General features: G+C 61.2%; 117 protein-coding genes and 5 pseudogenes (1 of these 122 cut by a window edge). 73 read left to right on the top strand and 49 right to left on the bottom strand.

Features of this window, described 5'->3' with window-relative positions; translation table 11 throughout:
* The 26 genes from JQ621_RS25520 to JQ621_RS25400 form a co-directional block, all read left to right on the top strand.
* Positions 1–230, top strand: partial view of a metal-sensitive transcriptional regulator gene (locus tag JQ621_RS25520; protein ID WP_212238016.1) — the 3' portion only. The gene continues 46 nt to the left of window position 1, outside the view; the window shows 230 of its 276 coding nt (coding positions 47–276); its start codon lies beyond the left edge, outside the window; its stop codon occupies positions 228–230.
* Positions 231–314: 84 nt separating this feature from the next.
* Positions 315–782 carry a hypothetical protein gene (locus tag JQ621_RS25515; RefSeq protein ID WP_212238014.1) on the top strand — a complete coding sequence of 156 codons (468 nt, stop codon included), beginning with the start codon at positions 315–317 and terminating at the stop codon, positions 780–782.
* A 77-nt stretch (positions 783–859) separates the two neighbouring features.
* The gene (locus JQ621_RS25510; protein ID WP_100554763.1) at positions 860–1150 is read left to right on the top strand and encodes a hypothetical protein; all 291 of its coding nucleotides are present in this window, start codon (positions 860–862) and stop codon (positions 1148–1150) included.
* A 9-nt stretch (positions 1151–1159) separates the two neighbouring features.
* Positions 1160–2626 carry a TolC family protein gene (locus tag JQ621_RS25505; RefSeq protein WP_212238011.1) on the top strand — a complete coding sequence of 489 codons (1467 nt, stop codon included), beginning with the start codon at positions 1160–1162 and terminating at the stop codon, positions 2624–2626.
* 10 nt (positions 2627–2636) lie between these two features.
* On the top strand, positions 2637–4010 hold the full coding sequence (locus tag JQ621_RS25500; protein ID WP_212238009.1) for a multicopper oxidase family protein: 1374 nt from the start codon (positions 2637–2639) through the stop codon (positions 4008–4010).
* A gap of 43 nt (positions 4011–4053) precedes the next feature.
* Complete coding sequence (locus JQ621_RS25495; protein WP_212238007.1) at positions 4054–4551, top strand: cupredoxin domain-containing protein; 498 nt, start codon at positions 4054–4056, stop codon at positions 4549–4551.
* 25 nt (positions 4552–4576) lie between these two features.
* A complete protein-coding gene (locus JQ621_RS25490; RefSeq protein ID WP_212238000.1) occupies positions 4577–4879 on the top strand; it encodes a copper-binding protein in 303 nt (100 codons plus the stop codon).
* Between the two features lie 76 nt (positions 4880–4955).
* On the top strand, positions 4956–5234 hold the full coding sequence (locus tag JQ621_RS35585) for a hypothetical protein (protein ID WP_249125562.1): 279 nt from the start codon (positions 4956–4958) through the stop codon (positions 5232–5234).
* Complete coding sequence (locus JQ621_RS35580) at positions 5227–5832, top strand: FkbM family methyltransferase (RefSeq protein WP_249125561.1); 606 nt, start codon at positions 5227–5229, stop codon at positions 5830–5832. Before JQ621_RS35585 ends, JQ621_RS35580 begins: the two co-directional genes overlap by 8 nt.
* Before the next feature lie 400 nt (positions 5833–6232).
* The gene (locus JQ621_RS25480) at positions 6233–6562 is read left to right on the top strand and encodes a DUF305 domain-containing protein (RefSeq protein ID WP_212237998.1); all 330 of its coding nucleotides are present in this window, start codon (positions 6233–6235) and stop codon (positions 6560–6562) included.
* A 29-nt stretch (positions 6563–6591) separates the two neighbouring features.
* On the top strand, positions 6592–8517 hold the full coding sequence (locus JQ621_RS25475) for a DUF4396 domain-containing protein (protein WP_212237996.1): 1926 nt from the start codon (positions 6592–6594) through the stop codon (positions 8515–8517).
* A gap of 25 nt (positions 8518–8542) precedes the next feature.
* On the top strand, positions 8543–8872 hold the full coding sequence (locus tag JQ621_RS25470) for a four-helix bundle copper-binding protein (RefSeq protein WP_212237988.1): 330 nt from the start codon (positions 8543–8545) through the stop codon (positions 8870–8872).
* Positions 8873–8940: 68 nt separating this feature from the next.
* Entirely contained in the window at positions 8941–9432 is a 492-nt protein-coding gene (locus JQ621_RS25465) for a DUF305 domain-containing protein (RefSeq protein ID WP_212237980.1), read from the top strand.
* Positions 9429–10652 carry an OpgC family protein gene (locus JQ621_RS25460; RefSeq protein ID WP_409334245.1) on the top strand — a complete coding sequence of 408 codons (1224 nt, stop codon included), beginning with the start codon at positions 9429–9431 and terminating at the stop codon, positions 10650–10652. The genes JQ621_RS25465 and JQ621_RS25460 overlap by 4 nt, the downstream gene beginning before the upstream one ends.
* The gene (locus JQ621_RS25455; protein WP_212237978.1) at positions 10649–11269 is read left to right on the top strand and encodes a c-type cytochrome; all 621 of its coding nucleotides are present in this window, start codon (positions 10649–10651) and stop codon (positions 11267–11269) included. The genes JQ621_RS25460 and JQ621_RS25455 overlap by 4 nt, the downstream gene beginning before the upstream one ends.
* A gap of 46 nt (positions 11270–11315) precedes the next feature.
* Positions 11316–11582 carry a PilZ domain-containing protein gene (locus JQ621_RS25450; protein WP_212237976.1) on the top strand — a complete coding sequence of 89 codons (267 nt, stop codon included), beginning with the start codon at positions 11316–11318 and terminating at the stop codon, positions 11580–11582.
* A 111-nt stretch (positions 11583–11693) separates the two neighbouring features.
* On the top strand, positions 11694–13010 hold the full coding sequence (locus JQ621_RS25445) for a type II restriction endonuclease (protein ID WP_212237973.1): 1317 nt from the start codon (positions 11694–11696) through the stop codon (positions 13008–13010).
* A 295-nt stretch (positions 13011–13305) separates the two neighbouring features.
* Positions 13306–13782 carry a DUF411 domain-containing protein gene (locus JQ621_RS25440; protein WP_212237971.1) on the top strand — a complete coding sequence of 159 codons (477 nt, stop codon included), beginning with the start codon at positions 13306–13308 and terminating at the stop codon, positions 13780–13782.
* Between the two features lie 106 nt (positions 13783–13888).
* Positions 13889–14245, top strand: a complete 357-nt coding sequence (locus tag JQ621_RS25435; RefSeq protein ID WP_212237969.1) for a hypothetical protein — start codon at positions 13889–13891, stop codon at positions 14243–14245.
* A 98-nt stretch (positions 14246–14343) separates the two neighbouring features.
* A complete protein-coding gene (locus JQ621_RS25430; protein WP_212237967.1) occupies positions 14344–14748 on the top strand; it encodes a FixH family protein in 405 nt (134 codons plus the stop codon).
* Positions 14749–14798: 50 nt separating this feature from the next.
* Positions 14799–15989 carry a TolC family protein gene (locus JQ621_RS25425; RefSeq protein ID WP_312015447.1) on the top strand — a complete coding sequence of 397 codons (1191 nt, stop codon included), beginning with the start codon at positions 14799–14801 and terminating at the stop codon, positions 15987–15989.
* Positions 15986–17422 (top strand): efflux RND transporter periplasmic adaptor subunit, encoded by a 1437-nt coding sequence (locus JQ621_RS25420; protein WP_212237963.1) that lies wholly within the window; start codon positions 15986–15988, stop codon positions 17420–17422. Before JQ621_RS25425 ends, JQ621_RS25420 begins: the two co-directional genes overlap by 4 nt.
* On the top strand, positions 17419–20616 hold the full coding sequence (locus JQ621_RS25415; protein WP_212237961.1) for an efflux RND transporter permease subunit: 3198 nt from the start codon (positions 17419–17421) through the stop codon (positions 20614–20616). Before JQ621_RS25420 ends, JQ621_RS25415 begins: the two co-directional genes overlap by 4 nt.
* A gap of 59 nt (positions 20617–20675) precedes the next feature.
* On the top strand, positions 20676–21185 hold the full coding sequence (locus tag JQ621_RS25410) for an XRE family transcriptional regulator (RefSeq protein ID WP_212237959.1): 510 nt from the start codon (positions 20676–20678) through the stop codon (positions 21183–21185).
* Positions 21186–21200: 15 nt separating this feature from the next.
* Entirely contained in the window at positions 21201–21758 is a 558-nt protein-coding gene (locus tag JQ621_RS25405; RefSeq protein ID WP_212237957.1) for a sigma-70 family RNA polymerase sigma factor, read from the top strand.
* A complete protein-coding gene (locus JQ621_RS25400) occupies positions 21755–22396 on the top strand; it encodes an NrsF family protein (protein ID WP_212237955.1) in 642 nt (213 codons plus the stop codon). The genes JQ621_RS25405 and JQ621_RS25400 overlap by 4 nt, the downstream gene beginning before the upstream one ends.
* Positions 22397–22462: 66 nt before the next feature.
* Here the strand turns inward: JQ621_RS25400 and JQ621_RS35820 are convergent, their stop codons facing one another.
* Together JQ621_RS35820 and JQ621_RS25395 are read right to left on the bottom strand one after the other, a co-directional pair.
* The gene (locus JQ621_RS35820) at positions 22463–22597 is read right to left on the bottom strand and encodes a hypothetical protein (RefSeq protein WP_283813215.1); all 135 of its coding nucleotides are present in this window, start codon (positions 22595–22597) and stop codon (positions 22463–22465) included.
* Positions 22588–23496: a hypothetical protein gene (locus tag JQ621_RS25395; RefSeq protein ID WP_212237953.1), complete on the bottom strand. Its 909-nt coding sequence runs from the start codon at positions 23494–23496 to the stop codon at positions 22588–22590. The genes JQ621_RS35820 and JQ621_RS25395 overlap by 10 nt, the downstream gene beginning before the upstream one ends.
* Positions 23497–23672: 176 nt before the next feature.
* On the opposite strand from JQ621_RS25395, the pseudogene JQ621_RS35920 reads away from it, so the two are divergent.
* Positions 23673–24125 (top strand): annotated as a pseudogene (locus tag JQ621_RS35920) (phosphorylase family protein); the annotation flags it as partial.
* A gap of 519 nt (positions 24126–24644) precedes the next feature.
* Here JQ621_RS35920 and JQ621_RS35915 read toward each other — a convergent pair.
* Entirely contained in the window at positions 24645–24806 is a 162-nt protein-coding gene (locus tag JQ621_RS35915; protein ID WP_212237951.1) for a hypothetical protein, read from the bottom strand.
* A gap of 301 nt (positions 24807–25107) precedes the next feature.
* Here JQ621_RS35915 and JQ621_RS25380 point away from each other — a divergent pair, with 301 nt between their 5' ends.
* Positions 25108–25953, top strand: coding sequence for a hypothetical protein (locus JQ621_RS25380; protein WP_212237949.1), 846 nt, complete (start codon positions 25108–25110; stop codon positions 25951–25953).
* Between the two features lie 53 nt (positions 25954–26006).
* Here the strand turns inward: JQ621_RS25380 and JQ621_RS25375 are convergent, their stop codons facing one another.
* The 3 genes from JQ621_RS25375 to JQ621_RS25365 form a co-directional block, all read right to left on the bottom strand.
* On the bottom strand, positions 26007–26699 hold the full coding sequence (locus JQ621_RS25375) for a helix-turn-helix domain-containing protein (RefSeq protein WP_212237942.1): 693 nt from the start codon (positions 26697–26699) through the stop codon (positions 26007–26009).
* Between the two features lie 90 nt (positions 26700–26789).
* Positions 26790–27407: a hypothetical protein gene (locus tag JQ621_RS25370; protein WP_212237940.1), complete on the bottom strand. Its 618-nt coding sequence runs from the start codon at positions 27405–27407 to the stop codon at positions 26790–26792.
* Between the two features lie 46 nt (positions 27408–27453).
* Complete coding sequence (locus JQ621_RS25365; RefSeq protein WP_212237938.1) at positions 27454–30141, bottom strand: AAA family ATPase; 2688 nt, start codon at positions 30139–30141, stop codon at positions 27454–27456.
* Positions 30142–30356: 215 nt separating this feature from the next.
* Here JQ621_RS25365 and JQ621_RS25360 point away from each other — a divergent pair, with 215 nt between their 5' ends.
* A complete protein-coding gene (locus tag JQ621_RS25360; protein ID WP_212237936.1) occupies positions 30357–30605 on the top strand; it encodes a WGR domain-containing protein in 249 nt (82 codons plus the stop codon).
* Between the two features lie 6 nt (positions 30606–30611).
* Here the strand turns inward: JQ621_RS25360 and JQ621_RS25355 are convergent, their stop codons facing one another.
* Positions 30612–30929, bottom strand: a complete 318-nt coding sequence (locus JQ621_RS25355; RefSeq protein ID WP_212237928.1) for a hypothetical protein — start codon at positions 30927–30929, stop codon at positions 30612–30614.
* A 16-nt stretch (positions 30930–30945) separates the two neighbouring features.
* Positions 30946–32118 (bottom strand): Fic family protein, encoded by a 1173-nt coding sequence (locus JQ621_RS25350; protein WP_249125560.1) that lies wholly within the window; start codon positions 32116–32118, stop codon positions 30946–30948.
* A 322-nt stretch (positions 32119–32440) separates the two neighbouring features.
* Between JQ621_RS25350 and JQ621_RS25345 the strand changes: the two genes are divergently transcribed.
* The gene (locus tag JQ621_RS25345; protein WP_212237926.1) at positions 32441–33745 is read left to right on the top strand and encodes a DUF2130 domain-containing protein; all 1305 of its coding nucleotides are present in this window, start codon (positions 32441–32443) and stop codon (positions 33743–33745) included.
* A 138-nt stretch (positions 33746–33883) separates the two neighbouring features.
* Here the strand turns inward: JQ621_RS25345 and JQ621_RS35565 are convergent.
* From JQ621_RS35565 to JQ621_RS25330, 4 genes and pseudogenes are all read right to left on the bottom strand, one after another.
* Positions 33884–34097: pseudogene (locus JQ621_RS35565) on the bottom strand (SOS response-associated peptidase); the annotation flags it as partial.
* A gap of 58 nt (positions 34098–34155) precedes the next feature.
* On the bottom strand, positions 34156–34296 hold the full coding sequence (locus JQ621_RS25340; RefSeq protein WP_212237917.1) for a hypothetical protein: 141 nt from the start codon (positions 34294–34296) through the stop codon (positions 34156–34158).
* A 414-nt stretch (positions 34297–34710) separates the two neighbouring features.
* Positions 34711–35508 carry an IS110 family RNA-guided transposase gene (locus JQ621_RS25335; RefSeq protein WP_249125568.1) on the bottom strand — a complete coding sequence of 266 codons (798 nt, stop codon included), beginning with the start codon at positions 35506–35508 and terminating at the stop codon, positions 34711–34713.
* The gene (locus JQ621_RS25330; protein WP_312015445.1) at positions 35475–35948 is read right to left on the bottom strand and encodes a hypothetical protein; all 474 of its coding nucleotides are present in this window, start codon (positions 35946–35948) and stop codon (positions 35475–35477) included. The genes JQ621_RS25335 and JQ621_RS25330 overlap by 34 nt, the downstream gene beginning before the upstream one ends.
* A gap of 395 nt (positions 35949–36343) precedes the next feature.
* Here JQ621_RS25330 and JQ621_RS25325 point away from each other — a divergent pair, with 395 nt between their 5' ends.
* The 5 genes from JQ621_RS25325 to JQ621_RS25305 all read left to right on the top strand — a co-directional run bounded on the left by JQ621_RS25325 (position 36344) and on the right by JQ621_RS25305 (position 43812).
* Positions 36344–37093: a DUF5131 family protein gene (locus JQ621_RS25325; RefSeq protein WP_212237915.1), complete on the top strand. Its 750-nt coding sequence runs from the start codon at positions 36344–36346 to the stop codon at positions 37091–37093.
* A 1-nt stretch (position 37094) separates the two neighbouring features.
* Positions 37095–38261, top strand: a complete 1167-nt coding sequence (tcmP, locus tag JQ621_RS25320; RefSeq protein ID WP_212237913.1) for a three-Cys-motif partner protein TcmP — start codon at positions 37095–37097, stop codon at positions 38259–38261.
* A 35-nt stretch (positions 38262–38296) separates the two neighbouring features.
* On the top strand, positions 38297–39562 hold the full coding sequence (locus tag JQ621_RS25315) for an HNH endonuclease family protein (protein ID WP_212237911.1): 1266 nt from the start codon (positions 38297–38299) through the stop codon (positions 39560–39562).
* 198 nt (positions 39563–39760) lie between these two features.
* Positions 39761–43219 carry a class I SAM-dependent DNA methyltransferase gene (locus JQ621_RS25310; protein WP_212237909.1) on the top strand — a complete coding sequence of 1153 codons (3459 nt, stop codon included), beginning with the start codon at positions 39761–39763 and terminating at the stop codon, positions 43217–43219.
* A gap of 149 nt (positions 43220–43368) precedes the next feature.
* Complete coding sequence (locus JQ621_RS25305) at positions 43369–43812, top strand: hypothetical protein (protein ID WP_212237907.1); 444 nt, start codon at positions 43369–43371, stop codon at positions 43810–43812.
* A 324-nt stretch (positions 43813–44136) separates the two neighbouring features.
* Here the strand turns inward: JQ621_RS25305 and JQ621_RS25300 are convergent, their stop codons facing one another.
* The 3 genes from JQ621_RS25300 to JQ621_RS25290 are packed head-to-tail and all read right to left on the bottom strand — an operon-like array spanning position 44137 to position 45907.
* The gene (locus JQ621_RS25300) at positions 44137–44904 is read right to left on the bottom strand and encodes an ImmA/IrrE family metallo-endopeptidase (RefSeq protein ID WP_212237905.1); all 768 of its coding nucleotides are present in this window, start codon (positions 44902–44904) and stop codon (positions 44137–44139) included.
* Positions 44901–45338, bottom strand: a complete 438-nt coding sequence (locus JQ621_RS25295; RefSeq protein WP_212237903.1) for a hypothetical protein — start codon at positions 45336–45338, stop codon at positions 44901–44903. The genes JQ621_RS25300 and JQ621_RS25295 overlap by 4 nt, the downstream gene beginning before the upstream one ends.
* Positions 45335–45907: an RNA polymerase subunit sigma-24 gene (locus tag JQ621_RS25290; protein WP_212237901.1), complete on the bottom strand. Its 573-nt coding sequence runs from the start codon at positions 45905–45907 to the stop codon at positions 45335–45337. The genes JQ621_RS25295 and JQ621_RS25290 overlap by 4 nt, the downstream gene beginning before the upstream one ends.
* A 152-nt stretch (positions 45908–46059) precedes the next feature.
* Here JQ621_RS25290 and JQ621_RS25285 point away from each other — a divergent pair, with 152 nt between their 5' ends.
* The 4 genes from JQ621_RS25285 (at position 46060) to JQ621_RS25270 (ending at position 48327) form a co-directional block, all read left to right on the top strand.
* Entirely contained in the window at positions 46060–46344 is a 285-nt protein-coding gene (locus JQ621_RS25285) for a DUF3892 domain-containing protein (RefSeq protein ID WP_212237899.1), read from the top strand.
* A gap of 45 nt (positions 46345–46389) precedes the next feature.
* On the top strand, positions 46390–46599 hold the full coding sequence (locus JQ621_RS25280; protein ID WP_212237897.1) for a hypothetical protein: 210 nt from the start codon (positions 46390–46392) through the stop codon (positions 46597–46599).
* A 121-nt stretch (positions 46600–46720) separates the two neighbouring features.
* The gene (locus JQ621_RS25275; RefSeq protein WP_212237895.1) at positions 46721–47848 is read left to right on the top strand and encodes an HNH endonuclease; all 1128 of its coding nucleotides are present in this window, start codon (positions 46721–46723) and stop codon (positions 47846–47848) included.
* 107 nt (positions 47849–47955) lie between these two features.
* Positions 47956–48327, top strand: a complete 372-nt coding sequence (locus JQ621_RS25270; RefSeq protein WP_212237893.1) for a hypothetical protein — start codon at positions 47956–47958, stop codon at positions 48325–48327.
* 29 nt (positions 48328–48356) lie between these two features.
* Here JQ621_RS25270 and JQ621_RS25265 read toward each other — a convergent pair whose 3' ends face one another.
* From JQ621_RS25265 to JQ621_RS25225, 9 genes are all read right to left on the bottom strand, one after another.
* Positions 48357–49448, bottom strand: coding sequence for a relaxase/mobilization nuclease domain-containing protein (locus tag JQ621_RS25265; protein WP_249125559.1), 1092 nt, complete (start codon positions 49446–49448; stop codon positions 48357–48359).
* Positions 49430–49948, bottom strand: coding sequence for a plasmid mobilization protein (locus JQ621_RS25260; RefSeq protein ID WP_212237891.1), 519 nt, complete (start codon positions 49946–49948; stop codon positions 49430–49432). Before JQ621_RS25260 ends, JQ621_RS25265 begins: the two co-directional genes overlap by 19 nt.
* Before the next feature lie 424 nt (positions 49949–50372).
* Positions 50373–51353, bottom strand: coding sequence for a ParB/RepB/Spo0J family partition protein (locus JQ621_RS25255; protein WP_212237889.1), 981 nt, complete (start codon positions 51351–51353; stop codon positions 50373–50375).
* The gene (locus JQ621_RS25250; protein ID WP_212237887.1) at positions 51337–52107 is read right to left on the bottom strand and encodes a ParA family protein; all 771 of its coding nucleotides are present in this window, start codon (positions 52105–52107) and stop codon (positions 51337–51339) included. Before JQ621_RS25250 ends, JQ621_RS25255 begins: the two co-directional genes overlap by 17 nt.
* Before the next feature lie 1353 nt (positions 52108–53460).
* Complete coding sequence (repC, locus tag JQ621_RS25245; RefSeq protein WP_212237878.1) at positions 53461–54693, bottom strand: plasmid replication protein RepC; 1233 nt, start codon at positions 54691–54693, stop codon at positions 53461–53463.
* Positions 54694–54890: 197 nt separating this feature from the next.
* On the bottom strand, positions 54891–55910 hold the full coding sequence (repB, locus tag JQ621_RS25240) for a plasmid partitioning protein RepB (RefSeq protein ID WP_212237876.1): 1020 nt from the start codon (positions 55908–55910) through the stop codon (positions 54891–54893).
* Positions 55907–57121, bottom strand: a complete 1215-nt coding sequence (gene repA, locus JQ621_RS25235) for a plasmid partitioning protein RepA (RefSeq protein ID WP_212237875.1) — start codon at positions 57119–57121, stop codon at positions 55907–55909. The genes repB and repA overlap by 4 nt, the downstream gene beginning before the upstream one ends.
* Before the next feature lie 245 nt (positions 57122–57366).
* Positions 57367–58539 (bottom strand): site-specific integrase, encoded by a 1173-nt coding sequence (locus JQ621_RS25230; RefSeq protein ID WP_212237873.1) that lies wholly within the window; start codon positions 58537–58539, stop codon positions 57367–57369.
* 13 nt (positions 58540–58552) lie between these two features.
* Positions 58553–59641 carry a hypothetical protein gene (locus JQ621_RS25225; protein ID WP_212237871.1) on the bottom strand — a complete coding sequence of 363 codons (1089 nt, stop codon included), beginning with the start codon at positions 59639–59641 and terminating at the stop codon, positions 58553–58555.
* Positions 59642–59839: 198 nt separating this feature from the next.
* Here JQ621_RS25225 and JQ621_RS25220 point away from each other — a divergent pair, with 198 nt between their 5' ends.
* The 3 genes from JQ621_RS25220 to JQ621_RS25210 all read left to right on the top strand — a co-directional run bounded on the left by JQ621_RS25220 (position 59840) and on the right by JQ621_RS25210 (position 61908).
* A complete protein-coding gene (locus JQ621_RS25220; RefSeq protein ID WP_212237869.1) occupies positions 59840–60085 on the top strand; it encodes a type II toxin-antitoxin system VapB family antitoxin in 246 nt (81 codons plus the stop codon).
* On the top strand, positions 60085–60480 hold the full coding sequence (locus JQ621_RS25215) for a type II toxin-antitoxin system VapC family toxin (RefSeq protein ID WP_212237867.1): 396 nt from the start codon (positions 60085–60087) through the stop codon (positions 60478–60480). Before JQ621_RS25220 ends, JQ621_RS25215 begins: the two co-directional genes overlap by 1 nt.
* 222 nt (positions 60481–60702) lie before the next feature.
* The gene (locus JQ621_RS25210) at positions 60703–61908 is read left to right on the top strand and encodes an RHE_PE00001 family protein (RefSeq protein ID WP_212237865.1); all 1206 of its coding nucleotides are present in this window, start codon (positions 60703–60705) and stop codon (positions 61906–61908) included.
* Here JQ621_RS25210 and JQ621_RS25205 read toward each other — a convergent pair.
* Positions 61905–62195 carry a DNA -binding domain-containing protein gene (locus JQ621_RS25205; RefSeq protein WP_212238109.1) on the bottom strand — a complete coding sequence of 97 codons (291 nt, stop codon included), beginning with the start codon at positions 62193–62195 and terminating at the stop codon, positions 61905–61907. The two genes, JQ621_RS25210 and JQ621_RS25205, sit on opposite strands and share 4 nt — an antisense overlap.
* Positions 62196–62363: 168 nt before the next feature.
* On the opposite strand from JQ621_RS25205, the gene JQ621_RS25200 reads away from it, so the two are divergent.
* Entirely contained in the window at positions 62364–62702 is a 339-nt protein-coding gene (locus JQ621_RS25200) for a type II toxin-antitoxin system PrlF family antitoxin (RefSeq protein ID WP_212237863.1), read from the top strand.
* Positions 62699–63208, top strand: a complete 510-nt coding sequence (locus tag JQ621_RS25195; protein ID WP_212237861.1) for a type II toxin-antitoxin system YhaV family toxin — start codon at positions 62699–62701, stop codon at positions 63206–63208. Before JQ621_RS25200 ends, JQ621_RS25195 begins: the two co-directional genes overlap by 4 nt.
* A gap of 300 nt (positions 63209–63508) precedes the next feature.
* On the opposite strand, the pseudogene JQ621_RS36055 reads toward JQ621_RS25195, so the two are convergent.
* From JQ621_RS36055 to JQ621_RS25175, 4 genes and pseudogenes are all read right to left on the bottom strand, one after another.
* Positions 63509–63604 (bottom strand): annotated as a pseudogene (locus JQ621_RS36055) (DUF736 family protein); the annotation flags it as partial.
* 9 nt (positions 63605–63613) lie between these two features.
* Positions 63614–63871, bottom strand: a complete 258-nt coding sequence (locus JQ621_RS36050) for a hypothetical protein (protein ID WP_409334243.1) — start codon at positions 63869–63871, stop codon at positions 63614–63616.
* A gap of 92 nt (positions 63872–63963) precedes the next feature.
* Positions 63964–65181, bottom strand: coding sequence for an MFS transporter (locus JQ621_RS25180; RefSeq protein ID WP_212237859.1), 1218 nt, complete (start codon positions 65179–65181; stop codon positions 63964–63966).
* 31 nt (positions 65182–65212) lie between these two features.
* Positions 65213–65755 carry a Chromate resistance protein ChrB gene (locus tag JQ621_RS25175; protein WP_212237856.1) on the bottom strand — a complete coding sequence of 181 codons (543 nt, stop codon included), beginning with the start codon at positions 65753–65755 and terminating at the stop codon, positions 65213–65215.
* 153 nt (positions 65756–65908) lie between these two features.
* On the opposite strand from JQ621_RS25175, the gene JQ621_RS25170 reads away from it, so the two are divergent.
* The 6 genes from JQ621_RS25170 to JQ621_RS25145 all read left to right on the top strand — a co-directional run bounded on the left by JQ621_RS25170 (position 65909) and on the right by JQ621_RS25145 (position 71487).
* Positions 65909–66184: a metal/formaldehyde-sensitive transcriptional repressor gene (locus JQ621_RS25170; RefSeq protein ID WP_212237842.1), complete on the top strand. Its 276-nt coding sequence runs from the start codon at positions 65909–65911 to the stop codon at positions 66182–66184.
* Positions 66185–66201: 17 nt separating this feature from the next.
* Positions 66202–68211 carry a heavy metal translocating P-type ATPase gene (locus JQ621_RS25165; protein WP_212237832.1) on the top strand — a complete coding sequence of 670 codons (2010 nt, stop codon included), beginning with the start codon at positions 66202–66204 and terminating at the stop codon, positions 68209–68211.
* Positions 68212–68214: 3 nt separating this feature from the next.
* Complete coding sequence (locus tag JQ621_RS25160) at positions 68215–68403, top strand: DUF1289 domain-containing protein (protein WP_212237830.1); 189 nt, start codon at positions 68215–68217, stop codon at positions 68401–68403.
* A gap of 37 nt (positions 68404–68440) precedes the next feature.
* Positions 68441–69487: an RHE_PE00001 family protein gene (locus tag JQ621_RS25155; protein WP_212237828.1), complete on the top strand. Its 1047-nt coding sequence runs from the start codon at positions 68441–68443 to the stop codon at positions 69485–69487.
* Between the two features lie 123 nt (positions 69488–69610).
* Positions 69611–70411 carry a DUF6088 family protein gene (locus JQ621_RS25150; protein ID WP_249125558.1) on the top strand — a complete coding sequence of 267 codons (801 nt, stop codon included), beginning with the start codon at positions 69611–69613 and terminating at the stop codon, positions 70409–70411.
* The gene (locus JQ621_RS25145) at positions 70408–71487 is read left to right on the top strand and encodes a nucleotidyl transferase AbiEii/AbiGii toxin family protein (protein WP_212237824.1); all 1080 of its coding nucleotides are present in this window, start codon (positions 70408–70410) and stop codon (positions 71485–71487) included. The genes JQ621_RS25150 and JQ621_RS25145 overlap by 4 nt, the downstream gene beginning before the upstream one ends.
* A 168-nt stretch (positions 71488–71655) precedes the next feature.
* Here JQ621_RS25145 and JQ621_RS25140 read toward each other — a convergent pair whose 3' ends face one another.
* From JQ621_RS25140 to JQ621_RS25130, 4 genes and pseudogenes are all read right to left on the bottom strand, one after another.
* Complete coding sequence (locus JQ621_RS25140) at positions 71656–71967, bottom strand: DUF736 domain-containing protein (RefSeq protein WP_021078644.1); 312 nt, start codon at positions 71965–71967, stop codon at positions 71656–71658.
* Positions 71968–72577: 610 nt separating this feature from the next.
* Positions 72578–72896, bottom strand: a pseudogene (locus JQ621_RS35555) (hypothetical protein); the annotation flags it as partial.
* On the bottom strand, positions 72896–73822 hold the full coding sequence (locus tag JQ621_RS25135) for an ArdC family protein (protein WP_212238106.1): 927 nt from the start codon (positions 73820–73822) through the stop codon (positions 72896–72898). The pseudogene JQ621_RS35555 and the gene JQ621_RS25135, both read right to left, overlap by 1 nt.
* Positions 73823–74166: 344 nt before the next feature.
* Positions 74167–74754, bottom strand: a complete 588-nt coding sequence (locus JQ621_RS25130) for a hypothetical protein (protein ID WP_212237821.1) — start codon at positions 74752–74754, stop codon at positions 74167–74169.
* Positions 74755–75059: 305 nt separating this feature from the next.
* On the opposite strand from JQ621_RS25130, the gene JQ621_RS25125 reads away from it, so the two are divergent.
* Positions 75060–75230 carry a hypothetical protein gene (locus tag JQ621_RS25125; protein ID WP_212237819.1) on the top strand — a complete coding sequence of 57 codons (171 nt, stop codon included), beginning with the start codon at positions 75060–75062 and terminating at the stop codon, positions 75228–75230.
* Between the two features lie 95 nt (positions 75231–75325).
* On the opposite strand, the gene JQ621_RS25120 is transcribed toward JQ621_RS25125, so the two are convergent.
* The 13 genes and pseudogenes from JQ621_RS25120 to JQ621_RS25060 form a co-directional block, all read right to left on the bottom strand.
* Positions 75326–75637: a hypothetical protein gene (locus JQ621_RS25120; RefSeq protein WP_212237816.1), complete on the bottom strand. Its 312-nt coding sequence runs from the start codon at positions 75635–75637 to the stop codon at positions 75326–75328.
* The gene (locus JQ621_RS25115) at positions 75637–75885 is read right to left on the bottom strand and encodes a hypothetical protein (protein WP_212237813.1); all 249 of its coding nucleotides are present in this window, start codon (positions 75883–75885) and stop codon (positions 75637–75639) included. The genes JQ621_RS25120 and JQ621_RS25115 overlap by 1 nt, the downstream gene beginning before the upstream one ends.
* A 208-nt stretch (positions 75886–76093) precedes the next feature.
* Complete coding sequence (locus JQ621_RS25110) at positions 76094–76909, bottom strand: DUF7007 domain-containing protein (RefSeq protein WP_409334248.1); 816 nt, start codon at positions 76907–76909, stop codon at positions 76094–76096.
* A gap of 56 nt (positions 76910–76965) precedes the next feature.
* Complete coding sequence (locus tag JQ621_RS25105; RefSeq protein WP_212237811.1) at positions 76966–77439, bottom strand: hypothetical protein; 474 nt, start codon at positions 77437–77439, stop codon at positions 76966–76968.
* Positions 77440–77544: 105 nt separating this feature from the next.
* Entirely contained in the window at positions 77545–79215 is a 1671-nt protein-coding gene (locus JQ621_RS25100) for a ParB/RepB/Spo0J family partition protein (RefSeq protein WP_212237803.1), read from the bottom strand.
* 243 nt (positions 79216–79458) lie between these two features.
* Positions 79459–84558 carry a helicase-related protein gene (locus tag JQ621_RS25095; RefSeq protein ID WP_212237801.1) on the bottom strand — a complete coding sequence of 1700 codons (5100 nt, stop codon included), beginning with the start codon at positions 84556–84558 and terminating at the stop codon, positions 79459–79461.
* A 321-nt stretch (positions 84559–84879) separates the two neighbouring features.
* Positions 84880–85485 (bottom strand): DUF1419 domain-containing protein, encoded by a 606-nt coding sequence (locus JQ621_RS25090; protein ID WP_212237790.1) that lies wholly within the window; start codon positions 85483–85485, stop codon positions 84880–84882.
* Positions 85486–85720: 235 nt separating this feature from the next.
* Entirely contained in the window at positions 85721–86029 is a 309-nt protein-coding gene (locus JQ621_RS25085) for a DUF4326 domain-containing protein (RefSeq protein WP_212237788.1), read from the bottom strand.
* Positions 86030–86259: 230 nt separating this feature from the next.
* Entirely contained in the window at positions 86260–86658 is a 399-nt protein-coding gene (locus JQ621_RS25080; protein WP_212237779.1) for a hypothetical protein, read from the bottom strand.
* A gap of 171 nt (positions 86659–86829) precedes the next feature.
* Positions 86830–87717, bottom strand: coding sequence for a DUF3991 and toprim domain-containing protein (locus tag JQ621_RS25075; protein WP_212237777.1), 888 nt, complete (start codon positions 87715–87717; stop codon positions 86830–86832).
* A gap of 205 nt (positions 87718–87922) precedes the next feature.
* The gene (locus tag JQ621_RS25070; protein WP_212237775.1) at positions 87923–88099 is read right to left on the bottom strand and encodes a hypothetical protein; all 177 of its coding nucleotides are present in this window, start codon (positions 88097–88099) and stop codon (positions 87923–87925) included.
* Between the two features lie 387 nt (positions 88100–88486).
* Positions 88487–89967: pseudogene (locus JQ621_RS25065) on the bottom strand (replicative DNA helicase).
* Positions 89968–90367: 400 nt separating this feature from the next.
* A complete protein-coding gene (locus tag JQ621_RS25060) occupies positions 90368–91096 on the bottom strand; it encodes an autoinducer binding domain-containing protein (RefSeq protein ID WP_212237773.1) in 729 nt (242 codons plus the stop codon).
* Positions 91097–91312: 216 nt separating this feature from the next.
* Here JQ621_RS25060 and JQ621_RS25055 point away from each other — a divergent pair, with 216 nt between their 5' ends.
* From JQ621_RS25055 to JQ621_RS24980, 16 genes are all read left to right on the top strand, one after another.
* Entirely contained in the window at positions 91313–91948 is a 636-nt protein-coding gene (locus tag JQ621_RS25055) for an acyl-homoserine-lactone synthase (RefSeq protein ID WP_212237772.1), read from the top strand.
* 38 nt (positions 91949–91986) lie between these two features.
* The gene (locus JQ621_RS25050; protein ID WP_212237770.1) at positions 91987–92553 is read left to right on the top strand and encodes a lysozyme family protein; all 567 of its coding nucleotides are present in this window, start codon (positions 91987–91989) and stop codon (positions 92551–92553) included.
* Positions 92554–92632: 79 nt separating this feature from the next.
* Complete coding sequence (locus tag JQ621_RS25045; protein WP_212237768.1) at positions 92633–92929, top strand: TrbC/VirB2 family protein; 297 nt, start codon at positions 92633–92635, stop codon at positions 92927–92929.
* Complete coding sequence (locus JQ621_RS25040) at positions 92929–93279, top strand: VirB3 family type IV secretion system protein (protein WP_249125556.1); 351 nt, start codon at positions 92929–92931, stop codon at positions 93277–93279. The genes JQ621_RS25045 and JQ621_RS25040 overlap by 1 nt, the downstream gene beginning before the upstream one ends.
* Positions 93272–95638 (top strand): VirB4 family type IV secretion/conjugal transfer ATPase, encoded by a 2367-nt coding sequence (locus tag JQ621_RS25035; RefSeq protein WP_212237766.1) that lies wholly within the window; start codon positions 93272–93274, stop codon positions 95636–95638. Before JQ621_RS25040 ends, JQ621_RS25035 begins: the two co-directional genes overlap by 8 nt.
* Entirely contained in the window at positions 95635–96357 is a 723-nt protein-coding gene (gene virB5 / locus JQ621_RS25030; protein ID WP_212237764.1) for a P-type DNA transfer protein VirB5, read from the top strand. Before JQ621_RS25035 ends, virB5 begins: the two co-directional genes overlap by 4 nt.
* Positions 96354–96602 (top strand): EexN family lipoprotein, encoded by a 249-nt coding sequence (locus JQ621_RS25025; protein ID WP_212237754.1) that lies wholly within the window; start codon positions 96354–96356, stop codon positions 96600–96602. Before virB5 ends, JQ621_RS25025 begins: the two co-directional genes overlap by 4 nt.
* A gap of 12 nt (positions 96603–96614) precedes the next feature.
* Positions 96615–97601, top strand: a complete 987-nt coding sequence (locus JQ621_RS25020; RefSeq protein WP_212237752.1) for a TrbL/VirB6 family protein — start codon at positions 96615–96617, stop codon at positions 97599–97601.
* Between the two features lie 361 nt (positions 97602–97962).
* Positions 97963–98634 carry a VirB8 family type IV secretion system protein gene (locus JQ621_RS25015; RefSeq protein WP_212238097.1) on the top strand — a complete coding sequence of 224 codons (672 nt, stop codon included), beginning with the start codon at positions 97963–97965 and terminating at the stop codon, positions 98632–98634.
* Positions 98631–99482: a P-type conjugative transfer protein VirB9 gene (gene virB9, locus JQ621_RS25010; RefSeq protein ID WP_212237750.1), complete on the top strand. Its 852-nt coding sequence runs from the start codon at positions 98631–98633 to the stop codon at positions 99480–99482. Before JQ621_RS25015 ends, virB9 begins: the two co-directional genes overlap by 4 nt.
* 10 nt (positions 99483–99492) lie before the next feature.
* Positions 99493–100638, top strand: a complete 1146-nt coding sequence (virB10, locus tag JQ621_RS25005; protein ID WP_212237748.1) for a type IV secretion system protein VirB10 — start codon at positions 99493–99495, stop codon at positions 100636–100638.
* Positions 100635–101666 (top strand): P-type DNA transfer ATPase VirB11, encoded by a 1032-nt coding sequence (virB11, locus tag JQ621_RS25000; RefSeq protein ID WP_212237746.1) that lies wholly within the window; start codon positions 100635–100637, stop codon positions 101664–101666. The genes virB10 and virB11 overlap by 4 nt, the downstream gene beginning before the upstream one ends.
* Positions 101632–103578 carry a type IV secretory system conjugative DNA transfer family protein gene (locus tag JQ621_RS24995; protein ID WP_212237737.1) on the top strand — a complete coding sequence of 649 codons (1947 nt, stop codon included), beginning with the start codon at positions 101632–101634 and terminating at the stop codon, positions 103576–103578. The genes virB11 and JQ621_RS24995 overlap by 35 nt, the downstream gene beginning before the upstream one ends.
* Positions 103562–104740, top strand: a complete 1179-nt coding sequence (locus JQ621_RS24990; RefSeq protein ID WP_212237735.1) for an LPD7 domain-containing protein — start codon at positions 103562–103564, stop codon at positions 104738–104740. The genes JQ621_RS24995 and JQ621_RS24990 overlap by 17 nt, the downstream gene beginning before the upstream one ends.
* A gap of 893 nt (positions 104741–105633) precedes the next feature.
* Positions 105634–105975 (top strand): hypothetical protein, encoded by a 342-nt coding sequence (locus JQ621_RS35910; protein ID WP_212237733.1) that lies wholly within the window; start codon positions 105634–105636, stop codon positions 105973–105975.
* A gap of 22 nt (positions 105976–105997) precedes the next feature.
* Positions 105998–106321, top strand: a complete 324-nt coding sequence (locus JQ621_RS24980) for a YnfA family protein (protein WP_212237731.1) — start codon at positions 105998–106000, stop codon at positions 106319–106321.
* 29 nt (positions 106322–106350) lie between these two features.
* Here the strand turns inward: JQ621_RS24980 and JQ621_RS24975 are convergent, their stop codons facing one another.
* Positions 106351–107139: a nucleoside phosphorylase gene (locus JQ621_RS24975; RefSeq protein WP_212237729.1), complete on the bottom strand. Its 789-nt coding sequence runs from the start codon at positions 107137–107139 to the stop codon at positions 106351–106353.
* A gap of 37 nt (positions 107140–107176) precedes the next feature.
* On the opposite strand from JQ621_RS24975, the gene JQ621_RS24970 reads away from it, so the two are divergent.
* The 6 genes from JQ621_RS24970 (at position 107177) to JQ621_RS24945 (ending at position 111600) form a co-directional block, all read left to right on the top strand.
* Positions 107177–107797, top strand: coding sequence for a class I SAM-dependent methyltransferase (locus JQ621_RS24970; protein ID WP_212237727.1), 621 nt, complete (start codon positions 107177–107179; stop codon positions 107795–107797).
* Positions 107798–107821: 24 nt separating this feature from the next.
* On the top strand, positions 107822–108349 hold the full coding sequence (locus JQ621_RS24965) for a hypothetical protein (protein WP_212237725.1): 528 nt from the start codon (positions 107822–107824) through the stop codon (positions 108347–108349).
* Between the two features lie 337 nt (positions 108350–108686).
* Positions 108687–108989 (top strand): PadR family transcriptional regulator, encoded by a 303-nt coding sequence (locus JQ621_RS24960; RefSeq protein WP_212237723.1) that lies wholly within the window; start codon positions 108687–108689, stop codon positions 108987–108989.
* 22 nt (positions 108990–109011) lie between these two features.
* On the top strand, positions 109012–110199 hold the full coding sequence (chrA, locus tag JQ621_RS24955) for a chromate efflux transporter (RefSeq protein WP_212237721.1): 1188 nt from the start codon (positions 109012–109014) through the stop codon (positions 110197–110199).
* Positions 110200–110328: 129 nt separating this feature from the next.
* On the top strand, positions 110329–110739 hold the full coding sequence (locus JQ621_RS24950; RefSeq protein WP_212237719.1) for an acyltransferase family protein: 411 nt from the start codon (positions 110329–110331) through the stop codon (positions 110737–110739).
* A gap of 90 nt (positions 110740–110829) precedes the next feature.
* Positions 110830–111600, top strand: a complete 771-nt coding sequence (locus tag JQ621_RS24945; protein WP_409334247.1) for an acyltransferase family protein — start codon at positions 110830–110832, stop codon at positions 111598–111600.
* Between the two features lie 103 nt (positions 111601–111703).
* Here the strand turns inward: JQ621_RS24945 and JQ621_RS24940 are convergent, their stop codons facing one another.
* Together JQ621_RS24940 and JQ621_RS24935 are read right to left on the bottom strand one after the other, a co-directional pair.
* Complete coding sequence (locus JQ621_RS24940) at positions 111704–112057, bottom strand: copper-binding protein (RefSeq protein ID WP_212237709.1); 354 nt, start codon at positions 112055–112057, stop codon at positions 111704–111706.
* Positions 112054–112216: DUF1259 domain-containing protein (locus JQ621_RS24935; RefSeq protein WP_212238094.1), on the bottom strand; the 163-nt coding region annotated here is incomplete at its 5' end. The genes JQ621_RS24935 and JQ621_RS24940, both read right to left, overlap by 4 nt.

Genomic DNA, 112216 nt, shown 5'->3' with positions numbered 1-112216 from the left:
TCGAGGGCCAGGTGCGCGGCCTCTCCAAAATGGTGGACGAGGAGCGCTACTGCATCGATATCGTCACGCAGATTTCGGCGGTCCGTGCCGCGCTGCGACGGGTCGAGGAGGAAGTCCTGAAGGACCACGTCTCCCACTGCGTCGAACACGCCATCGCGAGCGGCGACAAAACAGACCAGAGGAAGAAGATCGCCGAATTAATGGCGGTCATCGGCCGGGCTGACCGATGAGCGACACCAAAAGTTCCATCTTGGCGGCTGCGATCTTCGCCGCTATGCTCCCGAGTCTTGGTGCGAAAAGGCGTTGATGTCTGCATGTTCGTCCGGTTGACCAGAACGAAGCGAACAAGGGCAGGGTGGCTGATAGCCCTTGCCTATCTGCTTTGCGTGCTGGCGCCGACGATCTCCTACGCGCTGCCCGGCGTCCACGCGCCCGCGCCGTGCCTGACGGACGAGAACCACGTTCCCGGAATGGTTCATGTCCATTCCGAGCCGCAACATTTGCACGACGACGGCCAGATCCATGATCATGCCGCTGCGCCGGCACATTCCGGCGGCGGTGACCATTCGATGTCGGTGGCATCGGATTCGAAGTCGGCTCCCGAAAAAGCTCCGCATAAATCCGGCGGGGAGTGCTGCGGGCTGATGTGCGTGACCGCTCTTCCGGCGAAGGTCGTCGACATCGTGACGCCTTCCGCTCCGACGGCGCTTTGCGAAGTCGAAGGTTACCTGAACGTCGCCGACAAGGCTCCCCCCCGGCACTATCGCCCCCCCATTTCCTGACCTGATCGAAGCTACGCGGTGCCGTGCCTGTCGAGGGCTCGCGCGCCTGTGGTCCATCGTCAGTTCAGGAAAAGATAATGTTTGCGCAGCTTGGGGCGATTCTCGCCGCCGTCCGGTCGGTGGTGAAGAGGATATTAGGCAATAGATTTCGGGCAATCGTGGGGATGACCGCCGCGACGTTGTCGCTCGGGGGATGCATTCCGACCGTTCCGCTCGTCGGTGCGGATCCGGCCGACCCGAACGTGCCGGTCGCCGGCGTCAGCTACCGCTCCGGCATCGCGCCCTACACAAGCATGCGGCCGACCGCGCCATCCGGCTGGAAAGAACAGAACCAGCGCGTAACTCCCACGCCCAAATCCGAGCAGTAGGAGGACGCCATGACAGAAACACTTTTCATCCGACTGCGACGCGCGACGGGCGCCACCGGGGCCAGAACGGCGTTATCGTCGCTGTCAGCCGCGCTGCTGCTCTCGGGTTGCGCAACGTTCTCTCCGGACGGCGGCATGACGGCGGTGGCCGACATCGCCGGCGGCACCATCAAGAAGGACGTGATTTCGATCCGGACCGCTGACGACGTCGTAGTCGCGAACGATGCGGTCAAGCGGCTGCTGCGCCGGACCCTGAACGTCGAAACCGCGGTCCAGGTCGCGCTCCTCAGCAACCGGGGCCTTCAGGCGGCCTACAACGAACTGGCGCTGGCGGAAGCGGACCTCGTCCAGGAGAGCCTGCCGCCCAATCCCACGTTCTCGATCTCACGAATATCGGGCAACGGAGCAGTCGAGATCGAACGGCAGGTCGTCGGCGACATTCTGGCGCTCGCCACCCTTCCGTTCCGCTCGGAAATCGCACGTCAACGATTCCGGCAGGCACAGTTGCGGGCCGCCCTCGAGACGCTGCGGCTCGCCGCGGAAGTCAGACGGTCCTATTACCGCGCGGTCGCCGCCAACGAACTCATCGGACTTCTCGCGGACGCCAAATCCACCGCGGAATCCACGGCGCAGCTCGCCCTCAAACTCGGCCAGACCGGATCGCTCAACAAGCTCGACCAGGCGCGCGAGCAGGTGTTCTATGCCGAGACCACGGCCGAACTCGGATCGATACGCCAGGAGGCGGCGAGCTCGCGCGAACGCCTCGCGCGTCTGATGGGGCTTTGGGGAAGTGACCTGGCCTTCCGGATTCCGAGCACGTTGCCGGCGTTGCCCCGGCATCCGTCGGCGCTCCCGTTGATCGAGGTCGATGCGGTCAGCCACCGCATCGACCTTCAGATCGCGCGGATCGAACTCGACGCGCTCGCAAAATCCCTCAATCTGACGGAAGCGAGCCGGTTCGTGACCCTGCTCGACGTGGCGGGGATCGACCGCAAGACGCGCGATCCCGAAAGTGCGCCCTTCCGCGAACGCGGCTTCGACATCCAGTTCCAGATCCCGATCTTCGACGGCGGCGAGGTGCGGGTCCGACAGGCCACCGAGACCTACAACCAGTCGTTCAACCGCCTGACCGAAAAGGCGATCAACGTACGTTCTGAGGCGAGGGACGCATATCGCGTCTACAGGTCGACCTACGAAATCGCCGGCCAGTACCAGCGTGAAGTGCTGCCGCTGCGCAAGATCATCACCGAAGAGATGCAGCTACGCTTCTCGAGCATGCAGATCGACGTTTTCGCGCTGCTGACCGAGGCGCGCCAGCGCATCGCATCGCTGCGCGCCGGAATCGAGGCCAAGCGAGACTTCTGGTTCGCCCAGTCCGACCTTCAGACGGTCGTCAACGGCGGCGGCTCCGGAGAGTCTCAGAACCAACCCCGTCAGACCACCACCGCCCAGGCCGGCGGGAGCGGCGGCCATTAAGGAGACAAGCATGCTATCGCGTAGAGGATTCATCGGAACGGCCGCGCTGATAAGCGCGAGCGCAGTGAGCGGCCGGGTGCAGGCGGCCAACATTCCGGAAGCGCCCTTCATGGAAAAGGCGGTAATGCAGCCGCCGCTGCATCCGACGTCCGGTCCGGACTATCGGCCGGTCGTGACGTTGAACGGATGGTCGCTGCCGTGGCGGATGAACGGGGACTGGAAGGAATTCCATCTCGTCGCCGAACCGGTCGTGCGCGAGTTCGCTGAGGGCATGAAGGCCTACTTGTGGGGATACAACGGGCAATCGCCCGGTCCGACCATCGAGGCGGTCGAAGGCGACAAGGTCCGGATCTTCGTCACCAACAAGCTGCCCGAGCATACCACCGTGCACTGGCACGGCATGATCGTACCGAACGGCATGGACGGGGTGGGCGGCCTCAACCAGCCTCACATCAAACCCGGCAAGACCTTCGTCTACGAATTCCAGATCAAGACGAGCGGGACGTTCATGTACCACCCGCACTCGGACGAGATGGTGCAGATGGCGATGGGCATGATGGGCATGTTCATTGTCCACCCCCGGGACCAGACCTTCCGGCCCGTCGACCGCGACTTCGTTTTCATCATGAGCACGTACCTGATCGACCCCGGCACCTACCTGCCGAAGGTCAACGAGATGACCGACTTCAACATGTGGACGTGGAACAGCCGCGTGTTTCCCGGCATCGATCCGCTGCCCGTCCGCCTGGGAGACAAGGTGCGCGTGCGCATCGGAAATCTCACGATGACCAACCACCCGATCCATCTGCACGGGCACAGCTTCGCGGTGACCTGCACAGACGGAGGCTGGGTGCCAGAAAGCGCGCAGTTGCCGGAGACGACGACCGACGTGCCCGTCGGAGCGGTCCGCGCCTTCGACGTGCTCGCGGACAATCCCGGCGACTGGGCGTTCCACTGCCACAAGTCGCACCACACCATGAACTCGATGGGGCACGACATGCGCAACATGATCGGTGTGTCGAAGAAGGATCTCGCCAAGGCTGTCGGCAAGCTCGCGCCCGAAGCGATGGTGATGGGTTCGACCGGAATGGCCATGGGCGAGATGGAGATGCCGATGCCGGACAACACGCTGATGATGATGTCGGGCTCCGGCCAGTTCGGCCCCATCGAAATGGGCGGCATGTTCTCCGTCATGAAGATCCGGGAAGGAATGGCCCGCGACGATTACAAGGACCCGGGCCCCTACAAAAATCCGCAAGGCACGGTCGCATACGAAGTCGATGCGCCCGCCTCAGCGGCTCCCCGCCAGAACGGCGGCAAGGAGGAAGGCGGGACGACGCAAATGAAGGGCATGAAAGGAATGAAAGGCATGAAGGGCATGTGATCCGGACGCCTTTTCGAACTAAACATCAGACAGGAGAAGACTAATGAAGACCATCAATCAAGCCGTCGTTTCGGCAATCGCGGGGTTGCTGCTCGCAGGCGGTACCGCCGTTTGGGCGGGCGAGGGTCCGACCGGCCACAGCCACAGCCACGACGAGACGTTCTCCGCCGGCGAGCCCGGCGATGCCAAGAAGCCCGCCCGGATCGTCCAGGTGACCATGGGCGAGATGGACGGGAAGATGATGTTCATGCCCGCAAAACTGGAGATCAAGACGGGCGAGCAGGTCAAGTTCGTGCTCCGCAACAACGGCGAACTCGACCATGAATTCATCCTGGCGACGACCGCCGAGAATCTCAAGCATGCGGAGGCCATGAAGAAGAATCCGGACATGGAGCACGACGACCCGAACGGCAAGCGGCTTGCCCCCAAGAAGACCGACGAGATCGTCTGGAAGTTCAGCAAGCCCGGAGAGTTCGAATATTCGTGCCTAATCCCGGGTCATCGCGAAGCCGGCATGGTCGGCACGATCGTCGTCAAGTGATCCCGACAAAGCCAAGGAAAACATCATGAAGAACAAACTTCCAGCAGCGGTTTTCGCCGTCGTTCTAGCGACAATTTCGACCGCGGCGTTCGCCCAGAACGCAATGGTCAACGGCGAGGTGAAGAAGATCGACGAGACCGCCGGCAAGATCACGTTGAAGCACGGCCCCATCAAGAACCTCGATATGGACGAAGACGGCATGACCATGGTCTTCCGGGTGCAGGACCCGGGGATGCTCAAGCAGGTCAAGGTCGGCGACAAGGTCCAGTTCGAAGCAGAGCGGGCTACCGCCGGCATCACGATCACGAAGATTCAGAAGCGTAAGTAACCCCGGAACGGCCGGTGCCGCCGCGCTGCGTGAGCCGGCGGCACCGGGTCGAGAAGCGGATCTTGGAGGGAAACGCATGGAGGCATCGTTGCGCCAGGCTGACGGAGTTGCGTCCGAACGACCGCTCGCTTTCGATCGCAAGAGCGGAAGGCTGAGCGGCGCCGGCGTGATCGACCGCATTGCGGTGCTGGCCCTTCAGGCCGGATCCGTCATCACGCGACCTTACGGACATCGCGGCTACAGGCACGGTTGCAAGGCGGTCGCGACTGTCGTTGCCGATCGCGACATCATCGTCCGGTTGAACGAGGATGCCGACTTCGCCATCCCGTTCTGCGACGGGGAGCAGAATGCTTAATCCGAGATACGATCATGAAGAGGAGATCGAAGCCTTCTTAAGGTGCGCGGCAGACCTCAGGTACTCCTTCGTCGACTGCGGGGCGAACTTCGGTTACTGGTCCGTGCTGGCGTCCAGCCGGCCTTTCGGCAGGCAGCCCACGCTCGCCATCGAATCGTCTCCGGAAAACGCGAAACGGCTTGGCGCGAACGCGCTCCTGAACGGCGACCGTTTCCGATGGCTCAACGCCGCGGTCGGTGGACAGGCGGCCGGTTTTGTGAGGATCACGGGCGCAAGGCATGAAGCCTTGGAGACCCTCAGGCTGACCGAAAACGAGCCGGACGCCGTACCTGTCGTTTCGCTGGACAGCCTGGTTGCGGGCGGGCTCGTCGATGCATCGCTTCCGGTGGTGGTCAAGCTCGATGTGGAAGGCGTGGAAATCGAAGCGCTGACCGGCGCGGAACGATTGCGTGGTCATCTGCGAGGAGCACGGATCCGACACGACGCATGGCATCACGCGTCACCTCCTCGAAGAGATGTCGCTCAGAGTATTTGTGTTCGATCCCAGGGCGTGCCGGTTCAACCGTCTCGACGGAATCAAGCGGCTGGATTCGATTAAGAGGCATCCGTGGGTCGGCTACAATGTCTTCGCTACCTCCAGCGCATTGTGGGAAGAGCGACTGCTCGCTGCGACGTGGAGGTACCGATGATCGGTTCGAGCCAGCGCGCATCGCCGCCGCAGCACGACAGGCTTAGCAAATACCCAGGCTGTCCGGAGAGTGCTTTTCCGCCCGCCGCGGCGACATGCCGTTGCCTGAAATTGCAGGAGGTCTGCCGCGCACGTCGGCCATGAACCCGGTTTTTTAGAAGATGCTCAGTCCGGCGAGGTCCTGTCGACAGCGCGTGCTCGCGCTTGTGCAAACGCTCGTCGCCAAAGCCGGAAATGTCGTCGCCACATCCGCGGAACAACAATTTGTGCCGGCCGTTTGCGAATGTGTTTTCAAACAATGGAGAATGAGATGACACGGAACATCCTGAAGATTTCGGCCGCGTCTGTCGCGGTGCTGTTTGCGCTATCGATGCCTTCGTACGCCGACGACGCCGGTCCGGCCTACACGAAGTCGATGGAAAAAATGAATGCCGACATGAAGAAGGGAATGGATCCCGACCCTACGAAGGCGTGGGCGAAGATGATGGTCGCTCACCATCAGGGCGCGATCGAGATGTCGCAGACGGTGCTGAAGGAGACCAAAGATCCGATGATCCGCGAAATGGCCGAGAAGGCGGTCAAGGATCAGACGAAAGAGCAGACCATGCTCAAGGACTGGATCGGCAAGCACGGCGGCTGAATTGCCTAACACCTGACCGCGAGGACTCCATGATCGCACTTCCCTACGATTATTTTCTGATCGCATGGTTCGTCCTCGCGGCGGGCTCTACGGCCTACGTCGCGTTCGACCAGTTCAACGGCAATCCCGAGCCGACGGTGATGAAGTGGGGTTTCATCTTGGTCACGCTCTACATGGGCCCGTTCGGATTGCTGCTCTACGTGCTCGCGGACAAGGAGCCCCGTCCAGGGGAGCATGAGCACTTCACGTCGCCGCTCTGGAAGCAGGGTGTCGGAAGCACTATTCATTGCGTTGCGGGGGATGCCACAGGCATCATTCTGGCGGCGACCGTGACGGCACTCCTGGGTCTTCCGATGTGGATCGACCTAATCGTCGAATACATCGCCGGTTTCTCGTTCGGTCTCTTCATTTTCCAGTCCCTCTTCATGAAGAAGATGATGGGCGGCACCTATTGGGAGAACGTCCGCAAGAGCTTCATGCCGGAATTCATCAGCATGAACGCGATGATGGCGGGAATGGCGCCGACGATGAGCCTGCTGATGATGGGCCGCGACATGCGCGCCATGGATCCGCTCGAATTCGTCTTCTGGGGCGTGATGTCTCTTGGCGTCATGGTCGGATTCACGACCGCCTATCCGTTCAACGTCTGGATGGTGAAGAAGAAGATCAAGCACGGCCTGATGACCGAACGGCCGGAGGCGCCCGGCCAACAACACGACATGTCCGGAATGAAGTCCGAAATGGGTCAGATGTCGGATGGGCAGATGAGTCGCATGGAGGGACATGGGGAACAGAAAGCGAAAAAGCCGGGCGAACGCGAAAAGTCCCGTGGCGGGGGCCATCAGATGGGTGGCGACGCGACGACGCCACAGTTGGCGGCGCTCGCCGGCGTGACGTCGTTCCTCCTGATCTCCGGAATGGTGCTGCCGGGGTTTTCCGTCAATCTCGGTCTCAGCGCCCGCGACGTCGACGGCTCCATCATGCCGCCGGGGATGATCAACACCTTCGACCTGCCCGGCGAGGCGATGAAGGACATGGCCGCCGTGAAGCCGCGGCAGGTCGCCTACGTGGCGGCGCCCGACGCGAGGGGCGACAAGGTCCTTGCGCCGCGCATCGAGAACGGGGTCAAGGTCTTCGACATCAAGGCCGAGATCATCCGCTGGAACATCCTCCCGGACGTGGCGGTCGAGGCCTACGCCTATAACCGTCAGGTCCCGGGACCGCGGCTGCAGGTGACGGAGGGAGATCACGTCCGCATCAACTTCCGTAATGCGCTTCCGGAGAGCACCACCGTTCACTGGCACGGACTGATCGTGCCGAACGAGATGGACGGACCGGCCAACGTCACCCAAGACCCCGTGCCACCGGGCGGCTCCTACACCTACGAATTCGACGTGGGCCAGAGCGGCACGTACTTTTACCACAGCCACGATCATCCGGACCGCCAGCAGGCGCTCGGGCTCTACGGGGCGCTGCTGATCACACCGAAGGATCCGTCCGCCGAGGTGAAGGTCGACCTCGATTACACGATCCAGCTACAGGAATGGCTCAAACGCGAATGGCTGACCTATCCGGCGATGCTGATGGAAGGAGCGCTTCCGAACTACTTCACGATCAACGGCAAGGCATACCCCTCGACCGACACGGTCGCCATGAAGGTCGGACAGACCATCAAACTTCGCTTCATCGGCACGAACAACAACTTCGTGCATCCCATGCACGTGCACGGCGGGCCGTTCGAAGTGGTCGCCCTGGACGGCGTGAACCTTAAAGACACCGCGCGATACCAGGCGGATACGGTCAACGTCGGTCCCGGCCAGCGCTACGACGTGGTCTGGACGGCGCGGAAGGCGGGCAAATGGCTGGTGCACTGCCACATCCCGCACCACACGGCCAACAACAACGTGGAGCAGCACGGCGGCGGCGGCCTCATGCTGGTCCTGAATGTGCAATGAGGGCGGGAAAACAAAGGAGAGCGCGATGACGGTGAGTAAGGATACGAAGACGTGCATCGACGAATGTCTGCAGTGCTACCGAACCTGTCTCGGGATGGCCATGACGCATTGCCTGGAGACCGGCGGAAAGCACGTCGAGCCAGAGCACATCAGGCTGATGATGGCTTGCGCCGAGATATGCCGGACTGCCGCCCATTTCATGCTGCTGGGCAGTCCACATCACAAGCATGTCTGCCGCGAATGCGCGGAGATCTGCGCGGAATGCGCCAAGGATTGCGAGCGCGTCGGCGGAATGGACGACTGCGTCGTGGCCTGCAAGAGATGCGCCGAGAGCTGCAAGGCGATGGCGGCCTGAAGCCGGGGGCCGGCGACGAGCCGGCCCTTTCGGCTCCTCAACCTCGCGATGGAAAGGAAATACGAACGATGGCCTATACCCGCTTCGCCGCAATGATCGCGACCTCGACGGTCGTGATGTTCGCTCTGATGTATCTGAACGTCTATGCGCTCGACCACGTGCTCTTCAGCCAGACACGGATGTGGATGGCGCTGGTGATGGGCGCTACCATGGCAGTCATCATGATCGGCTTCATGTGGATGATGTACAAGAACCGGCAGGCGAACATCGGGATCGTACTCGGCAGTGTCGTAGTGTTCGGCGTGGCGCTGTGGCTCGTCCGTAGCCAGCAGACAGTCGGCGACGTCGCCTACATGAGGGCGATGATCCCGCATCACTCGATCGCGATCATGACCAGCGAGCGAGCCCACATCCGCGATCCGCGCGTCCGCAAGCTGGCCGACGGCATCATCGAGGCGCAGGTGAAGGAGATTGCGGAGATGAAGCAGTTGATCTCCGAACTCTCCGCAAATCCTCCGTCGTCGAACGCGCCCGACCTGCCGGCCCGACCGGCGAAATGAACGTTCTCGCGAATTTCCGACCGCCGCATATGACGGGGCCCACGGCGCCGTCTCGCGAAGGGCGCGATCTCCGTCTCGACCTGTTCCGCGGTCTCGCGAACTGGGCGATATTTCTTGACCATATCCCCAACAACGCGGTCGCATGGCTGACGACGAGAAACTACGGTTTCAGCGACGCCGCCGACATCTTCGTCTTCATCTCGGGGTACACGGCCGCGTTCGTGTATGCGAGAAAGTTGATAGTTCAGGGCATCCTTGCCGGTACGGCTCTGCTGATGCGGCGCGTTTGGCAGCTTTATGTTGCCCACGTCCTGCTGTTCGTCTTCTATGCCGCGGCGATCGGCTATGTGGCGCAGCGCTACGGCCATTCGCACCTTCTCGACGAATTCAATGTCGCCGGCCTCATCGAGCAGCCCGTCGCCACGCTTACGCAGGGACTGCTTCTGAAGTTCAAGCCGCTAAACCTGGATGTCCTTCCGCTTTACATCGTTCTCATGGCCGGTTTTCCGCCGCTGCTGATCGTGATGAGGCGGTGGCCGCATGCGGCGTTGGCAGCCTCGACCGCGATCTACCTGGCGGCACGCGTGTTCGGCTGGAATTTCGCGGCATATCCTTCCGGCGGCTGGTACTTCAATCCGTTCGCCTGGCAGCTTTTGTTCACGCTGGGAGCGTGGGCGGCCTTGGGCGGTCGCGCGACTATGATGGTACTGGCTCGGTCCCGGGCCGTCCTCGCTGCGAGCGTCGCTTTCCTTCTCTTCGCGTTGGTCGTGACGCTCGCCGACCGCGTCGGGAGGACGGGTTTTATGCCCGCCGTCGTGCTCGAATGGTTCGTTCCTAACGACAAGACGAACCTCGCGCCCTACCGGGTGCTGCACTTACTCGCCCTCGCCGTCGTCGTGGTCCGTCTCCTTCCGTCCGATTGGAGCGGGCTGCGTTCGGCGGTGCTGCGGCCCGTGATCGCGTGCGGCCAGCGGTCCCTCGAAGTGTTCTGCGTCGGCATCTTTCTGTCGTTCGTCGGGCATTTCGTCCTCGAAATGTACTCGGATGCGCTCTCCGCTCAGATCCTGGTCAGCATGGCCGGCCTGACGCTGATGACCTGCGTCGCGTTGTACCGCGATTGGTCCCGTTCGCTGGACCGGCCGCCGTCCTTCCGAAACGAACCCGGCTCAACGATCGTCGGCGAGAAGCCCCGACAGCCCAAAAAGGTGGACGCTAAATGACAAGACGATTGGGTATGGCGGTCCTTGCTGCCTTGGTCCTCTTCGGGGGAATCCTGTTCTACGTGGGTTACGGGTTCTACGACGTCGGCGCGGACGCGCCGCATTGGGAAATCACCCGAAAGGTGATGGAAACCGTTCGCAACCGCTCCATCGCGGTACGTGCCGGCCGGATCGAGCTACCCGACCTTGAGGACGAACAACTCGTCCTGAAGGGAGCGGGACAGTACGCGGCGATGTGCGTGAATTGCCACCTTGCGCCCGAGCAATCGGATTCGGAAATCCGGCCCGGCCTCTACCCGAAGCCACCCAACCTCTCCGAGCAGCGTTTCGATCCCAAGACCGTGTTCTGGGTCACCAAACATGGGTTGAAAATGAGCGGCATGCCGGCGTGGGGTCTCGGACATGACGATGCGACCATCTGGAGCATCGTCGCATTCGTCACCAAGTTGCCCGGCCTATCCGCCGAGCACTACAAGGACATGGTCGCGAGGGCGCCTCCGGACGAAGAGATGGAGTCCATGGACAAGGGGGACGGCAAGAAGCCGGAAAAAAATGGCAAGAAGGCCGGGGCCGGGATGTCGATGCCAACCGAGCAAAAGGGTGAACACAAACACTGAGCCGACAGCGGCCTATCGTCGGCCGAAGACAGGTGGAGGATGTTGGATGGAAGACGACAACAGGTCTGCGGCGCGTCACAAAGTCCTGAAGGCCGCGACGATCTCCTTCGGGGGAGGGGCCATTAGCTGTACCGTGCGGAACCTTTCGGACAGTGGTGCCTCGCTGGAGGTGGCGTCGCCGATCGGAATTCCAGATTCCGTTGTCCTTGAGCTCGAAGGCGGCGGCCGCCGATGCCGGGTGGTCTGGCGGAAGGAGATGCGGATCGGCGTCCGGTTTGTAAACCGGAAGGACAAGACCGAAGTGTCGTCTTAACTGTGCGGAAAGGGACAAGTCCGGTATATTGGTTGAGCTTGCACGAGAGTTCGGGTACCGGGCGCGAGGCCGAATGGCCTGCCGCCGAAGTTAGAACGGGTGGTTTAGCGAATGGAGCAGGCTTGGGTCGGAGATCTTATACGGCATTGGAGGAATGACGAGGCGGGGACGTACCGGACGTGGTTTCTGTGGGACGCCCGGATAAAAAATTTCCGATCTATCAGGCGCGGACTTCAGGAGGTGATCGCCGAGATCAAGGCTGACACGTTCGGAAACGCCTATCGCGGCTCATCGCTCGAAACGGTGCTGGATTCGATCGCCGAGCAGCGGCAGGTCTTCAAGGGTGCCGACCATGCATTCATGTGGAAACCGAAGCTCCGTATCCCGGACATCTACGAAAATCGGTCTAACCAGGTGGCCTTCGGGAATTTCCTCGATACCTGTCTTTGCTGTAATACCGAGGAACACGTGATCGAAGCGATCCAGAACCTCGACCGGGCGACCATCAAGGGGCTCGGTCCCGCAGCCGCAAATCTGCTGTATTTCCTGCATCCGACGATCGCGCCGCCGTTCAACACCGCCATCGTGAGAGGATACAATGCCCTGTCGGGAGCGGACGTGAAATTGGGCCGTTGGGAGCAATATCTCGCCATGCGCCGGGGAGTGTTGGCGCTGAACTCGCAGCATCGGAATCTGCTTTCCAACGATCTCGGAGCTGCGGCGGCGTTCCTCTTCGAGGTCGGCACCGGACGCTATCCGCTTCCGAACCGCGAAGAAGACGGCTCCCTCGAGCGTTGGAGGTCCGATCTCGATGAGGTCCGCGCGGAGTCCGCAGCGTCTTCGAAAGCGGTGGCAGCAGCCCGTGAGGCGGACCATACCCATACCGAGATCCAAGGGTGGTTGCGGGACTTGGGTTTAGCCCTTGGTTTCCAGGTGTGGATAGCCTCGAACGACGGAGCGCGATCCTACAAGGACGGGCGGCTGGCGGACGGCTGTCTCGACCGCTTGCCTGCGGCCTTGGCCGAGGCCGGCGCTGCGGACGCTATCCGTCTCATCGACGTGCTCTGGATCGAACAAGGCGGCGATGTGGCTGCCGCGTTCGAAGTCGAACACACCACCAGCATCTACTCCGGCATCGTCCGGATGCTCGACCTTGCACTGGGCATCGATGGTGCCGCAGCGCGCAACTTCTTCCTCGTCGCTCCGGACGACCGCGAGGGTGAAGTTAGAGCGCAGTTTGCCAGGCCGGCGTTCTCACGGGTCGCCGAACTCAACCTCCGTTATCTGCCATACAGCGAGCTTCGCAATCACCGCGAAGCAATTGCCCGCTTCGGAAACGGCATCAAGGGAATCCTGGCAATATCCCGGCCGATCAGGCCGATCATGTCGACCGCGCAAGACGCCACCGGCAATGTTTCAGGTTGCTGACTCATGCCGACCGCAAGCTACGAGACTCCGTCCTTGGCAATGCCGGCGGGATTCGGACGCGCGCTTCGATCCGACCTTAAGAGACCAGCCCGCGGCCCGCGACGACGTCACAGCATGGCCATCCTTTGCAGAGCGGTCACCGCCAGCCTCAAATAAAGCAAGCAGCTCGCGGCATGAGGCCGATGGCCGGCCGACTGTTTCCGAGGGCGCAAGGGACGCTGATCACGCGGATTTGGGCCCGCGGTCGCGAAGACCTAGATATGATCCTTGCTGAACGTCAGGGGATGTCCAGAAGATGTACAAATTAAGCACAGTGACTCGGCGAAGTGCGCTCGCGATCTTCGCAGCGGGATTGGTTGCGCGGGGGTATCCCGCCTCTGCGCAGACGCCAGCCATCCTCGTTCACAAGGATCCGAATTGCGGATGCTGCACGGGTTGGGTGCAACACCTCAAGGATGCCGGATTCACCGTCACTGTCGAGGAGACGGCGCAGCTTCCGGCAGTCCGGAAGCGCCTCGGCGTGCCGGGCGACCTTGCAGCGTGCCACACTGCGGAAATCGCGGGATACGTCATCGAGGGTCACGTACCCGCTTTAGCGGTGCGACAATTGCTGGAGAAACGGCCCGCCGCCGTGGGACTGGCGGTTCCGGGCATGCCGGCCGGGTCGCCGGGAATGGAGGGCGGGACGCCCCGGAGATACGACGTGGTCCTTTTCGGAACGTTCGGTCGGCGGTCATTCATGCAGTTTATAGGCTCCGAAATCGCGAGTTGAAGCTTCTACGGTTAACCGATAACCCTCATTTGGCTTGGAAACGCCTCTGGCGAAGATGTGAAGGGATAGTCCTTCCCAAGTTCCCGATCCCGTGGGATGGTGAGCAATGAATCTTCGCCGACTCATCGGTCGTATGCTTGCGATCTTCGTGATCGTAGGGCTCGTCTTTGCGCCACTGGTCTCACCGGCGGCGGCAAAGCGTCTGGCTGCCGCCGAGATGACCGATCTGGCTGCGATGTCGGACGCCATGCCTTGCTGTCCGGACGGCCAAAAGAGCAACAACTGCCGGGATTGTCCGCTTGTCGCGAGGTGCATGCTGACGATCGCGCAGGCCGAGCCATCCCCATCGGACGGTGTCCAAGTTTCCTTTCAAACCAGTCGGCCGCTTTCTCCGCCCGACGACTTGATTGCGGACGGCCTAATCGGTTCCCCTCCGGATCATCCCCCTCGAATCTCGACCTAATCGGCGTCAATACGCCGTCTGCTGCTGCGCGGTCTCAGGGCCGCGCGGTTAACGCACGCCGCCGTTCGCGGCGCATCGGGTCATCGAGGATTTGCAAAATGAAGAAGTATGCCTTCGCGCCTGCCTTCCGGGCGGCGTTGATCGCCGTTTCCTTGGCAAGTTCGGCCACGCTCGCGCGCGCCGACATCAAGGACTACGAATTTCAACTGGTCGATAAGACAGTCAAGAAGGGGGACGCGACCATCTCGGTCCGGTTGGTCCACAAGCCCGACGGCAAGCCGGTTCCCGATGCGGTGATCTTCGCAAAGAGACTGGACATGGCTCCGGACGGCATGGAGACGATGAAGACCTCGATCGAGGCGATGCCGAGTACGGAGCCGGGCGTCTATAAGTTCAAGGCCGCCATAACGATGGAAGGTGGCTGGCAATTGTCCCTGGGCGCCAAGGTTCAGGGCGAAACCGGGACGGTCGAAAGCAAGCTCGTTCTCAAGGCCGCGCCGTGATCCGCGTAGGCCGAGGCGCGCGCTTCGCTGCAATTGGAGCAGCCGCAGCGGTGCTGTGGTTGTCTCCGGCAACGGCCGGCGCTCAATCCTTGCCCGGAGCAACCGTCGAAAGCGTCGTCGTCCTTGCGAAACGCCTCAACCCGACGGTGGCGGCGGCTGCTCTCGAGTTCGATGCAGCGGTTCACAAGATAGGGACGGCGGGAGTGTTGGCCGACCCGACCCTCATTCTCGAAGCATGGGACGTCAACCGGCAAGGCGTAGGACAGCGTCGGATCGGCGTCGATCAGGAGATCAAGCTGTGGGGCAAATATGGCATCGAGCGCTATGTCGCCATGGCTGACGCCGATGCCGCAAAATTCCAGGGCCGTGCGACCGTGACCGAGCTCATCGCGCAGGTTGTTGCCGCGCATGGCGAGTACAACGCCGCGTATGGAGCCATTGGAGTCGCGACCGAAATCAAGCGGCGATACGACGAGACTCTTGGATTGTTGCGTTCGCGATACGGCGCGACGTCGGTCGACCGGCAGGACGTCATCAAGGCCGAGATCGAAGCGGCTACCGCCGACGGCGACGTCGTCCGCCGACAAGGCGAACAGAAGGCAGCGGCGGCCAGGCTGAACGCCCTGATCGGCCGTCCGTCCCTGGCGCCCTTGGCAGCGCCAACCGGCTTTAGAGCTCTCAAGGCGGTCAGCCTCGCGCAGGTTCAGGCGCTCGCGCGCTCTGCCAACCCGATGCTGGCGCTGGCCGGAGCCCAGAGCAATTCCGCGGCGCAAACGAAGTCTCTTACCGATCTAAACTATTATCCCGACGTCACGCTCGGCGCGAAGTACGTGCAGCGGCCCGGCACCGAAGATACCGGCGAGTTTATGCTCGGCGTCAAGCTGCCGCTGCACTACGAAGTCAAGGACGCGGAGCAGCGCGCGGCGGGCGCACGTCTCGGCGCAGCGCAAGCCCGCAGCGAAGCGCTGCGGCTGCGGGTCGACGGACAGATCGCCGACGCATGGTTCAGCGTCGATGCGTTGCGGAAGGTCGTGCAGATCTACGCGTCGCGCCAATTGCCGCCTGCACGATCATCCCTCGACAACGCGCGGAACGGTTTCCAGGCCGGCACGTCCGATATTTCTTCGGTCTTCGAGGCCGAGCGTAGGCTTCGCGCGGTCCAGCTCGACCTGCTGAAGCTCAAGGTAGAACTTCAGACGAAATACGCCGAAATGGAACGTCTGGCCGGAGGTTCGCTATGAGACGACCATTAAGCGCTCTCTTTACCTTGTCCGCAATCCTGGCTGCGGGAGTGCTGGGACTGGCGGTTGGACGGTCGAGCGTTCCGCTCCCCGGGTGGCTTTCGGCCGCGTTGCCCGCAGCGGCAAAGCAGAGTTCCGCTCAGCCTACGGCGAGGGGGCCCATCGTCTACTACCGCGATCCGGACGGCGCGCCGGCCTATTCGCTGACACCGAAGAAGACATCCTCAGGCAAGGACTATTCGGCTGTTCGCACCAGCGAGGACCTGAGCTTCGAGGAAGAGGAGGCTCCTGAAGCCATGACCGCGAAAAGCGGAGAACGCGGGCGGATCAAATTCTATCGTAACCCCATGGGCCTTCCAGACACGTCGCCGACGCCGAAAAAGGATTCGATGGGGATGGATTACCTCCCCGTATATGAGGGCGAACAGGACGACGACTCATCGGTGAAAGTGAGCGCGGGCAAGCTGCAGAAGGCAGGCGTCCAGACCGAGGTCGCGGAGCGCCGCTCCTTAAATACGATGGTCCGCGCACCGGGTACGGTACAGCAGGACGAGCGTCGCGTTTCCGTCATCTCGCTCCGGTTCGAGGGCTTCATCGACACCGTCGACAACGTCACGACCGGCACGCATGTCCGCAAGGGCCAGCCGCTGATGCGCATCTACGGCCCGAACCTCTCCAGCGCCGCCGCCGAATATCTCTCGGCCCTCAATGCCCGCCCGGAGGCCGGAATCAACAACCAAGCCTTGAAAGGGGCTCGCCGCCGACTCGAAAACCTCGGGGCGCCGGATGCGTTCATTGTGGACATCGAGCGGGCTCGCGAGATCCCGGTCTACATGAACTGGCCTGCGCCGCAGGATGGAGAGATCGTGGAGCGGACGGCCGTCAACGGCATGCGCGCAGCACCGGGGGACATCCTGTTCCGCATAGTCGACCGCAATGTCGTCTGGGTGATGGTCGACGTCGCGGAACGGGACTTGGCGCTCATAGAAGTCGGGCAAAAAGTCGTCGTGCGGCCCCGGGCATATCCGGACCGGCCCTTCACAGGAAAGGTCACGGTGATCTATCCGAACCTCAGAGCGGAGACGCGAACAGCGCGGGTCAGAATCGAATTGCCCAATCCGGACGACGTGCTGCGGCCGGACATGTATGCGGACGTGGAGATCGCCACGGGGACGGAAGCACCGGTCGTAACAGTCTCCAGCAGCGCGGTCATCGACAGCGGCGAGCGGCAACTTGTGCTTCTCGACAAGGGCGAAGGGCGCTTCGAACCACGCGCGGTCAAGCTGGGGCGACGCGGCGGCGGCCTGACCGAGATCAAGGAAGGGCTCGCCGAGAACGACAAGGTCGTCTCGTCGGCTAACTTCCTGATCGATGCCGAAAGCAATCTCAAGGCAGCGCTCAAGGGCCTCGACACCGGAGAGAAATCACAATGATCGCGCGGCTCATCGATTGGTCGGCGAGAAACCTGATGCTGGTGATGATCGGCGCGATCTTCGCCGTGGCGGCGGGCGTATATGCCCTGCAGCATTCGGCGCTTGACGCGATTCCCGACCTCTCCGACACCCAGGTCATCGTCTATACCGACTACAAGGGCCAGGCCCCCCAGGTCATCGAGGACCAGGTCACCTATCCGTTGACGACCGCGATGCTGACGGTGCCGAAGTCGAAGGTGGTGCGCGGCTTCTCCTTCTTCGGTGTCTCGTTCGTCTACATCATCTTCGAAGACGGCACCGACATTTACTGGGCTCGTTCGCGTGTGCTGGAATACCTCAACGCCGCTGCGCGCAAATTGCCTGCCGGCGTGACACCGACGTTGGGGCCCGATGCGACGGGCGTCGGCTGGGTCTATCAGTACGCGCTGCAGTCCAAGGATAAATCGCTGGCCGATCTGCGATCGATCCAGGACTGGACCATCCGATACGGAATTTCCAAGGCCGAGGGCGTTGCCGAAGTCGCGAGCGTCGGCGGCTTCGTCAGGCAATACAACATCGTTGTGGATCCGAACCGGTTGAGGTCGCTCGGCATTCCGCTGGCGAAAGTCCGCGATGCCGTCCGGGGCAGCAACATGGATGTCGGCGGCCGTACCGTCGAGCTTTCGGAGTTCGAATTCGTCGTGCGGGGCAGGGGATACGTCAAAAGCGTCTCCGACCTGTCGAGCATCGTGCTCAAGGTCGACAAGGGAACGCCGGTCCTGCTGAAGGACGTGGCGCGGATCGAGCTAGGTCCGGACGAACGCCGGGGCATCACCGAACTCAACGGGGAAGGCGAGGTCGCCAGCGGAATTGCCCTGCAACGCTTCGGCCAGAATGCGCTCGACGTTATCGACAATGTGAAGGCGCGGCTTTCCGACATGGCGTCGGCATTGCCAAAAGGCGTCGAAATCATCCCGGTCTACGACCGCTCGAACCTGATCCACGATGCGATCGAGACGCTGAAGCGGACGCTCACGGAAGAAAGCATCGTCGTTGCTCTCGTCTGCATCGTCTTCCTGCTGCATGTCCGCAGCGCGCTGGTTGCGATTGTCATGTTGCCGGTGGGAATCCTGATGGCGTTCGGCGCGATGAAGGTGCTGGGGATCGGGTCGAACATCATGAGCCTCGGCGGGATCGCCATCGCGATCGGCGCCATGATCGACGGCGCCATCGTCATGATCGAGAACGCTCACAAGCACCTTGAGCGCGCGCCGCCCGACAAGCCGCGCCTCGAAGTCTTGATCGAGGCGGCGAGCGAGGTCGGCCCCGCGCTGTTTTTCAGCTTGCTGATCATCACGGTGTCGTTCCTGCCGATCTTCACGATGGAATCGCAGGAAGGCCGGCTATTCAGCCCGCTTGCCTTTACAAAAACGTTCTCGATGGCCGCCGCCGCCATCCTGTCGATCACGCTGGTTCCCGCGCTCATGGTCCTGTTCGTGCGGGGCAAGATCATTCCGGAGCACAAGAATCCGATCAATCGGTTCCTGATCTGGGTCTATCGGCCGCTGATCCGAGGTGTGCTGAAGGCCAAGACGCTGACGATCTTTCTGGCGCTTGCGGCCTTGGCTGTCAGCCTATGGCCGGCCCGCCAACTCGGAACGGAGTTCATGCCGAGCCTGAACGAAGGCACGCTGATGTACATGCCGACGACGCTGCCGGGCCTGTCGGTCACCAAAGCGGCGGAAATCCTGCAGACGCAGAACAAGGTCATCAAGACCTTTCCGGAGGTCGAGTCCGTCTACGGCAAAGCGGGGCGCGCCGAGACCGCGACCGATCCGGCGCCGACCGAGATGTTCGAGACGATCGTCAACCTTAAGCCCAAGGCGCAATGGCGTGCCAGATTGACTGTCGACGGCCTGATCGCCGAACTGGACAAGGCCCTTCAGTTTCCCGGCGTTTCCAACGCATGGACCATGCCGATCAAGGCCCGCACCGACATGCTCGCGACCGGGATCCGGACGCCGGTCGGCATCAAGGTCCTCGGAAAAGACCTGATTGAAATGGAGAAGCTGGCGCGGCAGATTGAAACCGTCGTGAAGGCCGTGCCTGGCACATCGAGCGCCTACGCGGAGCGGGTCATCGGAGGCTACTATCTCGACGTGGTTCCGGATCGTGAGGCGCTCGCCCGTTACGGTCTGATGGTCAGCGACGTGCAAGACACTGTCTCGTCGGCACTCGGCGGAGAGACGATCACCACCACCGTGGAAGGCCGCGAGCGTTACGGCGTCAACCTCCGCTATCCGCGCGACCTGCGCAGCGACCCGCAATCGATCTCCCGGGATGTCCTGGTCGCGATGCCGAACGGGGGGACGGTCCCGCTTGGCGAGGTCGCGGCGATCAAGCTCACGCGCGGTCCCACGTCGATCCGGACCGAGAACGGCCAGCTTGCGGTCTACATCTTCGTCGACATCCGCGACCGCGATCTCGGCGGCTACGTCGCCGATGCCAAGGCCGCCGTTGCGGCAAGCGTGCAATTCCCGCCGGGAAACTACGTCGTCTGGAGCGGCCAGTTCGAATATCTGGAACGCGCTACCGCCCGCCTGAAGATCGTGGTGCCTGTCACGCTGCTGATCATCTTCCTCCTGCTGTATCTCAACTTCCGCCGGCTGACCGAGACGCTAATCGTGATGCTGTCGCTGCCGTTCGCCCTCGTAGGCGGCCTGTGGCTGATGTGGTGGCTTGGTTTCAACATGTCGGTCGCGGTGGCCGTAGGCTTCATCGCCCTGGCGGGCGTCGCGGCGGAGACCGGCGTCATCATGCTGATCTACCTCGATCAGGCGATGAAGGAACTTCACGCCGAAAGGGCGGCTGACGGTAAGCCCTTCACGCGAGCGGACCTCAACGAGGCGATCATGTTGGGCGCGGTCGAACGGGTGCGACCCAAGATGATGACCGTCGTCGCGATCATGGCCGGCCTTATCCCGATCCTGTGGAGCACCGGCACCGGCTCGGAAGTCATGCAGCGCATCGCCGTGCCGATGATCGGCGGCATGATCTCATCGACCGTCCTGACGCTCATCGTGATCCCCGCGGTTTACGCACTGATCAAGGGATTTCGGTTGCCCCGCGAACCGCGCTCGGCCGTCCCAAAGAACGGGAATAGCCAAGAGCGGACGACGTCAAACGATTTCGACCGCTCGCAAGCAGCAGAATGACGAAGCGCCTTCGTTCCTCGGCGTCAAGATGATGTGATGGACCAGTGGGACTTCAAGAAGTGGCGAAGAAGTTGGGACTCAACCAGGTCGTGGCTGGAGAAATGCTGGGACTGAGCCGCGGCGCAGTTCAATATTGGGAAAGCGACCTCAGGCCGGTGCCGCGTGCCGTCGAGCTTACCTGCCAGGAACTGTTGCGGCGCTGGAAGCAGCGGCCGGAGTACGGGCCCGTGACCCTGCTGTATTCCGGCGGTCCCGCATCGCTGGTCGATTCCCGGCCATCCGGCGATCTGGTCCTGCGATGCGAGCCGCATCCGGACAACGAGAGCGCGTTGCGCCGCGTCGTTCGGCTGAGCGAAACGGTGAACTTGTTCATGCCGCTCATCGTGGATGACGATGGAACCGCAGTCTGGGCCGGCCCCGAATTGCTGCACGAATGCGAGGAGCGAAAAAGCGCGATCCGCAAACAAAGCGGATTGAAGCCTAGCCGAAGCGATGCGGCGGGCCTTTCCGACTTTTTTCGAGGCCTATCACCTTCGGCTGTAACCAAACCGACCGGACCAGCGAACTAGTAGAGATACGCAAGCATGACGACCCATGAAATCGAACTCAAGGCGCTCATGCTTGCCAGCCTGGAAGGCGACGCAGCCTCGCACCGCACGCTGCTCAAGCGATTGAGCAGCCGATTGCGGGCGTACTACAAGGGCAAGCTCGCCAGGATGGGAAGGGGTGCGGCAGAGGCGGAGGATCTCGTTCAGGAGGCGGTATTGGCCGTCCACTTCAAGCGGCACACGTATGATCCCGCCGAACCTCTGACGCCGTGGGTACATGCGATCGCGCGGTACAAGTTGATCGACTTCCTGCGGCGGACCCGCACGTCGCGCACCGACGTGCCGATCGAGGAGGCCGATACGACCATGGCGCACGACGACAATGTCGTCGCGGAGAGTACATATGACGTTAGGAGGCTGATGCAGCGATTACCGAAAAACATGCGGTGTTCCATCGAGGCCGTGAAGCTGGACGGCTTGAGCGTCGCGGAGGCGGCAGTACGATGCGGCATCTCCGAACCGGGGGTCAAAGTGAATATCCACCGTGGGCTCAAAGCGCTGGCTACCCTGATCGCCCGGGAAACGCGGACATGAAGACTGACGATCTCGTTGACCTCCTGAGTACCAATCCTGAGCCGGTCGACCGCGGCTTGGTGGTTCGCACGCTTCTGATCGCGCTTGGGGCCGGTTCAATTCTGGCCTTGGGAATCACGATCTTCGGGCTGGGCGCCCGTCCGGACATGATGACGTCCGGCGCATTGGGTTTCGTCGTCGCAAAGGTCTCATTCGCGGTCGGGATCTCCAGCCTCGCGCTTGTCTATCTTGCAAAGCTGGCGCGTCCCGGCGGAGAACGAAAACCTCGATCGTATCTCGTTGCCGTGCCGTTTCTTGTCATCGTGGCGCTTGCAGCAATCAGCCTCGGGCTGGCGCCAAGCTCGCGCTGGAACAAGATGATCGTCGGAGACGAATGGCTCGAATGCCTTGTTTCCATTCCGATCATCGCGATTGTTCCTTTTGCCGTCGCGATCTGGGCCGTTCGACAAGCGGCGCCTACGAACCTTGCTCGCACGGGTGCCTTCGCCGGACTTGTAGCAGGAGGCGTGAGCGCGATGGCGTACGCGCTGCATTGCACGGACGATTCCCTGCCTTTCGTAGCGGTCTGGTACGGCGGAACGATTGTGCTTTGCACCTTAGCAGGCGCAGCAATGGGGCCACGACTATTGCGGTGGTGAATGTGCGTTTCCCGGTCACGTCAGCGTGACCTTGTAACCGGCAAACACTTTGCGCCGAACTCATCATTAGAAGCGCACATGACGCGCTTCGAAGAAATGATGGAGCCGGACCATGACGAAAAAACTTCTCACGATTTCACTCTTGTTGCCGCTGATGGCGGCGTCGGCTTCTGCATATGCCGGATCGACGATCACCGACAAAAGCTATTGGCCGAATGAGGCCAGGCAGAGCGCACAAGCCAGGACCGGTAGCTCACAAGGCGACTTGAATTCTGCGTTCGCGTACGACCGGACGCCGTCACGCCTGCAGCCCGTGCCAAACTCGAACGCAGGATCAGCTTGGCGTTATCAGGGCGGCCCGAAATCTCGATGACGGCATCGAGAAACACTTGCCGCGCCGGCGGCAACGCATTGGCTAAGCGAGGTGCTTCATGGTGACAGGGATGACGCCAGCAATGGCCGCGGCAATGGGTCATGTCTGCGTGCTGGCCATCGTCGTTCTGGCGTTGGCGGCAGCAGCGTTGGTGGAATACTTCGGACAGGAAGCCAGCCACGACCTGAATGAAGATCATGAGGATCGCGTAGGATTGTGGCGGCTCGAAACTTGCTGCAAGTGGGCACGGCGATGCCGCGGCTAGACGGGCATACAAACTCGAGTGCGCGGACCGGTACGCTGTGCGACCGCAGCGACCCCCCGTGGGAGGCTTCGCGGGGCTCCAAGCGATACGCTCGACCGAGCTCGCTATTCGGTTTAGCAGACCGGCGAAATCGGGAAGATCGATCATGGCCAACAGCAATCCGGCGATCCAGTACAGGTTTTCGTGAGTGAACATCGCAAGAAGTACCAAGACTGCAACGACCTGCAATTGGATCTTCTGCTCTTTCTCAGCGATGTGATGCGGCAAGTGATGCAGCCGCAACATCAGAACGCCAACCGTCAAGACGAACAGTATCAGGAATACTCCCGTTACGACCAGCAGCACGTCGGTCTGCTCCGCTCCTGCAACGAACCATGGCAGGTGCGCGTGAGAAGCCGTGAAACGGGGGTCGATATTCTGCGGCACGACGAACCTTTTGGCTATCGATTTGGTAACCAGCACACGACACTCGGCCGCCGGCTCCTTGATCTAAATCAATCCCTTAGCCCTGCGCTGCAGCAGCGAGCAGCTCCGGCCCCTGGCTGATGCGCATGAAGCGACCGCTGTCAGAACGAGCCATTTTTCTAGGAAGGGTGTCACACTGAACAGCTTATCATTTCCGCTCTCGCGGCTCGACCTGGACGACGGATGCCCCCTATCGCGAGATCGAAGAGGCGATCGCGCGAGCGCGCGATCTGGGAGCGCTTGCCGTGGAGATGGAAGCCGCGGCCCTCTACGCTTTCGGCACGACGAGCGGCAACTCGATCGTCTGCTTCGCGCACGTCACAAACTCGATGGCGCAAACGGAGGGCGATTTTGAGAAGGGTGAGGCTGACGGCTCCAAGGCAACCCTTGCTGTCGTCGCAGCAGCCGCGCGCGGCTGGCGAAGTTATGGGCACTTAAGCGGGCGAACCCAATTGGCCTCCGGAGCCGCAAGCGCAAACAGCGGTTTGCATCGGCCAGCGCGTCCGAACGGCGTGCGCCCCCGAGGCACCGATGACGGAACAGATGCTTTGTGCTCTCGGCTTGCAGGCGAGATCTTTGCCTGCACCAGGAATACGTTGCCGCCGCCGCGCACAATTGAGAGCTGACGACAACCTCGTGCGCGATTCTGAGAGATGAGTTTGGTGACGGTTCCAACCCGGACCTTATTGAGTGAGCAACACGTCGATTTCCATATCGCGCTCGGGCCATCATCATGCCCCGAGCTGCATGTTCCGAGGCACTGGTCTCCCGATGAAGAGCCGCATGGCCGCGCGCTACGGCCGCCTCTCGCACAGGGAAGGTGCGATGCTCACCAATCGCGTTGATGGCCCTGGTCGCGCGCAAGGGAACCCGCCGCACGGCTAGGCGTGAGGGCACTCTAAGGCTCAATCGAGTGCCGGGTATGGCATCGAAGCGCAGCCGCTTACGACAGAAGAAAAACCGGCGGAAATACGCCCGTGAATAGACGTGAGACAGAAGGTTTTCCCTCGGCTCTGACAACAGAGCCCGTTGCACGCAAAGGTGAGCCTGTGCTAGCAAGTTATTGATATTGTTCGCATAATATAGATTATGGAATATATTCCTATCGATTGAATCGCGGTCGCAATCAGCAATGAGTCCGAACATTACCTTTGAGAAGCACCTGAGGAGAGCCGTGATTTTGTACGCTTATGGCCGCTGGCACGGGACCGCAACAGGTCTATGCGGGTCGCGACGTCGGCATTTTCGACGCTCGTTCCGAGCCACACGTTGAGCAGTATCTCGACGTCGCGCACGAGTTCACCCATCCGCTCGGGGCGCTTGGTGAGAATTTGATAGTGATGATGGGCGTACGCGCATCACGTCCCAGACCTCCATCTTTGTGCGCGCCTCCGCCGCGGCATCTCCGAGGCGGACGCGCGGGGGCTCGTCATGACCTGCCCGATGAACACGTTGTTTCCGATACGCGCCGAGTAGAGATTGCGCTCTGCATCGGTTGGCGGGGGCTAGAAGCAAGTACCAAACAGAAGGAAGTTGCCTGAGCGTTCAGAGTCAGCGCTTCCACGATTTCACGATTACCCGTAAAATCGGGAATCGTGGAGACGATACATGCTGAACTTCAACCCTTCTTGGCGCTTGGTATCGCCCGGGCCCATCGCCCGCGGCGTCATTGCTGAATTTGCGACGCTCATTCGACGTGTCGCCGGCTCTTATGATAACCGCAAGCCCATCATCGAACACTACAAGCGCTATTTTGCGGACGCGGCTGGACGGCCGCATCACGATAGCTCGTCGCTGGACTGGGCCGAAAGCGATCTTAGCGAATACATGAGGGATGCAGGCTCAAATGGCCCACTATTCATTGAGGCCTTTTACGATGCCGGCCAGGCGCTCGTTCGGCGCAATGAAGGCATCGTGGTTCCTGATGCGGGGATGATCAACCATTACCTCAATTTGCACAATGCCGGCTACGAGCTCGCCCCACCGCACCTGCACGCGAGGAAAGCACAGCCGATGGTCGCGGTTGATGTGCTGCCGCCATCCCTTGACGCACAGGCGCACGAAATCATTCAGCGGTCATTGAAACAGTCCGAGGATTACTTGTCGGCCAGCAATGATCGGCAGGCTGTCCAGGAAATTCTCTGGCTGCTGGAAACTGTTTCCACCGTGTTTCAAGGCCTGCCCATCGGTGATACGACCATCCAAGGCAAGTATTTCAACAAGATTGCCGGTGAACTCAAGCGTCACCGTAAGGGGCAAGTTGCCGAACAGGCGATCGACTGGATGACGACGCTGCATGGCTATCTGTCGTCCCCGACGGGCGGCGGCGTACGCCACGGAGCTACGCTCTCACCTGAAGCTGAGCTGTCCGCTCATGAGGCCCGGCTATTCTGCAACCTCATTCGAAGCTACACTTATTTCCTGCTGGATGAATATGACAGGGTGAAGCGCTAAGCGGCGCCGCTAGGTGCCGGATGTGCACGATCGGGGGTGTCAGCATTTTTCGACTACCCGAACTTGGACTTCCGCGGAACATAGAGCTCGCTGAGCTTCTGGTCCGCCGGCACGATGGCAAGAAAGCCGACCGTCAGCTCCCAAGACGGCTTATCCCCCCAGTCCGGTCCACGAAACTTGCGGTCGCGCGTTGCGAAATAAGCATGCGCGTCCTTCTCGCGGAGACCCTGCAACAGATCATCCAGCTCCTTGGCGATGCCAAGGCGGCCGGACGCCGGGAAATCATCCAGGTCCATCAGCTCCTGCACATAGTCACAGAAGCTAGCTGCTACTTCTTTGGCGCGCTCCGAAAGGCCGTCGTGGATGTCGCAGGACATCGCGTTGACGACATCCGCAAACCGTATCACCTCAGCACCCGAGGCAAGTGCCTGCGCCTTGACCCGGATGTGGTCGGGATGCTGGTCGTCGAGGTTTTTCTGCTGCATGGTCTTCAAGCCGTCGAAGAACTTCAGCACCTCCTCGATGAACTTGGGGTCATCGAAAACATCGGGTTTGTCATAGCCCAGCGCCTTGGCCAAGGCGCGCCGCGAGGTCAAGTTGACGGTCTTGCCAGCTTCAAAGCGCTGCACGGTCCTGATGTCGACGGAGGCGTTGGCGGCAAGAGCTTCCTGGGACAGGTGCTGCGCATCGCGGATGCAGCGAGCCCAGAAGCCAAGCATCTTTGGGTCAATCAGCGTGGGGTTCATATCGGTCTCCTTTGACCGGAACCATATGCCAGGGGTGGTAGGGCGAACACGGCAGAATGCCGACAGTTCGCAAATCCCCTGCTAAACGACTTAAACGGTGGCAGTTTCCTTAAACTTTGGGTCGGCGGGGTAGGCCTTGGACCATACCGTCAGTCGTCCAGACAGCCAGGATTGGCTGTCTACCGCAGACTGCACCATCTCGAAAAACTCGGACCGGCCCACGATACTGAACATGAGACCGTGCTTCGGTAAAGATTGGCCCGCCTTTTTGGCGTCCTTGCTGTTTTTGTTGGCGAAGACATACACGTCTTCGTTCGGATATCGCTTGGCCGCAGCATGACCCGCGAGGTTTCGAAAACCGCGAAACTTAGAAATGGCGGCCAACCAGGTCAGCGCTACTTCGATCGGCTCGCTGTTTGGGTCGAGCGTCCGCACAACGTCGGACAGGGCCTCGGTCAAAGCTGCGTCGCTGATTTTGGGATATTCCTTCAACCATTTTTCCGGCAGTTTGTTTGCTAGATAAAACACCTCTAATGCCCGACGCAGGTTGAGGTCGATGAAACAAAAGCATTGGATTAACCTGCCGAAGCAGCGGTAGTCAGTTCCCTCAAGTTCCGGCAATGCCGCGATCTCTTCGCCTGACATCTTGCCCAGGGCTTCGGAGATTTCGTTGACCTTGTCCGAACTAATTTCGTCAGGTAGCGCCATGCATCATTCTCATTTCGAATGTCGGTTTGGCATTCTGCAATGACTACTATTCGAGAACGTCGGCCGCCATCGGCCCCTCTTCGTAGAGCTGGCCTTCTTTTTCCAGCGCCTTCCTGCGGGTGTTCGCTGCGGTAACATAAGCGCTGAGCTTATCCAGGTCGGCCTTGACGTCAGCAAATTTGGGAAGATCAACCGGCACGCCCGCTGACTGGTCGTGACCAGAGTACTTGGAGCATCGCGTCATGCCGGCGTAAACGGCCTCGTAGTCAGACTTCTCGACATGGGCCGCCCTGAGTTTCATGGTTGCAATGTTCGGCCTGAAACGGCCGACAACGCCTGCGAACAGGATTTCTTCGATGGCGTGCTCCCAAGTCTCTCGCATCCTGGTGTAGATGTCCGTCACGAACGATCGCTCGGCCTCGTTGGCTTCGGAATATGTGGCCTTTTTCTCTTTCAGAAGACCTTCGATGATCGAAAGTCTCTTTGTGACTCCCATGGCAATCCAGGGCTGATGGTTGTTGTCGATGATCCCGAACCGTCCATCAGCATGCTTGGCGATCCACTCCTCCCGCAGGGGAACCTTCATGTTGTGGGCCGCTTCCAGCACCGCGTAGTGAAAGAACAGATTGTGCGTGAAGATAATCACTTGCCTTCCGGCGGCGGCCTCCTTCACCAGCCGTTTCGCGACGGCCTCCATCCTTGCGTGATCGAGGGACGAAACCGGATCATCGACGACAATCCCGTGCCGGGCGCCGACCTCGTTCAGTTCGGCGAGGAAACCCGCCAGTGCAAGCGCCCGCCACTCACCTTCGCTCAGGATTTCGCTGTTTTTGCCGACTTTCTGCTGGGCCTCCAGGCCGATTTGGACCTTGCTCTTTCCCACCTCTCCGCGATCGGCGAGTTTTAACGGCAGGTGCTGCAGATCAAGCGCGACAATCTCGTCCTGAAGGCTCGTCTGCAGCGACGCCGTCAGCACCTTGCGTCTGAGGCGCGTGATGTGGGACGTGATGCCGGCAACGGCACAGGCGGCGGTACACGCCTTCGTCTTCAAGAGAAGATCGAGCGAGTTCCTTCGCTCCACGAAAATCTCGATGTCGGCGGAAAACTTCTTCCGCGCTTCGAGGTCGTCAAGCTCCTGCTGCCGCCGCTGACGCTTTGATGCCTCATCCGCTTTCGGTTTCAGTGCTTCGACTTCCTTCGCCACGACGGCCGCTTCGCTGAGCAGGTCATCGACCTCCGACCGGTCGAGATCCGCGAGGCCTTCGAGACTTGCGTAGTCGACCGCCTTGATGGCTGCTGAAACCAGAGCGTGGCGATCCCGGCTGGCAGCGTAATACAGCTCGATCCTGTCTGCCAGAGCTTGGCGGGGTGTCGAGCCCTCCACGAAGTTGACGAGCTTGTCCTTGATGTCCTGGCTGCCGGCGATCTTCAGATCGAGGATCGTTCGAGCGCAGTCCGCGAAGTGCTTCTTCGCCGTCTCGGCATCCGCGTTGGCGCGACCTTCGACGTACGCATCAAAGGCGGCCAGGCGTGCCTGCGCCGGCTCGTCAAGGGGCTGATGGCAGAGCACGCACGTGCCGGCCGACGCTAACTGGGGCGGCTCAAGTTCCGGATATGCTTCGGCCGCGAAGTCGCGCGCGTACATCAGCATTTGCCGCCAGGTCTCACTGCCCAGTTGAGGGATCGCCGATTCCGCCGTCAGGCCCTCGGCAGCGACTTTGGCGGCTTCGCGTGTCGTTGCGGCCTTCTGCCGTGCTTCCTTCAGTCTCGCGATGCCAGCATTGCCGATCGAATCGAAGATGGCTGTTGCATCGGCAACCAGGGTTGCGGCTGCCGACATGGCGGCCTCCTTCAGCCTCGCCAGAACCGCCGGGTCCCGGCCAAGCTCCAGCTTGACCGCCTGAAGGCCAGCCTCATCCTTTTCACTCCAGACCGCCAATGCGCGCATGGCCGCTTCGCTGGGCAGATGCTGATCCGCCTTCAGCGTTGCCAGCATTGTCGATACTTTTGTGCGCTTGTCGTAGCCAAGCGGCAGGGGGGTCTTTTGTGCCTTGGTCAGGCGCGCTTCCTCGGCCTTGAAGCGGCCGTCCAGCGTGCGCAGGATCTCGGCAAGATTGGTGAGCAAAGCCAGATCGAACGGCAAAAACTCGATGTTTCGCTCAGCGTCGACATACAGGCCGGCAGCATCGCTGTCGAACACGGAGATTCTGCCCAGTTCGGCGGGCGGCGCACTTCGATCATCCCAGACGACCGTGCGTTTTTCATCACCATCGACGCGGAAGGTGAGTGTCACCTCGCGCGGATCGGACGATTCAGGCTCGAACACATTGCCGCGCAACGTCACATCATGCAGGCAATGGCAGATTCTCTTGGCGATACGGCAGTAGCCGCTCTTGCCCGATCCGTTGGGTCCGTAGATGAGGGTCACACCATTGACGGCGAACCTCAGCGGGGGCTGTTCCGCAGCCAGGCGGTCAATGTTGCGCAGAGGCCCGATGGCGCCCAGAACAGTGACCGGCGCAAACTTGTTGCCGGCCTTCAGGTGGGCCTTGGTCAAGGCGGGCCAGGCCAGCGTCTTCCCGGCGGCAAGACCCGCATCAGCCTTTACGGCTTCTTCGAGCTGGTCGAGTTCTTCGGCAGCCAGATGAGGCTTAGCCGCCAGGAGGCGAATGGCTTCCTGTTGCCAGCGCGGACGTGCGGCGCACCAACCAAACAAATCGCTATCGTCTGCCATTACCTCTCCAAGGGCGATCGTCGGCGGGCGCTGCAAATCGTCAATTGTAGCAATGGATGGCGTGCTGTCATGGTTGTCAAGCCGCCTGCCCTGTCGGGGAGGTTGACAATCTTTTATAGGTATATTGATCGCTGATATTAAAGTTCTGAATCGTTGGCTCTGATCGATTCAATAATTTAATTGGACGGCCGTTTCGGCGGCTGCGACTCTGACGCATGTCCGAACTCACGGTGCAATACCTCGTGCTCGAACGCTGCGATCCGGCCCGTAACATGGCACGGTACTATGTGCTCACGATCGAGCCGACACTCTTTGGCGATACTGCATTGGTGCGCGAATGGGGGCGTCTCGGCCAGCGCGGCCGGCGGCGCCTCGATCTGTTCGCTGGGCGGGTGCAGGCCGTCGAGGCGCTCGAGGCCTGGCTCGTGCGCAAAGCCCGTCGCGGCTACGTCCGGCGAAATTAGACAGACTTAGTGAACTGCCCCGTGCATCGGGCCCGACTGGAAAAGCAACACGAACCAGATGTATAATTCAAAGTCTTCGCAAAACATCTCCCGTCCCCCATCTTCATCAGCCAATACCGCTTTCACCCGGTCAACACAGCCCTGCTCGACCTGCTGCGTGATGGACACCTCAAACAGCTTATGCAGTCCCGACAGATACTGGTTCCGGGTTCTGTTCGTGTATGTCCAGGCGGCTTCCGCCAAAGACGAACAGGCGGGACCTTGCACCGTCGGCTCCCGGGAATTCAGCTTCGGTGTGACGAGCCTCTGCGCGTTAAACAACATGCAAGACGCGTAGCGATCACTGCCCTTCCCCATAAAGCCGTGGAAACCAACGATCGACCACGCTAGCCGGAAATCCCAGCCGCACCGGGCTGCGGGTGGTCTCGGAAATGAGATAGCCCTGATTGATGAGGTCGTTGAGCACGGTGCGTGCCTGCCGGGTGGCATAGCCGGTGATATCAGCGGCGTCGCCGCGGGCGAACGTGCCATCGAGGACCGCCATGCGCAAGATAGGCCATGAGCCCTTCGGCAGCCGTTTTGCAGCGGTCTCTTCCCTTGCCCAGATCTCCATGCGTCGCAGCAACTCGGAAGGCTCCAGCAGGCCTTCCATGAAATCGATTTGGTCGATGCAGGTCGAGAGGAAATAGCGGCAGAATTCCGTAAGGCCGGCCAGAGTGAGATTGCCACGGCCGTCGAGGTCGCCGCGTCGCGGCTCGTCCGCGGCCTGCAGCATGGTCTTGTAGTTGTCGACACTCCGCGCCAGGCCACGCGAAACCGACCAGAGCTCTGATCCCACATCCAGTTCGCGCAGCAGCGCGTGCGAGAACAGTCGCGCAACGCGGCCGTTGCCGTCCAGGAAGGGGTGGATCCACGCCAGACGATGGTGGGATGCGGCGACGCCGATGATTTTACGCAGCCTCGAAAGGTTGGACGACGTGTAGCCTTCGGCGAACCGCTTGATGAACGCCGGCAGGTCGGCCGGGTCAGGGGCTATATGGCGGCCGACGCGGACGCGCTCAGAACGAAGCACACCCGGCGCCATGGTGATCTTGCGGCCGGACTCTGGGTTTTCGACCACCAGCATCTCCGCCGGCAGGCGTTCGCAGAAGTGGCGATGCGTCCAGGTGATGAACGCTTCGGACATGACCGGGCTGGGCCCCTCCCCGCGGTCGATCATCCGCTGCACTTCAATATGCGCGCGCGCCTCGAGCTGGAGGTTGCGGCGCTCTGGCTCTGTTGCGAGCTCGTTGTTCATGGCGCGGTCGATATCGACCGGCAATGTGTTGTGCCCCTCGATGAGGTTGGAGTAGTAACAGTTCATCGAGCGCACCAGGTCGCCTACGGACGCGCGCAGCACTGGATGCAAGCGGGTCGCAAGGCCGCTGGCCTTCGCCACCAAGTCAGTCGCCAGGTCCTCGAGTTCCTTATTATCGTCGGGAAGGAGCGGCTCCATCGCTGCGATCGTGGTCATTTTTGCCGCTTTCATTGCCGGTTATTTGTTAAGCAAGGATAGGGCATTAGGCCCTAACGCGTTATTCTACTTTGCCGCTTTTTTTGCCGCTTCCGCGGGCACTTCAGTAAATACCTTGATCCTGTTTTGTTCTCATTTAGAATAGATTCCTAGCTAGGTCTTCTGCAGCCAGGCTTACGTCCGACACCTCAAACCATGCGGTTTCGGTGGAAAACCGGTGGCCAAGTCGATGTTGGGCGAGCCGTATGTGGACATCCAGCGCCGCGACATCGCAATCGCCCGCAGATGATGTTGAATCCGGCCGCACCAATGAGGGGAATTCATGAGTCTTAAAGCAACCGGCGCCGGCGCTTCGCAGGAGCCCACCCTGCATTGCCCGAACTGCAACCACGAAATCAAGCTCACGGAATCGCTGGCCGCGCCCCTCCTCGAGGAAACGCGACAGCGCTTTAACGAGCAACTGGCCGCCAAGGACGCCGAGGTAGCTAGAAGGACCGAGGCCCTGCGCAAGGAGCAGGACGCGGTCACCAGGGCGCGGGAACAGATTGAAGACCAGGTCGCGCAGCGGCTGACGGCCGAGCGCCGCCAGCTGGTGGCGGCCGAGGCCAAGAAAGCCCGCGAAGCGGTCGCGGGCGATCTGCAGGCCAAGGAGGCTGAGGCCGCCGAGCTGCGCAAGAACCTGGAAGCCAACAATGCCAAGCTGGCTGAGGCGCAGCAGGCTCAGGCCGAGTTGATACGCAAGGAGCGCGCGCTTGCCGACGAAAAGCGCGGAATGGAACTCACGATCGAAAAACGTGTCCAGGCCTCGGTTGACGACATCCGCTCCAAAGCCAAGCAGGAATCGGATGAAGCCGCGCGTCTGAAGGTCGCCGAGAAGGACCAGACCATTGAGTCGATGTCGCGTACCATCGAAGAGCTCAGGCGCAAGGCCGAGCAAGGCTCGCAGCAATCCCAGGGCGAGGTTTTTGAGTTAGAGCTCGAGGAGGTCTTGCGCGGCAAGTTTCCGATGGACGCCATCGAACCCGTTGCCAAGGGCGAACTGGGCGCCGACGTCGTTCAGCAGGTCAACGGCTCCATAGGTCAGCCTGCCGGCATGATCCTCTGGGAATCCAAACGCACCAAAGCCTGGAGTGATGGCTGGCTGGCAAAGCTTCGTGAAGATCAGCGACGCTGCGGCGCAGACGTCGCCCTTATCATCTCGCACGCACTGCCAAAGCATATCGAGCATTTTGACCTGGTCGACGGCGTATGGGTCGTACACCCGCGTTGCGCGCTGCCTGTGGCGGTCGCGCTGCGTCAGTCCCTGATTGAGCTTTCAAGCGCTCGCACGGTCCAGCAGGGACAGCAAACCAAGATGGAGCAGGTTTACGAATACCTAACAGGCACCCGATTCCGCCAACGGGTTGATGCCGTCGTCGAGAAATTCAACGATATGCGCGAGGACCTCGATAAGGAGCGCAAGTTCATGGGGCGGCAATGGGCCAAGCGAGAGACGCAGATTATCGCCGTCGTTGAGTCCACGGTGGGGATGGTGGGGGATCTGCAGGCGATCGCCGGCAAGGCCATGCCCGAAATCGCAAGCCTCGAGGCGCCCTTACTTGAAGGGCCAGGGGAAGCCGCGGCCTAATGGACTTCAACCCGCCCGGCTGGGAAAAGAGGAGAACCCCCATCCCTCCCCAGTTGAAGCCGCGCTCGGCCTTTACCTGGAAAATCGCGACGAGCTAAAGCTTTCGCATGAGGCTGCTATCGTCAAGACGATCGAGCGACTCCTGGTGTTGCGGATATTCGTAACGGGGAAGCCGCCGGCGCGGTGGCGGCGGCATGCCCCAGCGCATCATGATCATTTCGCGGTCCGCACCGGCGTTCCTGACGGCGGGCGCCGGATAGTCGGGAAACACGCCGGGCATGGGAGCAAGGTTGACGACATAACGATTCACGACGCGAAAGAGCGCACGGATGGCCTCCTGGTTGGTCGTGATCGAATAGAGATTATGCCGACCAGTGTCTGAGAACGAGCTTTCGTGGCGGTAACTGCCGCTATAAGGTCGGCATAATCCAATCGAGCTGGTACATCTCGGACCGCTGAGAGCGATTGTCGGTTCCTCTGTTGGCGCGAAGCAAAACGGTGAGATAAGGCGAGATCGGGCCGAAAGCGGACCCGAACAGATCAATCGACATGAAAGCCTCCCCTCAATTGGCAAGAAGGAGACCATACGCTGTGAGATCAATCGGATTATGCCGACTCCGACGCAGCGATCGCCGCCGCCCGAGCCCGTTCTGAGCCAATGGTCGGCATAATCCAGGGGTCGGCATAATAGAGATTGCAGATGTGGACGGCCCCCCACTTGTCAGGATTGTAGCAGACTTTTGGCCAGATCGCTTGCTATCAGATGTCCGGCCTGTTTGCGCGGGTAAAGCCCGCTGGCCGCGATGGTGTTCGCTACGCACGCTCCAAGCACATGGGCGACATTCTTGGTGCCAGTGTAATCTTCGGAAGTTCGCGCGTATCGACCGATCGGTCCTTCCATCTACTGCGTCCTGCAAGTTCGTGGGCAATCCGCCGAGCAACCTTGCTCGCGGGCCGATTTCAGATCAAGTCGGCATGGCGGCCACCGGCTGGTTGTACACGCCGCCCGATATCATCAAGCGCCAAGCGATGCGGGCAAACTTGTTGGCCAAGGCCACCGCGACCAACTTTGGCGGCTTTCGCTCCAGCAGCGAAGCGAGCCATGGTGTGGGCTTATGACGGCCCTTTCGGACATGCCTCAGCAGTGCGGTCGCACCGACGATCAACGTCGATCGCAGTATAGAATCTCCGGCCTTTGTGATGCCGCCGAGCCTTTGCCGGCCGCCAGTTGAATGATCCTTTGGTGTCAGCCCGAGCCATGCCGCAAAGTCGCGACCCGATCTGAACGTCTCGGGCGGCGGCGCCTTCATACTGAGCATCGACGACCCAATCGGACCGACGCCAGGAATTGTCGCAATACGCCTGCTGACGTCATCCTCGCGATGCCACTTCATCAGCTTGGCCTCGATCTTCGCTAGGCGAGCTTGGACCGCGGCATACTCGTCCGCCTGAAGGCGGAAGAGATCCCGCGCCATTTCCGGCAGGCTTTCGTCTTCGAGCACACGTTTAATGAGTGCCGCGACGTTCTGCCGGCCGGCGGGCCCGACGATACCAAACTCAGCGGCATAGCTCCTGAAAGCATTGGAGAGCTGCGACTTCACGCTGACCAGGCGTTCACGCACAGTCATCAACATGCAAGCGGCTTGCCGTTCCTTCGACTTCACCGGTACGAACCGCATGCGGGGATGAGAGGCCGTCCACACCAGCACATGATGGTCCTGCAAATCTGTCAGCGCGTATCTCGCGGATTGAACTTCGGCCAGTTCTCGAGCGGTTTCAAGGACGGCAGATTGGCCGGCCGCTCGGGATAGTGAAACTCGGTGCCGCGCAGCCACCTTCCCTCGAAGCGATCCCAGAACAGGATGGCGTCCATCTGCCACGTGAACTCGTAAACCCTCCACACCCCATCGCTCTGGATGACTTCCCCGGTTGCGTTGAGTGGCAGACTGTTGAGCCTGCACAGTGCGTCGATTTCATCCCAATGGGCGCGAATGTAAGTGTCCTGCAGGGCGACGTGGTAGGGTCGATCAGACCGCAGCCGAGGTCCGTTCCCGCGCGGATAAAAGCCCTGACGCTGCATCAAGAACTCGGGAATGCGACTGATGGCCTTTCCGATCCGACGCGCCTCTTCCGACGTGAGCTTGCTGGCGCCGAAACTGTAAGTCTGCGTCTCGTCGCGGCAATAGAGCCACGCCACGGTCACGCCGTTGGCGTCCTGGACGGTGTAGCACTCGGAATTCTCCCGGATCAGGGTCCAGGGCGGCTTGAAACGGCGGGTTGACCGGCTTGACTCCATAAGAACAAAATAGGAACATAGACCCCGGCCGGTCAACCTGGAACAGCGTCATGTCCTCTGGTTCACAACCGAACGCACAGGACTCGGACGGGCTGGAGGCTGCCGTCGATCAAGTCATCGCGGCGTATGGCGGCGATGTGATCCATGATCCGAAGCGTCCATACGCCTGTCGGCAAACGGATACATTCCCACTCTCCAATCCGAAGCCTTAACGTGAAAACGAGGAATGTTCGGTAACGATTCGGAATTGGTTGATTTGAGACCGCGAGCTGCCGTAACGTTGCTCGCGCAAAGGTTGTCGAATGGCAAGTATGACATCTATCGAATGGACTGACGCGACCTGGAATCCCGTGACGGGATGCACCAAGATTAGCAAGGGATGTGATCATTGCTATGCCGAGCGTTTCTCGGAGCGCTTCCGCGGTACACCAGGCCACCCTTTCGAAAGCGGCTTCGATTTAACGTTGCGGCCAGAGCGTCTCGAACATCCGTTACGTTGGCGACAGCCCCGGATGATTTTTGTGAATTCCATGAGCGATCTCTTCCACAAGGACATTCCGCAATCGTTCATTTCGAAGGTTTGCGACACGATGGAGAGAGCGCACTGGCACACGTTCCAAGTGCTGACTAAGCGATCGTCGCTGATGCGTAAATTTCTCCGAAGTCGATATGGTGAAGGTGGAGGCCCGACCCACATATGGTTCGGCGTGTCGGTTGAAGACGGTACGAAAAAGAGCCGCATAAAACATTTGCAAGAAGCGCCGGCTGGAGTTCGCTTCCTATCGATCGAACCGTTGATTGGCCCCGTCGGCAAGCTCGATTTAACGGGCATCGACTGGGTGATTGTGGGCGGGGAGAGCGGACCAGGTGCGCGACCCATGAATCCCGAGTGGGTACGTGAAGTGCGCGACCAATGTCGCGTCAACAACGTAGCGTTCTTCTTCAAGCAATGGGGTGGCCTGCGCCCCAAATCCGGCGGTCGCGAACTCGACGGCAAAAGATGGAGTCAGTTCCCAACTGTAAAACCGGCATACGCCGACGCGGCGGAGTAGCATGGTCTCTATTGAGGATTATAAAGGTCGAGAACAATCCTATGTGAAACATGTGCTTCTTGAAGAATACCTAGAAGCGTTGGTTCACAAGACCGCAAGCTCCTATTCTCATATCGTTTATACGGATGGCTTTGCCGGCCCCTGGCAAAGCGCGAAGGAGGACTTCAACGATACTTCCTTCGGGATTGCGCTCGGAGCGTTGCGACGCGCAAAAGCGTCGTGGAAGAAAGCCGGACGCGATGTGACTATGTCGGCATTTTTGGTTGAACGAAATCCTGCCGCGTTTAAGCAGCTGGAGACCCTTCCGCCCAAATTCCCGGATATCCGTATCAAGCCGCTCAAGGGCGATTTTATCGAACTAATCCCAACGATTTTGAAAGACATTCCGAAGGATGCCTTCGCCTTTTTCCTGCTTGACCCTAAGGGTTGGCGAATTCCTCTTCAGAAAATAGAGCCCTTACTCGTGCGGGACAATTCGGAAGTCGTCTTTAATTTCATGTTGGAGTTTATCAATCGCGCGGCCAGCATCAATGATCCCATTGTCGTGGCTGGCCTGGATGAGTTGCTCCCATTTGGGGATTGGCGTGACAAACTCTTAGAAGCTCAAACGTCTGATGAACGCAAAGTCATTTTGACTAAGGCGTTCAGCGATTGTCTGTTCAAGTTGGGGCATTATAAGTACGTTTGTGAAACAACAATCTTGCGTCCTTCTAGGGACCGGCCACTGTATTCCCTGTTCTATGGCACGCGTCACGATACCGGTCTGGAAGTCTTCCGTGATTGCCAAGTCAAAGCTCTTGAGGCGCAGTCCAAAACGCGGGCCGCGACCAAAGTCCATCTAACCGAGAACAAGACTGGTCAATCCGAACTATTCCGCTCTCTGCATGAGATGTCGCCGGAGGACGATGTTACGCCATTTCTTGCTGCAGAGCGGCAAAGAGCGCGGGAAACGATGATTGCCCTGGCGCCTGCGCGAGCCTCACCAATGTTGTACAAAGACTTGTGGCCTCTGGTGTTGTCACGTCACGTCGTGCGAAAACCCGACGTGAACAAGATCGGTGCAGACCTCAAGAAAGAAGGTACTTTAGTTTTTCCAAATTGGGAGACGGGAAAGCGAGTACCGCATCCCGGATATACCGTTTATCGCGCCTCAGCGGCCGACGAATAAGTTCATGCCTTTAGTTATTATCATGAGGTTTGCCCATGAAGATGAATAAACGTCCGCTTCCGCTCTCAACCATCTGCAGTTATGAATCCCGGGTCGATCCTACGCCGGATTATCAGCGTCCTCCGGCCTGGTCCCGCAAGCAAAAGCAGTTGCTGCTCGACACTATCCTTCGGGAATACGACATCCCCAAGATGTACTGGCGCGCCGTCAGACGAGCCGATGGCATCGAATATGAGGTCGTCGATGGGCAGCAACGCATCCGAACAATTTGGGAATTCCGCAAGAATGTCTTCCCTCTCGCGAAAGATATGGATGATGTGCGCGGCCATAAAATTGCGGGCATGCGATACGACGATCTTCCTCTCGACGTTCGAACGATATTCGATGCTTACCCTGCCGATGTGGTGATCGTTGAAGATGCCATGCAAAGCGAGCAGGAAGACGAAGTTCGCGACATGTTTCTCCGACTGCAGAACGGCACCATTCTTAAGGCTCAAGAAAAGCGCAACGCGATGACCGGTTCGATGCGTGACTTTGTTAAGGCAATCGCTCGCCATCCTTTTTTTGAGAAATGCAGATTTACCAACTCGCGCTTCACCTACGATCATCTGGCCGCGCAAACGATACTGATCGAAATGGAGGGCGGCCCGACAAGCGTGCGTGACGCCGATCTGAATCGCCTCTACGAAAAGAACAGTGAATTTGAGACAGAGGGCAAGGTGGCTCGAAAGATTAAGCGCGTGTTCGACTTTTTGAATCGAGCGTTTCCTGAGAAGACTCCTGAGCTGGAGCGCTATAACGTCATCAATCTATACTGCTTGGTCTCCGTCCTGATCGATGGCTATGTCTGCGAAGGTCTTGAAGATAATATTCGTGAGTGGTTCTTGGGATTCGAGACAGAACGCAAGGCCAACGAGGATAAAGACGATGACAGCAAGGACGTTCAACTTGTCGAGTATCGTCGCCTCATTAGTCAATCAACCGACAGCGAGGAAAGCATCGCCGCACGATTAGAGTTTTTCGAGAGACGTTTCTTCGATGCCGTCCCGAATATCGAGCCCAAGGACCCGCAACGCGGGTTCTCTCATGAACAGCGTCTTGCGATATTCCGGAGGGACAGCGGAATATGTCAGCTCAAACTGCGCTGTGATGGCGTGAAGGTAGGCTGGGAGCACTGGCATGCCGATCATAAGCTTCCACATTCCAAAGGGGGCAAGAGCGTCGTGTCTAACGGACAAGTCGCTTGTCCGGATTGCAATTTCGCAAAGGGCGCCACGACGACCGTTAGCGCGGTCGCATAGTATAAAGTGTGGTACGCGATCGATGCATGATGGTTGGGTTATCTTGCTGTCCAGATACAGTCCAGCCACGCGGAGACGCCGCCGCGAAGCAATTCAGCGCTATTCGGCGCAATCATCGTGCAAGTTGCGGCTTTTCCTCGTAGAAGCTTAGCTCCCCAAGGTGGCCTTTTCTCGCACTGACCCAAGCTGGCAAAACGTATGGCTGAGACTGATCCGGTAGAAGCATTCATAGCTGAATGGCGCGACACAGGTGGCTCTGAACTCGCCAATACCCAGAGCTTTATAAACGGTCTGTGCGCCATACTCGGTGTGACGCCGCCGAAGGGTTCACGAAGCGATGACTCGGTGAATGACTACGTCTTCGAGCGACGCGTGTTCCAAAACAATGGCGATGGAACCGAGAGTTTCGGACGTGTTGATTGTTACAAGCGGGGCCACTTTGTCCTTGAGGCCAAGCAAGGCAGTGATGCCGACAGAGCTGCCGCTGCCAAGAACGAGGCGGACCTCGATCTCTTCGGACAGACAGCCAGTCAACGAGTCAAACGCGGTACGGCCCGCCGCGGCACCCCCGGTTGGGCAAAGGCGATGTTGCAGGCCAAAGGGCAAGCGGAACGATACGCAAAGGCGCTGCCCGTGGACCACGGCTGGCCGCCGTTCTTACTAATCGTCGACGTTGGATATTGTATCGAGGTCTACGCCGACTTTACGGGCAGCGGAAAAGCCTATGCCCAATTTCCCGACCGGATTGGCTTCCGGATTATGTTGGAGGATCTTCGAGATCCAAAGAGCGTCGCCCGGTTGCGCGCAATTTGGGAAGATCCCAGAAGCTTAAATCCCGCAGCCCAGGCGGCCAAAGCAACACGAGATATTGCGACTTTGCTGGCAACGGTCGCGCGACGGCTGGAAGCGCGTGGCCACTCCGCGGAAGAAACTTCCGCGTTCTTGATGCGGCTTCTTTTCACGATTTTTGCCGAAGATACCAACCTGATTCCAAAAGGCAGCTTCTCGGCTCTGCTCACCGGACAGCGCGGTCATCCGGAGACTCTGCACCATCAGCTTTCGGCGCTATGGCAGGCAATGGATACCGGAACATTTTCGCCAGCGCTTGGGACGATGATGCGCCGGTTCAATGGATATCTGTTCAAGGATCACGCTGCTATTCCAATAGATGGGGAGGAGCTGGAAGTTCTTATCCAAGCGGCATCGGCCGACTGGACGCTGGTTGAGCCTGCCATTTTTGGCACGCTGCTTGAGCGAGCGCTCGATCCGAAAGAACGCGCAAAACTCGGCGCTCATTACACACCACGCGCCTATGTCGAGCGTCTCGTCATGCCTGCTATTATCGAGCCACTACGTTCGGATTGGTCAGGTGTTCAGGCGGCGGCGGTAAATTTGCTCGAAGCGGGGGAGCAAGCCCGGGCACGTGAATATGTTGAGGCTTTTCACGGGAAGCTTGCCCGCACGAAAGTCTTGGACCCCGCCTGCGGCACCGGCAATTTCCTATACGTCGCAATGGCCCGCATGAAAGAGTTGGAGGCCGAAGTACTCGAGTTGCTTGTTGATCTAGGCGATCATCAGTATGTCGTGGAGATTAGCGGACATACACTCACGCCAGAAAATTTCTTGGGTATTGAAGTCAATCCTCGAGCTGCGGCAATTGCGCAACTGGTGTTGTGGATTGGCTACCTGCAATGGCATTTTCGCGTCGCTGGGAAAAACCAGATGCCTGCAGAGCCTATATTACGCGACATTCGCACAGTCGAATCGCGGGATGCTCTCATCACGTGGAGTGATCGCACGGAAGAGCGCGATGATACGGGAAACCCAATTACGATCTGGGACGGCAATGCAACCAAGGAGCACCCGATTTCAGGTAAGCTCGTGCCCGACGACAGCTTTCGGATTCCGGTCTATCGGTATGAAAACCCCAAAATAGCGAAATGGCCAACGGCTGATTTTATTGTTGGTAATCCACCGTTCATTGGAAATAAGCGCATGCGGGAGCGCCTCGGCGACGGCTATACCGATGCAGTGCGCCACGCATTTACCACCGTCCCCGAGACCGTCGATTTTGTTATGTATTGGTGGGAAATGGCGGCAGTCGCTGCGGCAAAAGGTACGACGCGAAGGTTCGGCTTCATTACGACCAACTCTATTACACAGCCCTTTAATCGCGTGGTTATTGAAACTGCAAAAACCAGGCTTCTTTTTGCAATTCCTGATCATCCGTGGGTTGACGGTGTCGATGGAGCTGCCGTCCGGATTGCTATGAGCGTCGGCGGAATGGAAAGCGGTATGGTCGTACTGGAGACCGTCACTGCCGAGAAAGAAATACCTAATGGTTACGGTGAGCGCGCGGTAACGCTTCAACACGAGATCGCAGAGACACTGAACTCCGATCTCTCGGTCGGCGTTGATGCCCAGAATACAGTTTCTCTCCAAGCAAACCGGGACATCGCTATTCAAGGCATGAATCCGCTTGGCTTGGGTTTTAGATTGAATGAAGAGCAACTGGCTGAGATGGAAATTAATCCGTTGAAGCCGCCACCAAACCTGAAACCGTATCTGATTGGACGCGACATTGTGCAGCGCCGCGAGAAGAAGTGGGTAATTGATTTTACGGGTATGACGGAGAAAGAAGCCGAGAAGGCCAATCCGAGCCTCTACCAGCACATTCTCACGAACGTGAAGCCCGAGCGCGACCAAAATAGAAGATCAGTGCGAAAAGAGAATTGGTGGCTCTTTGGTGAGAACGCCCCAACGTTGCGACGCGGCACGCAAGGACTGAAGCGGTTCATAGGAACCTGTCGAACGGCGAAGCATCGGATTTTTGTTTTCGTGCCGGCGGATTATATTGTTGACGCGAAGATTGTCGGAATTGCTCTCGACGACGCATTTCACCTGGCGCTGCTGACGAGCCGTATTCATCAGCTATGGGCTTTTCGTACTGGCGGTTGGCTTGGTGTCGGAAATGATTCAAACTACAATCATGCCGTCTGCTTCAATCGCTTTCCGTTTCCCTCGGATGTAGCGGAGTCGTTGAAAGCGCTTATCCGGGTTGAAGGCGAGAGTCTCGACGCATTACGAAAGAAAATACTAAAAGAGAACCCTGACCTCACGCTGACCAACCTTTACAACGTGCTTGAGAAGGTTCGTACAAACGTCAAACTAGAGGACGCTGAGCGCGAGGTCCATGATCGCGGCCTTGTTAGCTTGTTGCGAAAACATCACGATGAAATCGACAAATTAATCGCGGAAGCGTATGACTGGCCGCTGAGCCTTACAGAGGAAGAGGTGCTGACACGTCTGGTCATCCTTAATCGAGAGCGAGCAGCGGAAGAGGAGCGTGGAGTCGTGAAATGGCTTCGCCCGGAGCTTCAGGCGCCGGGGGAAATCGGAGTGCCGATGCCTACGTTCGATTTGGGAGAAATTGTGTTGGCGAAAACCTCTGCCGCCCTTACGCCCTGGCCCAAATCCCTTCCGGATCAGGTCACCGCCATTTCCAAGATTCTTGCAGCAGCGCCAAAACCGCTTTCCCCGCGAGACGTGGCGCGTATTTTTGACGGGAAGCGTGCCAGCACAATTGAGCCGGTTCTGAAGGCACTGACGGCGATTGGCCAAGCTAGGCAACTGGCCGACGGACGGTATGCCGCGTGAGCAGCCGTGGCAAAATTCTCACCTTGGATAATTCGTCGCTGCAATCACATTGCTTCCGAAAGCACTTCAGGCCTTCGCATCCAACGGCCAAAGCTCTGAGATATTGTGTGCGCGCGAAAACGCGCTGCTACCCGTAAGGGAAGAGAAGCATGTTCGACTATTTGCGGTTTAGATGGAAACTGTGGGGGACCGAACGGCAGAGGCGGGCCGCTGGGAAGGTGTATGAGAAGGACCTAGCCGCGGCCAAGGCTCGGAAGGCGTCAGCAGAAGAAATTGAGGAAGTATCATCGAGGGGGATGACGGATGACTACGAGCTGGACGATGAGGTCGTCCAGCTGCACACCGCATACCTTTTGGCTGAGGCCCGGCGGCTGATGCTTGCGGCGCCCGAGATTCGGGATGAGGAACGGTGGGGGTGCGGCATCGTGACTGGCCGGCGTCAATTGACGAAGAAGGGAATTGTAGAGATGCGTGCGGCGATCCGGGCTGAGAAAAAGGCGTCGCGCGAGGGATTGCTACTTTGGGTGCCCGGAATTACCGGTATCCTCGGGCTTGTTGTCGCTCTCGCCGCAATCGTCTTAGGTAGAAAGTAGCGCGGTGCATGGTCCGTGGTGCACCATGCATGATGCATGGTCAGTACCTTCGCAATGCGGCGCGGCGATCACGTTTCTTCTGAAAGCACCTCGTCAAGCCGTGCGACGAGGATACGCCGGCACCGGACGCTCGTTTCGTCGACATTGGCAGTTATTCTATGTTCGGATACCGGGACTGGCGTATGGGGATTTCAATGAAGCTGCCTCTGATGCCTATCTACACGGTATTTCCTGGCGACTACCGGACGCGCGCACAGACCATGGCAGACTTCGCAGGAAACAAAGAGTTCGAAGCCCAGCGTCTGAAAGACGGATCAGGAAAGATCATTCCTCTTCAAGCATTTCGGGATCGCTAATTAGAACAAGAGTTAGAATCTCGTCGGAGGCACTACGGATGGTCTGTTCGTGGACGATATATTTACTTGCATCACGCCGATCGAACCAAGCGTCCGCATCAATTTTGCGGGGCATAGGATCATCCGGCTTTTTGCCGTAAAGGACTCCGAACGCAAAGCTGTCTGCGTCGAGATCATCTCTCGGAAACCAACGCGACGGGACCTCAGGTCCACGCGCAAACCATTTGCGGCCTTCGAGGCCATGACAAACAAGGAAGGCGGGCGAATGGCCGCTTTCAACAAGACGGATGGCAGTCGCTGGCCGGCTCGTATGAAAGATGTCGGCAATGTCGTTGACAGTTTTGAAGTTCAATTTGGGATAGACGCGAGCGGCCGGGGCGAACAGATAGCGCGGCATAAGAAGATCGGCCGCATAGTTATTGGCGACGCGCTCGGGGGACATCTTGCCCTGCGGAGTGGATTCCTCAACGCGGCAGATGAGCGTCTGACCTTTATGATGGGTCCAATGACCAATTTCGTGGGCCAGTGAAAATCGTTTGCGCCGATCGGAGCAATCCTTGCCGATCGTTATAATCGCCGCATCGTCGCGGCCAATAATGCGCGCTTCACAGCCCTCAAGTTTGCGATAGCGAACGCGGGCACCGAGATGGAAGGCTATAGCTTCAAGGTCGATCTCGCTTGGCTGCGTGATCCCCAATTCCTGGAGCAGGCGCTCGGCCGGCGTTAGACGCGTCACGATTGATTGCCGCTTTCGTCGTCAGGCACAACGATTCCAAGTTCTTCGAGGTCCTGAAGCATTCCCAGCACATCGGCGTCCGACAACTCATTTTCGTTGCGAGCCGCGAGCGTGACCTTCACTTCGGGAGGACAGTTCGCCAAAGTGCGCTTAAGCCGAGCCCTGACATTTGTCATGCTGACGATCTTAGGATTCACTGGAGCCGCTTGATCGGCGGCAAGCCCGGCCTGGGCCGCGTGTAAGCGGTTTTTGTTGGCTTTGAGGACACTCTTCTCGAAAAGCATCCGCATCGCCCCTGCGTTTTTGGCGGGGTCGCCTTGGGCCTCGACAAACTCCGCAACGATCTCTTGATCCGACGCGGCCAACAGATCGTCGACAAGTACATCGGCCAGACGGGCGAGCGCCTCACGCCCCTTCTTGTCCGTGCCAGTCATGGCTTTTCCACCTTGGGAACATGTTTGTCGATCGTGCGGCGCATGAATCTCCTTTTGCTGGCGTAGCCCTTCTGGTCAAGGTCGGTGAGCGCGCGCAGCTCTTCGCCGTCGTAGCCAGCCAAGATGCCGTCGGCTAGGTCGCGTGCCTGATGGTCGGTGGGAAACAACCCGAGAATGGCCTGGCGCAGCGCCTCGTCGGTTTCGGCTGCTACCATGATCTCCTCCTGGCTGTCGGTCGAATCCTTTAAATCCACGGCGCCGTCAGACGCGGCCCCAGGCTGCACAACAGGAACCGTGTCGATTTGGTTCTCGAGCTTTCCGCCTTCCCCATTGGCGATGCTGCGCATCGCCTCGACGAGGAATCTTACGATATCGACATCCGCCGGACATTGTCGGGTGCCGACCAGCGCCCGGCAAAATGCTTCCTGAAGGAGGTCCTCTGCTGAAAGATCATAAACCCAGGCGAAGTAGCCGGACGCTTTTCGCAGCCGAATCCATTGCGCATCCATCAGGGCGCGGATCGCGGTGGCGATCTCGTCGCGCGAGCGAACGGATACGTCTGCTTTCAATAGGGCTCCCCCTTCATCCTCCTATGCGGGGCCGAAGACTGAGCTCAGACATTTTGGCGAAAAAAAGATTTCGCCCGGATGTCCGCGTAACGGTCCAACGTCCGCATAGGGAATTGAGCACAGTTTCGTGCCCGTTTCTGAAAGGAGCCATTATGGCCGAAGTCCAGGTGACTTGTATTACAAAACCGGATCCCCAAAGCCCCCATGAACACATAACCCACCTCGGTAACCCGAAGGCGGGATGGACATGGCCTCGCGAGCGGGTGGTCCAAAGCATCGACGCGAAGAGCAATACCTTCTTCGTGGTCGATCCCAGGACCGGGAAGCGGGCGAACATTGGCGTCGTGCGGGCGGCTGGGCATGACCCATACCTTCGCACCTATGCTGATGGCGTTTGGAACGACAATTTGCTGTCGCTCAATCAGTGCCCCTTGTGAAACCGGGCCGGGCATAGCTCGGCCCAATTTTACCGGAGAACAAGAATGTCGAAGAAATGCCACCCTGGCCTCGATAATCGTTGCCGGGACAACAATGGCGAGATTCGTCACAAGAACGGCGCGACCCGCGTCGACACGTTGCGGGAAACTTACGGCGATGGATTTGCTTCTGGCATGCGCGGCGACATGAAGCTCGACACTCTTCTGGACCGGACGGGATCGCGGTCCCTTACTCAACTCTTGAAAAAGCGTTGAGTGCGGTTAGATCGAACCCAACGTGTTCCACTCGGAAGGGACAAGAGACGTAGTAGCGTTGCTGTCCAGAAGGACGCCGGAACCTGTTTGAAATACAGCCAGAACTGGGCGAGGATAGGAAATGAGCTTCGCAAATCATTGCGTTCGTTGCGACGGCGTGATCAACGACACTAACGATTCCGAAGAACATGTGCTTCCTAACTCCGTTGGAGGACATCTCAAGACGCGCAGATTTATTTGCGTTCGCTGCAACAATGAGACGGGTCAAACCTGGGACAAAGAACTCTCGGAACAGCTCAATTTTTTCTGCCAATTTTTCGGAATAATCCGCGAGCGTGGCGAAGCACCTCCCCAGCGCATCAAAACGACGGCTGGCGAAGATTTCCTCATGCAGGCAGGTGGCGGATATAAGCTGCAAAAGCCAGTTTATCGGGAAGTTCCGGTCGAAAACGGTAAGCAGATTCAGATCCAAGCCCGCTCGATGAGCGAGGCTGCCGCAATGCTCCGAGGGGCGGCACGAAAATATCCACAGATCGATGCAAATGCTGAACTCGCGAAAGCTTCGACGTCATACACTTATCCTACTGGCGTGTTTCACCATAACCCGACCCTTGGCGGTGAGATAGCGGGCCGTTCGATTGTTAAGACAGTAACCGCTTTTGCCCATCACGTCGGCATACCGAGCAACGAATGTGATCTGGCTATCGCTTATCTTCGAAACGAAGCGTCGCTGCCGCCCTTCGGGTTCTTCTATGAATGTGATTTGGTCGACGGCCGGCCATCCGAGGTCCCTATCCACTGCGTTGCCATATCAGGGCGTCCTGATGCGGGCCTTCTGCTTGGCTATGTCGAGTATTTCGGCCTCCACCGGATCGTCGTCTGTCTTTCTCAATCGTATAGCGGTCCGGTCATCGAGCAATCTTACGGACTAAATCCTTTGACGGGACAAGCGGTTTCCGTGCGAGTTGGGCTGCCATTCTCTGTCGAAGATTTGCAAGCGATCTATGACTACAAGAAAATTCCCGAGGGTTCGATTGAACGCGCCTTTGCCGAGGTCGTGCCCGCAGCATTGAAACGGAGTTTTGAGCAAGAAAAAACTCGTGCGATCGCTTACGCGACCAAATACGCCTTCGAGAATTGTGGCGCGAAAAAAGGTGAAATGCTCACGGAAGATCAAAAGGCGCGACTGCCGCCGCTAGTGGTTGAAGGCCTGATGCCGTTCATTCAGCGTTTCGCTGCGCGCGCATAACCTGCTCAAGCGTTTCAACGCATCGCCGTTGCCTACTCGGCGTTAAACCTTCGTTTGTTTCTAAGTGGCATCTAGTGGCTCGAACATTCTATTGGGAGAGAAAGCCATTGAGCGACCAAGCCGATCTTGAAAGGAAAACCGTCGAGGCGCTGCGGCAATATCGCAAGGCCCTCGCCACGGTTGAGAGCCAGCAAGAAGCGGAAGCTTCAGCACAGCGAGCGCTGACGGGGATGCTGCCCGATCTTGAACGCGCAATCCTCGAAGACTGTGCACCAGTCAAAGATAATCTGTTTCAAACCGGCCTGACGGCGGTCTCGCGATCGAACGAAGCGTGGGACGCCTTGCGCACGGCCACGACGACATTGGAGGTAGCCCGCCAGACCCTGGTCGCCCTGGAGCAGCAACTGGGATATATTCCAGGTGTATCGAAGGTTGCGGCATATTCCAGGGCCATCCGGCATAGCCCCAATAGTGGCTAACCGATTTCAGGCCCCAGACCCGCGGTTGGCTACTTGCTGCGTTCGTTGCCTCGCGCATCACCGCGCTGGTCGGCATCGACGCCCTGCTCCGCGCCGCGACGCCGGCTATCGGCGAGCTCCGAAAGCTCCTTCTTCAACACATGCCGGCGGGTTTCAACCGCGGGCATGTCCTTGACGAACTGACGGATCTGTCGCGCGAGCGCGCCATCGCGCGCCGTCCCAGAGCGCTGCAGCTCAGCCGCGTAGTCGAGATATCGCTGTCGGATCGCGTCCTGACGTGATCGGATTCGAGCCTCCCATGGTCGTTCGGTCGTCTTGCCGCTCCTCACCTCGCCGAGAACCTCCTCCCGCGCCAGCCGATCGACCTCGGGCGCAATCTTTCGCTTCCGCAAGGCCAGCACCGCCCCACGGTCGGCTTTTCGAATTCGTCCCCGGGTTCGTCGCGGTGTTGCCTCCGCCGCGATCCCACGAAGCCGAAGCTCTCCGGCAAACCGTTCGCGCCAGGCCTGAAGGTCTGCCTTACGTGGGTTGAGACGCCGCCCGTCATGGCCCAACGATTGAACGGTCAGATGGACGTGGGGGTGTTTGTCGTCGAGGTGCTGGACGAAGACGTAGTCGTGATTGTACCCGAAGGTTTCGATCGCAAACGCCCGCGCCGAATCCTTGACGGCAACCGCATCAGTTCCCGCCGGCATAGACAGGATGATGTTGATCGAAAGCGACCCATCGCGGCGGCGCTTGTCGTCGAGAACAGCATCATCCTCCCATCGTTGCTGCAGATCCTTCAATCCGGACCGCCCCGTCATCGCCGCACCCTGCTCTGTTTCGGCGTCGAGTTCGCCGTTGCGGGTAATGTAGGCGAGGTGCGATTTGAGATGCGCCACGCCCTTGGTGCGGCCGGTGATCTTGACCATCACCTCCGGCACTCGGCTCACGATGCGTTCGAGCTTTGCACGCATCGCCGGCGTGAGACGCCGGGGAACGGCCGGATCGGGAGTATCCCATTCCGCGCGCCGCGGACGCCGATTGGGCGTCTCCCACACATACGAGATCGGCGGCAGTTCGGCGAGCAGGTCAGCCTGCTGCGGCGAGCGACGCCGGCTCAACGTCGCGTCTCCCAATAATCCGCGTTGCCATCGAGTGCACCACGCAATTGCGCGAGCGCCAAGTCGATCGCGGATTTGGCATCGCGGATTGCGGAAAGATCAGGCTCAACCACCCTGCCCTGCAGCACGCTGATATTTGCGGCGCGCGCGATCTGGTTGATGTTACCACCGATCCGGTTGAGCTCGCGGACAATGGCGCGAAGCGCGGCATGCTCTTCGAGTGAATGCTGCACCGGTGATCGCAATCGCGAGCGTACGAGGGCTACAATCCAGCCGGTTCGCGTCATACCGCGCTGCCCTGCGATGTCCGCGAGCTGCCGCATCTCGCTTTCCCGAAATCGTACGGTGATTTTCTGCGGCCTGCCCGCCGGCAACGGCGCAATCCGCGCCGGCGATGCATTCAGCACATCGGCGATGAGGCGACGCAACAAGGCGGACTTGCCGCCTTCGGAAGCCGCAACAGCCGACAAGCGCGCGGCGACCTCGTCGGGAATCCGAAGCGAGATCAGCGCCATCCGCTCCAATCCCAATCGCGATGTAATACATCGCTGGCGCGAAGCCTATCCTGCACTAGAAAACGCTGAGACCACCCCCTCCGTGTTGGTTTGAACCAACATTCTGCGAGTTTGAAGCCGTCCATACCCAGCCCGCAAAATGCCAAATGCTCAACAGCTGTCAGTGCGAACTGTCCGGTGCCACTCGCTTGCAGGGTGAGAGCTGCCGTCAGAGAATCACCAGCACAGCGGTACACGAGCTGACCAGTCGGCTCCGAGGCTGTGGACCGCGACGTTTCAGCAGCCTGCGGCCTCACTACGGCGCTATGGGAAGCGCGTTCGGCCTTCGGCTGTTGCGCTGACGCGCCACCCTTCGGGTGGAAACGTCGCTGCACCGCTACCCGCCGCGAGACTTCGTTCCTCCAACAGGAATACAAGAAGACTCTCATGGCGAAAGGATCTCCTCGATCGTGAGCGCCGACGCCGCCACTTCTTCCGCCTCGTGGGAACCATCGAACACCACGACGCCATGACGGCTGCCTTGCGACGCGCTACGATCGATCAGAAGGCGACCGGCCCGATGCTGGTGCCGTACCAGGATCGTCAGGCATGCAGACCGTGATGGTGCGACACGAGGTTTCGCTGGCAGATCATCGGTTGGTGCATCTGCGCTCTCGCTTGGCGCACGCCACAGCGACGCTCTCGTCGCGAGATCACTCCTTTCCGATAATGCGGATTCGGCAGAGGGCTCACTCTGAGCATCGGTACGGTTGGAATCGGCGCGAACCTCCCGGACCAGCTCACGCGCCTGCGCATCGGTAAAACTCTCGCGCGCGGCGCAAAGCCTTTCGATCGCTGCCGGATGGGTGCGCCAAGCCTGGAAGAGTTCATAGAGTGCGCGGATCGACGAGCTCTCAAGCCTCGCCCGAAGAAATTCTGGCATGCATTGAACCGAGGCGAACCGCGACACCCAGTCTCTTGGCTTGCCGAGTTTGCGCGAGATTTCGGCCTGGGTGTCGCCGGCGTCCAGACGGCCCGCGACGAACGCGGCGATCTCGGGTGCACGCAAATCGTCGCGCTGGATGTTCTCGATCATCTGCGCGTATCGATCCGGCTCGCTGCCCTCCTTCAAAAATGCCGGGATTTCCCGTAATCCGGCACGCTGCGCGGCGCGATACCGGCGCGCACCCATGACGATAACGTATCGGCCCTCCTGGTTGGACCGGCGAACTAGGATGGGTTGCAGCACGCCATGTTCGCTAATGGTCGCCGAAAGTTCATCGAGCTCCTGCTCGCTGAAGACACGGCGCGGTTGATCTGGGTCTTCGTCAATGCGGTCGATCGCGATGCGAAGCGGGGACCCGGCGCCGCCGCTTCCCTTTTCAGCGACGTCGGCGAGATCTTTGAAACTAAGATCGAGCGTCATCAGTCATCTCCTCGTCAAGCCGTTCGGCGATCTTGCCGAGAACAGCGCGGATTTCCCGGCCGGCCTCCTGAGCCGAGCGGCGCTTGAGACTCCACACCGGGACTCGTTCCGCTACAGCTTCGGCATAGCCGTCGCGAGCCACAATCTGGCCCGGGAAGACATACTTGCCGGCTTCGCGCAACAACTGCTCCAGATGGGTTCGTTGGCGCGGCGATTTGGTGTTAAAGTTTGATGGCAACAGGCCGAGGAAGGTCATGCCCTCGCGGCCGTAACGCTGTTGCACCCCGATCACGGTCTGCAGCAGGCCTTTGACGCCCTTCACCGAATAGTCCTCAAGGTAGATGGGTGCCAACACGTGCGAGGCCGCAACCAGGCATGCCACGCTGCGAAGTCCAAGCGACGGCGGTGTGTCGATGACGCAAATGTCGAACAGTTCGGCAGCAGCGGCAAGATTCTGCTGAAGGGTCATCACTGCAGCGGCACTGCCGCGATCAACGTCGGTCAACGAGCTGTCTGCTGGCGCCAACGTTATGCCACCGTCGCCGCTGGCGACGATCCGCGCCGCCGGCTGGAATAGACCGGCCGCCGATGTCGTTCCCACGTGACGTTTGAGCGTGTCGGTCGCATTGCCTTGCGCGTCGGCATCGATCATCAAAACCCGCCGGCCAGACTCCGCCATGAACCAGGCCAGATGAACAGCAAGGGTCGTCTTGCCGACGCCCCCCTTCTGATTGTTGATGACAATGATATTCATTCAGGAGCCTGCGGAGAAAGCCGATACGCTTGCGCCATCATTATTTCTCCGCCCACGAGTCAGATTGCGCGTTTGCCGACGCGGCAGCCTCGAAAGACTTCTTGGGCCTGTCGTACTGGCGTGTTGGTTTAAACCAACACTCCACTGCAACGTCACGCGACGCGGACAATGTCGAAGATCGAGCGGAAGATCATCCTGTCGGAAGAGTCAGGGCGCTCACTCCAAATAGGATGGAGCGGAGGCGTCGGGCCTAAACATGGGCGAGTGCCAGGAAACGCTCAAAGATCATGGCACGCGGCATCGCCACGGAAGACAGGGCCGTTTCGCGCCCGTAAAAGCACGGGAGCATTAACCTGCATCGCGCGCATCAAGCTTAATGAGCGACTTTGGTTGCGGATGCGCAAAGACCGGGTAGGTTGAAAACACCGGACATTTCCCGGACCAAATTAGAAAAGCCGTCGGCCGAATATACTCCGGCCGGCGGTTTGCTTTGAAGGGTTGCGATGAAAAAGCCGTCCGTGAAAGACCAATCCAAGAAGCCGACTGAGATTAGATGTCCGGCATGCGGTGGTACTGGATTTGCCCCGGTCACGCAGCAAGTCCAGCCCGGCCGAAAAATCTCTCCCGCACCATGTGAGAAATGCAATCGGAAGGGACGGATAGCAGCGAACTGAGACGCCGAATGCGCGCTGAGCCGAGGAGCGCGATCTGCTAGATAGTTAGCATCAATTGCGATGGCCGATTGCCAGGGCCGCGACGCATCACCCCTGCGGTGGCACGCTGGACGAGTGACCTGTGCCTGCCACGTTTGAGCACATCACGGGGCCGCAAGGACCCTTACAAGGGTTGGGGCCCGCAGTATCCGATGCGCGTTTAAGCGGGTGTTGGGACTGATCTTCTCACCAGTCGACGATTTCGAAAAACATGCCGCGTCGAGGCATCTCAGCCTCAAGGTTGGCCGCATGTTCCCCCCAAATCCCGGCGTCTCCCGAGTCCTAAACCGCGGTTTCTCACCCGCTGCTTTCCGGGCGTCATCCGACACAAGCGCGCCACGGATGGTTTCGTACATCATGGTGAGGCTGTCGTTCGTGAAGACGCCTAATCATCGGCATCCACCGTCGAGTGGCCAGCACCATCATCGAGGCAAGAGATCGCGGTCATTCGGCATCTTCTTCCATCAACTCGACGACAAAGACCAACGCCGAGACGCAAGCTGGCCGTCACGGTCGGACGCGCCGGTCTCGACGTCGAACGTGGGCGTCACAGCGATCGGCTCGATCGGGTCTGGTCGCGCACGGTGAAGCGCCGCACCGGGCGGTCTCGATCGCGCGTGGACCCGGGCTCCCCATCGCGTCAGGCCCGCTTCTTTTCGCGCAGGCGCGAATTGATCTGCGCCATCAGGATAGGACCGAGGGAAAATTCGCCGGCCTGCGCCTTTCGCGTCAACCCGCGCAGGTAACCGCCGGCCGAATTGATCGCCGCGCCGCGCTGCAGGATACACGCGACGACGATCGCGGCCTGCACCTCGCCCATGACGGTTTGCGCCTCCTCCCAGGCGCTGGGGCTGATCCCCAACATCGATCGCACGACCGCCGCGGTCGCCAGAAAATCCCGCCAATTCGAAATGCCGCCCTTGGCGTAATCGACAATGCTGGGGCATCCGTCCAGCACCATTCCCAACGGATACGACCCCTCGGCAACCCGCGACGGTCGAGAGCTTGGTTCAGCCCTCGCCGCCCGGCTTTCTTGGAAGCTCGGTTCAAGATCAATTAAGGGATCTGGGTTTGAATTCTGTATGTGGCGCTCAGACTGGGACTCATTGGCGCTCGGATTCTTGGATTTAATGTGGGCTTCCAGAAGATTAAGCACATCGTCGGCCAGCTGCGATAGCTCGTCGGCAATCGGCTCGAGCTGCTCCCGTGTGGCGGTCCTCGGAATCTGGGCCAGCATCGCCCTGAAGGCGGCGTGGACCTCTTGCCAATCGGCCGGCCCCTGCCCTCCTCTGCGCGTCGGGACGCCTTCCTCGATGCCGGTGGCAATCATCTTGGCGATGTCGCGCCGGCAAAGCGTGATGCGCTCGCGCACAAGCCTGAGCGCGCGCGCCTCTGCTTCGATGTCGGCCGCCAGGTGCTCGAACTCCTCTGACCGCACGACGAGCGGTGACAGATCGAAGCCGAAGGCAAGCGCAATCTCGCCGGCGCTGTCCTTCCGCGCGTAGCGCTTGCCGTTTGGGCTATCGCGCCGGATGATCAACCCGGCGTCGACCAGAACGGCCAGGTGGCGGCGTAAGGTCGAAGCGGGCATGCCGTGCGCGCGCAGCGTGAGCTTGTCGTTGGACGGAAAGACGATCAGGTCGTCCTCCCCTGTCAGTGCCGTCTCCGGATGGAAGGTCAGAAGCGCGTTCAACACCGAAAGCGAGCGCTCGGACACCCCGAGGCGCGGCCGCGCCGTACAGATGGCGTGAAAGATGTTCCATTTGTGCACGACCTTTTCAGGGGGTCGCGCCGTAGCTCCCATTTGGCTTGCCACGTGGGCAAGCGTCAGCGATCGCCGCCCAAAGGGCGTCGTTGGAGAGTGTGACTGCATGTCCTTGCCTCAGTTGGGCAAAGAAAATCTGCTCACCGAAACGGCGATAAAATCGCGTCGAGTCTCTTGACTGTGATTCGCGAAAGTGATTCTCTGTCAGTCGCCAAACTTGAAGAGAAGGCTTCCGGAACTCCGTTTCGGGGGCCTTTTTTCTTTTTCCGTGACTGCTCCTGGTTCGAGTTTAGAGGATGAGGCGCTCAGGCCTCGGTGGTTTCCTGGCCCTCGCCCGTCTTGGAAAAAGCGTCGAACAGGGCCGGGAGTTGGTCGACAAGAAATGCAGCGAATGTCGTCGAGACATTCTTGTCGATGGTGAGCTTCAATTCGCGCTCGGCGTGACGCACGCGCGCAATCCTATCGCCGGATGCGGAAAAGACCGGCTTCTCCTCCGACGGCTTCGATGTCCCCGCACGAGATGGGCGGCTGGCTGCTGAAAATGCGGCAAGAAATCGCGCGTCGGTTTCGCGCTCTGCAAATTTCGCTTCAGCGATCACCGCTCTGACACGTTTGAGCGCAGCGGCATCCTTGATCAGTTCTGCAAACGACTGCCAACGGCCGCGGCCAACCTTCGAAGCCTTCCCGATTGCGTGAATAACGTCGGTCGGAACCGATCGGGCGACCGCAAGAAGCTTTGATGCCTCGGCTCTGTCGATCGACAACGCATCTTGTACGACTGACCGGCTATGTCCCGCATCTTCGATATGCATTGCGAAGGTAGCGCGTTCAATGAAGCTCAAATCTTCGCGTGGTGCGTTCTCGAGTCCTTGCGCCACGACAAGGGCTTCATCTGACAGCGATCGCAGGATTGCTTTGACGGGAATGCCTAATTCGCGCGTGGCGCGGACTCGTCGGTGGCCATAGGCGCTCTGGTAGCGCCCTTTTATTTCAGGATGCTCCCGAATGAGAATAGGCACCTCTTGGCCACGCTGTGCGATCGACTGTTTAAGCGCCTCGAACGAGCTATCGTCATGGTCGCGGAACCGGTCGGCCAGCGGTGACGGATCGATAAGCAAAGGGTCGATTTGAGCTATTACAGCACCGGATGCGATTCTTTCGCGAAGATCCTCGTTTTCTCTCTCGACCTCGGAAAACGAATCTTTCAACGAGCGGACCGAACCCGACGAGACCCGCGGCAAGGCAGCTGGCGCGTTGTCAGCTGACAACGGGTTCGATTGTGGGGCCGTGAAAAGGCTCTTGATGGTGTCAGTGCGCTTGTTCATCGACCCCACACCTTCTTTAGAAGTTGCGACACTTCGGCATTGACGGCGTCAACTGATTCCAGCGCCCGATCGTAAGTGCCTCGTCCCACGGAGCCGCGCTCTAGCTCATAAAGCGATTGCTTGGTGAGACCGGCATTGGCAATTGCGGTCGATTTCCACACCGTGGCCTGTAGTACATCCGATCCAAACAGGTTCCGAAGGAGGGCTACAATTTGAGCTTCGGGCACGTCATTTGGATCGTGTCGCGTAATGACGTAACGAATGAAATCATGGGCCAGTCGGCCGCCAGCTTCCTCGATAACGGACATAAGATCCGAGGTCATCAGTAGGAACTGGCTCATAGACGCGACATCGACCATTTGCGGATGGATCGTGACGAGCATCGCCGTTGCAGCGTTCAATGCCCCCATCGTCAAGTAACCAAGTTGAGGCGGGCAGTCGATGACAACGACGTCATAGTCATCGGCAACCTGATCGATGGCACTGGCGACGCGGCGGAAGAACAGATCATGGCCGCGTTCGCGCCGCTCGATCATTGCGCGAGGCGTATGGTGCTCAAATTCCATGAGCTCTAGGTTGCCGGGAACAAGCCCTATTCCATCAAAATAGGTCGGCCGGACAACTTCACGCATCGGGCGGCGATGTTCGTCATACCGAATTGCACCGTACAGTGTTCCGTTCTCAGCGATGTCGAATTCGGGCTGATAGCCGAACATTGCGGACAGCGAAGCTTGCGGATCGAGGTCGATCGCGAGGACCCGAAAACCCGCAAGGGCGAGATATTGCGAGAGGTACAGTGCCGTTGTCGTCTTGGCGGAGCCGCCCTTGAAGTTCGCGACGGTGATGATTTGAAGTTTGTCGCCGGAGCGGCGGCGCGGGAGAAACTCTAGGGCTTCTCGCGGGCGCGCAGTCGCGAGGTATCCACGTAACTCATTAATCTGAGCTAGGGTGTAAGATCGGCGCCCGCCGTGACCAGTTGTTGGAGTTGGTCCGAGGCCATCCAGCGAGAGTTGTCGGAGATAGCCATCGGATACGCCGGCGATACGCGCAACTTCACCTGACGTGAAAGATCGAAGCCCTTTGCTCGCCGAAGGGGGAAAAAGCGTCGTGGCAAGCGAGCGAAGTTGGCCAGAAAGAATGCCGGCATGGCGGGTGACACGTGCGGACGCGGTTTCGTCCTTGGTGACTTGCTGTTCCGCTAAGTGTACCATTCGCTCTCTCAAGACGGTTTCTCAGCGTCAGACGCTTTCTTTCCGTTTTGAGAGAAGGCCACGATTCTCCGATTTGAGCAAGAATTAAAGGGTTAATGAATTCCTAACGCCGAATCAGTGCCTGCATGCAGCTTCCACGCGAATGTTGTCCGCTGACAACATCAGCGGACGGACTAACGTCAACGATCATGTTGTCAGCTGACAACAATGATTCCAGCGCGCCATTCAGTAGACTTGCATCCACCTTATAGTGCGAGACGGGCGGCCTTCCCACGCGTGCGATCTGCTTCGTTGTAATAGCTGGCTGCCTGCTGCACCGAGCGATGCTGGGACTGTTGCATCGCCTCCGACAGGGAAACGCCGCGTTGCGCTGCCTCAGTCAGATACCCGGATCTCAAGCCGTGCGCGGAAAACTCCCTCGCATCCAGCCCCGCCATCGCGCACCGCCGCTTCACGATCAGATTAATCGACTGCGGCGTCAGCGCCCGCTGCTCGATCGCCTCCCAGCGATCGATCGCGCGGAAGATCGGCCCCTGGCTGATGTCCGCCCGCTCCAGCCATTCGCGCAGCGCCTCGACCGGCGGTCCGACCAGCAGCACCCTCCCCTCGTCGTCGGCGTTGCCGGTCTTGGTGCGGCCGAGCTGAATGGCGACGCACGGCAAGGTCGGCGAATTCGGGTTGTGGGGATCGAGCGGAACCGGCGGCTCGTCGGTGAGCTGCTCGACCCGCAGCCGCGCCACCTCGCTGCGCCGGCGCCCGCCGGATGCGAAGGCCAAGAGCAGGATGGCGAGATCCCGGGTGTCGGCCAGCCGGTCGGACCGGCAGGTGGCGAGGAGACGATCGAGGACATCGCGGGTGAGCGCCCGCCTGCTCTTGCGCCGACGCGGCCGGGTGCTGGCTCGGACTGCCAACCGGAGCGCCGAGCGCAGGCTCGGCGAGGCGAGCGGACCCTCCTGCCCTTTCCACCGATGCAACGTCCCCCAGCTTGCAAGCCGCCGTTTCACCGTCGACGGCGCATGCGGGCCGGTGCTGCGCAGCATCTCGCTTTCGCGTAGCGCGGCCGCGACGTCGGCCGGCATGCCGTGCTGGGGGTCGGCCTCGCGCCTGACCGGATCCCACAGATGATGCGCCACGAATTTCAGCGCGAGGCTTTCCGAGGCCGGCCACGGCAACGCCGCGCCGGTCGCCGCCTGGGCCCAGGCTTCGAGGTAGGCGAGATCGGAGGCCAGCGCCCGCAACGAATTCTCGCCGATGCCCTCGCGCGCGAGATGCTTCAGCGTCGCGACATCGTCGTCGGTCAGAAGCTCGGCGAGCCGGTCGCGCCGCTCCATCGGCAGGATGGCCGAGAGCGTGTCGAGCTGTAGCGCCCGCCGAGTTTCGGGGTCGGAGACCAGCGCGGCGGAGGTGATGTCGTCCATGCTCGGCGCTCCCTCAGAATCCGTAAGGCTTGTCAGCCCAGCGCAGCAGCACGCGGGCGTCGCGATCGGGTAGCCGGACGCGCTGCTCGCGCAGCGCGGCCGCGACGGCTTGCCCGATCTCCGCCTCAACCCAGTGGCCGTGGGTCATGAGGAAAAACCAGCCGAACGGAAGCCCGAGCTCGCGATCGATCGCCTCGATGCGATCCATCAAAATGTGCACCGACTTATCCGGCATTGGCAGAAGCCGGTCCTTGGGCGGCCGCAGCGGCCGCGGAATGAAGCCGACCTCGCGCTCTCCCTTGTGGGTGTAGTCGCGGATGTCGAGGGCCCAATGCGCGAACACCCGCTGCGCGCCGGCGCTTGATTGCTCCCAGTCTTCGAAGAAGCGCAGCTCGCGCGGCACGTGCTCGAACCAGTCGGGCACCGCTTCGAGGAACGGGATTTCGTGGGCGCCGTCCGGTCCGATTTCCTGAATCATCCGCCGCTCGAGCTCCGGACGCTTGGCTTCACGGCGCTCGCGCTCGACGCGACCGCAGCGTCCAAGGAAGCTGCGGAGATGGACGAGGGCGCCACCGGCACGGTCGAGCAGGCGGTAAACTGGGCCCACCAGGCGATCGGCCTCGCAAAACTCGTCGCGGCGAATCCAGCCCGGATCGAACAGCTCCTCTTCGCCGAACGGTCGATAATCGGGATTGACGATCGGACCGGCGCGCCACTCGATCTCGCGGCCGAGCGCGATCTGGACGTAATCGGCCGCGGCGGGACCGGTCGGCGCGAACACGAAGGCGCTGGTGCCGCGCCATTCGGTGATCTGCAGGTCCGTCTCCTTGAGGCGCCGCCACAGCGCGTCAAGGTCGCCGTCATCCTTGGCAAGCTCGCCTGTCATCCACGGCCGCAGTTCGCCGATCCGCGTACGATCCGGTCGAATTACCGAACGGATGTCGCGCCAGTAGTCATCGTCGATCCGCGCGACGCTGAAGTGAAAGCCTGAGAAGGCGTGGGCGAGGGCAGGGACCAGGTCGGCATCGGCGGTCGCGGGCTCAAGGCCAGCCAGCGCCGCGTTGATCGAGGTTGCGTCCGGTAGACGGAGAGGGGAGGTCATCAAAAATTAACCCTGTAGTCGCGCGCGTGAACGGCCGGGCGTCTTGCGGGATGGCCTGGGCCAACGGACGGGCCGCCTGAAACCCCGGTCGGCACCGGCCAAACTCCCGGTATTGCCTTCCGCGGGGGCGGTGGCCCTTCCCTTGGTGTATCCTTGATGCTATATACGGATACACGATACAGTCTAGAGGAATGTGCCATGGCCTTCCACATCAAGAATCCGGAGACGGATGCGCTGGCCCGCAAGGTGGCGGCGGTGAAGAAGATCGGGCTTACTGAAGCCGTGCATACGGCGCTTGCCCATGAGCTCGAGCGCGAGCAGGGCAGGCCGTCTTTGGTCGAGCTCGGCGTAAAATTCTGCCGGGATCTGCGCGCCAAGGGCCAGCCGGCCAAGGGCCAGCCGGCCGACAAGGCGTTCCGCGACAGCCTGTATGAGGACGTCTGATGTTCATCGACGCCTCGGCGCTGACTGCGTTGTTGACCGACGAGGACGAGGCGCGCGAGCTGCTGGCGCGCCTGCAGCAGACCGGAACGCGGCTGACCTCGCCGCTCGCGGTCTGGGAGGCGGCGATCGCGGTGGCGCGGGTGCTCGACCTTCCGATCGCCGCGGCGGCGGAGGCGGTCGAGAGTTATCTCGCGCTGATGGAGATCACCATGGTGGCAGTGCCGCCGGAGACGGCGCGGATGGCGCTCGACGCCTTCGACCGCTTCGGCAAGGGCCGCCATCCGGCGCGGCTCAATTTCGGGGACTGTTTTGCCTATGCCTGCGCCCGCCATCTGGGCCAGCCCTTGATGTTCAAGGGCGCCGACTTTCCGCAGACCGATATCGAGGCCGCCTGAGGCGACCGCCAGGCCGGCGTCGCCCCGGCGAGCGGAGCGGGATCTGTCTTCCGGAAGAGGCGCGGGCGGTGGCGTCACGGGCTTTCTCGACGATCGGAGCCCGGCCGAGGCCGTCGGGCGGGCATCCGGAGGCCGAGAATCGCTGATTTGCGCCGTGACGTCCAACACTATCGATAAGGGGTGGTTATCGATAGTGACACACGGTCGTGTGCCTACCTCGCTATGACGGAAGTCAAGGCCGTGATAGCTTCCGTATCGGTGATTCCTGTTAAGGTTATCAAGATCTTGCCATCCGGCTACTTAATCCCCGATCCGCTGCCGTGGGCCCAGCTCATCGGCCCGCTCGCCGCTGCCGAAGATGCGCTCGCCCGCCTCGACGAGCGTCTGGCAAAGAGCCCTATCCGCGACGGTTTTGTCGCGCGCACCCACTTCACCGACGCCTGCGCCAGTTTGTGGCTCGAGGGCGAGTTGGTCCACCTCGAAGATCTGGTTCTCCACGACGCCGGCATGGACGTCCGCGCTCCGACCCATGAGCTGACCCGGGCCCGTGCCGTGCTGCGCATCCGGCGCCGTATCGCCGCGGCCAAGCCGGATTGGGCGCTGTCGGCCACCGGTCTTGCAAGCTTGCGCGGACGGGGAGGGCAGGGCGACCGGCAAGCGGGAAGCGACAAGGAAGGGACGGGAGACGGTGGCGGCGCGAACGATGCCGAGGACACGCACGGCGAGGATCTTGATCAGCCGCTCGTCATCATCGAAACCGACCCGCGGCTCGCCGCCGCCTTCACCGCAGTCGACGCCGCGATCGCGAAATCCGACCGAACGCTCGCCGGCGAGACCGCCCGCCGGTCCGAGCGCGATCCGTTGGTCTACGATCTCGAGTGGGACGAAGACGCCCGGATCGAGGACTGGCAGGGCGTCGTCGATCAGACCCGCAGCTGGCCGCCGACGCTGGCGGCGGCGATCGCCACTGAGGCCTGGGACCGGATCGAACCGCTGCAGCACACGCCGTGGCTCGGCCGGTTGCTCGCCGCGGCGCTGCTCCGTGGTCGCGGCAAAACCCGGACACATCTGACCTGCCTGCATGCCGGGCTAAGGACCTTCCCACGCGAACGGCGGCGACCACTCGACCCGGCGGCACGGCTGATGATCCAGTTGGAAGCGATGACGGCCGCCGCCGAGGTCGGTCTCAAGGACCATGATCGCTGGCTTAACCAGCGCACCCTGCTCGCCCGCAAGCTCGTCGGTCGCCGCACCACCTCCCGGCTGCCGGCGCTGCTCGACTACATGCTGGCCAGGCCCGTTGCCTCCGCCGGCATGATCGCAGCGGAGCTGAAGATCACGCCGCGCGCCGCCCAGGATCTGGTGGCCGAACTCGGCTTGCGCGAGGCTACCGGAAGGGGACGCTATCGGGCGTGGGGGATTCTCTAGGGTGTCCGGTTCAGTGCGGCGCCGCCGCGGAGCAGGTGACGGTAGCCGTGCTCGGTCATCCATCGCGCGCGGGCCAGATGAGTTTCCCAGGCGCGGCGCGCCCGATCAGGCTCTCGCTCGGGGTCGATGTGCAGCACGATTTTAGCAACCTCCTTCCAGTCGGCGCCATCGCGTTCGGCATCAAGCAATCGAAGATATGTAATCAGGTGCTGCTCGTCGTAAACACTGAGCAGCGCGGGGGTCGGCGCTACATCGGCGACATCGGGGTCGAGCGGTGGGGTCTGCATGGTTACGTCCATCAAGGTTGGCTTCGAGCCGGAAAGATACGCGATCAGTCGGCGGCCGGGCAGTCTCGAAGTCAGCATCGCGTGATACGCCGCGGGCATCACCCGGTCGGTCCTTGAAGCTACAATGATGCATTACATTGCTGACAACCCGATCGCTCGGAGCCTACGATGCCGAAAACCGCAAAAATCCTCGAAATCCCCGCCACGATCACCGAGCGGGGCCAGACCACGGTCCCCGCCGCCATCCGCAAGATGCTGGCGCTGGGCAAGCGTGACCGCGTCGTGTTTCGAGGGCTCGCCGACGGAACGGTCGTTTTGGCGAAGAAGCCCGCGGACGAGCAGGCTGACCCCGTCATCGGAAATTTTCTGCGCTTTCTGACGAAGGATATGGCTGCACACCCGGCCCAGGTGCGAGCGATTCCCCCCGCCCTGGTCGCGCGCGGCGCGGCCCTCGTCGAAGGCGTTGAGGTCGATCTCGACGCGGCCTTGCCGGATGACGATGCGTGACGGACCAGACGGTCGAGATCAATGGCTGGACCATCTACGCGCACCCTCTCTTCCTAGACCAGTTGGAGGCGCTGATCGCGGCCGTCGGGAAGGCGCGTGCCAAAGATCCGAGAGGCTACAAGAAGAAGCGGGCGACAAAACTGCTCGCCGCGGTCCTGAAAGTCGCCTTCGAGAACATCCCCGCGGATCCGAGCCGGGATGTGTTCCGCCAAGGCGACACGCTGGGCGACGATTACAGACACTGGTTTAGCGCGAAATTCTTGCAACAGTATCGGCTGTTCTTTCGCTTTCAGCAAACAGGCGCCATCAAGATCATCATTTTGGCTTGGGTGAACGACGACCACACATTGCATGCTTATGGCAGCGCGACGGATGCCTACGCCGTGTTCCGAAAAATGCTGAAGCGTGGCAAGGCGCCTGATACGTGGGATGCGCTGGTCGCCGCAGCGTCCGGCGACGGGCCGAAATCGCGGTTGCGAGCATCGAGAGCGAAGCCGAAGGATTGACGCGTGCGGACCGATAGGGGAGTGGATTGCCGCTGTTTGCCGATTGGTGTGATTGCGAGCCCGCGCAAGACGGCCGCAAGCGGTTACTGAAATTTACCGAGCGAGTTGGGGGACGAGCGGCAATTGCCGGCCGTCTTCCCGATCTGCTGCGCTCTCACTACGACGACATGGAGCGTATAGCTGAGGATGTCGCCCTTCTCGGTTATGCGAGCGCCGCAGCATTGCTGGCCGAGCGTCTTCCCCGAGCCGTCGATGCGGCAACGGCCCCGCCTTTCGGCGGGGCCGTTGCCGTGGGGCCCCTCAGTCCCGATTCGGCCGCGACCAGATGAGCTGGAGGCCCTCCTGGCCTTCCACCTCGATCAGGGTGGCGTAGATCGGAGCCGGGAAGCTCGGGTCACGCCGCCGTCATAGGGCCGCATCCGGTGGACGAAGAGTCAGGATGAGCTGATTGAAAGCAAGGCCCAGAAGGAAAGAGAGCCCCGCTGCGACAAGGGCGTGCCGAGTGTGCGGCTTGTCGGTCCGTCGCCACCATTGTCCGGCGACGGCCAGCACGAGCAGCGGGACGCCGATGGCAGAAATCCAGATCATCAGAAAATCGACGGCCGCACTTCGTTCTGCCAACCCGTTGATCGCATGCGTCATTGCAGCGTCGAATTCGTACATGGGCAACTCCTAGGTTCGGCCTCCATAGTCAGTGCATGCGCGATGCTTGAGGCGATTGGTGGGTCAGGATCAGTAACGCGCACCGTGGATGTTCAAGCATTTGCCCGCTCTCTCAGCCGGCCGCGGATAACAAACAATCCGGCGAGGGTCAGCACGGTGAAGGCCGCGCCCGCCAGGAACGTACTTTGCGGCCCCGTCATATCCCACAGCGCGCCGGCGACGACGCTGGCGACGAGCAGCGCGACACCGGTCATCAGATTGAACATGCCGAATGCGGTTCCGCACAGCTCCGCCGGAGCGGTCTCAGCGATCATGGTTGCCAGCAAGCCTTGCGTGAAGCCCATATGCAGGCCCCAGAGCACGACGCCGATCCCGACCCAGACGATATCTGTCGCGAAGGCGAGCACGAGATCGGCCAGAAAAAGAAGGACGAGGCCAATGGCTAGAACGGTCAGGCGATTGACGCGATCGGACAGAGCCCCGATGGGATAGGCCGACAGGGAATAAGCGAGGCTCATGATCACCAGGACGATCGGGATCAAGGCCAGCGGCAGGCCGATCGATTGCGCGCGCAAGATGAGGAAGGCTTCGCTGAAGCGGGCGAGCGTGAAGATCGCCGCGACCGCCACAACCCACCAATAGGTTGCTCCCAGACGGCGCAGCTCATCGCGATGCAACGGCATCCGAACCCGGCGCTGCTCCTTCGGCCGCTCCGGTTCCTTCACGGCGACGAGGATCAGGCCAACGGACAGGAAAGCCGGAATGACGGCAATCCAGAACACCGCCTGGAAATGATCGGCCGTCAGCCACATCAGGCCGATGGCGATGAGCGGTCCAAGGAAAGCGCCGATCGTGTCGAGCGACTGGCGCAGGCCGAAGCTCGCGCCGCGCAGATGCGGCGGGGCTATGTCGGCGACGAGGGCGTCACGCGGAGCGCCCCGAATGCCCTTGCCGACACGATCGATGAAGCGCGCCGCGATGAGCCATTCGATCGAGGACGCCAAGGGGAAGATCGGCTTGGTGAAAGCTGCCAGGCCATAGCCGAACGCGGCGAGGAACTTGCGCTTGCCGAGCCAGTCGCTCAGCGCGCCCGAAAACACCTTGGTGATCGAGGCAGTCGCTTCGGCGATGCCCTCGATGATGCCGACGGTCAGAGCCGAGGTGCCGAGCACCGTCACCATGTAGACGGGCAACAGCGCGTGGATCATCTCCGACGAGATGTCCATCAGCATCGAGACGAAGCCGAGGGCCCAAATAGCGGCCGGAATGCCTTGCCGTATCGCGGGCCGTGCACTCGTCTCAGCAGTCATCGCGCCTGTTCCTTCATCTTGTCCGCCCATCTCATCGGTTCTCGTCATGGGCGTCGAAGACCCGTTTGGCGTAGCTGTCGAGCAAGGCCTCGCAGGCGCGCAGCCGCTCGACCGCTTCCTCGGCCAGCGTCGCGCCGTAGAAATCGAGCTTTTTGATCTTCTCCAGCCAGCCCTGGAGCTTCTTCAGGTCGGTGTCTTCCTCTTCGAGTTCGGCATAGGTGAATTTGTTGATCGCGATCTCTTTGGCAATCTCGGCTTCGAAATCGGCACAGCGACCGAGGAACTCGCGATACTGCTCATCGCGATCCGCCTTGAAGCGGGCGACCACCTTGTCCTCCTGGGCGCCGTCCAACGCGACGGTCTCCAAGATAACGGAATCGCCACCCATCCCGGAAATGTCGTTCTCCATCATTTTAAGGCGGCGGACATGATCGTCGGTCTTTGGCAGCAGGCAGACGCCGTTCTGCAGGTAGATCGCACCCATGCCCTTCAGCCGGCGCCACAGCGCGATGCGTTTCGTGGCCGGCTCGGGTGGCACTTTGTAAGTGAGAAGAAGCCAACTTGGAATAACCATGGATTCAACATAATGCAACGACTGTAACAAATCAATGGTAACGAATGACAATAGTGCATGTGTAAAGGGTTGCGTCTGACCAATGAGCGAAGACAGCCGCCCCCTTATATTATAGGGCGGTATACTATATTAACATCCTGAAGGGTGTGCCCCATGTCGCATACGACCCGCGAGAAGACGAAGCTCATCAACCGCGTGCGCCGCATCCGCGGTCAGATGGAAGCCGTCGAACGGGCGCTCGAAGACGAAAAGGGCTGCGCCGACGTGCTGCAGCTGATTGCCGGTGTGCGCGGCGCCATCAACGGCCTGATGGCCGAAGTGGTCGAGGATCACATCCTGCTGCATGTCGCCGACCACGACTTGGCACAGGAACAACGAAACGAAGGCGCTGCCGAACTCATCGATGTCGTGCGCGCCTACCTCAAATAACAACGGAGTTTGCCATCATGGCCGTACATGACACAGCCCATCGCGAGACGTTGGCAGATGCAGCCGAGGCGCGCACGACCGCGCCGGCCGCCGAGACCCATCGGCATGATCATGAACACCACGATCATGATCATGAACACGGGCATGATCACGACCATTCCTTTGAATGGACGGAAGCCGCGCGGATCGCCGCTGTCGCGATTGCGGCTGCTGCCGTGTGGTTCCGCATCTGGGAGCCGTTCCCGGCGGTCAGCGTCATCGGCGTCATTGGCCTTCTGATCGGCGGTTGGCCGATCCTCAAGGAGGCCTTCGAGAACATCATCGAGCGCCGCATGACTATGGAGCTGTCGATGACGATCGCTATCTTCGCGGCCGCCGCGATCGGCGAGTTCTTCACGGCGCTGGTCATCACCCTGTTCGTTCTCGTCGCCGAGGTGCTGGAAGGCCTTACCGTCGGCCGTGGCCGCAAGGCGATCCGTGACCTTCTCGAATTCCTGCCGCGCGAAGTCTCTGTCCGGCGGTCCGGTTCGATCAAGTCCGTTTCGGCGGAAGAGCTATCGGTCGGTGACGCCATCCTGGTCGCGCCCGGTGGCCGCATTCCGGTCGACGGGGCGGTGCTCTCAGGCCATTCCTTCGTCGACGAATCGCGCATCACTGGTGAATCCATGCCGGTCGAGAAGACGGCCGGCACTCTGGTCTTCGCCGGTTCCATCAACCAATCCGGGGCGCTGGAAGTTGCCGCCGAACGGATTGGTCGCGACACGAGTTATGGCAAGATCATCGAGGCAGTCGAAAGGGCCGAGAAATCCCGCGCCCCCGTGCAGCGTCTCGCTGATCGCCTGGCTGGCTATCTCGTCTATTTTGCGCTCGGCGCTGCTGTCCTGACATTCCTGATCACGCGCGACATCTACGCGACCATCTCGGTCATTATCGTCGCCGGTGCCTGCGGCATCGCCGCCGGCACACCGCTCGCCATACTCGGCGGCATCGGCCGCTGCGCCCGGCTTGGCGCTATCGTCAAAGGCGGCGTGCATCTGGAAACCCTGGGTCACGTCGACACGGTGGTGCTCGACAAGACCGGAACGCTGACTTTCGGACGTCCCGAAGTGCAGCAAGTCGTACCCGTCGCAGGGACGACCGGCGATGAGCTTCTCGACGCCGCCGCCACGGCCGAGTTGCGCTCCGAGCATCCGCTCGGCAAGGCGATCGTTGTCTACGCTCGCAGCCAAGGCCGCAAGGTGATCGAGCCGGCAAGCTTCGCCTATACGCCGGGCCGTGGCATTGCGACCAAGCTCGCTGACGCCACCATTTTGGTCGGCAACCAGGCCTGGATGGTCGAGAATGGGATCAGCGTACCCGCTGCCTCCAGTCAGCACGTCGCGACGGGCTCCGAGGTCTTTGTCGCCCGCGACGGACACCTGCTGGGCACCATTGCGGTCGCCGATACCGTTCGGCCTGAAGCCAAGCGCGCGATCGAGGCTCTGCACCGGATGGGCATTAAGACTGTCTTGCTTACAGGGGACGCGCACCGTGTTGCAGTCGCCGTCGGCTCAGCACTCGGCATCAAGGACATCGAGGCGGAACTGCTGCCCGAGGACAAGCTGGCGCGTGTTCAGGCCCTCGTCGCGCAAAAGCGCATCGTCGCCATGGTCGGCGACGGCGTGAACGACGCTCCTGCGCTGGCGCAAGCCAATGTCGGCGTCGCCATGGGCTCCGGCACCGATGTGGCGCAGGAGAGCGCCGACGTGGTCCTTTTGGGCAACGACCTCGAGCGCTTCGTCGAAACGCTAACCGTCGCAAGACGAACACGAGGCATCATCTGGCAGAATTTTGCAGGCACCATTGGTGTCGACACGCTGGGCATCTTGCTTGCCGCCTTCGGCTTCCTTAATCCGTTGCTGGCAGCCGGCATCCATGTCGTCTCGGAACTGGTGTTCATTCTCAACTCGGCCCGTCTCCTGCCGACGCCTGAGAAAACGATCGCTGTGGCGGCGCCCGAATTCAAGCCTGAACCCGCAAAGGTATGAACCGTGGCTATCGCATCGCCGTGTCTCGATATTTGCAAGTTCGACCGCAAGGCCGACCTGTGCGTCGGGTGCTTCCGCACAGAAGCTGAAATCCGCCAATGGCGGAAGTTCACCGACCACAAACGCCACCAGATCCTGGCTGAACGCCGACGGCGCGAGGCCAAACTAGCCGCACGTAAGACGTCCCTTTGACGGCGCGTTCAATCATGGCGAAAACAATCCGCTGCAAATGCTCGCCCGCCTCGACGAGCGCCTGGCCAAGAGCCCGATCCGCGATGGCTGGGTCGCGCGCACACATTATGCCGATGCCTGCGCCAGTCTGTGGCTCGAAGGCGAGCTCGTCCACCTCGAAGATCTCGTTCTCCACGACGCCGGCATGGACATCCGCGCCCCGACCCATGAGCTGACCCGGGCTCGGGCCGTGCTGCGAACGCGGCGCCGCATTGCCGGTGCGAGACCGGATTGGGCGCTGTCGCCGGCTGGCCTCGATAGCCTGCGCGGCCGGGGCGGGGAGGGCAACAGGAAAAGGAATGGATCTGTCCCTAGCGAGAATAGCGAACTCGCCGACGATGAAGAGTTCGTCGATGCTGCTCCGGCCGATGCTCCCGACGCGCTGTTCGCGGACGCTTTCGCCGCCATCGACGCGGCCGTGGCGCGCACCGAGCGCACCCTCGCGGGGGAAACCCTGTGCCAGCCCGAGCGCGATCCGCTGGTCTACGATCTCGACTGGGATGAGGACGCCAGGATCGAGGACTGGCAGCGTGTCGTCGATCGGACTCGCACGTTGCCGCCGGCGCTGGCGGCGGCGATCACAGCCGATGCCTGGGACCGGATCGAACCGCTGCAGCACATGCCGTGGCTCGGCCGACTGCTCGCCAGCGCGGTGCTGCGTGCACGCGGTAAAAGCCGTTGGCATCTGTCCTGCCTCCATGCCGGGCTGAAAACCATCCCGCGCGAACGCCGTCGATCGTCCGATCCGGCGTCGCGGCTCCTGATTCAATTCGAGGCGATGACCGCGGCCGCCGACGCCGGCCTCAAGGATCATGATCGCTGGCTTAATCAGCGCACCCTGCTCGCCCGCAAGCTCGTCGGTCGCTGCACCACCTCCCGGCCGCCGGCGCTGCTCGACTACATGCTGGCCCGGCCCATTGCCTCCGCCGGCATGATCGCGGCGGAGCTGAAGATCACGCCGCGCGCCGCCCAGGACCTGGTGGCCGAACTCGGCTTGCGCGAGGCGACCGGAAGGGGACGATATCGGGCGTGGGGGATTCTCTGAAAAGCCGCGCCCTGGTTGGACCGAAATTTGTATATGTATTTCGGACACCCCGCTTGCAGTCGGTCCGAAAAACGTATACAAATTTCGGACATGAATAGCGCCCCGCTCGATCTGAAGACAGCCATGCTCGACCGCATCCGTGCGGACGCACCGCGTAAGGTCTGGACGCCCAGTGATTTCGTGGATCTCGCCTCGCGGGACGCCATCGATAAGGCATTGCAGCGGCTGACGAAGGCCGAAACCCTCAGGCGCATCGATCGCGGGCTCTACGATCAGCCTGGCTTTAACAAGCTTACCCAAAAACCCAACCCGCCCGATCCGCGCTCGGTCATCGACGCCGTTGGACGACGCGACCAAACGCGGATGCTCGTCGACGGCATGACCGCGGCGAACGATCTCGGCCTGACTGACGCCGTCCCGGCCAAAATCCTGGTGCATACCGACGCCCGTCGCCGCGCGATCAAGCTCGGTAACGTAACGATCACTTTTCGTCCGACCGCGGCCAGCAAACTGTTCTGGGCCGGGCGACCGGCAATGCGCCTCGTCCAAGCGCTTCACTGGCTGCGCGATCTCTTGGTTCGTGAAGGCGAGAGCGATCAGGTCAAACGCAAGCTCGCCAAGCTTTTCGAGGATCCCACGGCGGGGCCGCCGCTCAAAGCCGATCTCACTGCCGGTATGTCTGCTCTTCCGACATGGATACGGGTGTTTCTTAAGCCGCTCATCGAAGCGGATGCTGCCGTTGGTCGTCGGCACATCGACGATGATCGTGATCATGCTGATCATGTTGGCGCAGATCATGATCGACAAAGAAGGAGTGATAACGATCAGAGTCACGCTGTCGTCGTACCTCCGAAGCCGAAACCGCTCTCCACCCAGAAGAAACCAATCGCCAATCGCGGCGCAACCCGCAGGGCGAAGGCATGAACCCGGCTTTCGATGAGGTTCTCGCGGCCGGGTCGGACACGATGTTGAGCGCCTTCGATACGACGGCGCTGCGACTCGGCACGACATCTCAGAATATCGAGAAGGACTTCTGGGTCTGCTGGACGCTGGATGCCTTGTTCAATGGCCTGAAAAAGGGAGGACCCCGCCTCCTCTTCAAGGGCGGAACCTCCCTCTCCAAGGGATTCGGGCTGATCAACCGCTTCTCCGAAGACATCGATGTCACGGTGTTTCGGGACGACATCGGCGAGCCGGCTACGATTGAGGAGCTTAACGCGCTGAGCGGTAACAAGCGCCGCGCGCGCCTCGATGCGATCAAGGACGCCTGCCAAGCCTATATCAACGGCCCGCTGCGCGCTGAGTTGACCCTGATCCTACAAGACCGGCTCCAGGCCAGTGGCCTCGATGTGGGGTCGGCACGGGTTGAAGCCGACGACGCCGATCCCGACGGACAGACCCTGCTGATCTGGTATCCCGCAGCGACGCCGCGATCGGATTACGTGCGGGCGGCGATCAAGATCGAGTCGGGCGCGAAATCCGCGCTCGACCCGAACAGCGAAGTGCCGATCAAACCCTATGTTGACGATGATCTGCCGACGCTCGATTTGACCGTCCCGGCCGTGCGCACGGTCGATCCCGAACGCACCTTCTGGGACAAGGTTGTCATCCTCCACGGGTTGCGACGCTGGTTCGACAAGCGCGGCGAGCTACGCGGGGGCGGCCAACGCGTGTCCCGTCATTACTATGACTTGCACCTGCTCGCCGGGGACCCGGTCGGCGAAACCGCCATCGCTGAGACGGCGCTCGGCGTGGACTGCGTCGCGCATGCCCGGATGTTCTTCAATCGACCGGACTTCGATCTCGCGAGTGCTGCGCCCGGCTCGTTCGCGCTCGCCCCGCATGACGCGATGATCGAGCAGTTGCGCCTCGACTACAGGGCCATGCAAGGCATGATCTTCGGCCACCCACCGAATTTCGAGGCTGTGCTCGACAGCATCAGCTCGCTCGAGACGCGCTTGAACGAGAACGCTGCGCGCGAAAGCGGGGCTGCTCAATGAAGCAGTCGGAGGGAGCTATCGGTACCGGCTAAGGGGTCGGCGCGCACCGTGTGGGCGAAGAGACCGCTGCGCAAACAACGCCTACCCGCTTGAGCGCGCGATTCAGACGCTTGGCTGGAACGCAGAAACGGCCCCGCCTTTCGGCGGGACCGTTGCCGTGGAGGCCCCTCAGTCCCGGTTCGGCCGGGACCAGATGAGCTGGAGGCCCTCCTGACCTTCCACCTCGATCAGGGTGGCGTAGATCGGGGCCGGGAAGCTCGGGTCGTCCAGCTTGACCGAGAGATAGTCCCGCTCGGTGTCCTTCGCGGTCTTCTGCCAGGCCGCGCCCAGCTCGACATTGCCGGCGAAGATGCGGAAGTGCGGACCCTTTTCGGAGGGGGTCTCGACGCGGACCAGCTTGGCCTTGGCGTTGAGAGCGAGCGTGCGGACGGTGCCGGTGAAGCCGTTGCCGTTCGAGGTGAAGGTACCGATGGTTGCCATTGTCGTATCCTTTTCCGTTTTCCGGGCCGCGCCCACCGCGGCCTCGATGGCTGGCTACAGACCGGAGGCGATCGACCCGCACCCCGCAGGGGCCGGCACGAAGTAGAGGGCAGCCAGGCCACGACTTTCTTGATTTCCGCGAGGAATGGACGCACAGCGGCCAGGGGAAGAAAGTCGTGGCCGGATGTTGCGGGGATAAGAGCGAGGCGGAGCAAAGCGACGACGGCCTTCGGTCAGACATGCCAAATCGAGGACGCCGTGGGCGAGTCTGATGAAACGGCGGGGTGACACGACAGCGACCTTCGGGGCCAGCGCAACGGACGCGCATTTCACCAACAGCAAACACATCACAACGTTTCAAGCCCCGCTGGTCGAGATCTCGACTGAAAACGAACGACCGCGCCGCTTCTCCATCAGGCGTCAGGGCGCGGCCTATCAAACGAGACTGCGGATGGAAGCGACGTTGGCTCAATAGAGCGACGACCCGCTAGCCCCGGAACGCCCCCCGGGGAAGGAAGTTCGGTGAGGCCGAGTATCGGGTCACGACAATTGACGGGAGGAAAACCCCGGCGAGAACCGCCGAAGGGCGAGGCCGGTTCACGGCACGCACGGGGATGGATGCCCACCGTTGGCCGCGAGCGGCGCCGATCAGATTCCTGCAAATGTTGCCCGCCGATACGACGCAGACAGGAAAGGACAATACATTCGGCGATGTCAGGGAGGCGAGGGATCGTAAACGACGGTCAGCTTCCAGCCAGTGTCTGCGAAGATCGCACAGTCTGGCATCGGATCGATGATGCCGTGCGCGGCCATAGGAGCGAGGGTTGTGGACTGGACGCCGGCGCCGGGCTGAGCACCCGCAACCTGATCGTGCTTCGAGTGGGCAGAACTGTCGCAAGTCGACAGGGATCGGCACGCTGTCTGTACATCATGCAGCTTCCCCGACCTCGAGCGCTTTCGGTTGCAGACCGTGCAGGTAGGCGACGGCGCGTTGCGCATGCGCGGCGGCCGAGAAGATAAAGCGCTTCTCGTTTGACAAGACCTCGAGCCAGGACGCGAGGTAGCTCGCGTGATCCGGGCGCGGTTCGAGTTCGGGCACGATGCCGAGGTCCGCGCAAAGGAAGCAGCTCCCGAGTTCCGCGATCAGTTCCTCGCGCGCGCGTTCGCTACGATCCTTGCCGTAGCGGCTGAGATCTCGATTGACGCGGTGGGAAGAAGCGGTCCAGTGAACGGTTTCATGCGCTCGGACGGCGACATAGGACTCCGCGTCGCGAAAACCTTCGATCGGCGGCATCTGGATGTGATCGGAGGAGGGCGCATAGAACGCCATCGTGCCGCCATGGCGGACGACGGCGCCGGTGTTGGCGAAGAACGCGTCGGCGTGCGCGTTGCGTTCGATCGGTGTTGAGACCGTCGCCGGCCGGCCGTAACAGTGCTCGGGCAAGCCATCGATCTGATCGACGCAGAAAACGGCATAGGCCTTGAGGAACGGGATATCGCGCTCGATCCCATCGCCATTGACATCTGTTTCGGTTTTCGTGAACCGACTGGCGTAGACGACAGTGCTGCTCGTCTCGCCCTTGCGGACGTGACCGCCTAACTCAATGGCCTGTTTGAAGGTCATCCAGGTCGGCGAGGTGAAGCCGCGCGCGACCGCCTCGAACCACAATAGGATGACGTTCACACCGCTATAGGGTTGGCCGTTGTGGCGGAGCGGCCGAGTGATGCGGCCAGCGGTGTTGGCAACAGTCCATGGCTGCGTCCATGGACGAACGCCGCGCTCGAGATCGGCGACGATGCGATCGGTGATGCGCGCGTAGATGTCCGCGCGGGATTTTTCCTGTTTTCGGCTCATGATCATGACCTCCGTTGGAGGCCGCGCCCATCGCGGCCCCGTCACGAGGTCCGCCGCGCAGGACTGGGAGGTCCGCGCACCCACGTCGGCGCGATTCGCAAAACCGGAGTTTGTTGGGAGGGCCGCAACGCAGTGGAGGACGGCGAAGCCGTTGCGCGGACAAACCAGCCGGAGCAGGACCATCACCCGGGACGGGCCGCGATCGGTATCGGCCGGTCTTCTCTTTTCTATTGGTTTTCAGATGGCAGCGCCGCCGCCGCGCGTGACATGCGAAAAGGCCGGCCCGAGAGGACTGGCCTTTTCGTCGGGAGTGAAAAGGGCGGGGCCATGCCCCGCCCGAATGGCTAGCCGAAAGACTCCATCTGAAGTTTGGCAGCCTTGCGGCCGACGGTCTCGCCGGCGTGCTCGATCTGCCGTTCGAACGGCTTCCAGGTTTCTCCAACGATCTGCTCGTAGGCGGTGACGGCGCCCTCGGCGGCCATGCGGAGCGCGTGGGCCTGGAGGGCCATGTCGGCCGCGAATTCTCGTTTGCGCTGCGCGGCGCTGTCGAAACCAACGGGACCGTCGAGATCTTCGTCGCGGCTGTCGTTGGCAAGCTTGGCGGTCGCGTCACGCGCTTCGGTCACCGCGCGGGAGTAGAACTGGCCGGCACCATGGGCCGATCCGACATAGGCGCCCACGATGCGCTGCAGGTGGATTTGCATGGCGCGCTCGCTCAAGCCGTCTTTCAGCGCTTGGGCGGTCTCGATGATGAGCCGTTCGTGGAGGTCGCGGATACCGTCGCTGTCGAGCGTGGCGAGGCCGAAGCTCTCGGAGATGCGGTTGGCCTGCGCGGCGTCGGGACAGGCGAGCCGGACCATCTCGAGCGTGGTGCCGCGGCGGAGCGGAACGACGGCGGCAGATGAGCGAGGAGAACGGGCGGTCTTAGACATGGTGAGGTCCTTTCTCGGTTTCGCCGGGAGAGGCGATCGGCCCGTGCCGGCGCCCCCTCGGGTGCGGTCCCCCAGAACCGGCGCAAGCGGACCGCTTCAAGGGGCGGGGACCGCCAAGGCGAGCATGGTCGGGGTGCGGACAAGCGGGGCCGAAGGCCCTGCACAGGACGCGGCCTGGTCATGTCGAGACGGCGGGCGCCCGATCGCTTGCGACTTGCCCTTGAAGCGGGCCGTCGACGGTTCAGACCGCAGCAAACCCGAGGGGGCGCCGGCACGGGTTGACGTCAAAAGGAACGAAGGCCGAGATGACCTGCATCCATGACCAGCCCGGTTTGCTGGCCATCGTTGTGATCATCTTCTGCCTGCCGGGGCGGGCGAGGTGGCGCGCCTGGACATCATCTTTCGCAGGCTCTGCTCCGGGAGCGCTCGCCGCAGTACGTGCGGTGCCGGAGCTCAAGGGTTACTCGACCGGCTGACTTGCGCTGCAGAATCGCTGGCCGATACCCCGCGACATGATTAGCCGTCAATCGTCATGGTGCAGCCTGTTGCCTCCCGGTCTTCGAGCGCAGGTTCAATCCCATGGCGCCTGCCGGAACGCCGCAATCGCGTCCTCCTGCCGCGTGAGTTTGCGAATCAACGCGTCGACCTCGGCGCGCCGCGTGAGGGCGAGCGCCGCGATGTTTTCGCGGAAAGCCCGCTCGTCCGCGCGTGTCCATCTCGAGGTGCCACCGCCGGACTGCCGGCGCTGGGTGCGAGACGTGATCGTCATGCGTTCGGCCCGTGCTTGGATCTGCCGTTCGATCAGGCCAAGGTGACGGCTTGTCTGAAGAAGCGTCTTTTCCATGCGTGCGAGGAGAGCCCGATGCTGAGGCGTGATCGACATCAGACCGCCGTCCCTGGCCAGAGGGGAAACGCCGTCCCGTCGGGCGCATAGTCGTCGAGGAGCGGGACCTGAGCGATCGATAACGCGATGTGGTCGCCCGCGATCGCCCAGTCGATCGAGGCCGAATCTGTACTAGCGCATCTGCGCATCCCGTCCGTGAGGACGCCCTGCAGCGCCTCGGTGACCTGGCCCTGCGGGTGCTCATTCGCCTCAATCAGGAGGTAAACGGTGATGAGATGAGGGTTCATCGGCGCCTCCTGACTTTTGACGGCGAAGGACGGGACGTGTCCGGCGCACGCACTGACAAGCGGACCGCGCGCTTCCAGGCGTCGGCGCCCGTGAAATGACGTCGTAAGCGCGGGTGCCAGACGACGAGGGGCGGCATGCCGCGGTCTTCATCCGCTGCCGCGCGCCATCCGAAGGCGAGGGCGATGAGTTGCCAAGGCATATCGCACCTCACCGTTTCCAGCCAATGAGGCTCGACGAACCGTCGTAGAGACGGTGGCGAGCCTCATCGATTACGAAGCCGAAGCGGCCGACGTGATATTGATCCGACGGGACGAGATAGCGGCGCTGCTCGGCGGCGGCTCGATCGCCGCCGAGCGTGGCGACGCATTCGGTCATACCGGCGTGCTGATCGCTCCGGATTGCCGAAATCACGATCCAGTCGGATGCGTGATCACGTTCAAAGGCGCGACGATCCTTCTCGTGAGATTCACCGGGCTTGAGGCGCTTTCCGTGGATCGCTTCCCAGGCGTCCGGGTACCAGTCGCGGATGGTCCGATCCGCGCAGCGCCGCTCATAGTCCGTGAATAGCTCGGGAAAGGCCTGCGCCACGGCCGCCCAGGCGCAATCTTCCTCATACCAGCCGCCGCGCCTGCGAAGGCCGGGATGGATCTTCGCGTTATGACCGGCATCGAGATGGAAGCCGCCATGGCTTGCCGTCGAATGACAGATGACACCGTCGGCGTAGATGGTGGCGTGCTGGGAAGTGCCCCATGGCGTCGATGCGCGCGAGGCGACTTCGCGCCGCGCCAAGGCGGCACGCTGGCGCTGGTGTTCGGCGTTTTCCGCAACGCGCGCTCGGAACGCGGTCTCGTCTTCGAGATCGCCGCCGTGACCGTAGAAGTCTGAGCGTTTCCATTGTTCCATCGGGCCGCAAAGACGCCAGGCCGACGCGAGGAAGAACCGGCCCCCCGAGCCGGGTGCCATGGCAAAGGCATTGTCGCCGACCTTGGCGACGAGAAGGCCTTCATCGGCGCATGCAAACATAATTACCACTGAAGCATGGGTCTGGTTGTGCGTCGAAGTTGAGTCAGAGGAACTGCTCATGCCGCCCTCCCTTCGATCGCAGCAGCGGCGACCTCGTCCGCCATGACGTCTTCCAGAACGGCGCCGGGATAGCGATGCGCCGCAAGCCATGCTTCCGCCGCGGTACGGTCGGCGGCGAGGTGGAGCAGCTCAGCCGCCTCGCCCTCGCGGTCGAGAACACGAACCGAGCCAGGCTTCGGAGGTTCCGTCACGATGAACTTGAGGGCGCAGTGGACCGAGAAGGTCTTGTAGACCCTGAGAACGACGACGCCGGCGCTGCCGAAATCGCCCTGATGCAGCGTGATGCCGGCGGGTAGAAAACAGCTCGGCATATCGCGAGACGGAGTTTTCCTGACCAGCCTCCCGCCGCTGTTGTTGTGTTCCCACGCGGCAAGCTTGCGCTTGAACCGTGCGGGTGGCCTCGGTGTGCCGTCTGAATAGCGAATGATCGAGCCGAGCGGAGCAGAAACGTAGATGTGTTGTGCGGACATGATGTCCTCCTGTGTGGGTTTACGAACGAAACCCACCGCCGACTCGGAGGAGCCGGCGGCGGGGATTGATCGGATGGAAGGTGTGGTGAGGTGAGGTGCGGGTCGCTATTCCGCCGCTTCGGCGTAGCCGCCCGCGGCGTGCACGTCCTCGGCCTCGTCGGATTCGTTCAACGCGTCCGCTCCGGACTCCTCGTCGTCTTCGGCGCGGCCGTGTTTGTCGGTCCAAGCGGCGACCTTCTCGGGCGCGGGAGCGAACAACGCGGCCGGATGCAGGAACCGGTTCTCGGCGTAGTGCTGAACCAGCGCCGCGCGCGTATCCTTGACCCGTTGGCGGGGAAGCACCGACGTGTCCTTGCACGCAGCCTCGATCGCGGTGCGTGACAGGCACGACAGAAAGTCTTCCGTGGCCATGTTCGGCAAGAACGTATCTGCGCCGATAGCCTCGCCTGCGATACGCGCCGCGACGCCGCTGTCCGAGCGATTCTCCCGGCACGACAGTACGTCGATCAAGGTCGCACGCGCGACCTGTTGCAGCGTGTCGCGATCGAAGGCGAGTTTACCGTCCTCCCCGATCAGTCGCGCGGCGTGTCGGCTAATTTGCGCACAGCCGTCGGCGTTGCCGGAGGCGATGGAGACGTTCTGGCCGGCGAACGCCAGCACGAGCAAGGCGAGGAGCGTGTCAGCCTCGATCGGCGCCCAGGCGAGGGCTTCATGAAGGGCGTCGGTGCGCAGGTCGCCTATCATTTCCATACCCTTACGCGTCACATCGGGCCGCGGCTTCGCCGTGGTCCCGATCTCGTCGGCCGCAGTCTCATCGGCTTCGGACGCTTTGCCTTTCGCCTTCTTTGGCTGAGGCACACGGAAAGCGACGGACTGAATCTGGCCTTCGCGATCGAGATACCAGCCGGTGCAGTCGGCCTTGCCCGGCTTGCCCCAGACGCGCTCGGATTTGGCCGGCAGCTTGGGCTGGCCCCACTCGTTCACCTCGATCACCGTGCCGCGCTTCGGCAGATGACTGGTCATCCACTCGTTCTGCGCGCCAAGGAAGGCCTCGACGTCGGTCGTATAGCGGCTGTCCTCATCGGCCGGCGCGAACAGGTCCTCGACCCATGTGATGCCATAGGCCGTAGCCAGCGCATCATCGAAGCTCGCGTGGCGCGCATACATGCGCGACTTCGTCAGCGCACGGGCGACGTCGTGCCAAGAGACCAGAGGGTCCGCTTTCCGCGGCTTGTACTTCTTCCAGACCTCACTCTGCTCGTCGATCGACGCCGCGGCGATGACGCGGAGCTGCGGCTCGCCGGGCATGTCGCCCTTCGCCATCTGATCGAGCATCGCCGGCAGCACGTTGGCGAGCAGCCTGAGCTTGCGGACCTGGCGCGCGGGCAAGGCGAGCGCCAGCGCGATCGACTCCTCGGTCCAGCCGAGTGCCACCAGACGCTCGATCGAGCGCCAGAGGTCGACGGGGTTGAGCGGCTCGCGCGCGACGTTTTCGACGAGGGCGCGCATCGCGTCGTGATCCGCGTCGGGGTCCGCGACGAGGACACGGATTTCGGCGAGTTCGGCGGCGATCGCCTGCGCGACGCGGCGATGCCCGAAGTGAATCACATAGCCGTTGCCGCCATCGCGCGCGGGCAAAATCACCGGCGGCTGCACGATGCCGACGGCCTTGATCGATGCCAGCAGCAATGCATCGGCCTGCGGCGAAGATTTCGAGCGGCGCATCTGATCGGGATTTTCTTTCAGCGCGCGCGGGTCGACCATCATCAGTTCCATGGGATGCTCTCCATTTTCAGGGGTTGTGGACCACCCGTTCGGGGTCCGCTCGTCTTCTTCTCGAAGACATCCTCTCGGCGCGCAGGGCGGGCGGAGCGGCGCAACTGCCGCCGAGCATCCCTGTCCGGCAGGCGCGAGCGGGGCGCGTCAGCGCTTTGCGAGCCCGCCGTGGCTGGGATCGCGAGACGGTCGGTTGAGCTTCAGCGGCGCCGCTCCGCCCGTTCTGCGAGCAGGTTTTCCTACTCATGCAGCTCTTCGGTTTTCCTCGTCCTTCAACTGCACCGCTTGCTCACCGCTGGCGGCGAGGTTCGCCTCAACCTCCGCAAGCTGTGCGCGCTTGAGATCGAGTTCCGCAGCGAAGGCGAAGGCTTCGCCGACTCGTCCGCGATAGGAGGCAAGGCGCCGCTCGGCTTCGGCAAGACGCCGACGATGGTTCGCCTGTTCGCTGTCGAAATTCGTCAGTGCGTGCTCAAGACGAGCGACCGCGCCAAGCGGCGTCACGGTCATCGGGAGCTCGATCTCGAACTGTGCGCCGGTTCGCTGCAGCATGGTCACGTAGTGATAGCCGTCTCGGCCGATACGCTCGCCCTCGAACGTGACGTCGAAGCCGCCGATCGAGGCGATCACCACGTCGTTTTCGTGCTGGAGCTGACCGAGGGTGAGAATCTCCTGCATCAAAGCGCGACCAGCGAGCTTGCGCTCGTCGAAGCGCGTCCCTTTGACGGTCATCGTGAAGGCATCCCCACCCGTCGGAACGAGACGGGCGATATCCTCAGCGATATTGCCGATGCGGCGCGTCGAGATCTCGATCTCGCGCTCGGCGTCGCGAATTTGCCGCCGGATCGCGTGCTGATCGTCGATATGCGCCGCGTGCAGGCGTTCGAGGCGGGCGATCTCGGCCTCAAGTCCTGCCTTCTGCATGAGGCGTGGATCGCCGGATGCGATCGCCTTGGCCATGGCGAACTGGTTGGCCTGGCCTTCGCCCAGGTCCTCGAGGCGGCGGACGCTCGTATCGCCTGACAGCGCGGCGGCAATGAAACGGGCCTTGCGCTCATTGTTTTGCCACATGGTGGCATCGAGGCTGCCGAGCGTGGCGTAGGCGAAGATTTCGACCTCGTCATGCTGGTTGCCCTGACGCACGATACGGCCCTCGCGCTGCTCTATCTGCGAGGGGAGCCACGGCACGTCGAGATGGTGGAGCGCCTTGAGGCGAAGCTGAACGTTGACGCCGGTGCCCATCGTATCGCTCGATCCAAGAAGGATGCGGACCTTGCCGGCATTGAAATCATTGAAGAGCCGCTGCTTGGCCTCGGACTTCCTGTGGTCCTGCATGTACGCGACCTCGGAGGGAGGCACACCGAGACGCACGAGTTCATGGCGAATCCAGCGGTAGGCGGAAAAGCCGCGGCTGGCCTCGACGCTGATGGTGCCGAGATCGGAGAAAATGAGCTGGCCGGCGCCGGGCGTGTCGTAGGCCTTGCCGTCCTTTCGCAGATAGGTCGCGCCGCTGGTCTCTTGCCAGATGCGAAAAGCATTGGTGATGAGGGCATTGAGCTTGTTGTCCTTTTCGTTCTCCTGTCCGGTATCCACGAGACGCAGGTCGATCGCGGCGTGACGCCCGTCGGTGATGACAGATAAAAGGATGTCGTCGCCCGGCTCCGGCGCGCGGTCCCGTTCCTCGATGGCTTTGATGCGTTCGTCGAGGAGGCGCTGATAGGCCTTGAAGGCGCCCGTCGGCTCGGCCGTGACAATCTGTCGTTTGCCGCCGACGATCGCCGGCACCTTGACGTAGTCCTTGAGATCGTCGGGCAACACGACATCCGCGAAGGAGCGGAACATCGCGATCAGCTCGGGGACGTTGACGAACTGCGCGAAGCGCGTGACGGGGCGGTATTTGCCGGAGGGCTGCAATTCAAGCTCGGTCGAGGTGTCGCCGAAGGTCGAGGCCCAGGCATCGAATTCGTGCAGGCCGCGCTCCGCGAGGGCGGCGTGATCCATGAGCCGCTGCACGGTGAACATTTCGCCGAGCGTGTTGGTGATCGGGGTGCCCGAGGCCAGGACCAGTGCCCGCCCTGGATTCTTCGCATCGAGGAAGCGGGACTTCACATAGAGGTCCCAGGCGCGCTGCGAGCCGTTAGGATCGACGCCGCGCAAGCTAGTCATGTTGGTGGCGAAGGACAGTTTTCTGAACTCCTGCGCCTCATCGACGATGATCTGGTCGATTCCGATTTCGGCGATCGTCAACAAATCGTCCTTGCGCGAGGCTAGCGATTCGAGACGTTCCTGATGACCCTCCTTCATCCGCTCGATGCGCTTGCGCGAGAGGCGGTCCTGGCTGTCGGCCTTGCCGAGGAGCTCTTCATAGGCCTCCAACTCGTCCTGGATCATCTGCGCCTCAAAGGCGGACGGGACGGGAATGAACTTGAAGGCGCTGTGGGTGATGACGATCGCGTCCCAACTCGCCGTGGCGGCGCGGCTGAGGAAGCGATGGCGCTTCTCCTTCACGAAATTGGTTTCATCCGCCACGAGGATGCGGGCGTTCGGATACAGCGCGAGAAATTCCCGCGCCGCCTGCGCCAGGCAGTGGCCGGGTACGACGAGCATCGCCTTGTTGACGAGGCCGAGCCGGCGCTGCTCCATGATCGCGGCCGCGATGGACAGCGTCTTGCCGGCGCCGACGGCGTGGGCGACGTAGGTGCTTCCGGAAGCGATGATCCGCCAGATCGCCCGCTTCTGGTGCCCATATAGAGAAAAGGCGCCTGAGGCGCCCGGGAGCTGCAGATGATCCCCGTTGAAATGTCGGGGGACGATGTTGTTGAAGGTGTCGTTGTAGAGCCGGGCCAACCGATCGGTTCGGTCCGGATCAGACCAGATCCAGGACTGAAACACGGATTTGATCCTGGCGAGCTTGTCTTTCGCCGCCTCCGTCTCGACGGTGTTGAGCACGCGCCGCTCACTGTCGCCTTCCTTGATCGTGTCGAAGATCTGCGGGATCGACGAGTTGAGCGCGTCTGACAGCAGGAGCCCGGCGTGGCGACGATGGGTGCCCCAGTCGGTGGTGCCGGCGGCGCTCCATTCAAGCTGACGCGCATTCACGGTCCAGCACGCAAGCTCAGGCGTGTGGTGGATGGTGATGTCGGCATCCATCGTCTCCTTCACGAAGGCGATGATGTCGGCGGCCGGGATCCACGGGGCGCCAAGCCGCGCCGTGATGTCGGATGGACGAAGATCGGCCGGCTGGACGCGCCTGAGCGCCTCGACATTGCGCGCATAGGCCGGATCGAGCGCCGCGGCAGCTTCCCCTGTGGCGAGCTTCGAGCGGACCGCACCGGAGAGATAGGCGTCGGCGGTGTGCCACGCGCCGGTCGCGGGATCGCGGAAGATGGCGTCGCCGAGTTCACCGATCACGTCGTCGACGCTGCGGTGCAAAAGCTCCGCGATGTGATCGGGATCGACCGTGCCCCGCTCGTTCAGCACGACGGCGAGCGCGTCGGCGGCTGAGGCGATGACGGGCGCCGGTGGCGGCGCGATCACGCGTTCGGTGAAGATCGGCCCGGGTTTTGCCGTGTTCGTCTCGAGGTCATAGTCTTCGATCGAGGCGACGAGCCAGCAATCCGGGTCATCCGCGAACGGAGCCAGATTGGGCCGGCGGTGCGTCTCGCGCACGTCACCGCTCTCTTCGTCCTCCTGCGACGATACGACCGTGGTGTTGATCGGCCCGAAATCGCGGACGAAAGAGCTCCACGCGATGCGCAACCGGACCTGTGCCTGCTTCCACGGCTGGTCGGTCTCCTGGCACTTCAAGATCTCGCGCACGGCGTCGCGGATCGGGATCAGCTTGCGAATGATCCGCGCATGCTTGGCAAAGACGCCGTCGGCATTCCTGCCCTTCTTCACGGGAATAATGACGGCGGTGCCGTCGACCATCTGCATCAGGGCCGTGTTCTTGCCGACGAAATAACTGCCTTCGCGGATGCTGCCGCCGAGGGCCGTCGCGACAACCGTCGGCGTCTCGTCCCCATCGAAGCCGGTTGTCTCCGGGTCGCCGTCGTAGATGGCGTTCGGAAGATGGAGGATGGTGGAGGCAATCGCGTCTTCGAGCACGACGCCTTGGCGCGGCACGCAAGTGTACGTCTCACCGTAGGGGCCAGACCCGAGCGCATGCTCACCGAGCACCATCTCCGGATGCTCGGCGAAATAGCGGTTCACCCGGATGGTGCCCTCGTGCTCGGTTGCGGGATGGATTTCGGCGAGATCGAGCCAGGTATCGTCGCCGGGAGCATCGTCATCGCGGCGCTTCCGGAAGAAGATGATGTCGACGCCAACGTCCGTCCCGGCGTCGGCGCGGAAGCTGCCCTCGGGCAGCCGGATGGCGGCGACGAGATCTGCCGTCCCAGCGATCTGCTCGCGGGCTCTCGCGTCTGCCTTGTCCATCGTGCCATGCGAGGTCACGAAAGCGGCGAGACCACCAGGCTTCAGCCGGTCGATCGCCTTGGCGATGAAATAGTCGTGCAGCCGAAGGCTGAGGGACCGGAACGCTCGGTCGCTGCGCACCGTGCGATCGGAAAACGGCGGATTGCCGATCGCGAGATCGAAGTACTGGTGGAGTTCGGTCCGTGCGAAGTCCTGGTTGATGATGTTGGCGCGAGGCTGCAGCAAGGCTGCGATGCGCGCGGTGATCGGATCGAGTTCGACGCCGGTGAGATGGCACGCCCCGCGCAGGTTCTCCGGCATCAGCGCCGGAAACAGGCCCGTGCCGATGCCGGGCTCGAGCACACGTCCGCCACGAAAGCCGAGCCGCGTCACGCCAGCCCAGATCGCGCGCACGATGTATTCGGGCGTGAAATGCGCGTACTGGGTGCAGCGGGCGAGCGAGGCGTAGTCCGCCGCGTCGACAGCCGACTCCAGCGCCGCACCGATCTCCGCCCAGCCGTCGCCGAAATCATCGTCGCCCGGGCGCCTGAAAACGCCATTGGCGAGTTCGGACGCACCGAAGCCGGTGAAGCGAATGAGCTGCGCCTGTTCGTCGGCGGTGGCGGAACGCTGACCGCCTTCGATCACGGCCGCAAGTCGGATCGCCGCGAGATTGTCACGTGCTCTTTCCCGCCAGGACTTGGCAAGACCACGCGTTCCAGCGAGGTAGAACGTCTCGCCCCTATCTCGATTGGTGGTTCGATCAGCGGGCGGTTCTATACGCGCAACCGCCGAAGGGTGCGGCGGCACATCAGTGTCGTCGCCGTCGGTTTCAAAGGTGGACGGAAAGGCGGTGACGCCGAGGCCGAGCCCCGAAGAGAGCGACGTGTTGCCGAAGAGATCAAGCGTAAAAGGATCGTGTTGCGCCATGAGAGGCTCCTGTCGAACGGGCGCACGCGAACGTCCCGCCGGCTGCAGGCCCGGCAGGCGACGCGATTGCGTGAAGGGGAGGGGGGAAGGATCGGCTCTGAGCGGACTTCAGAGCCGGAACGTGCGGACGAGATGTTGATGCCTGGCGTGGCAGGTGAGCATTTTGCAATAGAAGCGCTTGCGCGCCTGCTTCAGAGCCGGATCATGGCGGTGTTGTTTTGCGATCCGCGATCGCGCGGCGCGCACGACGACACGCCAAGGGGCGTGAACGTGAACGCCGAGCCGGGAATAGGTCGCTTCCATTGACGGACCCCCTCTCGTTCACGCTGCGACCGGCTGTGGCAAATGACGCAGCTGCACGGGGAGCTTGGCGGATACTTCGTCGTCCGTGAGGTCGTCGAGCAGTTTCAGGACGGTGCCTCGACCACCGCAATAGACGAGAACGGTCAGCTTGCGGTGCATGGCCGCAGGCCAGCGCTCGCCTGCATAGCCGCGATAATCGTCATGCGTGCTCGACCAGATGTGCTCAAGCCGCTCTTCGCGGGTCATGGCGCGCACCGGCCGGGTCTCGCGGTCGATGATGGCGGCCTTCATGCGATCGGGCGAGCCGCGATCGGAAAGGTCGCAATAGCCGTGAAACCACCGGGTGCGGCCATCGATTGAGAGCGCGAAGAAGATGCTGGTGACGCTGCCGATCATGTATTCGCTGAGCGCGAACATATCTCCGCGCATGAACAGCGGCGGCAGGATATCGAGCATATACTCGTAGTCGCACTCGGCGATCTCGAACCACTCGCCGGCGAACAGATCGCCAGCATCGCCGTCGGCCACGGCGGGTGCGCCGCGATGACGGTTGAACATATGGTGCATCTCGCGGCGCGACGTGACGCCTTCGAAAATCTTGCGGATAGCGGGTGAGGTGTGCATGAGCGGCTCCTGTCCTGTTGCGGATGAAGCGCGAGCGATCCGCCTGATCCCTCATCACTTCAGTCCTCCGTCACACCTCATGGGCGGCCGCCTCTCCGGTCCGACGGGTCAAGGGCCGCGGAACGCGGGCGAAGCTTTACCCTTGACGCGCCGGCCGGGCATGCGGCAGCGGGGTTTTCCTCCTTCTGTTCTCCTCCTTAGATTTCATACAGAGGCGGGCGAGCGAGGCGGGCCCTCAGGCACCGGCCTTGACGCGCCGCCACCAAGCGATCCGCTCATCGCGCGTCGCATTCGCGAGCCGCAGCAGCAGATCGCCGTGGCACGGCCGCGGCGCGCACCAGCAGACGAGATCGCAACCCCGGAACTCGTCCAGCGCGCGCAAGAGGTGATGCTGATCCGCAAGCCAGCGCTCGTATTTTGCTATCACGGCTGCGCGATCGCCGTCGGGACCGATCCGGAACGGATTGCCCCACTTGCTGCCGCGCCCGATATAAACCGCGCCCGCGGGCACGCCTGCGTGATGTTTGTTGAGAACCCTGCACATCGACAGCGCCTTTCGATCTCCGTTGCGGTGAGCGGTCCGCAGGACGGGGTTTAGGCGCGCGGGTCACCAATCGCGTGTCGCGATGGGGAACGGCTTGCCCGTTGACCGGAGGGCCGCCGCGTCCAGCACGTCCGCGACCGATACGGAGATCGCGAAGGGCGATCCGGCAGGGTCTGCAGACGCGACAGGCGCGATTGTTGCGCCGTCGGGCGCGACGCACATGAGCCTCGTCAATCCGGTTCGCGGCCGCCGGCGAGAATCGCCTCCGCCTTGGCGATCGCTGGCCGCGCGCGCTCAAGCCAGAAGGCTCGGTCGAGTTGCTCGGTGTCGCTTTGGCTCGCGAAAACCTTGACGAGGCCCAGCAGCACCTCAAGGTGCAACGCGATACGGTGCGGCGCCTCGACATAGTGAGAGGGAATCGGCTGTGCGGCTCCGCTGTAGGCGGCATTCTCGCCAGACCAGATGCCCGTCACATAGGTCTCGCCGGCGGACTCGTAGTCGCGTTTTTCGGTAGACCAATCGTCGTCGTCGACAGCGAGGCGACAAGCCTCTTCCATCGTCGCGGCCTCATAGGTCTGGTGACGATAGACCGGCAGGCGATAGGTCGTCTCGATCGTGAAAATAGGCATGGGTTGGCCCTTCCTTTGGGTGTTGCAAACACCCGCGGGCGGCCGCGTCTCCGGTCCGACGGGTCAAGGGCCGCGGAACGCGGGCGAAGCTTCCCTTGACGCGACGGACGGGCATGCGGCACGGACCCGTGCCTACCCCTAGCGTTCTCCTTCGCGCTCGCTGTTGGCGGCTCATGCGGCGCTAAGGTCTTCGTTCCAATCGTCGGCGCGCGGCCGCGATCGCGCAAAACGGGATCCGGTTTGCTCCGCGATGCACAGAATACGCCCGGCGTACACCTCGCCCTGCCGGTTGTTGTCGGTCGCGGCCACCAGCAGGACGTTGGCGCGCCTGGCAAGCGCGCGGATGGCGTCCTCCGTCGCCGGAGCCCATCCGCCTCCCGTGCTGACGTAGAGCGTGTCATCACGCAGTTCTTCGAGCGCAGCAAGGCTCATGGCGTCAACCGCCGCTTCGGTCACGCAGACGCGTGCACAATCGGAAGCACCGAAGCGAAACAGCTCCTTGGCGCCGCCGGTCGCAAAGCCGCGCCAGCTCGGGCCGCGCTCTTCCCAGCCGGTGACGGTGTCGCTGGAATCTGTGTGCGCCGCCCACATGCTGCCATGCGGACCCTCCCGAAGCCGGCCACGGGCAACAATACCGGCGATGATGCGATCGGGGATGTGCCGTTCGTCGGTCAGATAACGCCAGGTCGGGGAGCCGGGCCGAGGCCCAAAGCGATGTCGCCAACGGACCGCGATAGAGCCAATCGCCTTCGGCTTGGCAGGACGTTGCCAGACCGGCGCGCTCGGGATGAAGCCGACGACATCCGCGACACGATCGTACGCGTCGGTGAAGCCGCCGGCGCCGAGATGCTCGGCGAGCGAAAACACGTCCCCTTTGGCGGTCGACAGCGGATCGAACCAGCCGCGGCCGTCATGGATGACAATGACGATCTTGCTGTCGCGTCGATATTTGATCGCGCGGCGGGTGCTTTCCTTGATGTCGACTTTCCAGCCTTCTTTTTCAAGCAGGGCCGCGCAGCCGACCTTTTCGCGCAACCCTTCGATTTCTCTCTTGTCCATCTTCCTTCACCGGGCGCGCCGCAGGCGACGTCCGGCCCTTTCCTCGGTTGGTCTCGCTTGTTCCAAACCTTGCGGAACATCCCCGACCGGCCGCGAAGCCTGCCGGATGCAAGGGCGCGCTGATAAGCCATCAATCGGCGGACCACGAGCGCGGCGAAGCTTCCCTTGCGGCCGGCAAGGCGCCAGCGGCAGCCGGTCACCGGGCTCAATGAGCCGGGGACCAAGGATCGTATTCATGAACGATGGCGTTCTCTTCGCCGTCGTATTCGCTGGAGACCATGACGCCGAATTCGTCATCAACCTCAAAGAGGACGACCGGCACCATCAGCGTGCGGGCCAGATCGAAGGCGTGATTCTGTGCGAGGGTAAGACTGTGCGACATCGTGAGGCTCCCGTCTTGTGGCGGGGACCATCCCCGCTCGACAGGCGCCGACGTGTTCAGGGGAGGCCGCGGTCACCTCGCAGGCGAAGCCGAAGAGGTCGCACGCTTGCGTAGCGAACCCCTTGCGGGTTGATCGTGGAAGGCCGCGCTTGAACCAAGGAAAGCCCATTCGAGAGCGGGGTTGGTCCTTTCCCGGAAGCCGGGCCTTGCCGAACCGCACATCGTTCATTCGCGGGTCCATGCCGTCGTTTCAACACGCGAGAACAAGTGCCGCCCCTCCATTGAACCGGTGAAGACTGAGTGGTGGTTGACGCGTGCGAGCTGGCCGTTGCAGCGACCCCGCAAAGCAAAGCGTGATCGAGCAGCGAGTGCCGGTACTTACGTGGATTAGTGTGTTAAGTGGCTGCGTTCGGCCAGATCGAAGAAGCGGGTGAATTCGCCTTGAAACGTCATGGCGACGGTCCCTGTCGGACCGTGCCGCTGCTTCGCGATGATGACCTCCGCCTTGCCGCGCGCTCCCTCATCTCGGATTCCCAGGTGAGATGGTCGTCGGTGCCCGGCCTGGGCTCTTTGTTCTTGAGATAATACTCTTCGCGATAGACGAACATGACGACGTCGGCGTCTTGTTCGATCGAGCCTGACTCGCGCAAATCCGAGAGTTGCGGCCGCTTTTCGTCGCGATTTTCGACCCCGCGCGAGAGCTGGGACAGCGCAACGACCGGCACGTTGAGCTCTTTGGCCAGCGCTTTCAACCCGGTCGTGATCTCGGTGATTTCCTGAACGCGATTCTGTGCGGCGCGCTGGGATCTGCCCTGCATGAGCTGAATATAGTCGACGACAATGAGGTGAAGGCCTCGCTGTCGTTTCAGACGGCGCGCGCGGGCTGCGAGCTGGGCGATGGAGAGCGCGCCGGTCTGGTCGATGAAGAGCGGCAGGCGGCGCATTTTCTGGCGGTAGTCGAGCAGCCTGCTGAAATCGGTCTCGTCAATGTCACCACGCCTGATGCTGGAGGAGGGGACTTCCGCCTGTTCGGAGAGCACCCGGGTGGCAAGCTGTTCCGACGACATTTCCAGTGAAAAGAAGGCGACGATTCCCCCGGCGACGGGCCTCAGCGAACCGTCGATCTGTTGTGCCGCGTCGTAGGCGCTTGCGACGTTGAATGCTATGTTGGTGGCGAGTGACGTCTTTCCCATGCCTGGTCTGCCGGCGATGATGATGAGGTCGGTCGGTTGAAGACCGCCCATTTTGGCATCAAGATCCTTGAGGCCGGTAGCAAGCCCCGAGAGCCTGCCATCGGACTGGTAAGCTTGCGCGGCCCTGTCAATGGCGTTGTCCAGCGCGGTCTCAAACGTCTCGAAGCCGCCGCCATAGCGTCCTGTTTCGGCGATTTCATACAGAAGCTGCTCGGCATGCTGGATCTGATCTTGCGGAGCGCAATCGACGGCCGCGTCAAATGCGTCATTGAGCATGTCCTCGGCGATCTTGATCAACTCGCGTCGCACCGCGAGGTCGTAGACCGTTCGGCCGTAATCGGCTGCATTGATGACGGTCGTCGCTTCCGCAGCCAGGCGTGCGAGATACTGCGCAACAGATAGTCCGGCAATGTCAAGTGTCGCAGGAAGGAAGGTCTTAAGGGTGATTGGATTGGCAATTTTGTTTGAGCGGATCAGCTCGCTCATCACCTCAAATATGGTCCCGCGCAGAGGCTCGAAGAAATGATTCGTCTTCAGGAAATCGGCAACGCGATGGTAGGCGTCGTTGTTGATCAACACGGCGCCGAGTAGTGCTTGTTCAGCTTCGATATTGTGTGGCGGCTCGCGATAGTGTGGAGCTTCCAATGGTTTCAGTTTGAATGCTGCTTCTGACACGTTTGTCGGTCCGCCGAGCCAATGTTGAAGTGGAGGGCCTACGAAGAACAAAGGACCATGCTGGGGATGGGCGACGAATCGCCCGCCAGTGATGAAGTGTAGCGCCAATGAAGGTAAAACCAATCGATTCGCACGCTTCCAGATCAGGGCAGCCTTTGCGGCTATTGGGCCACGCACCCCGCCTGCGTCAGGGATGGCCGCCCGCGAGGGGGAAGACCCGCATGCGGGGCTTCAGCGCAGCCGCCAGCCCGGCCCCCACAGGGGGACGCCCAATTGCTCTCTCGACGAACCCGCAAACACAGATAATGGGGGCATGTGCAACAACTGTGAGCGGCAGATCCTGTGGGCCGATTTGATGCAGGCGCCGGAGATCGGCCAATGACCCAGACCCAAGCATCGCTTACGGCAATAACCCCTGACGCATCGCAAGCGCAACGGCGTGGGGAAGGGACAATGCGGCAAGATTTCGCCGTGCGTTGTCGAGATGGAACTTCACACCGCGCGGTGTGACGTCGAGAAGTGATGCAATGTCTTGCATTGTCTTACCCTGAGATATCCATGCAAGGCACTGCCGTTCCCGCTGCGTCAGCGTGGTGCCAGTCTGATCGGTTAACGAGCCTCGTCCAATCCTGGCGCTCACATGCGCATGGTAGGTAAGGCCGATCATTTGCAAGAGATCCTGGGAGGTCTCAACGAAACGGTCGAGTCCAAGGCTCCGGTCATCCACCGCCAGCGTGAACGCCGCGGATTGTCCATTGCCGCCGGGAATCCGAACCGTCAAACCTGTCCTGATCTTGAAACTGAGCGCATCGTCAAACAGACGGCGTTCTCTGGCGGATTTCGCGGATCGCGCAGCTCGTCCGTCCCAAGGAAACACTCGGCAGGGGGTTAGCGGCTTCTGCAGAACAGGGTCGATCTCATCGTATTTTTCATCGAAGTAGTGGTCGGTCCAGCTCTTCGGATAGGACGAGATTAGATTACGGGCATTCGTGCCGCGCCCGAAATAAGCAAACCAACGGAATCCCAATCCGTGCGCGGTCCGCTCCGCGACGCGCCGGAAATCATCTTCAGTGCGAGCAGTGTGAAGACAATCGACAAATTCATGGCAGGCCCTTTGGACATCTTTCATTGTGCCTCTTGATCAAGTTTATATTTATTCTAACAGGACGTGAACGCGACTGCGCCGACACTCGCGCCCTGCGTGTGCGCCGTCTACGGCGACCTTACGGCAGCTTTGGGGCAGGCCACAGTTTTCCCGATACCCTGTCGAAACTGACAGCTTCAAGCGGTGACCGCTCCTGATTTCGTGGATCTCGAACCTGTGATTCGCAGCTGGAGATCAAGAATGAATGTCATCGCACTCACGCGTCCGGCGCTCTTACGGAATTCCGAGCTAACGCTCGGGATGCATCGTCTGCGACGGCGCGTCTTTCGGGATCGGTTGGAATGGGACGTTTCGGTGTCGGGCGGGCTCGAGATCGACCGATACGATGCGCTGTCGCCGACTTATCTGTTGGGTATCGATCGGCAAGACGTTGTCGGTTGTGTCCGCCTGCTGCCGACCACCGGCCGCAACATGCTGGCGGATACGTTTCCGGTCTTGTTGGACGGTCGGGCTGCGCCAACAAGCACCAGGATTTGGGAGAGCTCTCGTTTCTGCGTTGATACCAAAAAAGTAGCGGCCACAGCGAAGAAGGGTTTGAGGGAAGCGACGTTCCTGCTCTTCGCGGCGATGATTGAATGGGGTCAGCAGCAAGACCTTCAGGCGATCGCAACCGTCACGGATCTGCGAATGGAGCGAATCCTGCGCCGGGCCGGCTGGGGCTTCGATCGCCTCGGCGAACCCCGCCAGATCGGAGCGACTAAAGCCGTCGCGGGGCTGTTGCCAGTCACCGATGATGCCCTCGGAGCAATCCGGGCGGCAGGGAACATTTCTACACCCGCCATCGAAACCCCGACGTCTCTCGCCTTCGCCGCCTAAGCGCAAGCGTCGATTTATTCCTGATCGGAGGCTGAAGAATGGATCCCGCTGCATTCGCTACCCTTGTTGAGCGATGTGCATCGCCAGCAATGGCGGCACCATTGACCGCGATCGTGCAACAAGCGAGTTCGTTCGAGCCCTTCCTGATCTCCCTTGGCGAGCTTAAGCCGATTCGCCTTCAGGCGACCGACCGAAATGAGGCCATCCAGCTTGCGACGGAAGCGGCGGCGACCGGCAAGCCCGTTCGAATCGGCCTCGGTCAACTCGATCGTGAAGAGATGAAGCTGGCAGGGCTGACGATAGCCACGACGTTCGACGCTTGCCAACATGTCGCGGGCCTCAGCCGATTGTTCCAGGTCCGATTTCAAACAGCGATTGCGGACGGAAGCGATTCTCACAAAGGGGCATTAGATGCTGTCAAGAGCTTTACGGTGAGAGGCAGGCCCATAATGCCCGAACCCGGGTCACGTAACGTGCCCTCGCGACCTCCTGCCGACGAACCCGCTGCCAACCTTTCCTCCAGTGCCGATCTCGCCAGGGAGCGCCCAAGCTGGGACGCCTATCGCGCAGGTCTGGGCACGTCAGTCTTTGTCTATGGGCGATGAGGAAGACTTGCTCGCTAAATCTCCAACAAAACGCGCGATCCGGGCCGGCTCGGCCGCAACTCTCATAGGAAGCCTTCACATGCCCTCTCGCCTCAAGCAATCCACAGCACTTCTTTGCATCGGACTCGTTCTCAGCGTCGGACTGGCCGAACCGGCGCTGGCGCAGACCGCGAATATCGAGGGCGTGCTGCAGAACATCGTCACGATGTTGACCGGCAACGTCGCGCGTCTGCTGGCGACACTGGCCGTCATCATCGTCGGCATCGCCTGGATGTTTGGTTATCTCGATCTGCGCAAGGCCGCCTACGTCGTGCTTGGCGTCGCCATTACGTTCGGCGCCTCCGAGGTGGTTTCGACCTTGACCGGGGGTCGCTGATGATCGTGGTCACCCATGAGCCCATGCGTCTCACCGAGGACACTTTATTCCTCGCCTGCACCCGCCCGGCCATGATCGCCGGCGTCACGATGGAGGCGATGGCGCTGAATGTGATGTTCTCCTGCATCTTGTTCCTGGTGGCCGGGAGCATTTTGTATGGGCTGGTCGCGCTTCCGATCCACGGCCTCTGCCGGATCATCTGCCGGCACGATCCCAACATGTTCCGGATTTTGCTCGCCTGGATCGAGACCCGGGGCCGCACGCGCAACGCGCTGTTCTGGGGCGGATCGTCCTGCACGCCGCTGAAGCTGGTTCGGCGTTATCAAGCGAAGGATTTCGGCTATGCCTAACGCAGCGGCCAAAGCCCGCGAGATCGAGTCCGATGTCTATCTGCCGTTCGGCCGGCACGTGACCGATACAGTCATTAGCCTCTCAACCCGCGCCTTGATCACGGTGATCAAGATCGACGGCACCTCGTTTGAGACGGCTGAGGCGGCCGACCTGAATGACCTTCATGCCAAACTCAACCTCACGCTACGCAATATCGCCGACGACCGGCTGGCGTTGTGGTCCCATTTGATCCGTCGCCAGACATCGGATTATCCGAGCGGCACTTTCCGCTCGACATTCGCAGCCTCCCTTGATGCGCAATATCGCGAGCGGCTTCGGAGCGAAGCGCTGTTTCGCAACGACCTCTACCTCACGCTGGTATGGCATCCCGGCCGCGCCACTACGGACGCAGCGGCGGCGTTCTTCAAGCGACTCGGCCGCGCGGCCGGCCAATCAGCGGAGGTTGACAGCGAGGCCTTGAAGCGACTTGGCGATGCCACGCGCGATGTCGTCGCGGCACTTGAGCGTTACGGCGCTCGTGCCGTCGGTTTGGTCGAGCGCGACGGCATCGTGTTTTCGGAACCGATGGAACTGCTCCACGCTGTCACCTCCGGCGAGTGGATGCCAATGCCATTGCCGCAAGGACCGATCGGGCCCGCGCTCTATTCCAACCGCATCATTTTTGGACGCGAAGCCCTCGAAATACGCAGCGCGGGCGGATCGCGCTTCGCCGGCATGTTCGGGATCAAGGAATATCCGGCGTCCACTCGGCCGGGTTTGTTGAACGCGCTACTCTCGGCTCCCTTTGAACTCGTCCTCGCGCAATCCTTTGCTTTTCTGTCAAAGGCCGACGCCAAGACAGTGCTGACGCGCAAGCAGAACCAGCTCGTTTCGACTCAGGATCCGGCGGCCTCGCAGATCGACGAACTCTCTGACGCGCTTGACGACCTCGAATCCAACCGGTTTGCCCTCGGTGACCATCACCTCTCGCTGCTCCTCTCAGCCGATACGCCTTCGCAATTGCAGGGGCACATGAGCGTGGCCCGGCGCGCGCTGGCCGACGCGGGCGCCGTGGTCGCGCGCGAAGACCTTGGACTTGAGGCGGCCTATTGGGCGCAGCTTCCTGGACTGTTCAAATACAGAGCTCGCGCGGGTGCGATCAGCTCGCGCAATTTCGCGGCATTCTCGCCGTTCCACACCTATCCGGTCGGAAAGGCTGACGGCAACCATTGGGGACCGGCGGTTGCGATGCTCAAGACCGCGTCCGGCTCGCCGTTCTACTTTTCGTTCCATCACGGCGACCTCGGCAATACTTTCATCTGTGGCCCTTCCGGATCGGGCAAAACCGTCGTTCAGAATTTCCTGCTGTCGCAAGCCGAGAGGCTCGGCGCCACTTATGTGTTCTTCGACAAGGACCGCGGCGCCGAGATCTTCATCCGTGCTGCCGGCGGTATTTATCTGACGCTGCGCAACGGCGTCCCTACCGGTTGTGCGCCGCTCAAGGCGCTGGAACTGACGCCAGCGAACCTCTCCTTCCTGGGCGAACTGGTCCGGAAGCTCGTCACACTCGAAAACCGTCCCCTGACCGTCACTGAGGAGGAGCGAATCGATTCGGGTTTGCGGGCGCTGTCTCAACTCCGGCAAGAGGAGCGCTCCTTCGGTGCGCTGCGGGCCTTTCTCGGCCAACAGGATCGCGAGGGGATTGGCGCCCGGCTCGAGCGATGGTGCCGCGGCGCCCCCTACGGCTGGGTGCTCGATGGCGAGCAAGACGCGATCGGCCTCGACGCCCGTTTCATCGGCTTCGACATGACCGATCTGCTGGATCACCCGACGGTGCGCACACCACTGATGATGTACCTGTTTCATCGCGTGGAGCGCCTCATCGACGGCCGGCGCTTGATCATCGACATCGACGAGTTCTGGAAGGCGCTCGGAGATGAGGCGTTTCGCGATCTCGCCAACAACAAGCTCAAAACCATCCGCAAGCAGAACGGCGTCATGGTGTTCGGCACCCAGTCGCCCCGGGATGCGCTGGCATCGCCGATTGCACACACCATTGTCGAACAATGCCCTACCCAGATTTTCCTGCCGAATGCGCGGGGAACGCGGTCGGACTATGTCGATGGATTCCACCTCACGGACACCGAGTTCCGTCTGATCAAGGAGGAGCTGGCTCCCGAAAGCCGCCGCTTCCTGGTCAAGCAAGGCCACAATTCGGTGGTGGCGGAGCTCGATCTCGGCGGTTTTGACGACGCACTCGCCGTGTTGTCGGGACGGACGGAAACGGTCGAACTGCTCGATCGCATTCGGGGGGAGGTCGGCGACGACCCGGTCCAATGGCTGCCGGTGTTTCAGGCGGAGCGGAGGAAAGTCCGATGATGGTTCAGCGTATGCCGGCGATTTTCGCGTCCGTGTCAGTCGTGACCCTACTGATGGCATCACCTGCAAGAGCGGAGATTGTGTTCGATCCCAACGTCTTTGCACGGCAATTTGAGCAACTGACGGAACTGAAAAAGCAGGTCGATACGCTGACGTCTCAGCTCAAGGTCGCGCAGGACCAGTTGAACCAAGCCAAGCAGCTCTACGACAGTTTCAACAAGCTGACCAACACCAACGACATTGGCGCGCTGTTGAACACACCGCAGTTTCGTAAAGTGCTGCCGCAACAGTTTTCCGATATCGAAAAGCTGGTCGCGGGGCAGGGCAGCGGCAACTTCGCAAACTCGATCAATCAGTATCTCTCGCAAAACCGCGCCTATGCGGGCAACAGCGGCAATTCGTATTACCAGAGCGAACTCGACCGGATCGCCCGGCAGACCGGCGCCAAGCACTCCATGGGTCAGGCGGTCTACGACACGGCCTCGCAGCGCATCGACGCACTCGAGGAACTCAGGACCCGTATCAGCTCGGCCACCGACGTCAAGGAGGTTCTGGATCTCTCGGCGCGGCTGCAGGCCGAACAGGCGCTGCTGCAGAACGACGTGCTGCGAATGCAGGGTCTCGCGATGATCCAGCAGGCACGCACCGACATGGACGGACAGCGGGAGCGGGAAAGACAACGTCAACTCGTCGACGAAATCAAGGCGGCACTGCAATGAAGGCGAAGATTTCTTTTCTGCTGTTGATCGCCCTTGCCGCCGGTCTCACCGGTTGCAATGAGGCCGACCCAAGTCGTCAGACGAAGACGGTCGGCTGGTTTTTCGATCATCGGGATGAGCTTGCGGTGACTCTCAAGGCTTGCCGCGACAACCCCGGTGAACTCGCAAACACACCCAACTGCGTCAACGCCGTTGAGGCCCGCAACAAGGTCACCGTCCAAGAGATGAAAGACGCCCTGAAATAAAGGACCGCCGCGATGGCCATAAACGTCTTCGACAGTTTCCTAAAAGAGTTTGAGCAGCCGATCACGACCTTCGTATCGACCTCGGTGTCGAATCTTGCCTCGTACATCGACGGTCCGTTGCGCGTCGCCGTGATGCTCTACGTGATCCTCTACGGTTTCGCCGTGATGCGCGGAGCCATTTCCGAACCGATCATGGAATTTGCCTGGCGCGCAATGCGGATCGTGATCGTCGTGCTGCTCGCGACCAATTCCAGTACGTTCCAGCAGTACGTCACCGGCCTGTTCTTCGATTCCTTGCCAAAGGAAATCGGCAATGCGTTGGCGGGCTCGGGACTGAACACCAGTTCCGGAGTTCCTTTCGATCAGCTTCTCTCCAAAGGGATCGACGTCGCCAACAAGATCTACGATCAAGCGGGAATAACCAACGTGGTGCCGGCGCTGATTGCGGCCATTCTTCTTGTCTTTGTGGCTGTTGGTTCGTTTCTCCAATTCGCGATCCTGCTCTATGCCAAAATTGGTCTCGGCGTCGTGATCGCGCTCGGCCCGATCTTCATCGCGCTGGCATTATTTGAGGCCACGCGCCCGTTTACCGAGGCCTGGCTACGGCAGGTCGCCAATTTCGTGATCCTGCTGGTGCTGGTCGTTGCGCTCGTCGGGCTGATGCTGACCACCGTCAGCGGTTTCATTGATAAGTTCGGAACAAACGCCGGAACGGCCGGCGAATTAGTGGTTGCCGCGGTCGCCATCAGCGCCGTGCTCGGGCTCTCCGGCTATATCGCACTACAACTGCCGATTATCGCGGGCGGCCTTGCCGGAGGTGGCGCCTCACTCGCGAGCCGGATGGTGACGAGCCCGCTGATCGCCAATGCCACGGCCGCAGCCGGCGGTGCCTACGCCGGTGCACGCGGGGCGGCCAGCCGTGGCCTCGCGGCGATGAGGGCTAGTCGCCAGGGCGGCAGCATGCGGCGCACCCGATCGCAGGGGGCAACGGTCGCCTAGACGGGAAAACGACATCGCCGGCATCAAGCCGACAAGGAAATCAGGGGCATGCGAAGAATGTGGTACCGACTCTCAATTTTGTGTGTGATCGGGATGCAGCTTGGAGGCTGCGCGATCTGGTCCAAAGCACCACCATCGTGCGACGGTCTAGCCCGGCGGCCGCTCAATCGTTCGTTGTGGGACTGGGAAACCGGTACGCCTTTGGCCGTGCCTGAGCCGCCTATCCAACCATCCGCACCGGTCATCCGCAAAGGCGATGCCAGCTCGAATCCACCTTCGACTTCAGCCGTCATGAGTTTCGCGCCAAGCCGCTTTGCCGACACCAACGCTTCTTACCGCCCCTGCGGCAAGGAGACATGAGATGGTTCGTCAGGATGATCTGAAAACCTACTTCGAGAATGCACGGCGATGGGAGCAGGATCTCTTGTTGTCCGCCCATCGCTCAAGGCGAGTAGCCTGGGTGATTGCAGCGGGCGCTTGTGCGTTGGCGGTCGCCTCGGTCGGCGCGGTCGCAGCCCTAGCACCGCTGAAAACCGTCGAGCCGTTCGTGATCCGGGTCGATAATGCCACCGGCATCGTCGAGACAGTTTCCGCGCTCACATCCACATCGTCACGATACGACGAGGCGGTCACCAAGTATTTCCTCGGACGTTATGTTCGGGCGCGAGAGGGCTATAGCTACCCGGAGGCCGAAACCAACTTCCGCACCATATCGCTACTGTCGGGGCAGGGCGAGCAGGCCCGTTTCGCGGCCTGGTATCGCGGCTCCAATCCCGAAAGCCCGCAGGTCGTGCAAGGCCGTTTCGGGATCGCGACGGTGCGCATTAAGGCGATCTCGCTGCTGGCCGACAACGTCGCGTCCGTGCGTTTCATGAAGGAGAGCCGAAAGGGCGAGGAAACCCGCGTGACCCACTGGGTCTCCACCCTGACATTTTCTTACGCCAACGCGCCGATGTCCTCCGCCGACCGCCTCGTCAATCCGCTCGGCTTTCTGGTTTCGGAATATCGCGCCGATCCGGAGGTCGTGCCATGAAGCGTCTCGCTCTTTTCATGATATTGGTGCTTGGCATTGCGAGTCCTGTTATGGCCTTGCAACAACCGTCTCCAGGGCAGCGCGATGCGCGCGTCCGCACGGTGACCTATGACCCGGCCAACGTGGTCCGACTGAACGGCGTGATCCGCGCTTCAACTCAGGTCCTCTTTGCCGATGACGAGGAGGTGGCGCATGTCGCGATCGGCGACGCGGTCGCATGGGAAGTCGCTCCCGCGGGATCCATCCTTTTCCTAAAACCGCGCGAAAAACATCCGCCGACCAATCTTCAGGTCGTCACCACCCGCCCCGACGGCCGCAAGCGCTCCTATCAGTTCGAGTTGTCGATCGCGGAGACGACGCTGGCGGACAGCTACTTCGTGGTTCGCTTCGCCTATCCCGGGGACGAGATTGAGCGCCGGCGCACCGAGGCGGCATCCCGCGGCGCCGAGCGCGAAGGCGCCTTGATCGAGCAAACTTTTGACCTGCATCACGCCTACGGCGGGCGCAATTGGCGTTTTTCGGCCCAGGGCTCGGTCGATCTTGAGCCGGAGGCCGTATTCGATGACGGCAAGGAAACCACGTTTCGCTTTGCGGGCAACCGCGAGATTCCGGCGATCTACCTGATCAACTCGGACGGCTCTGAAAGTCTGGTGCCCAAAGACGTTCGCGGCGAGCTCGTGGTCGTTCATGCCACCGCAAAAGAGTTCCGATTGCGCAAGGGAGACAACGTGCTTTGCATCTTCAACGAGGCCTTTGACGCGGTCGGTGTCAATCCAGGGACCAACACCACCAGTCCGTCGATCGAGCGGCGGGCGAAGAAGTCACCTCCATCCCTAAAGTCACGATAGGCGGCGCGATATGACCGAGCTTCAAAACGAGACGCCGGCCGATGACCGTGGGATTACGCCCGTCGGAGGAGGCGACAACGGTCGAACGGCGATGCTCAAGCGCGGCTTCGGCGCGCTGGCGCTGATTGCGTTTGCTTTCTTGATCATCTGGGGGACCTGGAAAGGCGACAAGCCGGTCAGTGATTCCGCACGCAAGCTCATGATCCGGCAGGCAGCGGCGTTCGAACCCGTTAAGGAGATGCCGGCAGCGCCGACCACGACGGCATCCATCCTGGTCGCCCCGGCCGCGGCCACGTCAACAGCACCTGTTCCCGCGCAGGACCAAATGCTGGAGAGTGCGCGGCGCGCGCCGGTGTTGGCCTATAATCGGCCGATTTCATCGGGACATGCCGCCCGCGACGGCGTGACCGGAACCATCAGCACCGATCCCTACGGTTTTGAGCGAGGGGAACCGCGCAACGACCTTGCCGACAAGCTCAAACCCACGCCGATCGAGGGGGTGCGCGCGGCACGGCTTCCCAATCGCAACCTGCTGGTCACGCAGGGAACGTCGATCCCGTGCGTGCTGGAGACGGCGATGTCGTCGGACGTGGCGGGCTTCGTCTCCTGCGTCGTCATGCGAGACGTGATGTCGGATTCCGGCAACGTCGTGCTGATGGAAAAAGGCACGCAAGTGGTCGGCGAATATCGCGGCAATGTGCGGCGCGGCTCAAAACGCATGTTCGTATTGTGGACCCGCGCCAAGACGCCAACCGGCGTGATCGCGGCACTGGCGTCGCCGGCAACCGACGCGTTAGGCCGCGCCGGTTTCGATGGCGACCTCGACACCCATTTCTGGGAGCGGTTCGGTTCTGCACTGCTGCTATCGATCGTCAACGACGCATCCTCTATAGGGCGCCAGCAACTCCAGGACAGCCAGATCCAGGTCAACAATACCACCGGAGCCACCAACACCGCCGCCGGTATCGCCGTCGAGCAGTCGATCAACATTCCGCCGACGCTGAACAAGAACCAGGGCGAGTTGGTCAATATCTTTGTCGCCCGTGATGTCGATTTCTCCTCGGTCTATCAACTGCGGCGGACCGAGACCCGCACACAGATTTTGGACCGCACCGTCCCCGGAGTCGTCGTGGCCCCGACCGTGGTGACAAAATGAGCGCGGTACACTCGATCGAACGCGATGGTAGCCGGCTCGTGCTGGCGCGTTATCTCGAGCCGCTGGCGCCGTATCTGGCGGATGACACCCTGACCGAAATCGTCGTCAACCGCCCCGGCGAGATTTTCGTGGAAGGAGCTGGCGGCTGGACCCGGCATGAAGCACCGGCACTCACCCATGCTTACCTGATGCATCTCGCGACCGCGGCCGCCGGCCACACTCGCCAGGACATCGGTCCGGAACATCCGGTGGTCTCGACCAGCTTGATCGGCGAGGAACGCTGCCAGATCGTGGTGCCACCGGCTGTGCCCCCGGGCACGATCAGTCTCACGATCCGCAAGCCATCAATGTTGACGATGACGCTCGACGCCTTCGAGCAAGCAAAACTGTTCGATGAGGTGCGCGCCGCCAGTGACGAGCTGACTGCCGGCGAGCATCGACTACTTGCCCTGAAAGAAGCCGGTGCCTGGCGCGAGTTTCTCGAGCTTGCGGTGCGGACCCGGCGCAACATCATCATTTCCGGTGCGACCGGCTCGGGCAAGACCACGCTGTCCAAGGCGTTGATTGCGGCGATCCCGGCACATGAGCGGCTGATCACGATCGAGGATACCGCCGAACTCGTCGTTCCGCATCACAACTGTGTCCGGCTGCTCTACGCCAAGGACGGGCAGGGTCTTGCCAAGATCGGACCGCGCGAACTGCTCGGATCCTGCCTGCGGATGCGGCCCGACCGTATCCTGCTGCAGGAGCTGCGCGATGGCACCGCCTTCTTCTATCTAAGGAACGTGAACTCCGGCCATCCAGGATCTATCACCACTGTTCATGCCGACAGTGCCCGGCTCGCCTTCGAACAACTCACTTTATTGGTAAAGGAAAGCGCGGAGGGACGCGATCTTCATCGCGACGATATCCGCTCGCTGCTGCTGCTGCTGGTTGACGTCGTGGTTCAGATGCAAAAGCGCGACGGCCGCTATCGCATTTCGGAAATCTATTATGACCCCGTTCGCAAACGCGACCACATCAGCTAAGGCGGCGTTCGGCAGCGCGCTCGCGCTTGCAGCCTGCGCGTTGTTCCTGCTGGTCGCCTCCAACGTTCTGCTGCTCGGGTTGCGGCTGCATGACGGCGGGTTCCACTGGTTGGAGATCGCCACGGGCTGGCCGCGTTACGGCGCCGACCCGCGCTTCGACCGCTGGCTGACGCTATCGACGCTCAGTGGCCTGATCGTAGTCTTCGGACTGCTTGGCAGTATCCTCCGTCACCGTCCTCTCCCTCTTCACGGCAGCGCCCGTTTCGCTTCCGGGCGCGAAATCAAGGCCGCGTGCTTGCGCTCCGCTGAAGGCATCCTGCTCGGCCGCAAGGACGGTGCGCTGCTGTGCTTCGGAGGCTCCGAACACGTCCTGGTCTATGCACCGACCCGCGCCGGAAAAGGCGTCGGCTATGTCATTCCAAACCTGCTCAATTGGCCGGATTCCGTCGTTGTTCTCGACGTCAAGAAAGAGAATTGGGATCGCTCCGCAGGATTTCGGGCGGCCCACGGTCAGGAGGTCCATCTGTTCGATCCGCTCGAGGAAACCGGGCGCACCGCGCGCTATAATCCTCTCGGTTATGTGCGCAGCGATCCACCGGATCTTTATGACGATCTGCAGCGCATCGCCGTCATGTTGTTTCCGGCTGAGAGCCGCGGCGACCCCTTCTGGTTCGAGGCGGCCCGCTCGGCCTTTGTCGCTGTTGGAGGCTATGTCGCAGAAACGCCGGGCCTTCCACTGACGATCGGCGAGATCCTGCACCAGCTGTCCGCCGCCCCCGACCTCAAGGCGCATTTCGAGAAACTCATCGCGGCGCGAAAGTCAGGTATGTCGCCGCTTTCCCGGCATTGCATCACAGCGCTGAACGATTTCCTTGCCGCCTCTGAGAACACCATGAATTCGGTGCGCAAGACCGTGACGGCGCGCCTCGGTCTATGGCTCAACCCGCGCATCGATGCGGCAACCTCGACAAACGATTTCGACCTGCGGTCGCTGCGGCAGCGGCCGATGTCGATCTACCTCGGCGTGACGCCGGATAATCTCGACCGCATGGCGCCGCTCCTCAATTTGTTTTTTCAGCAGGTGGTCGATCTCAATACCCGCGAGTTGCCCGAACAGAATCCAAAACTCACTCGCAAGGTTTTGCTGCTGCTCGACGAATTTCCCGCCTTGGGTCATGTCAGTGTGCTGGCGAAATCGGTTGCCTTCATCGCCGGTTACGGCATCCGCCTGCTCACCGTGGTTCAAAGCCCGGCGCAGCTACGCGCAATCTATGGAATCGACGGGGCCCGCAACTTCATGACCAACCACGCCGTCGAAGTGGTGTTCGCACCAAAAGAACAGGACGTCGCTAATGAACTTTCAGAGCGCATCGGTTACGACACCGTGAAAGCGCGTAGCCGCAGCGGACCGAAAGGACTGGCGATGCGCTCGACCAGCGAGACGATCTCCGAGCATCGTCGCGCGCTCATGCTTCCGCAAGAACTCAAACTGCTCCCAAAATCCAAGGCCTTCATCCTCGGCACCGGCATTCCGCCCATCATTGCCGACAAGATCGTATATTACGAAGACAAGGCGTTCCTCACACGTCTGCTACCGCCACCTGTCCCAGAGATGCCCAGGGGCCGCTCGAACGCACTGCTTGACGCCGAAATCAAGGAGCTTCGCTCCGAGGTCGCCGAACTGCGTGCGGTATTTCAAACGCGGCCGATGACCGACGAGGAGGTGGCCGACCCCTCCACAATTCCTGCAAATGCGAGTTTCGATTTCGGCGATGTGGACGTCGACCTTGAAGGGCTATCCGAGGACGACATGAAAGCCTGGACCCTGAATTACATCGACGCCCAGGCCACCCCGCCGGCGCGCCGGTCCGGCCGCAAGCAGAACGGACAACAGCATGAGCGACATGCGTGACGACGGCGAGGCCTTCAGCCTCAAACGCCAGGAACGCACAGGGCACGATCTCGGCAGGGACAAGTCGGGAGAGGATTCCGCAGCGAAGTCAGCGCCGGCCGACAAGTCATCCTCCGCGACGGTCGAGGACAATGCGCTGCCCGATCGTATCCGGCGCAAATATTATGTGGTGACCAATGAGCCCGGAAAAGATGGACCAGACGGCGAGGCGCGGCTTTACGCCGACGAGCGCGGCGAGTATCTCGCCTTCAAGGTCACCGACGACCGCCTGGTCACACGTCTCGCGGCGGCCGAGGTGATCCGCGACATGGTCAGCGTTGCGCAACATCGGCAATGGGAGTCTCTCCAGGTCCGCGGGTCCGTGGAATTCCGGCGCGAGGCCTGGCTTGAAGCCGGCGCGCGCGGACTAGAGGTTCAGGGCTATCAGCCAACAGAGCTTGACCGACAGACGCTCGCTGATCGGCGAGAAGTCTGGGACCGGACCCATTCGGGCACGCCGGAGGTCGAGGCTCGTTCGGCTTCCAATAGAGGTGAGCGCGCGGATAAGTTTGACTACGACAAAGGCATATCGGGACGCCTGATCGAGGTCGGTCAGGCGCCTTACCGCAATCGTACCGATGCCGAGGCTTCCACTTATGTTGCTCTCGAGCTCGACAATGGCCGGCAGCATCAGGTGTGGGGCGTGGGTCTTGAAAGGGCGACCGCCGACAGTAACGCGAAGCCCGGCGACCGCGTTCACGTGCGAAGGGACGGGGTCGAGCAGGTCACAAAGGAAATCAAGGTGATCGACGCCACTAGTGGACACGCGCATATCGAACAGCGGCAGGTGCCGCGCAATCGCTGGCGGGTGACAGCTGAGAAATTTCGCACGGCCGATCAGCAGACGGTGGCGCGCGATCCCGACCTGGTCACGGCGCAATCCCAAATGGTACTGATCGAGAAAGTACTGGAACGAGTGTTTCCTAAGGATGAACGCGCGCGTCACAGCATCATGGAAGCGGCGAGGGGACGAATTGCACACCATCTCGGACAAGGACACTCATTCAGCCGAGCAACCGTCATGGAACCAGCTCAGGACCGTCATCGATCGGAAGGCGATAAAGGTGATGCTTTGCAAATCCGGAACGGTGAGCGGGTGAGAATTCAGCAACGAGAACGCTGATCGCGCCGACTTCTTCGTACCACTTGTTTCATGCTGCGCTGACAAGGTGAAGCTGGAGGTACAAATCCTTTCCCCGCAACCACTTTTGTTATAAGTCACTGACCCTCCAAGTCTAACCTCCAGGACGGGCTCAGCTTTTCTGAGGAACGCGGCGGCCAGGCGGCGGAGTAGATCCGCTATTGCCATTGTAACCGGGTCCATCGCAAGGACGTCTGCTCACCACAGAGCATCTACGGCAAGCGCAAGTTCGGTGAACGCGGCCGCGACGGGCTAAAAATGGATAGGCACTCTTCGTTCGCCGTGACACTATGATGCCTCGGCGCGCTCCTCGAGCTAATTGCTCGGGATGGGCGCCGACAAAGTGCGAGGCTCCAATTCCCATGATGAGCTTCATTAGCCGAACCTCGTCGACTGCTTGGTTCAAGCGCACATGCCAATTCGGCAAAGCCGTTTTGGAAATGGGACTCCGGTTTTGGCAATACTCTTCAGTCCGCAGAATTCAATTTTTTTCGTTTGGGACAAGTCCGTCTGCGGTGGCTGCGACGGATTTTGTTTCCGTTTCGGGTCGTGAGGGTCGGGATTGTCTTTTCGCTGTTGGCGGCCGCCGGACTATCTTATCCCGAGCAATCGGCTGAAATTCTCAGGGTCATGATCGACGATGCCGGGATGTAGTTGGTGATATTCGCCCTTGCGACGCCTTTCGCGGCGCTGGCGATCTGGTCATGGAGCCAGCGGCTGCTCACCCTGCTCGCTCCGAAGCTGCAGCGATCTCAACGCGTCGCCGGCTGGGTGGCGAGACACCTTCCGATCGTGCTTGGAGTGTTGCCCGCGGTGGTAGCCAGCTTCGTGATTGCCATGATAGTGGGAGGCAGCGGTAGAGGGGCGGCAAGTCGATGGACCTTGTACGTGGGAATCGCAGCCGTCACGGGCCTGATCGTAACCGTCATTTTACGGCTTCGAAGGCAACAGGCGACTCAGGAATTGACAGCGAAGGCCACCGCTATCGTGTCGATTGGCCTAGGCTGCCGCTCCTGCTGCTTGGCATGCTTTCGCGCGAAACCTTGATGCGCTGGCGCGGCCGCATGCTTTCGTGCGGCAAGGGCGGCAAGGCGGTTCTCGGCGGCGTGCTCATTGCCAGCGGCTTGCTGATCCTGTCCGGTCTCGATAAGGCTCTCGAAAGCGAGTTGGTCCGGATTCTTCCTCAGTTCATGGCGGATTGGGCGGGACGAATCTGATGAGGGAGTGGAGCGGCCTAACATGATCACGATGCTTGCCTACGTAGGCGCGGCGATCGCCGAGATCGCGGGATGCTTCGCGTTCTGGGCGTGGCTTCGGCTTGGCAAGTCGGCGCTATGGCTTGCGCCCGGCATGGCATCGCTGGCGCTGTTCGCCTACCTGCTGACGCTCGTCGACAGCGACGCCGCCGGTCGGACCTACGCGGCCTACGGCGGCGTCTACATCGTCGCATCGATCCTGTGGCTCTGGATCGTCGAAGGCCAGCGTCCAGACCGTTGGGACGTGACCGGGGCGAGCATATGCATGGTCGGTGCCGTCGTGATCTTGCTGGCACCGCGATCTTGAGGGGCAGCCGCGGCGCGTGAGCTTGACAGCTACATTTCGGCCAAGGCAGCTACGACCGTGCCCAGCACCGCCAACGCATCCACCGTGCCGTCGTCCTCGCCTTTTTCGAAGTCTGCGCCGCTTTGAGCCATCGTGTTCGTCACGTGAGCCAGGCACAGGACTTTGCAGTTCGTCGCCGCGGCGAATGCGTACAGAGCGGCTGCCTCCATTTCGACGGCGAGAATACCCTTGTCGGCCGCGGCCTGAATGGCTTCCTTCGTCTCGCGGAAGGGAGCGTCCGTGGTCCAGGTCGCGCCGGTGATCGTTCTCGGGCCGCCTTGCTTTAGGGCCTCGACCGCCGCCGCCAGCAACCGCGGGCATGCGCTCGCGTACTCCGATGGCTCAGCATAGTGGTAGCTTGTGCCTTCGTCGCGCAATGCGCGATCGATGATGATGAAATACGGAGGGGATCCGGAGGCGACGATCTGCCCGGAAGACGTCAAACTTATCAGCAGGCGACATCCGCTGGCGAAGAGTTCTTCAGCCACCAGGACCGCAAAAGAAGCGCCGACTGCCCGCCCGACGATGCCGACATCTCTGCCGGCGAGGGAGAATACATCGAGTTCGGTATGATAGCATGGCCATCCTGCGAACGGCTTGGCGCGCCCGGTCCGGCGAAGATGGCGGACGAGATCGCCGTCCGGATCCAGCAGGCAAACGGTCGGGACGTCGGTCTCCTTGATGTTCTTCTGGCGTCGCGCTTCCCGCATCAACGCTGCGGGCACGAAGACCGAAGGCGCCGAAGGGTGCTTGTTGTCGAGAATGGGAGGCACGGCCATCTATGATGCACCTTGGATAGGAGGAGGGGACGCAGCCATGAATAATTCCGACCGCCAAGCTCATTGGCAGAACGTATACGCGACGAAGGCCGAGAAGGAAGTAAGCTGGTTTCAGGAGAGCCCGGCCCCGTCACTCGATCTTATCGCCGCAACCGGCATACGAAGCGATGCAGACATCATCGACGTTGGGGGTGGTGCTTCACGACTTGTTGATAGCCTGCTTGAGAAGGGATTCAGCCGAGTAACGGTACTCGACCTTTCCGCAAACGCCCTCGACGAGGCGAAAAAGAGGCTCGGACGGCGCGCCGACAGGATCGACTGGGTCGCTGGGGATGTGACGGCCTGGGAGCCTTCGAGGACGTATGACCTGTGGCACGATCGTGCCGCCTTCCATTTTCTCACAGAGGCCGCTGATCGCGATGCATATGTCGTCCGCCTGAAGAAAGCGGTGCGCGCGGGCGGTCACGTGATCATTGCGACGTTCGCTCCGGACGGCCCCGAAAGGTGCAGCGGGCTGCCGATCGTGCGCTATGATCCGGAAGCCGTTGCCTCCGTTCTCGGACCCGAGTTCAGCCTGGTCGATTCAAGGTGGCACGATCACATCACCCCCGGCGGCAACACGCAGCGTTTTCAGTTCAGCCGTTTTATGCGAAGGTGAGGCGATATTCACGGAGGACCTCCAATGAAGCGCATTCTTACGATCGCCGCCCTGCTGCTCGCCACGGGCAACTCCTTTGCCGAAAGCCCATACCAAGGAATGCAGAGCCGGACCGTCAAGGCGCTGTCGGAGCAGCAGGTTGCGGATCTTAACCTGGGACGCGGCATGGGAATGGCGCTTGCCGCCGAACTGAACGGTTATCCCGGTCCGTCGCACGTCCTCGAACTTGCGGACAAGCTTGAATTGAAACCGGACCAGATCTCGGCGGTGCGGACACTGTTCGAATCCATGAAGCGCGAGTCGATTCCGTTGGGGGTGAAGTTGATCGAACGGGAAGGCGAGCTCGAGCGGCAATTTGCCTCGCGGGCCGTTACTCCTGAGAGCCTCCAGACCCTAACTGCTGCAGTTGCTCGGACCCAAGGAGATCTTCGCGAAACCCACCTCAAATATCATTTGTCCACCGCTGCGCTCCTCGATTCCGGACAGATTCAGCGGTATGCCAGCCTGAGAGGATATGAAGGCGGAGCGCCTGTACATCAGCACCACAAATGATCAGATTTTAGAATGTCGTACTTGGTAGAAGGCGGAGCCGACCAAGATGGAAAGCGCGTTTCAATTTCTGAAGAGACGCGGATCGGCGCGCTGAAATCTGCGGTCGATCTCCTCTATCAAGGGATGAAGACCGTAACCATCATAGGCGACCGGCGAAGTTATACACCTACTGACTGAATTTGCGATGACCATCGGACGAAAATAGATTGACCAATCGGCCTACGGTTGACCGGTGTTCCGGATCATCAACGCTAATGGCGATGAACGCTTGGCTTCACTATCGGTTCCCGATATCGTTAATCGATACAGGGGCCCGAACCGCGCATGAACCTTGACGATGAAATTCGACGACCTGCTTTCCGGCTTCATCCGGCTACACATTCTGCATCATGCTGCGGAACACGAAATCTATGGGCAGTGGATGATCGACGAGTTGGGTCGGCACGGCTATCGGCTGAGCCCTGGAACGCTCTATCCGATGCTGCACGCCATGGAAGGCAAGGGTTATCTGACCTCGCGGGTGCAGCGGGACGGGCGTGTGACCAAGAAGCTCTACAAGGCGACCAAGGTCGGCAAGCGCGGATTGGATCTCGCAAAGCACAAGGTGCGGGAATTCACCGGCGAGGCGATGAAGCGCTGACATTCTCTTCGGGCGCCTTCGCATGAGCGGGGAGAACACCAAAGGACGCGCCGGCGAGGTATTCGCGGCTTTCCTGAAACTCGGCCTGACATCGTTCGGCGGGCCGATTGCGCACCTGGGTTATTTTCGCAACGAGTTTGTTGAACGCCGCAAATGGCTCGAGGAGCACAGCTACGCCGATCTGGTGGCGCTTTGCCAATTTCTACCCGGGCCGGCCTCCAGCCAGGTGGGCATCGCCATCGGTCTGTCCCGGGCAGGCTACCTCGGCGCGCTGGCCGCCTGGACGGCGTTCACGCTCCCGTCAGCGCTCGCGCTCGTCCTGTTCGCATACGGGCTTTCCGCGGCAGGAGACGCCGGCGGCGGTTGGCTACACGGTCTGAAGGTCGCAGCCGTCGCGGTCGTGGCGCTGGCCATCCTGGGAATGGCGAGAAGCCTCACGCCTGATCGTCAGCGCGTCACCCTGGCCGTGATCGCGGCCGCGATCGCTCTTGCGGTGCCGTCGGCGTGGGGCCAGATCGGAGCCATCGTCGTGGGCGCGGCCGTCGGCCTGGCGATCCTGAGGGAAGGGCCGCCGGCGGAGCCAACGGAATTAAAGCTTCCGGCCAGCCCGACGGTGGGCGTTCTTGCGTTAATCGTCTTCACGTTTCTGCTGGGGAGCCTGCCGGTACTCGCCGCCGCCACGGACGGTCAAAGCGTTCGCCTGTTCGACACCTTCTTCCGTGTCGGATCCCTGGTTTTCGGTGGCGGCCACGTCGTCCTGCCGCTGCTGCGATCCGAGGTCGTTCCGTCCGGATGGATCGGCAACGACGCGTTCCTGGCCGGCTATGGCGCCGCACAGGCGGTGCCGGGACCGCTGTTCACGTTCGCGGCCTATCTCGGCGCCGTCATCGGCGGCTGGAAGACCGCCGTCCTCTGCCTCCTCGCGATTTTCTTGCCTTCGTTTTTGCTGGTGATCGGGATCCTGCCGTTCTGGGAAACGCTCCGGCGGCGGACGGCGACCCAGGCCGCGCTGCGCGGCGTCAACGCCGCGGTCGTAGGGCTTCTGCTCGCTGCGTTCTACGATCCCGTCTGGACGTCTGGTATCCTCACGAAGGCCGATTTCCCCCTCGCATCTTTCGCTTTTCTGCTGCTGTTCCTTTGGCGAACGCCGCCGTGGCTGGTGGTCTTCCTGTGCGCCGCGGCAGGCCAGATTTTGGCGGTGGCGACATGACCCCCGGGCCGATCCGAAGCGCTACCCGGCGGCCTGAAACGGACATACTCAGCGGATCCCGCCACAGCCGTTAACAACATCTTCAACAGCCGCGCCGATGATGCGCGGTCATTCCCGGGAGGCAACGACATGTCCGAAGCGACCTACCGTTCCGACCCCTCGCGGGTACCCGGACTCGATCTGTTGCGCTTGGTCGCCGTCGCGGCGGTCGTCCTCTATCATTATGGGTTCTGGGGCCCAGCCTCGAACGGCGTGCCGCAAGTCGCGCTTCCGTATCTTGCCTCCTACGCGCAATACGGATTTCTGGGCGTTCCCATCTTCTTCACCATCAGCGGATTCGTGATCGCTTATTCCGGCGAAAGCCGGACCCCCGTCGGCTTCGCCATCGCGCGGTTCAGCCGCATCTATCCGACCTTCCTGTTCTGCATGACGTTGACGTTCGCGACGATCCTTTTGCTCGGCGGCACCAATTTCGACGTCAGCTTCGCGCAGTGGCTTGCCAACTTGTTCGTAGCTGCACCTGCCCTAGCAGGCTGTTGAAAAATGCGAGATGAGGATGATCCGAAGCAACAATCGAATCGAAGCAGCTCTCACCTTGAATCTTTCTTGCGTCGAGCGACGGGGTCTTGAATCAATGTTGCTCATGGTGCCTCTCAAAAATCGTTTTTCAACAGCCTGCTAGGGCAATCCTACGTCGACACGTCCTACTGGTCGCTGGTGATCGAAATCGTGTTCTACGCCTGGGTAGCGGCGTTCCTGGCGCTCGGACTCTTCCCGCGCCGCATCGACGCCATCATCCTGGTCTGGCTCGGCATCACCTTTGCCAATGAGCTCACGATCGACGCGCCGATCTTCAAAAAGCTGTTCATGGCCGACGACAGCGGGTTCTTCGCGGTCGGGCTGCTGATCTACGAATATTACCGCGGGCGACGGGACCTCAAGCTCTACGGCATTTTCGCGCTTTCCGTGGGCACGTCGGTCTTTCAGGCGATCCACAAGCTCGAACATCTCGGCGTTCATACGGGCGGTTCGTTCGACGCGCGCATCGTAGCCGCGATCTGCCTCGTCTCGATCGTCGTCATCTTTTTCGCGACGCGGATTCGAAAGCTGCCGCTGCCTGCCGGTCTGGTCCTCGCCGCAGGCGGCATAACGTATCCGCTTTATCTGCTGCACATGCAGATGGGCTATACGATCCTCGCGGCGGCGGCCCCGGTCGACAACGTCGAACTGTGGACCGCCGCGATCGTCTCCGGAACGGTCGTCATGGCCTGGGCGACGTGGCGCTTCATCGAACGTCCCACCCATCGGTGGACAAAGGCCTCCATGACCGCCAGCGCCGAGAACCTCGGCTGGAAATCCCATCCGAAAGCGAGGGTCGGTAGCGACATCAGGCCGGTCTAGTCGTTGGGACTTCCACCACGCCAGCGCCGGTAGTCAGGAGGCGCCGGGGCCGTGCGCTCCAGACGGGTAACAGCCCACTCGTTGCCTGCCAACGGCGTCGCCGTTATTCCTTTTCGAGTTCAGTGATCGTCTTAGCGCCATCGATGGTTTCGGCCGAGAACGCCACTTTGTCGCCGGGATGCACGGCATTGAACAGCAGGCCATCCTTGACCTTGTAACTGTCGGGCGCGGCGGTGCCGGTGGCCCCCACCGTGCCGGAGGCTGTCTGCTGGATGGAAATCCTGCCACCGGGCTCGTCGATACCCGTCACAGTCCCTCTTATGGCTTGCTGCGCGCTGGCCGTCGACATCGCGAATACAATCATCACGGCGCAAGCTGAAACGTTCCGAACAACTTTCATTGGCTTTCCTTTTCTGATGGAGCGCCGGCCGAACCGGACGGCGGTAGCTTGGATCATTGAGTTTTCGCGATCGCGGTCTTTTCCAAAGCCGCGCGAACGCCGTGCGCTAACTTCTCGGCATCGTCATTGGCCCAGAAATGGATGAAGAACAGCCGCGGCTGCTCATCAAGCATGTGGCTGTGGATAGCGGTCACCTCGATATCGCCGGCGCGCAGG

This window comes from Bradyrhizobium manausense, from assembly GCF_018129685.1.
GTDB lineage: Bacteria > Pseudomonadota > Alphaproteobacteria > Rhizobiales > Xanthobacteraceae > Bradyrhizobium > Bradyrhizobium manausense_D.
This window is presented reverse-complemented; position numbering and strand designations above follow the sequence as displayed.

Coding starts and splice junctions, on each gene's coding strand:
- JQ621_RS25475 (WP_212237996.1), top strand. CDS start 6,592: ATGATCGCACTTCCCTACGATTATTTTCTGATCGCATGGTTCGTCCTC.
- JQ621_RS25230 (WP_212237873.1), bottom strand. CDS start 58,539: ATGGACGACATCACCTCCGCCGCGCTGGTCTCCGACCCCGAAACTCGG.
- JQ621_RS25135 (WP_212238106.1), bottom strand. CDS start 73,822: ATGAGCCGAAAACAGGAAAAATCCCGCGCGGACATCTACGCGCGCATC.
- JQ621_RS25510 (WP_100554763.1), top strand. CDS start 860: ATGTTTGCGCAGCTTGGGGCGATTCTCGCCGCCGTCCGGTCGGTGGTG.
- JQ621_RS25140 (WP_021078644.1), bottom strand. CDS start 71,967: ATGGCAACCATCGGTACCTTCACCTCGAACGGCAACGGCTTCACCGGC.
- JQ621_RS25285 (WP_212237899.1), top strand. CDS start 46,060: ATGGCCGAAGTCCAGGTGACTTGTATTACAAAACCGGATCCCCAAAGC.
- JQ621_RS25055 (WP_212237772.1), top strand. CDS start 91,313: ATGAATGTCATCGCACTCACGCGTCCGGCGCTCTTACGGAATTCCGAG.
- JQ621_RS25465 (WP_212237980.1), top strand. CDS start 8,941: ATGGCCTATACCCGCTTCGCCGCAATGATCGCGACCTCGACGGTCGTG.
- JQ621_RS25355 (WP_212237928.1), bottom strand. CDS start 30,929: ATGTTGTTTAACGCGCAGAGGCTCGTCACACCGAAGCTGAATTCCCGG.
- JQ621_RS25085 (WP_212237788.1), bottom strand. CDS start 86,029: ATGTGCAGGGTTCTCAACAAACATCACGCAGGCGTGCCCGCGGGCGCG.
- JQ621_RS25435 (WP_212237969.1), top strand. CDS start 13,889: ATGAATCTTCGCCGACTCATCGGTCGTATGCTTGCGATCTTCGTGATC.
- JQ621_RS25405 (WP_212237957.1), top strand. CDS start 21,201: ATGACGACCCATGAAATCGAACTCAAGGCGCTCATGCTTGCCAGCCTG.
- JQ621_RS25340 (WP_212237917.1), bottom strand. CDS start 34,296: ATGTCGATTGATCTGTTCGGGTCCGCTTTCGGCCCGATCTCGCCTTAT.
- JQ621_RS25295 (WP_212237903.1), bottom strand. CDS start 45,338: ATGACTGGCACGGACAAGAAGGGGCGTGAGGCGCTCGCCCGTCTGGCC.
- JQ621_RS25495 (WP_212238007.1), top strand. CDS start 4,054: ATGAAGACCATCAATCAAGCCGTCGTTTCGGCAATCGCGGGGTTGCTG.
- JQ621_RS25020 (WP_212237752.1), top strand. CDS start 96,615: ATGGCCATAAACGTCTTCGACAGTTTCCTAAAAGAGTTTGAGCAGCCG.
- virB11 (WP_212237746.1), top strand. CDS start 100,635: ATGAGCGCGGTACACTCGATCGAACGCGATGGTAGCCGGCTCGTGCTG.
- JQ621_RS25100 (WP_212237803.1), bottom strand. CDS start 79,215: ATGGAACTGATGATGGTCGACCCGCGCGCGCTGAAAGAAAATCCCGAT.
- JQ621_RS25250 (WP_212237887.1), bottom strand. CDS start 52,107: ATGAATATCATTGTCATCAACAATCAGAAGGGGGGCGTCGGCAAGACG.
- JQ621_RS25110 (WP_409334248.1), bottom strand. CDS start 76,909: ATGTTTGCATGCGCCGATGAAGGCCTTCTCGTCGCCAAGGTCGGCGAC.
- JQ621_RS24950 (WP_212237719.1), top strand. CDS start 110,329: ATGTCCGAAGCGACCTACCGTTCCGACCCCTCGCGGGTACCCGGACTC.
- JQ621_RS25155 (WP_212237828.1), top strand. CDS start 68,441: ATGCTCGCCCGCCTCGACGAGCGCCTGGCCAAGAGCCCGATCCGCGAT.
- JQ621_RS25440 (WP_212237971.1), top strand. CDS start 13,306: ATGTACAAATTAAGCACAGTGACTCGGCGAAGTGCGCTCGCGATCTTC.
- JQ621_RS35585 (WP_249125562.1), top strand. CDS start 4,956: ATGGAGGCATCGTTGCGCCAGGCTGACGGAGTTGCGTCCGAACGACCG.
- JQ621_RS25130 (WP_212237821.1), bottom strand. CDS start 74,754: ATGTCTAAGACCGCCCGTTCTCCTCGCTCATCTGCCGCCGTCGTTCCG.
- JQ621_RS25345 (WP_212237926.1), top strand. CDS start 32,441: ATGAGTCTTAAAGCAACCGGCGCCGGCGCTTCGCAGGAGCCCACCCTG.
- JQ621_RS25255 (WP_212237889.1), bottom strand. CDS start 51,353: ATGACGCTCGATCTTAGTTTCAAAGATCTCGCCGACGTCGCTGAAAAG.
- JQ621_RS25075 (WP_212237777.1), bottom strand. CDS start 87,717: ATGGACAAGAGAGAAATCGAAGGGTTGCGCGAAAAGGTCGGCTGCGCG.
- JQ621_RS24995 (WP_212237737.1), top strand. CDS start 101,632: ATGACCCCGTTCGCAAACGCGACCACATCAGCTAAGGCGGCGTTCGGC.
- JQ621_RS25200 (WP_212237863.1), top strand. CDS start 62,364: ATGCCGAAAACCGCAAAAATCCTCGAAATCCCCGCCACGATCACCGAG.
- repC (WP_212237878.1), bottom strand. CDS start 54,693: ATGCAGTCACACTCTCCAACGACGCCCTTTGGGCGGCGATCGCTGACG.
- repA (WP_212237875.1), bottom strand. CDS start 57,121: ATGGTACACTTAGCGGAACAGCAAGTCACCAAGGACGAAACCGCGTCC.
- JQ621_RS25210 (WP_212237865.1), top strand. CDS start 60,703: ATGACGGAAGTCAAGGCCGTGATAGCTTCCGTATCGGTGATTCCTGTT.
- JQ621_RS25275 (WP_212237895.1), top strand. CDS start 46,721: ATGAGCTTCGCAAATCATTGCGTTCGTTGCGACGGCGTGATCAACGAC.
- JQ621_RS24960 (WP_212237723.1), top strand. CDS start 108,687: ATGAAATTCGACGACCTGCTTTCCGGCTTCATCCGGCTACACATTCTG.
- chrA (WP_212237721.1), top strand. CDS start 109,012: ATGAGCGGGGAGAACACCAAAGGACGCGCCGGCGAGGTATTCGCGGCT.
- JQ621_RS25400 (WP_212237955.1), top strand. CDS start 21,755: ATGAAGACTGACGATCTCGTTGACCTCCTGAGTACCAATCCTGAGCCG.
- JQ621_RS24975 (WP_212237729.1), bottom strand. CDS start 107,139: ATGGCCGTGCCTCCCATTCTCGACAACAAGCACCCTTCGGCGCCTTCG.
- JQ621_RS25305 (WP_212237907.1), top strand. CDS start 43,369: ATGTTCGACTATTTGCGGTTTAGATGGAAACTGTGGGGGACCGAACGG.
- JQ621_RS25225 (WP_212237871.1), bottom strand. CDS start 59,641: ATGACCTCCCCTCTCCGTCTACCGGACGCAACCTCGATCAACGCGGCG.
- JQ621_RS25310 (WP_212237909.1), top strand. CDS start 39,761: ATGGCTGAGACTGATCCGGTAGAAGCATTCATAGCTGAATGGCGCGAC.
- JQ621_RS25080 (WP_212237779.1), bottom strand. CDS start 86,658: ATGCCTATTTTCACGATCGAGACGACCTATCGCCTGCCGGTCTATCGT.
- JQ621_RS25205 (WP_212238109.1), bottom strand. CDS start 62,195: ATGCAGACCCCACCGCTCGACCCCGATGTCGCCGATGTAGCGCCGACC.
- JQ621_RS25380 (WP_212237949.1), top strand. CDS start 25,108: ATGCTGAACTTCAACCCTTCTTGGCGCTTGGTATCGCCCGGGCCCATC.
- JQ621_RS25370 (WP_212237940.1), bottom strand. CDS start 27,407: ATGGCGCTACCTGACGAAATTAGTTCGGACAAGGTCAACGAAATCTCC.
- virB9 (WP_212237750.1), top strand. CDS start 98,631: ATGAAGCGTCTCGCTCTTTTCATGATATTGGTGCTTGGCATTGCGAGT.
- JQ621_RS25220 (WP_212237869.1), top strand. CDS start 59,840: ATGGCCTTCCACATCAAGAATCCGGAGACGGATGCGCTGGCCCGCAAG.
- JQ621_RS25215 (WP_212237867.1), top strand. CDS start 60,085: ATGTTCATCGACGCCTCGGCGCTGACTGCGTTGTTGACCGACGAGGAC.
- JQ621_RS25105 (WP_212237811.1), bottom strand. CDS start 77,439: ATGTCCGCACAACACATCTACGTTTCTGCTCCGCTCGGCTCGATCATT.
- JQ621_RS25095 (WP_212237801.1), bottom strand. CDS start 84,558: ATGGCGCAACACGATCCTTTTACGCTTGATCTCTTCGGCAACACGTCG.
- JQ621_RS25505 (WP_212238011.1), top strand. CDS start 1,160: ATGACAGAAACACTTTTCATCCGACTGCGACGCGCGACGGGCGCCACC.
- JQ621_RS24990 (WP_212237735.1), top strand. CDS start 103,562: ATGAGCGACATGCGTGACGACGGCGAGGCCTTCAGCCTCAAACGCCAG.
- JQ621_RS25365 (WP_212237938.1), bottom strand. CDS start 30,141: ATGGCAGACGATAGCGATTTGTTTGGTTGGTGCGCCGCACGTCCGCGC.
- JQ621_RS35580 (WP_249125561.1), top strand. CDS start 5,227: ATGCTTAATCCGAGATACGATCATGAAGAGGAGATCGAAGCCTTCTTA.
- JQ621_RS25445 (WP_212237973.1), top strand. CDS start 11,694: ATGGAGCAGGCTTGGGTCGGAGATCTTATACGGCATTGGAGGAATGAC.
- JQ621_RS25375 (WP_212237942.1), bottom strand. CDS start 26,699: ATGAACCCCACGCTGATTGACCCAAAGATGCTTGGCTTCTGGGCTCGC.
- JQ621_RS24970 (WP_212237727.1), top strand. CDS start 107,177: ATGAATAATTCCGACCGCCAAGCTCATTGGCAGAACGTATACGCGACG.
- JQ621_RS25120 (WP_212237816.1), bottom strand. CDS start 75,637: ATGTCGATCACGCCTCAGCATCGGGCTCTCCTCGCACGCATGGAAAAG.
- JQ621_RS25350 (WP_249125560.1), bottom strand. CDS start 32,118: ATGACCACGATCGCAGCGATGGAGCCGCTCCTTCCCGACGATAATAAG.
- JQ621_RS25035 (WP_212237766.1), top strand. CDS start 93,272: ATGCCTAACGCAGCGGCCAAAGCCCGCGAGATCGAGTCCGATGTCTAT.
- virB5 (WP_212237764.1), top strand. CDS start 95,635: ATGATGGTTCAGCGTATGCCGGCGATTTTCGCGTCCGTGTCAGTCGTG.
- JQ621_RS25430 (WP_212237967.1), top strand. CDS start 14,344: ATGAAGAAGTATGCCTTCGCGCCTGCCTTCCGGGCGGCGTTGATCGCC.
- JQ621_RS25515 (WP_212238014.1), top strand. CDS start 315: ATGTTCGTCCGGTTGACCAGAACGAAGCGAACAAGGGCAGGGTGGCTG.
- JQ621_RS24980 (WP_212237731.1), top strand. CDS start 105,998: ATGATCACGATGCTTGCCTACGTAGGCGCGGCGATCGCCGAGATCGCG.
- JQ621_RS25450 (WP_212237976.1), top strand. CDS start 11,316: ATGGAAGACGACAACAGGTCTGCGGCGCGTCACAAAGTCCTGAAGGCC.
- JQ621_RS25025 (WP_212237754.1), top strand. CDS start 96,354: ATGAAGGCGAAGATTTCTTTTCTGCTGTTGATCGCCCTTGCCGCCGGT.
- JQ621_RS25165 (WP_212237832.1), top strand. CDS start 66,202: ATGGCCGTACATGACACAGCCCATCGCGAGACGTTGGCAGATGCAGCC.
- JQ621_RS25180 (WP_212237859.1), bottom strand. CDS start 65,181: ATGACTGCTGAGACGAGTGCACGGCCCGCGATACGGCAAGGCATTCCG.
- JQ621_RS25045 (WP_212237768.1), top strand. CDS start 92,633: ATGCCCTCTCGCCTCAAGCAATCCACAGCACTTCTTTGCATCGGACTC.
- JQ621_RS25460 (WP_409334245.1), top strand. CDS start 9,429: ATGAACGTTCTCGCGAATTTCCGACCGCCGCATATGACGGGGCCCACG.
- JQ621_RS24965 (WP_212237725.1), top strand. CDS start 107,822: ATGAAGCGCATTCTTACGATCGCCGCCCTGCTGCTCGCCACGGGCAAC.
- JQ621_RS25260 (WP_212237891.1), bottom strand. CDS start 49,948: ATGGCGCTGATCTCGCTTCGGATTCCCGACGAGGTCGCCGCGCGCTTG.
- JQ621_RS25480 (WP_212237998.1), top strand. CDS start 6,233: ATGACACGGAACATCCTGAAGATTTCGGCCGCGTCTGTCGCGGTGCTG.
- tcmP (WP_212237913.1), top strand. CDS start 37,095: ATGGTCTCTATTGAGGATTATAAAGGTCGAGAACAATCCTATGTGAAA.
- JQ621_RS25490 (WP_212238000.1), top strand. CDS start 4,577: ATGAAGAACAAACTTCCAGCAGCGGTTTTCGCCGTCGTTCTAGCGACA.
- JQ621_RS35915 (WP_212237951.1), bottom strand. CDS start 24,806: ATGGGTGAACTCGTGCGCGACGTCGAGATACTGCTCAACGTGTGGCTC.
- JQ621_RS25420 (WP_212237963.1), top strand. CDS start 15,986: ATGAGACGACCATTAAGCGCTCTCTTTACCTTGTCCGCAATCCTGGCT.
- JQ621_RS25115 (WP_212237813.1), bottom strand. CDS start 75,885: ATGAACCCTCATCTCATCACCGTTTACCTCCTGATTGAGGCGAATGAG.
- JQ621_RS25040 (WP_249125556.1), top strand. CDS start 92,929: ATGATCGTGGTCACCCATGAGCCCATGCGTCTCACCGAGGACACTTTA.
- JQ621_RS25315 (WP_212237911.1), top strand. CDS start 38,297: ATGAAGATGAATAAACGTCCGCTTCCGCTCTCAACCATCTGCAGTTAT.
- JQ621_RS25090 (WP_212237790.1), bottom strand. CDS start 85,485: ATGCACACCTCACCCGCTATCCGCAAGATTTTCGAAGGCGTCACGTCG.
- JQ621_RS25470 (WP_212237988.1), top strand. CDS start 8,543: ATGACGGTGAGTAAGGATACGAAGACGTGCATCGACGAATGTCTGCAG.
- JQ621_RS25145 (WP_212237824.1), top strand. CDS start 70,408: ATGAACCCGGCTTTCGATGAGGTTCTCGCGGCCGGGTCGGACACGATG.
- JQ621_RS36050 (WP_409334243.1), bottom strand. CDS start 63,871: ATGTACGAATTCGACGCTGCAATGACGCATGCGATCAACGGGTTGGCA.
- repB (WP_212237876.1), bottom strand. CDS start 55,910: ATGAACAAGCGCACTGACACCATCAAGAGCCTTTTCACGGCCCCACAA.
- JQ621_RS25170 (WP_212237842.1), top strand. CDS start 65,909: ATGTCGCATACGACCCGCGAGAAGACGAAGCTCATCAACCGCGTGCGC.
- JQ621_RS24940 (WP_212237709.1), bottom strand. CDS start 112,057: ATGATCCAAGCTACCGCCGTCCGGTTCGGCCGGCGCTCCATCAGAAAA.
- JQ621_RS25125 (WP_212237819.1), top strand. CDS start 75,060: ATGACCTGCATCCATGACCAGCCCGGTTTGCTGGCCATCGTTGTGATC.
- JQ621_RS25325 (WP_212237915.1), top strand. CDS start 36,344: ATGGCAAGTATGACATCTATCGAATGGACTGACGCGACCTGGAATCCC.
- JQ621_RS25280 (WP_212237897.1), top strand. CDS start 46,390: ATGTCGAAGAAATGCCACCCTGGCCTCGATAATCGTTGCCGGGACAAC.
- virB10 (WP_212237748.1), top strand. CDS start 99,493: ATGACCGAGCTTCAAAACGAGACGCCGGCCGATGACCGTGGGATTACG.
- JQ621_RS25415 (WP_212237961.1), top strand. CDS start 17,419: ATGATCGCGCGGCTCATCGATTGGTCGGCGAGAAACCTGATGCTGGTG.
- JQ621_RS25455 (WP_212237978.1), top strand. CDS start 10,649: ATGACAAGACGATTGGGTATGGCGGTCCTTGCTGCCTTGGTCCTCTTC.
- JQ621_RS25500 (WP_212238009.1), top strand. CDS start 2,637: ATGCTATCGCGTAGAGGATTCATCGGAACGGCCGCGCTGATAAGCGCG.
- JQ621_RS25015 (WP_212238097.1), top strand. CDS start 97,963: ATGGTTCGTCAGGATGATCTGAAAACCTACTTCGAGAATGCACGGCGA.
- JQ621_RS25175 (WP_212237856.1), bottom strand. CDS start 65,755: ATGGTTATTCCAAGTTGGCTTCTTCTCACTTACAAAGTGCCACCCGAG.
- JQ621_RS35910 (WP_212237733.1), top strand. CDS start 105,634: ATGGACCTTGTACGTGGGAATCGCAGCCGTCACGGGCCTGATCGTAAC.
- JQ621_RS25060 (WP_212237773.1), bottom strand. CDS start 91,096: ATGAAAGATGTCCAAAGGGCCTGCCATGAATTTGTCGATTGTCTTCAC.
- JQ621_RS25360 (WP_212237936.1), top strand. CDS start 30,357: ATGTCCGAACTCACGGTGCAATACCTCGTGCTCGAACGCTGCGATCCG.
- JQ621_RS25050 (WP_212237770.1), top strand. CDS start 91,987: ATGGATCCCGCTGCATTCGCTACCCTTGTTGAGCGATGTGCATCGCCA.
- JQ621_RS25070 (WP_212237775.1), bottom strand. CDS start 88,099: ATGTCGCACAGTCTTACCCTCGCACAGAATCACGCCTTCGATCTGGCC.
- JQ621_RS25150 (WP_249125558.1), top strand. CDS start 69,611: ATGCTCGACCGCATCCGTGCGGACGCACCGCGTAAGGTCTGGACGCCC.